Source organism: Pseudomonas sp. sp1636, assembly GCF_030376615.1.
Classification (GTDB): Bacteria; Pseudomonadota; Gammaproteobacteria; order Pseudomonadales; family Pseudomonadaceae; genus Aquipseudomonas.
The window spans coordinates 1-111,191 of the sequence record NZ_JARRAB010000003.1 but is presented as its reverse complement, the minus strand read 5'-3'; the positions used below and the strand labels follow the sequence as shown (position 1 = coordinate 111,191).

General features: G+C 62.4%; 119 protein-coding genes, 4 tRNA genes and 2 riboswitches (1 of these 125 running past the window's edge). Of the genes, 31 read left to right on the top strand and 92 right to left on the bottom strand.

Annotated elements, in window-relative coordinates:
- The 7 genes in view from mltB to P8H27_RS04000 are tightly spaced (at most 38 nt apart) and all read right to left on the bottom strand, a layout consistent with a single transcriptional unit that may run on beyond the window.
- Nucleotides 1-396, bottom strand: partial view of a lytic murein transglycosylase B gene (gene mltB / locus P8H27_RS04030; RefSeq protein ID WP_289635363.1) — the 5' portion only. 615 nt of this gene lie to the left of the window's left edge; the window shows 396 of its 1,011 coding nt (coding positions 1-396); its start codon is at nt 394-396; its stop codon lies beyond the left edge, outside the window.
- A gap of 18 nt (nt 397-414) precedes the next feature.
- Nucleotides 415-1,518, bottom strand: coding sequence for a rod shape-determining protein RodA (rodA, locus tag P8H27_RS04025; RefSeq protein WP_289635596.1), 1,104 nt, complete (start codon nt 1,516-1,518; stop codon nt 415-417).
- Nucleotides 1,519-1,556: 38 nt separating this feature from the next.
- A complete protein-coding gene (gene mrdA / locus P8H27_RS04020; RefSeq protein WP_289635362.1) occupies nt 1,557-3,446 on the bottom strand; it encodes a penicillin-binding protein 2 in 1,890 nt (629 codons plus the stop codon).
- A 13-nt stretch (nt 3,447-3,459) separates the two neighbouring features.
- Entirely contained in the window at nt 3,460-3,927 is a 468-nt protein-coding gene (gene rlmH / locus P8H27_RS04015; protein WP_289635361.1) for a 23S rRNA (pseudouridine(1915)-N(3))-methyltransferase RlmH, read from the bottom strand.
- A gap of 12 nt (nt 3,928-3,939) precedes the next feature.
- Complete coding sequence (rsfS, locus tag P8H27_RS04010) at nt 3,940-4,299, bottom strand: ribosome silencing factor (RefSeq protein WP_289635595.1); 360 nt, start codon at nt 4,297-4,299, stop codon at nt 3,940-3,942.
- A 37-nt stretch (nt 4,300-4,336) separates the two neighbouring features.
- Complete coding sequence (gene nadD / locus P8H27_RS04005) at nt 4,337-4,981, bottom strand: nicotinate-nucleotide adenylyltransferase (RefSeq protein WP_289635360.1); 645 nt, start codon at nt 4,979-4,981, stop codon at nt 4,337-4,339.
- Nucleotides 4,974-6,242, bottom strand: coding sequence for a glutamate-5-semialdehyde dehydrogenase (locus P8H27_RS04000; protein WP_289635359.1), 1,269 nt, complete (start codon nt 6,240-6,242; stop codon nt 4,974-4,976). Before P8H27_RS04000 ends, nadD begins: the two co-directional genes overlap by 8 nt.
- A 193-nt stretch (nt 6,243-6,435) precedes the next feature.
- Here P8H27_RS04000 and P8H27_RS03995 point away from each other — a divergent pair, with 193 nt between their 5' ends.
- Together P8H27_RS03995 and P8H27_RS03990 are read left to right on the top strand one after the other, a co-directional pair.
- Nucleotides 6,436-7,152: a DNA-3-methyladenine glycosylase gene (locus tag P8H27_RS03995; RefSeq protein WP_289635358.1), complete on the top strand. Its 717-nt coding sequence runs from the start codon at nt 6,436-6,438 to the stop codon at nt 7,150-7,152.
- The gene (locus P8H27_RS03990; RefSeq protein WP_289635357.1) at nt 7,149-8,465 is read left to right on the top strand and encodes a bifunctional DedA family/phosphatase PAP2 family protein; all 1,317 of its coding nucleotides are present in this window, start codon (nt 7,149-7,151) and stop codon (nt 8,463-8,465) included. Before P8H27_RS03995 ends, P8H27_RS03990 begins: the two co-directional genes overlap by 4 nt.
- Here the strand turns inward: P8H27_RS03990 and P8H27_RS03985 are convergent.
- The 3 genes from P8H27_RS03985 to P8H27_RS03975 are packed head-to-tail and all read right to left on the bottom strand — an operon-like array spanning nt 8,459 to nt 10,141.
- A complete protein-coding gene (locus P8H27_RS03985; RefSeq protein WP_289635356.1) occupies nt 8,459-9,055 on the bottom strand; it encodes an LON peptidase substrate-binding domain-containing protein in 597 nt (198 codons plus the stop codon). The genes P8H27_RS03990 and P8H27_RS03985 overlap by 7 nt on opposite strands.
- A 10-nt stretch (nt 9,056-9,065) precedes the next feature.
- Nucleotides 9,066-9,782, bottom strand: a complete 717-nt coding sequence (locus tag P8H27_RS03980; RefSeq protein WP_289635355.1) for an LrgB family protein — start codon at nt 9,780-9,782, stop codon at nt 9,066-9,068.
- Nucleotides 9,779-10,141, bottom strand: a complete 363-nt coding sequence (locus tag P8H27_RS03975; protein WP_289635354.1) for a CidA/LrgA family protein — start codon at nt 10,139-10,141, stop codon at nt 9,779-9,781. The genes P8H27_RS03980 and P8H27_RS03975 overlap by 4 nt, the downstream gene beginning before the upstream one ends.
- 232 nt (nt 10,142-10,373) lie before the next feature.
- On the opposite strand from P8H27_RS03975, the gene P8H27_RS03970 reads away from it, so the two are divergent.
- From P8H27_RS03970 to P8H27_RS03945, 6 genes are all read left to right on the top strand, one after another.
- The gene (locus P8H27_RS03970; RefSeq protein ID WP_289635353.1) at nt 10,374-10,829 is read left to right on the top strand and encodes a MaoC family dehydratase; all 456 of its coding nucleotides are present in this window, start codon (nt 10,374-10,376) and stop codon (nt 10,827-10,829) included.
- A 131-nt stretch (nt 10,830-10,960) separates the two neighbouring features.
- Nucleotides 10,961-12,724 (top strand): C13 family peptidase, encoded by a 1,764-nt coding sequence (locus P8H27_RS03965; protein WP_289635352.1) that lies wholly within the window; start codon nt 10,961-10,963, stop codon nt 12,722-12,724.
- A gap of 50 nt (nt 12,725-12,774) precedes the next feature.
- Nucleotides 12,775-13,416, top strand: a complete 642-nt coding sequence (locus P8H27_RS03960; protein WP_289635351.1) for an oxidoreductase — start codon at nt 12,775-12,777, stop codon at nt 13,414-13,416.
- A gap of 30 nt (nt 13,417-13,446) precedes the next feature.
- Nucleotides 13,447-13,803: a DUF5629 family protein gene (locus tag P8H27_RS03955; protein ID WP_289635350.1), complete on the top strand. Its 357-nt coding sequence runs from the start codon at nt 13,447-13,449 to the stop codon at nt 13,801-13,803.
- Between the two features lie 17 nt (nt 13,804-13,820).
- The gene (locus tag P8H27_RS03950; RefSeq protein ID WP_289635349.1) at nt 13,821-14,438 is read left to right on the top strand and encodes a class I SAM-dependent methyltransferase; all 618 of its coding nucleotides are present in this window, start codon (nt 13,821-13,823) and stop codon (nt 14,436-14,438) included.
- Nucleotides 14,439-14,663: 225 nt separating this feature from the next.
- Complete coding sequence (locus tag P8H27_RS03945; RefSeq protein WP_289635348.1) at nt 14,664-17,264, top strand: EAL domain-containing protein; 2,601 nt, start codon at nt 14,664-14,666, stop codon at nt 17,262-17,264.
- Nucleotides 17,265-17,397: 133 nt separating this feature from the next.
- On the opposite strand, the gene P8H27_RS03940 is transcribed toward P8H27_RS03945, so the two are convergent.
- The 3 genes from P8H27_RS03940 to P8H27_RS03930 all read right to left on the bottom strand — a co-directional run bounded on the left by P8H27_RS03940 (nt 17,398) and on the right by P8H27_RS03930 (nt 23,111).
- Complete coding sequence (locus P8H27_RS03940; protein WP_289635347.1) at nt 17,398-20,049, bottom strand: EAL domain-containing protein; 2,652 nt, start codon at nt 20,047-20,049, stop codon at nt 17,398-17,400.
- Between the two features lie 87 nt (nt 20,050-20,136).
- Entirely contained in the window at nt 20,137-20,817 is a 681-nt protein-coding gene (locus P8H27_RS03935; RefSeq protein ID WP_289635346.1) for a response regulator transcription factor, read from the bottom strand.
- Nucleotides 20,814-23,111, bottom strand: a complete 2,298-nt coding sequence (locus tag P8H27_RS03930) for a PAS domain S-box protein (RefSeq protein ID WP_289635345.1) — start codon at nt 23,109-23,111, stop codon at nt 20,814-20,816. The genes P8H27_RS03935 and P8H27_RS03930 overlap by 4 nt, the downstream gene beginning before the upstream one ends.
- Nucleotides 23,112-23,368: 257 nt before the next feature.
- On the opposite strand from P8H27_RS03930, the gene P8H27_RS03925 reads away from it, so the two are divergent.
- The 5 genes from P8H27_RS03925 to P8H27_RS03905 all read left to right on the top strand — a co-directional run bounded on the left by P8H27_RS03925 (nt 23,369) and on the right by P8H27_RS03905 (nt 29,764).
- Nucleotides 23,369-24,991 (top strand): acyl-CoA synthetase, encoded by a 1,623-nt coding sequence (locus tag P8H27_RS03925; RefSeq protein ID WP_289635344.1) that lies wholly within the window; start codon nt 23,369-23,371, stop codon nt 24,989-24,991.
- 119 nt (nt 24,992-25,110) lie between these two features.
- Nucleotides 25,111-26,484: a solute carrier family 23 protein gene (locus P8H27_RS03920; protein ID WP_289635343.1), complete on the top strand. Its 1,374-nt coding sequence runs from the start codon at nt 25,111-25,113 to the stop codon at nt 26,482-26,484.
- 69 nt (nt 26,485-26,553) lie between these two features.
- A complete protein-coding gene (locus P8H27_RS03915) occupies nt 26,554-28,326 on the top strand; it encodes an acyl-CoA dehydrogenase C-terminal domain-containing protein (RefSeq protein WP_289635342.1) in 1,773 nt (590 codons plus the stop codon).
- A gap of 119 nt (nt 28,327-28,445) precedes the next feature.
- Nucleotides 28,446-29,312 (top strand): MBL fold metallo-hydrolase, encoded by an 867-nt coding sequence (locus P8H27_RS03910; protein ID WP_289635341.1) that lies wholly within the window; start codon nt 28,446-28,448, stop codon nt 29,310-29,312.
- A gap of 80 nt (nt 29,313-29,392) precedes the next feature.
- Nucleotides 29,393-29,764 carry a thiol-disulfide oxidoreductase DCC family protein gene (locus tag P8H27_RS03905; protein WP_289635340.1) on the top strand — a complete coding sequence of 124 codons (372 nt, stop codon included), beginning with the start codon at nt 29,393-29,395 and terminating at the stop codon, nt 29,762-29,764.
- Between the two features lie 347 nt (nt 29,765-30,111).
- Here the strand turns inward: P8H27_RS03905 and P8H27_RS03900 are convergent, their stop codons facing one another.
- The 3 genes from P8H27_RS03900 to mpl form a co-directional block, all read right to left on the bottom strand.
- The gene (locus tag P8H27_RS03900; RefSeq protein WP_289635339.1) at nt 30,112-30,408 is read right to left on the bottom strand and encodes a YceK/YidQ family lipoprotein; all 297 of its coding nucleotides are present in this window, start codon (nt 30,406-30,408) and stop codon (nt 30,112-30,114) included.
- The gene (ubiX, locus tag P8H27_RS03895; RefSeq protein ID WP_289635338.1) at nt 30,401-31,030 is read right to left on the bottom strand and encodes a flavin prenyltransferase UbiX; all 630 of its coding nucleotides are present in this window, start codon (nt 31,028-31,030) and stop codon (nt 30,401-30,403) included. Before ubiX ends, P8H27_RS03900 begins: the two co-directional genes overlap by 8 nt.
- A gap of 97 nt (nt 31,031-31,127) precedes the next feature.
- A complete protein-coding gene (gene mpl / locus P8H27_RS03890) occupies nt 31,128-32,477 on the bottom strand; it encodes a UDP-N-acetylmuramate:L-alanyl-gamma-D-glutamyl-meso-diaminopimelate ligase (protein WP_289635337.1) in 1,350 nt (449 codons plus the stop codon).
- A gap of 248 nt (nt 32,478-32,725) precedes the next feature.
- On the opposite strand from mpl, the gene P8H27_RS03885 reads away from it, so the two are divergent.
- From P8H27_RS03885 to P8H27_RS03870, 4 genes are all read left to right on the top strand, one after another.
- The gene (locus P8H27_RS03885; RefSeq protein ID WP_289635336.1) at nt 32,726-33,181 is read left to right on the top strand and encodes a GNAT family N-acetyltransferase; all 456 of its coding nucleotides are present in this window, start codon (nt 32,726-32,728) and stop codon (nt 33,179-33,181) included.
- A 163-nt stretch (nt 33,182-33,344) separates the two neighbouring features.
- The gene (locus tag P8H27_RS03880; protein ID WP_289635335.1) at nt 33,345-34,184 is read left to right on the top strand and encodes a zinc-dependent peptidase; all 840 of its coding nucleotides are present in this window, start codon (nt 33,345-33,347) and stop codon (nt 34,182-34,184) included.
- Between the two features lie 75 nt (nt 34,185-34,259).
- Nucleotides 34,260-34,787: an inorganic diphosphatase gene (gene ppa / locus P8H27_RS03875; protein WP_289635334.1), complete on the top strand. Its 528-nt coding sequence runs from the start codon at nt 34,260-34,262 to the stop codon at nt 34,785-34,787.
- A gap of 357 nt (nt 34,788-35,144) precedes the next feature.
- Nucleotides 35,145-37,133, top strand: a complete 1,989-nt coding sequence (locus tag P8H27_RS03870; RefSeq protein ID WP_289635333.1) for a bifunctional diguanylate cyclase/phosphodiesterase — start codon at nt 35,145-35,147, stop codon at nt 37,131-37,133.
- 37 nt (nt 37,134-37,170) lie between these two features.
- Here the strand turns inward: P8H27_RS03870 and P8H27_RS03865 are convergent, their stop codons facing one another.
- Nucleotides 37,171-38,148: a TIGR01212 family radical SAM protein gene (locus P8H27_RS03865; RefSeq protein WP_289635332.1), complete on the bottom strand. Its 978-nt coding sequence runs from the start codon at nt 38,146-38,148 to the stop codon at nt 37,171-37,173.
- Between the two features lie 314 nt (nt 38,149-38,462).
- On the opposite strand from P8H27_RS03865, the gene P8H27_RS03860 reads away from it, so the two are divergent.
- The 5 genes from P8H27_RS03860 to P8H27_RS03840 all read left to right on the top strand — a co-directional run bounded on the left by P8H27_RS03860 (nt 38,463) and on the right by P8H27_RS03840 (nt 44,870).
- Nucleotides 38,463-39,239, top strand: coding sequence for a sulfite exporter TauE/SafE family protein (locus tag P8H27_RS03860; RefSeq protein ID WP_289635331.1), 777 nt, complete (start codon nt 38,463-38,465; stop codon nt 39,237-39,239).
- A gap of 83 nt (nt 39,240-39,322) precedes the next feature.
- Nucleotides 39,323-39,565: an exodeoxyribonuclease VII small subunit gene (locus tag P8H27_RS03855; RefSeq protein WP_289635330.1), complete on the top strand. Its 243-nt coding sequence runs from the start codon at nt 39,323-39,325 to the stop codon at nt 39,563-39,565.
- Nucleotides 39,562-40,449 (top strand): (2E,6E)-farnesyl diphosphate synthase, encoded by an 888-nt coding sequence (gene ispA / locus P8H27_RS03850; RefSeq protein ID WP_289635329.1) that lies wholly within the window; start codon nt 39,562-39,564, stop codon nt 40,447-40,449. Before P8H27_RS03855 ends, ispA begins: the two co-directional genes overlap by 4 nt.
- A gap of 221 nt (nt 40,450-40,670) precedes the next feature.
- Nucleotides 40,671-42,575 carry a 1-deoxy-D-xylulose-5-phosphate synthase gene (gene dxs / locus P8H27_RS03845; RefSeq protein WP_289635328.1) on the top strand — a complete coding sequence of 635 codons (1,905 nt, stop codon included), beginning with the start codon at nt 40,671-40,673 and terminating at the stop codon, nt 42,573-42,575.
- 69 nt (nt 42,576-42,644) lie between these two features.
- A riboswitch (cobalamin riboswitch) is annotated at nt 42,645-42,878 on the top strand.
- Between the two features lie 99 nt (nt 42,879-42,977).
- Nucleotides 42,978-44,870, top strand: a complete 1,893-nt coding sequence (locus P8H27_RS03840; protein WP_289635327.1) for a TonB-dependent receptor domain-containing protein — start codon at nt 42,978-42,980, stop codon at nt 44,868-44,870.
- Nucleotides 44,871-44,984: 114 nt separating this feature from the next.
- Here P8H27_RS03840 and P8H27_RS03835 read toward each other — a convergent pair whose 3' ends face one another.
- The 12 genes from P8H27_RS03835 to nrdR all read right to left on the bottom strand — a co-directional run bounded on the left by P8H27_RS03835 (nt 44,985) and on the right by nrdR (nt 54,056).
- Entirely contained in the window at nt 44,985-45,404 is a 420-nt protein-coding gene (locus tag P8H27_RS03835; protein WP_289635326.1) for an MFS transporter, read from the bottom strand.
- Nucleotides 45,401-46,021 (bottom strand): GTP cyclohydrolase II, encoded by a 621-nt coding sequence (gene ribA, locus P8H27_RS03830; RefSeq protein WP_289635325.1) that lies wholly within the window; start codon nt 46,019-46,021, stop codon nt 45,401-45,403. Before ribA ends, P8H27_RS03835 begins: the two co-directional genes overlap by 4 nt.
- Nucleotides 46,022-46,266: 245 nt before the next feature.
- Nucleotides 46,267-46,914: a TIGR02281 family clan AA aspartic protease gene (locus tag P8H27_RS03825; protein WP_289635323.1), complete on the bottom strand. Its 648-nt coding sequence runs from the start codon at nt 46,912-46,914 to the stop codon at nt 46,267-46,269.
- Nucleotides 46,915-46,931: 17 nt separating this feature from the next.
- Nucleotides 46,932-47,657, bottom strand: a complete 726-nt coding sequence (locus tag P8H27_RS03820; RefSeq protein ID WP_289635593.1) for an ABC transporter substrate-binding protein — start codon at nt 47,655-47,657, stop codon at nt 46,932-46,934.
- 17 nt (nt 47,658-47,674) lie between these two features.
- The gene (locus P8H27_RS03815; RefSeq protein WP_374761327.1) at nt 47,675-48,187 is read right to left on the bottom strand and encodes a phosphatidylglycerophosphatase A; all 513 of its coding nucleotides are present in this window, start codon (nt 48,185-48,187) and stop codon (nt 47,675-47,677) included.
- On the bottom strand, nt 48,180-49,148 hold the full coding sequence (gene thiL / locus P8H27_RS03810) for a thiamine-phosphate kinase (protein WP_289635321.1): 969 nt from the start codon (nt 49,146-49,148) through the stop codon (nt 48,180-48,182). The genes P8H27_RS03815 and thiL overlap by 8 nt, the downstream gene beginning before the upstream one ends.
- 104 nt (nt 49,149-49,252) lie before the next feature.
- Nucleotides 49,253-49,750, bottom strand: a complete 498-nt coding sequence (gene nusB, locus P8H27_RS03805) for a transcription antitermination factor NusB (protein ID WP_374761326.1) — start codon at nt 49,748-49,750, stop codon at nt 49,253-49,255.
- Nucleotides 49,747-50,223, bottom strand: coding sequence for a 6,7-dimethyl-8-ribityllumazine synthase (gene ribE / locus P8H27_RS03800; RefSeq protein ID WP_079204576.1), 477 nt, complete (start codon nt 50,221-50,223; stop codon nt 49,747-49,749). The genes nusB and ribE overlap by 4 nt, the downstream gene beginning before the upstream one ends.
- Nucleotides 50,224-50,274: 51 nt before the next feature.
- Nucleotides 50,275-51,369 carry a bifunctional 3,4-dihydroxy-2-butanone-4-phosphate synthase/GTP cyclohydrolase II gene (gene ribBA, locus P8H27_RS03795; protein ID WP_289635317.1) on the bottom strand — a complete coding sequence of 365 codons (1,095 nt, stop codon included), beginning with the start codon at nt 51,367-51,369 and terminating at the stop codon, nt 50,275-50,277.
- Between the two features lie 12 nt (nt 51,370-51,381).
- Nucleotides 51,382-52,044 carry a riboflavin synthase gene (locus tag P8H27_RS03790; protein WP_289635315.1) on the bottom strand — a complete coding sequence of 221 codons (663 nt, stop codon included), beginning with the start codon at nt 52,042-52,044 and terminating at the stop codon, nt 51,382-51,384.
- 125 nt (nt 52,045-52,169) lie between these two features.
- A riboswitch (FMN riboswitch) is annotated at nt 52,170-52,332 on the bottom strand.
- Between the two features lie 150 nt (nt 52,333-52,482).
- Entirely contained in the window at nt 52,483-53,592 is a 1,110-nt protein-coding gene (ribD, locus tag P8H27_RS03785) for a bifunctional diaminohydroxyphosphoribosylaminopyrimidine deaminase/5-amino-6-(5-phosphoribosylamino)uracil reductase RibD (protein WP_289635314.1), read from the bottom strand.
- Complete coding sequence (gene nrdR / locus P8H27_RS03780) at nt 53,589-54,056, bottom strand: transcriptional regulator NrdR (protein WP_289635312.1); 468 nt, start codon at nt 54,054-54,056, stop codon at nt 53,589-53,591. Before nrdR ends, ribD begins: the two co-directional genes overlap by 4 nt.
- Nucleotides 54,057-54,199: 143 nt before the next feature.
- Between nrdR and P8H27_RS03775 the strand changes: the two genes are divergently transcribed.
- From P8H27_RS03775 to trxA, 3 genes are all read left to right on the top strand, one after another.
- A complete protein-coding gene (locus tag P8H27_RS03775; protein ID WP_289635590.1) occupies nt 54,200-54,649 on the top strand; it encodes a YbaY family lipoprotein in 450 nt (149 codons plus the stop codon).
- The gene (locus P8H27_RS03770; protein ID WP_289635310.1) at nt 54,646-55,356 is read left to right on the top strand and encodes a methyltransferase; all 711 of its coding nucleotides are present in this window, start codon (nt 54,646-54,648) and stop codon (nt 55,354-55,356) included. The genes P8H27_RS03775 and P8H27_RS03770 overlap by 4 nt, the downstream gene beginning before the upstream one ends.
- 61 nt (nt 55,357-55,417) lie before the next feature.
- A complete protein-coding gene (gene trxA / locus P8H27_RS03765; RefSeq protein WP_289635308.1) occupies nt 55,418-56,290 on the top strand; it encodes a thioredoxin in 873 nt (290 codons plus the stop codon).
- A 29-nt stretch (nt 56,291-56,319) separates the two neighbouring features.
- Here trxA and P8H27_RS03760 read toward each other — a convergent pair whose 3' ends face one another.
- The gene (locus P8H27_RS03760) at nt 56,320-56,670 is read right to left on the bottom strand and encodes a hypothetical protein (RefSeq protein WP_289635306.1); all 351 of its coding nucleotides are present in this window, start codon (nt 56,668-56,670) and stop codon (nt 56,320-56,322) included.
- A 125-nt stretch (nt 56,671-56,795) separates the two neighbouring features.
- On the opposite strand from P8H27_RS03760, the gene P8H27_RS03755 reads away from it, so the two are divergent.
- The 4 genes from P8H27_RS03755 to P8H27_RS03740 are packed head-to-tail and all read left to right on the top strand — an operon-like array spanning nt 56,796 to nt 59,951.
- Nucleotides 56,796-57,389, top strand: a complete 594-nt coding sequence (locus P8H27_RS03755; protein ID WP_289635304.1) for a DUF2796 domain-containing protein — start codon at nt 56,796-56,798, stop codon at nt 57,387-57,389.
- Nucleotides 57,390-57,436: 47 nt separating this feature from the next.
- Nucleotides 57,437-58,147, top strand: a complete 711-nt coding sequence (locus P8H27_RS03750) for an ABC transporter ATP-binding protein (RefSeq protein ID WP_289635303.1) — start codon at nt 57,437-57,439, stop codon at nt 58,145-58,147.
- A gap of 2 nt (nt 58,148-58,149) precedes the next feature.
- The gene (locus P8H27_RS03745; RefSeq protein WP_289635302.1) at nt 58,150-59,415 is read left to right on the top strand and encodes an FtsX-like permease family protein; all 1,266 of its coding nucleotides are present in this window, start codon (nt 58,150-58,152) and stop codon (nt 59,413-59,415) included.
- A gap of 11 nt (nt 59,416-59,426) precedes the next feature.
- Nucleotides 59,427-59,951: a DUF3299 domain-containing protein gene (locus P8H27_RS03740; RefSeq protein WP_289635301.1), complete on the top strand. Its 525-nt coding sequence runs from the start codon at nt 59,427-59,429 to the stop codon at nt 59,949-59,951.
- Between the two features lie 95 nt (nt 59,952-60,046).
- Here the strand turns inward: P8H27_RS03740 and P8H27_RS03735 are convergent, their stop codons facing one another.
- The 7 genes from P8H27_RS03735 to P8H27_RS03705 all read right to left on the bottom strand — a co-directional run bounded on the left by P8H27_RS03735 (nt 60,047) and on the right by P8H27_RS03705 (nt 65,213).
- Nucleotides 60,047-61,144: a lipopolysaccharide assembly protein LapB gene (locus P8H27_RS03735; protein WP_289635300.1), complete on the bottom strand. Its 1,098-nt coding sequence runs from the start codon at nt 61,142-61,144 to the stop codon at nt 60,047-60,049.
- A 1-nt stretch (nt 61,145) separates the two neighbouring features.
- On the bottom strand, nt 61,146-61,829 hold the full coding sequence (locus P8H27_RS03730; protein WP_289635299.1) for a TonB family protein: 684 nt from the start codon (nt 61,827-61,829) through the stop codon (nt 61,146-61,148).
- Nucleotides 61,829-62,239, bottom strand: coding sequence for a biopolymer transporter ExbD (locus tag P8H27_RS03725; RefSeq protein ID WP_289635297.1), 411 nt, complete (start codon nt 62,237-62,239; stop codon nt 61,829-61,831). The genes P8H27_RS03730 and P8H27_RS03725 overlap by 1 nt, the downstream gene beginning before the upstream one ends.
- A gap of 11 nt (nt 62,240-62,250) precedes the next feature.
- A complete protein-coding gene (locus tag P8H27_RS03720; protein ID WP_289635589.1) occupies nt 62,251-62,736 on the bottom strand; it encodes a MotA/TolQ/ExbB proton channel family protein in 486 nt (161 codons plus the stop codon).
- A 55-nt stretch (nt 62,737-62,791) separates the two neighbouring features.
- Nucleotides 62,792-64,141 carry a MotA/TolQ/ExbB proton channel family protein gene (locus P8H27_RS03715; protein WP_289635295.1) on the bottom strand — a complete coding sequence of 450 codons (1,350 nt, stop codon included), beginning with the start codon at nt 64,139-64,141 and terminating at the stop codon, nt 62,792-62,794.
- Entirely contained in the window at nt 64,138-64,911 is a 774-nt protein-coding gene (locus P8H27_RS03710) for a DUF3450 domain-containing protein (RefSeq protein WP_289635293.1), read from the bottom strand. Before P8H27_RS03710 ends, P8H27_RS03715 begins: the two co-directional genes overlap by 4 nt.
- A 140-nt stretch (nt 64,912-65,051) precedes the next feature.
- Nucleotides 65,052-65,213, bottom strand: coding sequence for a hypothetical protein (locus P8H27_RS03705; RefSeq protein ID WP_289635291.1), 162 nt, complete (start codon nt 65,211-65,213; stop codon nt 65,052-65,054).
- An 82-nt stretch (nt 65,214-65,295) separates the two neighbouring features.
- Between P8H27_RS03705 and P8H27_RS03700 the strand changes: the two genes are divergently transcribed.
- Complete coding sequence (locus tag P8H27_RS03700) at nt 65,296-65,982, top strand: OmpW family protein (RefSeq protein ID WP_289635289.1); 687 nt, start codon at nt 65,296-65,298, stop codon at nt 65,980-65,982.
- A 57-nt stretch (nt 65,983-66,039) separates the two neighbouring features.
- On the opposite strand, the gene P8H27_RS03695 is transcribed toward P8H27_RS03700, so the two are convergent.
- Genes P8H27_RS03695 through P8H27_RS03680 form a run of 4 tightly spaced genes read right to left on the bottom strand, consistent with a single transcriptional unit; the run spans nt 66,040 to nt 69,769 of the window.
- Complete coding sequence (locus P8H27_RS03695; protein ID WP_289635287.1) at nt 66,040-66,972, bottom strand: NAD-dependent epimerase/dehydratase family protein; 933 nt, start codon at nt 66,970-66,972, stop codon at nt 66,040-66,042.
- A complete protein-coding gene (locus P8H27_RS03690) occupies nt 66,965-67,849 on the bottom strand; it encodes a sugar nucleotide-binding protein (RefSeq protein ID WP_289635285.1) in 885 nt (294 codons plus the stop codon). The genes P8H27_RS03695 and P8H27_RS03690 overlap by 8 nt, the downstream gene beginning before the upstream one ends.
- A gap of 22 nt (nt 67,850-67,871) precedes the next feature.
- Nucleotides 67,872-68,363, bottom strand: a complete 492-nt coding sequence (locus tag P8H27_RS03685) for a single-stranded DNA-binding protein (protein WP_289635284.1) — start codon at nt 68,361-68,363, stop codon at nt 67,872-67,874.
- Between the two features lie 17 nt (nt 68,364-68,380).
- Entirely contained in the window at nt 68,381-69,769 is a 1,389-nt protein-coding gene (locus tag P8H27_RS03680) for an MFS transporter (protein WP_289635283.1), read from the bottom strand.
- A 134-nt stretch (nt 69,770-69,903) separates the two neighbouring features.
- Here P8H27_RS03680 and uvrA point away from each other — a divergent pair, with 134 nt between their 5' ends.
- The gene (gene uvrA / locus P8H27_RS03675) at nt 69,904-72,738 is read left to right on the top strand and encodes an excinuclease ABC subunit UvrA (RefSeq protein ID WP_289635281.1); all 2,835 of its coding nucleotides are present in this window, start codon (nt 69,904-69,906) and stop codon (nt 72,736-72,738) included.
- Nucleotides 72,739-72,804: 66 nt separating this feature from the next.
- Here the strand turns inward: uvrA and bfr are convergent, their stop codons facing one another.
- The 51 genes from bfr to birA all read right to left on the bottom strand — a co-directional run bounded on the left by bfr (nt 72,805) and on the right by birA (nt 111,113).
- Complete coding sequence (bfr, locus tag P8H27_RS03670) at nt 72,805-73,269, bottom strand: bacterioferritin (protein ID WP_289635280.1); 465 nt, start codon at nt 73,267-73,269, stop codon at nt 72,805-72,807.
- 116 nt (nt 73,270-73,385) lie between these two features.
- A complete protein-coding gene (locus P8H27_RS03665) occupies nt 73,386-74,831 on the bottom strand; it encodes a catalase (RefSeq protein WP_289635279.1) in 1,446 nt (481 codons plus the stop codon).
- A 310-nt stretch (nt 74,832-75,141) separates the two neighbouring features.
- Entirely contained in the window at nt 75,142-76,521 is a 1,380-nt protein-coding gene (locus P8H27_RS03660; RefSeq protein ID WP_289635277.1) for a Na+/H+ antiporter NhaC family protein, read from the bottom strand.
- Nucleotides 76,522-76,686: 165 nt separating this feature from the next.
- Nucleotides 76,687-77,073: a 50S ribosomal protein L17 gene (gene rplQ / locus P8H27_RS03655; protein ID WP_289635275.1), complete on the bottom strand. Its 387-nt coding sequence runs from the start codon at nt 77,071-77,073 to the stop codon at nt 76,687-76,689.
- A 42-nt stretch (nt 77,074-77,115) separates the two neighbouring features.
- Complete coding sequence (locus tag P8H27_RS03650; protein WP_079204540.1) at nt 77,116-78,117, bottom strand: DNA-directed RNA polymerase subunit alpha; 1,002 nt, start codon at nt 78,115-78,117, stop codon at nt 77,116-77,118.
- Between the two features lie 22 nt (nt 78,118-78,139).
- Complete coding sequence (gene rpsD / locus P8H27_RS03645; protein WP_090505816.1) at nt 78,140-78,760, bottom strand: 30S ribosomal protein S4; 621 nt, start codon at nt 78,758-78,760, stop codon at nt 78,140-78,142.
- Between the two features lie 17 nt (nt 78,761-78,777).
- Nucleotides 78,778-79,167, bottom strand: a complete 390-nt coding sequence (gene rpsK / locus P8H27_RS03640; protein WP_013789773.1) for a 30S ribosomal protein S11 — start codon at nt 79,165-79,167, stop codon at nt 78,778-78,780.
- Nucleotides 79,168-79,197: 30 nt separating this feature from the next.
- Nucleotides 79,198-79,554, bottom strand: a complete 357-nt coding sequence (gene rpsM, locus P8H27_RS03635) for a 30S ribosomal protein S13 (RefSeq protein ID WP_289635270.1) — start codon at nt 79,552-79,554, stop codon at nt 79,198-79,200.
- A gap of 133 nt (nt 79,555-79,687) precedes the next feature.
- Nucleotides 79,688-79,804, bottom strand: a complete 117-nt coding sequence (gene rpmJ, locus P8H27_RS03630; protein WP_002555468.1) for a 50S ribosomal protein L36 — start codon at nt 79,802-79,804, stop codon at nt 79,688-79,690.
- Nucleotides 79,805-79,832: 28 nt separating this feature from the next.
- Nucleotides 79,833-81,161 (bottom strand): preprotein translocase subunit SecY, encoded by a 1,329-nt coding sequence (gene secY / locus P8H27_RS03625; protein ID WP_289635268.1) that lies wholly within the window; start codon nt 81,159-81,161, stop codon nt 79,833-79,835.
- Complete coding sequence (gene rplO / locus P8H27_RS03620) at nt 81,162-81,596, bottom strand: 50S ribosomal protein L15 (protein ID WP_079204535.1); 435 nt, start codon at nt 81,594-81,596, stop codon at nt 81,162-81,164.
- Nucleotides 81,597-81,599: 3 nt separating this feature from the next.
- Complete coding sequence (gene rpmD / locus P8H27_RS03615; RefSeq protein ID WP_079204534.1) at nt 81,600-81,779, bottom strand: 50S ribosomal protein L30; 180 nt, start codon at nt 81,777-81,779, stop codon at nt 81,600-81,602.
- Between the two features lie 2 nt (nt 81,780-81,781).
- Entirely contained in the window at nt 81,782-82,282 is a 501-nt protein-coding gene (gene rpsE, locus P8H27_RS03610) for a 30S ribosomal protein S5 (RefSeq protein ID WP_289635264.1), read from the bottom strand.
- Nucleotides 82,283-82,285: 3 nt separating this feature from the next.
- The gene (gene rplR, locus P8H27_RS03605) at nt 82,286-82,636 is read right to left on the bottom strand and encodes a 50S ribosomal protein L18 (protein WP_289635262.1); all 351 of its coding nucleotides are present in this window, start codon (nt 82,634-82,636) and stop codon (nt 82,286-82,288) included.
- Between the two features lie 10 nt (nt 82,637-82,646).
- On the bottom strand, nt 82,647-83,180 hold the full coding sequence (gene rplF, locus P8H27_RS03600; RefSeq protein WP_289635261.1) for a 50S ribosomal protein L6: 534 nt from the start codon (nt 83,178-83,180) through the stop codon (nt 82,647-82,649).
- Between the two features lie 13 nt (nt 83,181-83,193).
- Nucleotides 83,194-83,586 carry a 30S ribosomal protein S8 gene (rpsH, locus tag P8H27_RS03595; RefSeq protein ID WP_069519903.1) on the bottom strand — a complete coding sequence of 131 codons (393 nt, stop codon included), beginning with the start codon at nt 83,584-83,586 and terminating at the stop codon, nt 83,194-83,196.
- A gap of 181 nt (nt 83,587-83,767) precedes the next feature.
- Nucleotides 83,768-84,073 (bottom strand): 30S ribosomal protein S14, encoded by a 306-nt coding sequence (rpsN, locus tag P8H27_RS03590; protein WP_289635258.1) that lies wholly within the window; start codon nt 84,071-84,073, stop codon nt 83,768-83,770.
- A 13-nt stretch (nt 84,074-84,086) separates the two neighbouring features.
- Nucleotides 84,087-84,626, bottom strand: a complete 540-nt coding sequence (gene rplE / locus P8H27_RS03585; protein ID WP_090505805.1) for a 50S ribosomal protein L5 — start codon at nt 84,624-84,626, stop codon at nt 84,087-84,089.
- Nucleotides 84,627-84,646: 20 nt separating this feature from the next.
- Nucleotides 84,647-84,961 (bottom strand): 50S ribosomal protein L24, encoded by a 315-nt coding sequence (gene rplX / locus P8H27_RS03580; protein WP_008374158.1) that lies wholly within the window; start codon nt 84,959-84,961, stop codon nt 84,647-84,649.
- Nucleotides 84,962-84,972: 11 nt separating this feature from the next.
- Entirely contained in the window at nt 84,973-85,341 is a 369-nt protein-coding gene (gene rplN / locus P8H27_RS03575) for a 50S ribosomal protein L14 (protein ID WP_003289207.1), read from the bottom strand.
- Nucleotides 85,342-85,363: 22 nt separating this feature from the next.
- Entirely contained in the window at nt 85,364-85,630 is a 267-nt protein-coding gene (gene rpsQ / locus P8H27_RS03570; protein ID WP_025167719.1) for a 30S ribosomal protein S17, read from the bottom strand.
- Nucleotides 85,631-85,632: 2 nt separating this feature from the next.
- Nucleotides 85,633-85,824, bottom strand: coding sequence for a 50S ribosomal protein L29 (gene rpmC, locus P8H27_RS03565; protein WP_002555481.1), 192 nt, complete (start codon nt 85,822-85,824; stop codon nt 85,633-85,635).
- Nucleotides 85,824-86,237, bottom strand: a complete 414-nt coding sequence (rplP, locus tag P8H27_RS03560; RefSeq protein WP_042552939.1) for a 50S ribosomal protein L16 — start codon at nt 86,235-86,237, stop codon at nt 85,824-85,826. Before rplP ends, rpmC begins: the two co-directional genes overlap by 1 nt.
- Before the next feature lie 12 nt (nt 86,238-86,249).
- Entirely contained in the window at nt 86,250-86,936 is a 687-nt protein-coding gene (gene rpsC / locus P8H27_RS03555) for a 30S ribosomal protein S3 (RefSeq protein WP_119952552.1), read from the bottom strand.
- A gap of 13 nt (nt 86,937-86,949) precedes the next feature.
- Nucleotides 86,950-87,282: a 50S ribosomal protein L22 gene (gene rplV / locus P8H27_RS03550; protein ID WP_079204524.1), complete on the bottom strand. Its 333-nt coding sequence runs from the start codon at nt 87,280-87,282 to the stop codon at nt 86,950-86,952.
- A gap of 11 nt (nt 87,283-87,293) precedes the next feature.
- Nucleotides 87,294-87,569, bottom strand: a complete 276-nt coding sequence (gene rpsS, locus P8H27_RS03545) for a 30S ribosomal protein S19 (protein ID WP_010486981.1) — start codon at nt 87,567-87,569, stop codon at nt 87,294-87,296.
- A gap of 16 nt (nt 87,570-87,585) precedes the next feature.
- Nucleotides 87,586-88,410: a 50S ribosomal protein L2 gene (rplB, locus tag P8H27_RS03540; protein ID WP_289635246.1), complete on the bottom strand. Its 825-nt coding sequence runs from the start codon at nt 88,408-88,410 to the stop codon at nt 87,586-87,588.
- A gap of 14 nt (nt 88,411-88,424) precedes the next feature.
- Nucleotides 88,425-88,724 carry a 50S ribosomal protein L23 gene (gene rplW / locus P8H27_RS03535; RefSeq protein ID WP_289635245.1) on the bottom strand — a complete coding sequence of 100 codons (300 nt, stop codon included), beginning with the start codon at nt 88,722-88,724 and terminating at the stop codon, nt 88,425-88,427.
- Complete coding sequence (gene rplD / locus P8H27_RS03530; RefSeq protein WP_090505798.1) at nt 88,721-89,323, bottom strand: 50S ribosomal protein L4; 603 nt, start codon at nt 89,321-89,323, stop codon at nt 88,721-88,723. Before rplD ends, rplW begins: the two co-directional genes overlap by 4 nt.
- 12 nt (nt 89,324-89,335) lie before the next feature.
- Nucleotides 89,336-89,971 (bottom strand): 50S ribosomal protein L3, encoded by a 636-nt coding sequence (rplC, locus tag P8H27_RS03525; RefSeq protein ID WP_289635243.1) that lies wholly within the window; start codon nt 89,969-89,971, stop codon nt 89,336-89,338.
- 82 nt (nt 89,972-90,053) lie between these two features.
- Nucleotides 90,054-90,365 carry a 30S ribosomal protein S10 gene (gene rpsJ, locus P8H27_RS03520; protein WP_010486970.1) on the bottom strand — a complete coding sequence of 104 codons (312 nt, stop codon included), beginning with the start codon at nt 90,363-90,365 and terminating at the stop codon, nt 90,054-90,056.
- Between the two features lie 141 nt (nt 90,366-90,506).
- Nucleotides 90,507-91,700: an elongation factor Tu gene (gene tuf, locus P8H27_RS03515; RefSeq protein WP_289635241.1), complete on the bottom strand. Its 1,194-nt coding sequence runs from the start codon at nt 91,698-91,700 to the stop codon at nt 90,507-90,509.
- A gap of 30 nt (nt 91,701-91,730) precedes the next feature.
- On the bottom strand, nt 91,731-93,836 hold the full coding sequence (fusA, locus tag P8H27_RS03510) for an elongation factor G (protein WP_289635240.1): 2,106 nt from the start codon (nt 93,834-93,836) through the stop codon (nt 91,731-91,733).
- 30 nt (nt 93,837-93,866) lie between these two features.
- Nucleotides 93,867-94,337 carry a 30S ribosomal protein S7 gene (rpsG, locus tag P8H27_RS03505; RefSeq protein ID WP_172149911.1) on the bottom strand — a complete coding sequence of 157 codons (471 nt, stop codon included), beginning with the start codon at nt 94,335-94,337 and terminating at the stop codon, nt 93,867-93,869.
- A 117-nt stretch (nt 94,338-94,454) separates the two neighbouring features.
- On the bottom strand, nt 94,455-94,826 hold the full coding sequence (gene rpsL / locus P8H27_RS03500) for a 30S ribosomal protein S12 (protein ID WP_003186084.1): 372 nt from the start codon (nt 94,824-94,826) through the stop codon (nt 94,455-94,457).
- A 157-nt stretch (nt 94,827-94,983) separates the two neighbouring features.
- Nucleotides 94,984-99,183 (bottom strand): DNA-directed RNA polymerase subunit beta', encoded by a 4,200-nt coding sequence (gene rpoC, locus P8H27_RS03495; protein WP_289635228.1) that lies wholly within the window; start codon nt 99,181-99,183, stop codon nt 94,984-94,986.
- A gap of 64 nt (nt 99,184-99,247) precedes the next feature.
- On the bottom strand, nt 99,248-103,321 hold the full coding sequence (gene rpoB, locus P8H27_RS03490) for a DNA-directed RNA polymerase subunit beta (RefSeq protein ID WP_289635227.1): 4,074 nt from the start codon (nt 103,319-103,321) through the stop codon (nt 99,248-99,250).
- A gap of 220 nt (nt 103,322-103,541) precedes the next feature.
- Nucleotides 103,542-103,907, bottom strand: coding sequence for a 50S ribosomal protein L7/L12 (rplL, locus tag P8H27_RS03485; RefSeq protein ID WP_090505828.1), 366 nt, complete (start codon nt 103,905-103,907; stop codon nt 103,542-103,544).
- Nucleotides 103,908-103,988: 81 nt separating this feature from the next.
- The gene (rplJ, locus tag P8H27_RS03480; protein ID WP_289635226.1) at nt 103,989-104,489 is read right to left on the bottom strand and encodes a 50S ribosomal protein L10; all 501 of its coding nucleotides are present in this window, start codon (nt 104,487-104,489) and stop codon (nt 103,989-103,991) included.
- A 213-nt stretch (nt 104,490-104,702) separates the two neighbouring features.
- Nucleotides 104,703-105,398: a 50S ribosomal protein L1 gene (gene rplA / locus P8H27_RS03475; RefSeq protein ID WP_289635225.1), complete on the bottom strand. Its 696-nt coding sequence runs from the start codon at nt 105,396-105,398 to the stop codon at nt 104,703-104,705.
- Nucleotides 105,398-105,829, bottom strand: a complete 432-nt coding sequence (gene rplK, locus P8H27_RS03470; protein WP_090505833.1) for a 50S ribosomal protein L11 — start codon at nt 105,827-105,829, stop codon at nt 105,398-105,400. The genes rplA and rplK overlap by 1 nt, the downstream gene beginning before the upstream one ends.
- Before the next feature lie 116 nt (nt 105,830-105,945).
- A complete protein-coding gene (gene nusG / locus P8H27_RS03465; RefSeq protein ID WP_090505835.1) occupies nt 105,946-106,479 on the bottom strand; it encodes a transcription termination/antitermination protein NusG in 534 nt (177 codons plus the stop codon).
- Nucleotides 106,480-106,488: 9 nt separating this feature from the next.
- Nucleotides 106,489-106,857, bottom strand: coding sequence for a preprotein translocase subunit SecE (gene secE, locus P8H27_RS03460; protein WP_289635224.1), 369 nt, complete (start codon nt 106,855-106,857; stop codon nt 106,489-106,491).
- 43 nt (nt 106,858-106,900) lie between these two features.
- Nucleotides 106,901-106,976: transfer RNA gene (locus tag P8H27_RS03455), tRNA-Trp, on the bottom strand.
- A 54-nt stretch (nt 106,977-107,030) separates the two neighbouring features.
- Nucleotides 107,031-108,224: an elongation factor Tu gene (tuf, locus tag P8H27_RS03450; protein WP_289635223.1), complete on the bottom strand. Its 1,194-nt coding sequence runs from the start codon at nt 108,222-108,224 to the stop codon at nt 107,031-107,033.
- Between the two features lie 84 nt (nt 108,225-108,308).
- Nucleotides 108,309-108,384, bottom strand: a tRNA-Thr gene (locus P8H27_RS03445).
- A 26-nt stretch (nt 108,385-108,410) separates the two neighbouring features.
- Nucleotides 108,411-108,484, bottom strand: a tRNA-Gly gene (locus P8H27_RS03440).
- Nucleotides 108,485-108,508: 24 nt separating this feature from the next.
- Nucleotides 108,509-108,593 (bottom strand) — tRNA-Tyr (locus P8H27_RS03435).
- Nucleotides 108,594-108,734: 141 nt separating this feature from the next.
- On the bottom strand, nt 108,735-109,406 hold the full coding sequence (locus tag P8H27_RS03430) for an SPOR domain-containing protein (protein WP_289635222.1): 672 nt from the start codon (nt 109,404-109,406) through the stop codon (nt 108,735-108,737).
- 8 nt (nt 109,407-109,414) lie between these two features.
- Nucleotides 109,415-110,161 carry a pantothenate kinase gene (locus tag P8H27_RS03425; RefSeq protein WP_289635220.1) on the bottom strand — a complete coding sequence of 249 codons (747 nt, stop codon included), beginning with the start codon at nt 110,159-110,161 and terminating at the stop codon, nt 109,415-109,417.
- Entirely contained in the window at nt 110,151-111,113 is a 963-nt protein-coding gene (gene birA, locus P8H27_RS03420) for a bifunctional biotin--[acetyl-CoA-carboxylase] ligase/biotin operon repressor BirA (RefSeq protein ID WP_289635587.1), read from the bottom strand. Before birA ends, P8H27_RS03425 begins: the two co-directional genes overlap by 11 nt.
- Between the last annotated feature and the right edge of the window lie 78 nt (nt 111,114-111,191).

Below are 111,191 nucleotides of genomic sequence, written 5' to 3'. Positions count from 1 at the left end.
GGTTTCCACGCCGATGATCGCCACTATCACTTGCGCCGGCACGCCGTATTCGGCCTCGGCGCGCGCCAGGGTCGCTTCGTGCTGACGCCAGAAGTCCACGCCGCGGGCGATCCGCGAGTCGGTGATGAAGATCGGCCGGTAGTCTTTCCAGGGCTTGACCTTCTCCGCCGGACGCGAGATGGCGTCGAGAATCGTCTGTTTGCGCTGCACTTCGGCAAACAGGCGATCCAGTTGCTCCGCGGCAAAGCCGTAATCGCGGCTCATCTCGGCGACGAACTCGCGAACCTGCGGCGAATCCCGATAATCAGCGGCGAGCGCCGGCTGAACCACACTCAAGGCGGCGGCCAGACCGAGCCAAAGTGTTTGCCGTGCAGCCCAGCCACGCAATATGTGCATTGAATTCATAACCCCAATTTAAGCCTGTGCAATCCACTTACGGTGCGTGTGGATCGACATCAAAATGCCAAACCCTGCCAGCAGGGTAATCAGCGAAGTACCACCATAGCTGATGAACGGCAGCGGCACCCCCACCACCGGCAGCAAGCCGCTGACCATACCGATATTGACGAACACATAAACGAAAAACGTCATGGTCAGCGCGCCGGCCAGAAGCTTACCGAACAGCGTCTGCGCTTGCACGGTAATCACCAGGCCGCGCGCGATCAACAACAGGTAAACCAGCAGTAACAAGCAGACGCCGACCAGGCCGAACTCCTCGGCGAGCACGGCGATGATAAAGTCCGTGTGGCTTTCCGGCAAAAAGTCCAGGTGGGACTGGGTGCCGAGCAGCCAGCCCTTGCCGAAGACCCCGCCAGAGCCGATCGCCGCCTTCGACTGGATGATGTTCCAGCCGCTGCCCAGCGGATCGCTCTCCGGGTTGAGAAAGGTCAGTACGCGCTGCTTCTGGTACTCGCGCAGAACGAAGAACCACATGGCCACGGCGATCGGCACCACCGCCGCCAATGCGCCGGTGATCCAGCGCCATTGCAAGCCGGCGATGAACAACACGAAGGCGCCCGAGGCGATCACCAACAACGAGGTGCCCAGATCCGGCTGCAGCAGGATCAGCACGAACGGCAGCAGAATCAACGACAGGCTGATCGCAACGTGCTTCAAGCTCGGCGGCAAGCTGCGCTTGGCCAGGTACCAGGCGATGGTCGCCGGCATGATGATCTTCATGAACTCCGAGGGCTGGAAGCGGATCACCCCGGGAATATTGATCCAGCGCGTAGCGCCCATGGCGTTGTGGCCCATCACATCCACCGCCACCAGCAAGCCGACGCCGGCCACATACGCCAAAGGCACCCAGCGCGCCATGAAGCGCGGCTCGAACTGGGCGATGATGAACATGCCGACCAGGCCGATGCCAAAGGAACTGGCCTGCTTGACCAACAGCTCGACGTTCTTGCCGCTGGCCGAATACAGAATGAACAGGCTGCCGACCGCCAGAATCAGCAGCAACAGCAGCAAAATGCCGTCGATATGCAGGCGCTGCAGCAGGCTGGCACGGCGGCGCAGCACGTCCTCGCTGGACAGCACGCGATCGAAATTAGCGTTCATCGCTGACTGACCCCTGCGCCCACGGGCATGGCGTACTCGGCCTTGAGCTGGCCGTTGTCGTCCAGCAGCCAGGCATCCATCACCTGCTTGACCACCGGGGCGGCCACACCCGAGCCGGACTCGCCATTTTCCACCATCACCGCCACGGCGATCTGCGGATTGCCTGCCGGGGCGAACGCGACGAACAGGGCGTGGTCACGATGGCGCTCCTGCACCTTGTTGCGGTCGTACTTCTCACCCTGCTTGATCGCCACCACCTGCGCCGTGCCGCTCTTGCCGGCGATGCGGTAGAGCGAACTGTCGCCGACCTTGCGCGCGGTACCACGCGGGCCGTGCATCACCTGCTCCATGCCGAAACGCGCCGAGTCCCAGCTTTTCGGGTCACGCAACTGGATATCCGGCAGCGGCGCAGGGTCGACCGGCGGCAATCCTTCGACGGTCTTGGCCAGATGCGGACGAATCCACTTGCCACGGGTGGCCATCAGCGCGGTGGCCTGGGCCAATTGCAGCGGCGTGGTCTGCATGTAGCCCTGGCCGATGCCGAGAATCAGGGTCTCCCCCGGGTACCAGGGCTGACGGTAGCGCGCCCGCTTCCAGTCCCGCGACGGCATCAGCCCGGCGGTTTCCTCGAACATGTCCAGGGCCACCCGCTGACCGAGGCCGAAGCGGCTCATGTAGTCGTACATGCGGTCGATGCCCATCTTGTGCGCCAAATCGTAAAAGTAGGTGTCGTTGGAGCGCATGATCGCCATTTCCAGGCTCACCCAACCGTCACCGCTGCGATTCCAGTTGCGGTATTTGTGGCTGTTATTCGGCAATTGATAGAACCCCGGATCGAACACCCGCGAAGTGGGGGTGATCACCCCGGCATCCAGGGCGGCCACCGCCATCATCGGCTTGATCGTCGAGCCGGGCGGGTAGAGGCCGCGCAAGACGCGGTTGAACAACGGCTGATCGATCGAGTCGCGCAGTTCGGCATAGGCCTTGAAGCTGATGCCGGTGACGAACGGATTGGGGTCGAAGCTCGGCTGGCTGACCATCGCCAGCACCTCGCCGGTGTCGGGCTGGATCGCCACGATGGCGCCGCGGCGCCCGCCCAGCGCGGCCTCGGCGGCTTCCTGCAGGCGCACATCGATGGTCAGCATGACATCCTTGCCCGGCAGCGGATCGATGCGCTTGAGCACTCGCAGCACGCGGCCACGGGCGTTGGTTTCGACCTCTTCGTAGCCGACCTCGCCGTGCAACTGTTCCTCGTAGAAGCGCTCGACACCGGTTTTGCCGATATGGTGGGTACCGCTGTACGCCACCGGATCGAGCTCCTTGAGTTCTTTCTCGTTGATCCGTCCGACATAGCCCACCGAATGGGCGAAGTGTTCGCCCTGGGGATAATGGCGCACCAGTTGCGCCGCCACCTCGACCCCCGGCAGGCGGAACTGGTTGACCGCGATCGAGGCAATCTGCTCTTCGCTCAACTCGAACAACACCGGCACCGGCTCGAACGGCCGACGGCCCTGGCGCACCCGTTTCTCGAACAGCGTCCGCTCGTCCTCGCTCAGCCCCAGCACCTCGACGATCACATCCAGCACCTGCTCCCAGTCGCCCGCGCGTTCGCGGGTCAGGGTCAGGCTGAAACTCGGCCGATTGTCGGCCACTATCACCCCGTTGCGGTCGAAGATCAGCCCGCGCGTCGGCGGAATCGGCTGCACGTGCACCCGGTTGTTTTCCGAGAGGGTCGAGTGGTACTCGTACTGCACCACCTGCAGGTAATACATGCGCGCGACCAAGGTCGCGGTCAGCAGCAGAAACACCAAGGCACCGACCAGCGCACGCCGGCGAATCAGGCGCGCGTCTTTTTCGTGGTCCTTGAGGCGAATCGGCTGCGGCATCTATGACTGCTGGTTATTTGTGATAAGGATGGCCGGACAACAGGGTCCAGGCTCGATAGATCTGCTCGCCGATCAGGATGCGTACCAGCGGGTGCGGCAAGGTCAGCGGCGACAGCGACCAGCGCTGTTCGCTGCGGGCCTGCACTTGCGGCGCCAAACCTTCGGGACCGCCGACCATCAGGTTGACGGTGCGCGCATCCAGGCGCCACTTATCCAGTTCGACAGCCAACTGCTCGGTGCGCCACGGCCGCCCTTCGACCTCCAGGGTGACGATGCGCTCCCCGGGCAGCACCTTGGCCAGCATGGCTTCGCCTTCCTGGCGAATCATCCGCGCCACATCGGCATTCTTGCCACGGGTGGTCAGCGGAATCTCGACCAGCTCCAGGGCCAGCTCCGCCGGCATGCGTTTGGCGTATTCCTGCCAGCCGTCTTCCACCCAGCGCGGCATGCGCGAGCCGACGGCGATCAGCTTGATCCGCACCCCAGGCAGCCCTTACTCGTGATCCGTGCCGTGCTGCGCGCGGCTCTGCTCGGCCCCCTGCCACAGGCGCTCGAGGTCGTAGAACTGCCGCGCGGTGGGCAGCATCACATGCACGACGATATCGCCCAGGTCGAGCAATGCCCACTCGCCAGAGTCCAGGCCTTCGCTGCCGAGCGGGCGCACGCCCTGCTCCTTGACCTTTTCCAGCACGTTGTCGACCAGCGATTTGACGTGACGACTGGAGGTGCCGCTGGCGATCACCATGTAGTCGGTGATGCTGGTCTTGTCGCGCACATCGATGGTGGTGATGTCTTGCGCCTTGATGTCTTCCAGGGCGGCGATGGCCAATTTGACCAGGTCTTCGCTGAGCATTTTTTGCTTCTTCATAAGTAACTCGTTTGCCTTGTGTTCAATTCGACGCCCGGTAAAGTCCGTGCGCGTGGATATAGGTGAGTACCGCATCGGGCACCAGAAAACGTGCCGACTTGCCGCTCGCCAGCAGCGTGCGGATCTGCGTGGCCGATACCGCCAAGGGCGTCTGCCAGATAAAGGAAATCTGCCCGGCCGGCCCCTCCAGGGTCAGCGGGTCGCTGAGGCTGCGGGCCGCCAGCAGGTTGCGCAAGGTTTCCGGCGCTTCGCTGTCGGCATCCGGGCGCTGCAACACCAGGATATGGCAGTGCTCCAGCAACTCGTTCCAGCGGTGCCAGCTGGGTAGCCCGCAGAAGGCATCCCAACCGATGATCAGGAATAACTGGTCGTCGACCGCCAACTCGGCGCGCAACGACTCCAGGGTGTCGATACTGTACGACGGCTTGTCGCGCCTGAGTTCGCGGTTGTCGACGCACAGCGGTGGCAAGCCGGCCACCGCCAGTTCGACCATGGCCAGACGATCGCGCGCCGACACCTGCGGCACCTCGCGGTGCGGCGGTCGTGCACTGGGGATCATGCGCAACTCGTCGAGGGCCATGAACTCCGCCACTTCCAACGCACTGCGCAGGTGGCCGATATGCACCGGGTCGAAGGTGCCGCCGAATAGGCCGATGCGTTTAGGCATTCTGCCCGCGCAGTTGACCGTCGCCGATCACCACATACTTCTCGCAGGTCAACCCTTCCAATCCCACCGGGCCGCGGGCGTGCAGCTTGTCGGTGGAAATGCCGATCTCGGCGCCCAGGCCGTACTCGAAGCCGTCGGCGAAACAGGTCGGCGCATTGAGCATCACCGAGCTGGAGTCGACCTCGGCGAGGAAGCGCCGGGCGCGGCCTTGATGCTCGGTGACGATGGCGTCGGTGTGGTGCGAGCCGTAGCGATTGATATGCTCGATGGCCTGATCCAGGCCGTCGACCACGCGGATCGACAGGATCGGCGCCAGGTATTCGGTGCTCCAGTCCTCCTCGGTCGCAGGCGTTGCCTGGATCAGCGCGCAGGTGCGTTCGCAGCCGCGCAGCTCGACGCCCTTCTCGGCGAACATCGTCGCCATGGAAGGCAGGAATGCCGCCGCCACCGCCTGATCGACCAACAGGGTTTCCATGGCGCCGCAGATGCCGTAGCGGTAGGTCTTGGCGTTGAAGGCGATGGCCTGGGCCTTGGCCAACTCGGCCAGGGCGTCGACATACACATGGCAGATGCCATCCAGGTGCTTGATCACCGGTACCCGGGCGTCGCGACTGACCCGCTCGATCAGGCTCTTGCCGCCGCGCGGCACTATCACATCGACGAATTCGGGCATCGCGATCAACGCCCCGACGGCGGCGCGGTCGGTGGTTTCCACCACCTGCACGGCGGCGGCCGGCAGCTCGGCGGCGGCCAGGCCGCGCTGGATGCAGGCGGCAATCGCCCGGTTGGAGTGAATCGCTTCCGAGCCGCCGCGCAGGATGGTGGCGTTGCCGGACTTCAGGCACAGGCTGGCGGCGTCGATGGTCACGTTGGGCCGCGACTCGTAGATGATGCCGATCACGCCGAGCGGCACGCGCATCTTGCCGACCTGAATACCCGACGGACGGTAACTCATATCGCGGATCGCGCCGACCGGGTCGGCCAGGCTGGCGACCTGGCGCAGCCCTTCGATCATGCCGTCGATCCGTGCCGGGGTCAGCGCCAGACGATCCAGCAGCGCCGCTTCCAGGCCATTGGCGCGGCCGGCGGCCAGATCCAGCTGGTTGGCGGCGCTCAGCTCGGCACGCGCGGCATCCAGGGCCTCGGCGGCGGCGTACAGGGCACGATTCTTCTGCGCGGTGCTGGCGCGGGCGACCACGCAGGCGGCAGCGCGGGCCGCACGGCCCAGGCGGGTCATATAGTCGAGCACGGACTCGGTCATGGTCTCGGTAGCCTGGCAATAACTAAAGCGGCTGATTATAGCGGCGCCACCGCCCCACGCACAGCGGCGCCTGGCGGATAGTGGACAAGCAGTGGCGCGGGCCTGCCCGCGCAGACCGCCTCAGGCACCGCCACGGCTCTTGTTGTTATCATCGCGTCCAGCCTAATACCCCGCTATCGACCAGTGACCTCAGATGCCTCACGCCCCCACCCGCAGCTCGCCCTGGCCAGATGCCCGCGCCCTGAGCGACAGTTTCTTCGACCGCGATGCGCGCCAGCTCGCCCGCGACCTGCTCGGCAAAGTCATTCGCCACCGCTGCGGCGAACTCTGGCTAAGCGCACGAATCATCGAGACCGAGGCCTATTACCTGGCGGAGAAAGGCAGCCACGCCTCGCTCGGCTACACCGAAAAGCGCAAGGCCTTGTTCCTCGGCGGCGGGCACATCTACATGTATTACGCCCGTGGCGGCGACTCGCTGAACTTCAGCGCCCAGGGCCCCGGCAATGCGGTATTGATCAAATCGGCCTACCCCTGGCTCGACTCGCACTCGCCCGACGCCAGCCTGGCGCGGATGCAGAGCAACAACCCGGACAGCCAGGGCCGTCCGCGCCCCGCGGGAAAACTCTGCGCCGGACAAACCTTGCTATGCAAAGCGCTTGGCCTGAAAGTGCCGGACTGGGATGCGCGGCGCTTCGACCCGCAACACCTGTTCGTCGAGGATGTCGGCGAGCGTCCGAGTCGGGTCGTGCAGACTTCGCGCCTGGGCATCCCGAGCGGGCGCGACGAGCATCTGCCTTATCGTTTCGTCGACGCCGCCTTTGCCGGCCATTGCACACGCAACCCACTGCGCCGCGGCCAGGTCGAAGGCCGCGACTTCTACCTACTCGCCGCCAAGGATGAGCATCGATGAGTCCATGGCTCGACAGCTTGAGCCTCTGGCTCACGAACAATCCCGAGTGGCTGGGCCTGACCATCGTCCTGATCGCCTGCGCCGAATGCCTGGCGATTGTCGGGATCCTGGTGCCGGGCACTCTTTTGCTGTTCGCCGTCGCCGTACTGGCCGGCAACGGCGCCCTGACGCTCGGCACCACCCTGGTTCTGGCCTATTGCGGCGGACTGCTCGGCGATCTGCTGTCCTATGCCACGGGGCGCTATTTCCATCAGGACATCCGCCGTCTGCCGGGGCTGCGTCACCACCCCGAATGGTTGACGGGTGCCGAGCTCTACTTCCAGCGTTACGGCGTCGCCAGCCTGCTGGTGGGGCGCTATATCGGCCCGTTGCGGCCGATGCTGCCGATGATCGCCGGCATGCTGAATATGCCGTTCGGGCGTTTTCTGCTGGTCAGCCTGGTCGCTTCGGCCGGCTGGGCGCTCGCCTACCTGCTGCCTGGCTGGGCCACCGGCGCCGCCTTGCGCCTGCCGCTGCCGGAGGGGTTCTGGCCACAAACCGCGGTACTCGCCGCCGGCCTGGCCGCCTTGCTGCTGCTCAGCGTGCACAGTTGCCTGCACGAACAACGCCGCGCCAGCTGGATCGCTGCAGGCTTGAGCCTGTTGCTGTTGCTCGGCCTGCTGATTGGCTGGCCGCGCCTCGGCCTGCTCGACCAGGGCCTGCTCGCCCTGGTTCAGGAGCAGCGCAATGCCAGCCTCGACGCATCGATGGTGCTGATCACCCGCCTCGGCGATCTGCGCAGCCAGCTGGCCGCGGCGTTGCTGCTCTGCCTGTTGCTGCTGCTGGCTCGGCAGTGGCGGGCGTTGTGCTTTGCCGGCGGCACCCTGCTCGCGACCGCACTGGCCAACAGCGCGCTGAAAGCCCTGCTCGCCCGGCATCGCCCGGATGTCTTGCTTGAGCCGTTGAACAGTTTCAGCCTGCCCAGCGGCCACAGCTCGGCGGCATTCGCCTTCTTCCTGGCGCTCGGGGTGCTGGCCGGACGCGAGCAACCGGCGCGCCTGCGCCTGGCCTGGCTGTTGCTGGCCAGCTTGCCGGCGCTGAGCATCGCCCTGTCGCGGGTGTACCTGGGCGTGCACTGGCCAAGCGACGTCATCGCCGGCGCCCTGCTGGCTGGTGGCCTGTGCGCGCTCAGTCTGGGCCTGACGCAATGGCGCATGCCGCTGGCAGCGCTATCGGCCAGGGTGTGGTGGTTGGTGCTGCCGGCATGCCTGGCGCTGCTCGGCGCCATTGCCGCCTGGCATCTGTCGGAAGGCCTGCTGCTCTATCGCTACTGAGCCGCGCCGCTCTCGCCCTGCAGTTGCTCGAGCCAGAGTTGCAGCTGGCTCAGGCGCGCCTGCGGCGTATCGAGTTCGAGCAGCTGGAGTTTCTGCTCGAGCGCCAAGGGCAACAGGTAGGCCAGTTGATTGGCCAGGGCCGTTTGACCGCTGACCGCTTGATTCATGCCCAGGGCGGCGACCAGCGGGTGTTCGGCCAGCGCCTCGAGCAACGCCGCCAGATCCGCATGCTCGAAACCCAGGGGCTGCTCCGCCGCCTCCTCCAGCCAATCGACCTCGGCGACGGTCAGTTGATCCGGCAACACCTGGGCGCGGCGCACCTTGAAACGGCGGCCGCCTTCGACCCGAATCCCCAACAACCCGTTGGGCCGCTGCTGAAAATCGCAGACCCGCGCCTCACAACCGATCGCCGAAAAGTGCCCGGCGGCCTCGCCGACTTCCTGCCCCTCGACGATGCACACCACGCCGAAACCCTCGCCCTGCTTCATGCAGCGACTGATCATGTCCAGATAGCGCGCCTCGAATATTTGCAAATCGAGCAGGCAGCCTGGAAACAACACGGTATCGAGCGGAAACAGGGATAGTTTCATGGGGTCGTTCTCATGTCAGGAAGATAATCGCCAGCGGCAATAGCACCGCCGTGAGCATGCCCATCAGACTCATCGCCAGCGCGGCGAAAGCGCCGCACTCCTCGCTTTCCTGCATGGCCCGGGCGGTACCGACCGCATGCGCGGTCATGCCCAGGGCCATGCCGACTGCGGCGGGATGATGCACGCCGAACAGGCGCAACAGCGACGGCCCGAGCATCGCCCCGGCCACCCCGGTGAGCATCACGAACACCGCGGCCAATGCGGCAGTACCGCCGATCTGGCTGGCCACCAGCATGGCGATCGGCGAGGTCACCGACTTCGGCGCCATGCTCATCAACATGAGCGAGTCGGCGCCGAACCACCAGGCCAATGCCACGCCCAGCACCGTCGCCAGCGCCCCGGCAATCAGCAGGGTCAGCACGGTCGGCCAGAACAACTGGCGGATCCGTCGCAGATTGAGGAACAACGGCACCGCCAAGGCCACCGTGGCCGGGCCGAGGAACAGGGTCAGGGCTTCGGCGCTGACCCTGTACTCGGCGAAACTCAGGCCGCACAACAGCAGCACGCCAATAACGACCGTCATCGACACCAGCACCGGCTGCAGGAACATCCAGCGGGTCTTCTCGTAAGCCGCGATGGCCAGTTGGTAAACGCCCAGGGTGATCCCGGCGCCAAACAAGGGGTGATGGGCGACCGCCTGCCAGGCGCCGAACCAGTCGAGGTTCATGCCTCCTCCCGGCGACGCTGCTGACGTTCGATCAGTTTCTGCATCATCCAGCCGGCGAACACCACCGACAGCACCAGCGACAAGGTCAACGCCCCGACCACCGCCCAGAAGTCCGCGGCAATCGCATCGGCATAGACCATCACTCCCACCGCGGGCGGCACCAGCAACAGCGGCAGGTACTTGAGCAGGTTGCTCGAGGCGACGTGCAAGGGCTCGCTGACCTCGCCATGCACCAGCAGGAACAGCAACAGCAGCAACATGCCGATGATCGGCCCCGGCAACATCGGCAACAACAAGACGTTGATTCCAGTGCCGAGCAATTGGCACAGCACCAGCCAGGACAGGCCGCGTAACAGCATGAGTGAATCTCCGAATCGGTTGACGAACAGCGGCGAGCGCATAAGCAGAGCGTCTGGCCCTCGGGCCATGGCCCAGCGCGGCCATTATAGGCCGGCAAAGCGCCCGCCCTGTATAACCCGCGATTCAGCAAGGCAGCGCGCACTTGACCCGACACCGATCCGCGTGATGATCTATGGCCTGAGCGGTTCGACTCGAAAAACAATAAATCACCCGTCTCCTCAAGGAGGAACTATGCCGTCAGTACCCGTAACAGAACTCAACAACTATGTGGGCAAGGAACTAGGACGCTCCGACTGGCTGACCATCGACCAGCAACGCATCAATCAATTCGCCGAATGCACCGGCGACCGTCAATTCATTCACGTCGACCCGGAAAAGGCCAAGCTGACCCCCTTCGGCGGCACCATCGCCCACGGTTTCCTGTCGTTGTCGCTGATTCCCATGCTGATGGAAGGCATCATGATCATGCCCCAGGGCCTGAAAATGGCCATCAACTATGGCCTGGACAGCGTGCGCTTCATCCAGCCGGTCAAAGTCGACTCCAGGGTACGCCTGGTGGTGACCCTGACCGACGCCAACGAGAAGAACCCAGGTCAGTGGCTGCTCAAGGTTCGCGCGGTATTGGAAATCGAAGGCCAGGAAAAACCGGCCTATGTGGCCGAACCCCTGACCCTCTGCTTCGTCTGATCTGCACAGCCATAAGCGGCGTTCCCTCAGCCGAGCGAACGCCGCTTATCCATCGGCGCTGTGCGGCGCGGCAGCGCAGAGTCAATGCTTTACGGCATACTTCCGGCAACACCTAGATCTGGATGTTTGCCATGCGCCGCCTCGCCAACCTGGCTTCCCTGAGCCTCGCCCTGCTGCTTGCCGCCTGCGGCGACGGCGAACCCCTGTTACCCGCCAACGCGACCCTGCCCGACGGCAGCCGCTATCGCGGCGAGGTGATCGACGGTTTGTTGCAAGGCCCCGGCCGCCTGGATTACCGCAACGGCAGTTGGTTCGTCGGCACCTTCAAGGATGGCCAGTTGCACGGCCCCGGCGAATGGCACGGCGCGAATGGCGAGCACTACCTCGGCGAATTCGAGCAAGGCGCCTTTCATGGCCAGGGCACACTCCACTATCGTGACGGCAGCAGCTACCAGGGCGGTTTCGCCGCGGGTCGGCTGGAAGGCGAAGGCACCCTCAAACAGGACGGCCTGGTCTATCGCGGCGCCTTCAAAGACGATCTGTTCCATGGCCTGGGCAACCTCGAACGCGCAGACGGCAGCAGCTTCCACGGCCAGTTCAGCAAAGGCCTGGCGGATGGCCAGGGCGTACGCCGCGACGAGTACGGCAACCAGTTCAGCGGCCAGTTCGCCAAAGGTCAGCTGAACAGTCCCGGCAGTTTCAAGAGCAGTGACGGCGACCTCTACAGCGGCGCCTTCCGTGACAACCAGTTCCACGGCAAAGGCCGCTACCAGAGTGCCGCTGGCGACGTCTGGAGCGGCCAGTTCGTGGCGGGAGCACTCAGCGGCACCGGCCAGTTCCAGGGCGCCGACGGCGAGCGCTACCGCGGCGAATTTCGCGACTGGCGCTACCACGGTCAAGGCCGCCTGCACCTGGCCGACGGCAGCCGTTACGAGGGCCACTTCGAGCATGGCGAATACGCCGGTAGCGGCAGCCTGACCCACGGCGATGGCCGCCAACAAGACGGCACCTGGTTGCGCGGCCAACGCCTGCGCGACGAACAGGGTCGCCCGCTGCCCGACCCGCTGGAACTCGGCCTGCTGGCGCAGGGTCGCCTGCTCGACCAGGCCATCGCCGACCTGCCCGCCTCCACCCCCGCCATCGAACTGTACGCCCTGACCCTGGCTGGCGATGGCAAGCAGAGCGTATTCATGCGCGAAGCCGACTACGTCGCCAACCTGCTCGGCGAACGCTTCGCCGCCCATGGCCGCATCAGCCTGACCAATCACCGCGATCAGATCGGCGAACGCCCACTGGCCACCCGCGAAAACCTCCGGCGCGCGGTGCAGGCACTGGCCGAACGCAGCGGACCGGAGGATCTGATCTTCATCTACCTGACCAGTCACGGCTCGCGCCAGCATGAGCTGAGTCTCGACCAGCCGCGCCTGCAGCTGAGCGACCTGCCGGCCAGCGAGCTGGCCACCCTGCTGCTGCCACTGCGCGAGCGGCACAAGGTGGTGGTGATCTCAGCCTGTTTTTCCGGCGGCTTCATTCCCCCGCTGCAAGACGACAAAACCCTGGTGATGACCGCCGCGCGAGCCGATCGGGTGTCCTTCGGCTGCACGGAGGAAAACGACTTCACCTACTTTGGCCGAGCGCTGTTCGCCGAAGCCCTCAACCAGACCGATGACCTGCAACGCGCCTTCGAGCTGGCCAAGGAGAACGTCACCGAGCGCGAACAAGCCGATGGCTTCGAGGCCTCAGAGCCGCAAATCTGGCCAGCCAAAGCGGTGTTGCAACATTGGCGCACGCTGCGCGCCCGGCAGGCTAGCCGGGCCTTGCTTGCCGCGCCCGGCAAGCAGACTGCCGCCGGCCCGGCAGCCGGCGAAGCAAGTATCGAGCGCAACACGCAGTAGTTTTTCAACGGCCTGTTAAGCTGATAGATATCAGCGGAGACCCCACGACCATGTATTTGACGCCTCAGCACATCCTCCTCGCGGGTGCCACCGGCCTGACCGGCGAACACCTGCTGGATCGTCTGCTCAACGAACCCACGGTCGCGCGCGTGCTGGCGCCGAGCCGCCGGCCCTTGGCCGAACACTCGCACCTGGACAACCCGGTCGGCGAACTGCTCGATCTTTTGCCGCAACTGCAAGGCCCCATCGATACCGCCTTCTGCTGCCTGGGCAGCACCATCAAGCAGGCCGGCTCGCAGGAAGCCTTTCGCCGCGTCGACCACGACCTGGTGCTGGCCTTCGCCCAGCGCGCCCGCGAGCTCGGCGCGCGTCATCTGCTGGTGGTCAGCGCCCTCGGTGCCGACGCCAAGTCCTCGGTGTTCTACAACCGGGTCAAAGGCGAGATGGAGCAGGCGCTGCAAGCCCAGGACTGGCCGCAGCTGACCCTGGTGCGCCCCGCCCTGCTGCTCGGCCCGCGCACCGAGTTCCGCCTCGGTGAGCGCCTGGCCGCGCCGCTGGCGCGCTGGCTGCCGGGCAAATACCACGGCATCGAAGCCACCGTCCTGGCCCGCGCCCTCTGGCGCCTGGCCCTGGAAGAGGACGACGGCGTGCGCGTCATCGAGTCCGACCGGTTGCGCCGCCTCGGTCGCTGATCCCCTTCCCACTGCCTATCGAGCCAACCCATGAGTACAGCCCACAGCAGCCTGATCGAAGCCCTCGAAGCCGCCGACATGCTCGAAATCGACAATCTCTACGCCTGGCAATTCAACCTGGATAAAGAGCTACTGGCCCAGGTCAGCGCCGGCTCGGCCGACGCCGACAGCCAAGACCGGCCGCTGCTGAGCATCGACTGCATAGACGGCAGCGCTCGCCGCCGCTGGCAGTTCTCCCTGGCCGCGGTGAGCGCGGCGCGCTTCGATGCCGAGAGCGACAGCTGGCGCCTGGCCGATGCCAGCACAGAGCACCGGATCAAGTGCTTCGCGGCGATCAGCGGCGACAACCTCGACCGCGACGAAGGCTCCCAAGGCAGCGACGGCTGAGCCCGGCGGAGCGTGCCATGCAGCTGTATGAGCGTTATATCCTGCCGCACCTGATCGACTTCGCCTGCGGCCTGGGCGAGGTGATGCAGGCCCGCGCGCAGATCATTCCCCAGGCCCAGGGCCGGGTGCTGGAGATCGGCATCGGCAGCGGCCTGAACCTGGCGTTCTACGATGCCGCGCAAGTCAGCGCCATCGTCGGCGTCGACCCCTCGGCCGAGATGCAGAAACTGGCCCGCCAGCGCGCCGCGCGAATCGCCATCCCAGTCGAGATGATCGCCCTGGAGCTGGGCCAGATCCAGGCCAGCGTGGCCAGTTTCGACAGCATCGTCTGCACCTTCACCCTGTGCACCATCCCGGATGCCCTGGCCGCACTGCAAGAGATGCGCCGGGTGCTCAAGCCCGGCGGCCGCCTGCTGTTCTGCGAGCACGGCCTGGCCCCGGATGCCTCGGTCGTGCGCTGGCAGCACCGGCTGACCCCCTACTGGAAGCCCCTGGCCGGCGGTTGCCACCTCAACCGCGACATCCCGGCGCTGCTCGCAGCCGGCGGCTTCAGCATCGGCCAACTGCAGACCGGCTACCTGAAAGGCCCCAGGCCCATGACCTACGTCTACCGCGGCTGGGCTCAGAGCTTGTGAGAATATCGAGCGCCGCCGCGGGATAGTCCCCAGGCGTTCGCGCTAAGGCGCATTGCTTTGCACCTAACGCCAGGCCGCCGCGGGCGTTTGGAGGCGGTTGCCGTCGGCGAGGGATTTTTCACAAGCGCACAGTGAAGACAACCGCTAACGCACGCACCAGAGGTGCCTCGGCCAGCATATCCAGCTATGGTTGCAGCTAGACACCGGACTGCAGGCAATACGCGCATGAAGCCATCCTCGAAGCCCCCACTGCTGCGCCACGGCGCCCGCCTGCTCGGCTCACTGCTGCTGGGCCTTGCCCTCGCTCCGGCCGCCTGGGCCGAAGTGCGAGAGGTGCGCGTGGGGGTCTATGCCAACGAGCCGAAGATCATGCAGGGCGCCGACGGCCGGCTTTCCGGCATCCTCGGCGAACTGCTCGGCGAAATCGCCCGCCAGGAAAACTGGCGCCTGCAGCCGGTGCCTTGCGACTGGCAGCGCTGCCTGGAGCTGACCCAGAGTGGCGCGATCGACCTGATGCCGGATGTGGCCTTCAGCGAGGCGCGCGCCGCCTTGCTCGACTTCCATCGACTGCCCGCGCTGTTCGGTTGGTCGCAGCTCTACAGCCGCGAGGAGATCACGCTCGCCTCGGTGCTCGACCTGCAGGGCCGGCGCATCGCGGTGCTGGACGGCTCGATCCAGCAGGACTACCTGAAGACCCTGCTCGACAGCTTCGGCCTGCAGGCCGAGCTGATTGCGGTGCACAGCCTGCAGCAAGGCTTCGAGCGGGTCGCCCTGGGCCAGGCCGACGTGGCGGTGGCCAACCAGCAGTTCGGCGACTATCACGCGCCCGACTTCGAGTTGCGCAGCAACCCGATCATGTTCCAGCCCGCGCGGCTGTTCTACGCCACCGGCAAGGGCGGCAACGGCGACCTGCTGGCCGCCATCGACCGCCACCTGCAGGCTTGGCAGGCCGCGTCGTCCTCGGTCTATTACCAGATACTCCAGCGCTGGGGCGGCGAACGTCCCAGGCTGCTGATTCCGACCTCGCTCTGGTGGGGCCTGGCCAGCCTGTCCACCCTGCTGCTGCTGGCCCTCGGCGGCGCCCTGCTGCTGCGCCGCCAGGTGGCCGAGAAGACCCGTCACCTATACGCCAGCGAGGCACGCCTGAACACCATCCTCGACAGCATCGAACCCCACGTGTACATCAAGGATCGTGAGTTTCGCTACCAGTACCTCAATCGCACGACCTGCGAGCTGCTGGGGCAACCCGCGGAGCAGGCCGTAGGGCAAACCGCCGAGACCTTCTTCGACAGCGCCACTGCCGCCCAACTGCGCGAAGTCGATACACGGGTGCTGGAACACGGCGAACGCGTCGAGTACGAGGAAATCCTGCATAACCGCAAGGATGGCAGCGCGCGCACCTACCTCTCGGTCAAGCTGCCCTTACGTGATGCCGAGGGCGACATCTATGCCCTGTGCGGCATCTCCACCGACATCAGCGAGCACAAGCAGAACCTCGAACAGATCCATCGCCTGGCGTTCTACGACCCGCTCACCGGCCTGGCCAACCGCCGCCTGCTGCTCGACCGCCTGCAGCATGCCCTGGCCCAGACGGCACGCAACCAGCTCGAAGGCGCCCTGCTGTTTATCGACCTGGACAATTTCAAGGATCTCAACGATAGCCTCGGCCATGACAGTGGCGACCAGCTGCTGCGGCAGGTGGCCGAGCGCCTGCGCGACCAGGTGCGTGCGGAGGACACCCTGGCCCGCCTCGGCGGCGACGAGTTCGTGCTGGTATTGGAGGGGCTGAGCCTGCAGCCCGAACAAGCCCTCCAACTGATCGACACTGTAGCGAGCAAGCTGCTCCAGGCCCTGGCCGCCCCCTTCGACTTGCCCGGGTACAGCCATGTCAGCACCGCCAGCATCGGCGTCGCGCTGTTTTCCGAATGCCACGGCAAAGCCGATGCACTGCTCAAGCACGCCGACCTGGCCATGTACAAGGCCAAGGCCGCCGGACGCAACACCCTGAGATTCTTCAACCACGAGATGCAGACCGAAGTCAGCGCCCGCGCAAAGCTGGAAAGCGACCTGCGCCAGGGTCTGAGAGAGCGCCAGTTCGTCCTGCACTACCAAGCCCAGGTCGATCAACAGGGGCAACTGCTCGGCGCCGAAGCCCTGGTGCGCTGGCAGCACCCCAGCCGCGGCCTGGTAGCGCCGGCAGAGTTCATCCCCCTGGCGGAAAGCACCGGTTTGATCCTGCCCCTGGGGCGCTGGATCCTGCACCGCGCCTGCCGCCAATTGGCGAGCTGGGCGACACGGCCCGAGCTGGCCAAACTCAGCCTGGCGGTCAACATCAGCGCCCGGCAGCTGCACCACCGGGACTTCGTCGCGGACGTGCTGGCCACCCTCGAAGAAACCGGGGCCAACCCCGCATGCCTGGAGCTGGAGCTGACCGAGAGCCTGTTGGTCGAGGACGTGGAGGCGATGATCGACAAGATGGGCCAGCTCAAGGCCCATGGGGTGCGCTTCTCGCTGGACGACTTCGGCACCGGCTATTCCTCCCTCAGCTACCTCAAGCGCCTACCGCTGAACCAGTTGAAAATCGATCGTTCCTTCGTCCGCGACCTGCTCAGCGACCGCAACGATGCGGCCATCGTGCGCACCATCGTCGCCCTCGGCAGCAGCCTGGATCTGCACGTGATCGCCGAAGGCGTGGAAACCCGGGCCCAGCTCGACGCCCTGCTGCACCTGGGCTGCCAGCGATTTCAGGGCTATCTGTTCGCCAAGCCGGGACCGGCCCAGATACTGGAGCAGTGGCCCATGGCTGCCAGCGCAAGCGGCGCTTGAGCCGTTGCCGCTGGCAGCGCTGGCAACGCTGGCAACGCTGGCAACCATCGGCGGGCGCCGCGGCTCCGCGGGCTTAGCCAACCTGTTGAGCGCTTTCAGAAGCCTGTCCGAGCAGGCCTGCCGCCCCCGCCGTTCAGGCTTCGCGTACCGCAGCCGCGAGCCTGAGCTGGAACAATTCGGAGGCCGTAAAATCCGCCACGGCCATCGGCCGGCCAAACAAGTAGCCCTGATAATGCACACAGCCATGGGCTCGCAGGCCGTCACGTTGCGCCTGGGTTTCCACGCCTTCGGCGATCACCTCCAGCTCCAGGCTCTCTGCCAGGGCCACAATCGCGCGCACAATGGCCAGGCTGCTGGAATTGCTTGGCAACTCGCCAATGAACGACTGATCGATCTTCAGCTGATCCAGCGGCAACTGCTGCAGATAGGCCATGGACGAATAGCCCGTGCCGAAATCATCGATGGCGAAACGAATACCCATGTTCCTCAGCGTCTGCATGCGCGTACTGGCTTCCTGCATGTCCGCCAGCAGCAATGACTCGGTCAGCTCCAGCTTGAGGCGCTGAGGGTTGGCGCCAGTCACTTGCAGGAGCTGCTGCAACGCTTCGATAAAGCCCGCCTGATAGAGCAGGCGCGCACTGAGGTTTACCGACAGGCTCAAGCCGGCGCTGTGCGGCTGTTGCGCCCAGTGCGCGAGCAACGCGCAGGCGGCGCCGAGTACCTGCATATCCAGGGCCTCGATCAACCCACTGCGCTCGGCGATGCCGATAAACGCGTCCGGCCCGAGCAAGCCGCGCTGCGGGTGCTGCCAGCGCACCAGCACCTCGGCCCCGGTCAAGTGCCCCAACTGATCCACCTGGGGTTGCAGGAACAAGGGGAACTCGCCGTCCTGCAGCCCCCGGCGTAGATCCTCCTCCAGCTGCAGGCGGGCGCTGACCGCCTCCTGCATCTGCGGGTCGTAAAAACTCAGGGCGTTCTTGCCCGCGGCCTTGGCCGTATACATCGACAAGTCGGCCTGCTGCATCAACTCGTCCACCGAGTGTTGCTCGTCGCAGAACAGCACCACGCCCAGGCTGGCACTGCTGAACAGGCTATGGCCGCCAGCCAGATAGGGCCGGCGCAGGGTTTCCAGCACCTTGGCGCCCAGGTGCTCGACCTGGGAGGCAGCCTCCTCGGCACAGCTCTTCAGCCCCTCGAGCATGACGACGAACTCGTCGCCGCCCAGGCGGGCCACGGTGTCGCGCTCACGCAGGCTATGGCGCAAGCGCTCGGCCACCTGGCACAGCAGCTCGTCACCGACCTGATGGCCATACAAGTCGTTTACATTCTTGAAGTTGTCGAGGTCGAGGAATACCAGCGCGGCATACTGGCCACTGCGCCGGCTCAACGCCCGCGCCTGCTGCAGGCGGTCGCGCAGCAGGCGCCGATTGGGCAACCCGGTGAGGGCATCGTAGAACGCCAGGTGCTTGATCTTTTCCTCGGCACACTTGCGCTCGCTGATATCGGCCAACGAGGCCACGTAGTTGCTGACCCGCCCCCGCTCATCGCGCACCGCACTGATGACCAGCCACTCGGGGAAGACTTCGCCATTCTTGCGCCGATTCCAGATCTCCCCCGCCCAAACGCCTGTCTCGGCAAGAGCCTGCCACATGGCCTGATAGAACTCCGGCCCCTGGCGTCCGGAGCTGAGCATCTGGGTGGTGCGGCCGATGACGTCAGCGGCGCTGTAGCCGCTGATCTGACAGAAGGCCTGGTTGACCTTGAGGATCCGCGTGCTGGCATCGGTGATCAGCATGCCCTGCTGGGACTCGAAGGCAATCGCCGCAATCCGCCGATCCAGCTCGAAATTGATCCTATCGGTAATATCGCGGGCGATCACCACCACGGCCCGCTTACCCTGCAACGGGGTATCCAGGCGCCTGGCGCGGCCCTCGAACACCCGGTGTCCGGCCGGTGTCTGCATCCCGTATTCAAGGGTTTGCGGGCTGTCGCTGGCCAGGGTACGGGCAATAAAGGCCATAAACTTCTCCGCCTGCCCCACGGCCAGCACATCGGTCAGGCGCTTTTCCAGCAAGCCCGCACCGCCGCCATAGTCCAGCCAGGGTTCGGGAGCCATGACTTCCAGGTAGCGCCCCTCCTCGTCGAGCAGCAGGGTCAGATCCGGGCTGGCCTCATTGATTGCCCGCAGGCGTGCCTCGCTCTCGCGCAGGGCCTGGCGATCCCTGGCCTGCCGGTAGATGTCCTGCAACAGCAGCCCCAACAGCAGGGTGGCCGGCGTCAGCACCAGAAAAATCGGCACGGCCACCTGCCGCAACGCCTGGCTGAAATCCTTGGCGGGCAGCAGGCTCAGGCTCAGCACCAGCAACAGATGCACCAGCGCACCGAACACCAGCAGTTGCCAAACCCCGATGCGCAGCCAATTACGCCGGCAGGCCGCGCGATAAGCCAGGCCCAGCAGCACCGGCATGAGGATATTGAACAACCCCGGAATGACCCCCACCCCGCCCAACCAGAGCCGATAGGCGCCGGCCATAAGCCCGGCAATGGTGGCCACCAGAGGGCCGCCGAACAGGCCGGCCATGCTCAGCACCACCGTGCGCGCATCGAAGATCAGCCCTTCATGCAACTGCAGCGGAGCCAGCATGCCGACCACGCAGATCGCCCCGAACAGGCCGCCGGCAAGTAGCTGGCGCAGCAGTTGCCGCTGAACATGCCGCATATTCAGGGCGTGCAGCCAGCACAGCGCGATCAGCAGAGCCGCGCTTTCGATAAACTTCAGGATCATGGAACAACTCGATGGGTTTACCAACACTGGCCCGCCGCCGGGCAAGGGCCAGAAAATACGCATGATAGCAATTTACCGGCAGTCAGCTCAGACCACAGGTCTGTCCGTTGCGGTCTGATCCACAACAGCCTGCTCGCGCAGCTGCAGGGCATCCACCAGGCCGGCGGCGATGGCCATGCCGACCAGGTCGGCGAGGGTGTCGGCCTGCATGCGCTTCATCACCCGCGAACGGTAGAGGTCGACGGTCTTGACGCTGATTGCCAGCTGCTCGGCCACTTCGCGATTGGTGTAACCGCGCACCAGCGGCAGCAGCACATCGCGCTCGCGCGGGGTCAGGCTGGCGAGGCGCGCCTGCACCGCCTGCAGGCGCCGATCCGCCGGCGGGGTCGCCGGCACCCGGCTCAGCGCCTGCTGCACGCTGTCGAGCAGCAACTGCTCGTTGTAGGGTTTCTCGATAAAGTCCACCGCGCCGGCGCGGAAGGCGCGCACCACAATGGGCACATCGGCATGGCCGCTGACGAAGATGATCGGCATCTCGATGCCGCGCTCGCGCAGGGTTTCCTGCACATTCAGCCCACCCATGCCGGGCATGCGCACGTCCAGCAGCACGCAACCGCGGGTTTCGCCAGCGCACACCTCGAGAAACGCCCGACCGCTGGTAAAGGGCAAGGCCTTGAGCCCCACCGATTCCAACAGCCAGACCGTGGAGTCGAGCATGCCCTGGTCATCATCGACCACATACACCTGTTGTTGCGCTTGCCCGCTCATCCCCTGCTCCTCTGATTGTTCTCGCTCGCGGCCTCGTCAGCCCGGCCCAGCGGCAGCCGACATTCCAGGCAGAGTCCGGCGGCCTTGCCCGGATGCGCCTCCAGGGCGCCGCCGAAACCTTCGATAATGCTGCGGCTCATCGACAGCCCCAGGCCCAGGCCCTCCGCCTTGCTGGTGTAGAACGGGGTGAAGATGTGCTGCAACTGCGCCGCGGCCACGCCCGGCCCCTGATCGCTGACCCAGACGCACAACTGGCCGCCCCGCTCGCCGGCGCTCAGTTCGATACGCGAAGGCTGGTTCGGATGGGCTTCGCGGTTGGCGTCGATGGCGTTGCGCAGCAGGTTGAGCAGCACCTGTTCGAGCAGCACCCGGTCGGCATACACCGGCGGCAGATTATCCGCCAGTTGCTCGACGATATTCACCTGCCAGTTGCTCGCCTCCCACTGACACAGACGCACCGCCTCGCGGGCCACCTGGGCGATGTCCAGCGCCTGGGTGCGGCGCTGGCCCTTGCGCAGGAAGGCGCGCAGCCGTTTGATCACCTCGGCGGCGTGGTTGGCGTGTTCGGTGATGCGTTCCAGGCCCTGGGCCACTTTATCCGCCGCCTGCGGATTGCTCGCGAGGGTCTTGAGGTAGCGCTGGCTGGCGCTGGCGTAGTTGACCACCGCCGCCAGCGGCTGGTTGATCTCGTGGGCGATACCCGAAGCCAGCTCGCCCAGGGTGACCAGCCGCGCGGTGTGCGCCAGCTCGTCTTGGTGGCGGCGCTGCTGGGCTTCGCGCAGTTCGCGTTCGGTCATGTCGCGGGCCACCAGCGAGTAGTAACGCTCGCCGCCACTGCCACGATGAGCCAGCAGCACCAGAGACACCGGCAGCGGGGCGCACGGCCCCAGCGGCAGCAGGCGTGCCTCGGCGCTCCATACGCCACGGCTATCGGCGGTGGCCCAGCCGCGGGCCTGCAGGCGTTGCACATCGTCTTCGGCGAGCAACGCCTGCAACTCTGGCAGCGGCTGATCCGGGACGATATTCAGGGCATGCCGGGCCGACGGATTGAGGTAGGTCAGGCATCCGCCCGGCTCGATGAACAGCACCAGGTCGGTGTTGGCCTCGACCACCTCGGCCAGGCGCCGCTTGTTCTCCTCGGCCTGCACCCGCGCGGTGATGTCGCGCGACACGCTGACCACTTCCACCACCGCCCCGGTGTAGGTTTCGCGGATCGCCCGGCTGGCGGTCTCGAACCACAGGTAACGGCCGTCGCGGTGGGCAATCCGGAAGGTCATGGTGTGGTAACCCTCCTGCTCCAGCGCTTCGCGGGTGCGCTGCACCAGCTGCGCCTGATCCTGGCGGTGCAACAGCGCCTGCACCAGGGTGCCGCGCAACTCTTCGGGCCAATAGCCGAGCAGCGTCCAACTGGCCGGCGAGGCATCGAGGAAACGCCCGTCCGGGGTGTGCCGGGAAATCAGGTCGGTGGTGTTTTCGGTGATCAGGCGGTACAGCCGGCTGGCTTTGGCCGCCTCGCGTTCGGCGCGAACCTGGGCGGTGGCCAGCCGACAGCGGGCCAGTACCCGCTGTTCGAGAGGGTCGGGGATGAACAGCCAGATCAGAATCTGCCCCTCGACCTGAGCCTCGACCTCCTCGATGGCACGGCCCTGCTGCAAGCAGGCGCGCACCAGTTGCGCGGCGTTGACCGGCAAAAACGCCGCCAGCGCCGACAACGGCCGCTCGCCCAGCAACCTGAGCATGGCCGCATTCAATTGCAGCGCCTGCGCCTGCGCATCCAGTAGCAGGCTCGGCTGCGGATCGGCGCCGAGCAAGGGACTGCCGCGCGCCTGCACCGCCAGGCTGGCCAGCAGGGCCAGCAGCAGTTCGTGGATGAAGTCGAGCCAAGCGAGACTGACCCCCTCCTGCAGTTCGATCAGCAGTAACCCGGGGCGGCCCTGATCCAGCTGCAAGGCCAGCACCTGACCGTGGCTGATGGCGGCGCGGCGCACGCGCCCGGCCAGCCAACAGGGCAGCCCGCGCAACTCGGCCAGACTCAGGCGCGGCTGCTGCGCCAACGCCTGGTACAACGACTGATCGCTGGCCTGCAAAGGGTCGCCAAAACCGGGCGGCAGATGCGCAGCGCTGCCTGCATGGCTGTAGATGCCCGTGCCGGGCTGCCAGCCCAGAAAGAACACCTGGCGCACTTCGGGGCAGGCCTGCAGGGTGCGGCACAAGGCATCGGCGCGCACCGCCAAAGGCAACGCCTCGCGCTGCAAACACAGCCAACTGTGCAACTGCACGCGGATCTCACTCATCGATTGGGTTTCCTCGCAGCGGAAATTCCGCGGGCGTGTTTTCACCAGCGGCGAGCATCAGGGCAACGCGCACGAAATGCAAAGCGACCAAGGCATATATCCAGATACGCACACCTAGTATATATACTATAAAACTATGGTTTAACTTCCATATTTTACTAGGTAAATATATAAATACCCTCCAGCTGCAACATAAAGCGTCCGTTCGCCCAGCGAGCAGGCGTTACAAGAGCAAACAATCTGCCATGGGTACCCGCATGTCGATCTACGAACAAGGCCTTGCGCCCGCCGCCGTCAACCACATCGCCCTCTCCCCGCTGAGCTTTCTCGAGCGCACGGCGAGCGTTTACCCGCATTACCCGGCGGTGATCCATGGCTCGATTCGTCGCGATTGGGCCGAGACCTATGCGCGCTGCCGGCGCCTGGCCTCGGCCCTGGCCGGCCGTGGCATCGGCCAGGGCGACACGGTGGCGCTGATGCTGCCGAATATTCCGGCGATGCTCGAAGCGCACTTCGGCGTGCCGATGATCGGCGCGGTGCTCAACCCGCTCAACGTGCGCCTGGACGCCGAGGCCATCGCCTTCATGCTGCAGCACGGCGAAGCCAAGGTGCTGATCGCCGACCGCGAGTTCCATAACGTGATTCACGCCGCCGTCGGCATGCTCGATCACCCGCCGCTGGTGATCGATGTCGACGACCCGGAATACGGCGAAGGCCAGGCGGTCAGCGACCTCGACTACGAAGCCCTGCTGGCCGAAGGCGATCCCGAATTCGCCTGGCAATGGCCGACGGACGAATGGCAGGCGATCAGCCTCAACTACACCTCCGGCACCACCGGCAACCCCAAGGGCGTGGTCTACCACCACCGTGGCGCCTACCTCAACTCGCTGGGCAACCAGATGACCTGGGCCATGGGTAACCACCCGGTGTACCTGTGGACCCTGCCGATGTTCCACTGCAACGGCTGGTGCTACCCCTGGACCGTCACCGCCCTGGCCGGCGTGCACGTGTTCCTGCGCCGCGTCGACCCGCAGAAGATCCTCCACCTGATCCGCGCGCATCGGGTCAGCCACCTGTGCGGCGCACCCATCGTGCTCAACGCCCTGGTCAACATGCCCGAGTCGGCCAAGGCGGCCATCGAACACCCGGTCAATGCCATGGTCGCCGGCGCGGCGCCGCCGGCCAAGGTGATTGGCGCGGTGGAAGAGATGGGCATCAAGGTCACCCACGTCTATGGCCTCACCGAGGTCTACGGCCCGGTCACCGTGTGCGCCTGGCACGCCGCGTGGGATGAGCTGCCGCTGGCACAGCGGGCGCAGATCAAGTCCCGTCAGGGCGTGCGCTACCCGACCCTGGAAGGGCTGATGGTCGGCGATCCGAAAACCCTGCAGTCGACCCCGCGCGATGGCGAGACCATCGGCGAGATCTTTATGCGCGGCAATACGGTGATGAAGGGCTACCTGAAAAACCCCAGCGCCACGGCCGAGGCCTTCGAGGGCGGCTGGTTCCACACCGGCGACCTGGCCGTGTGCCACCCCGATGGCTATGTGGAAATCAAGGATCGGCTGAAAGACATCATCATCTCCGGCGGCGAGAACATCTCCACCATCGAGGTGGAGGGCGTGCTCTACCGCCACCCGGCGGTGCTGGAAGCGGCCGTGGTGGCGCGCCCGGATGAGAAATGGGGGGAAACCCCCTGCGCCTTCATCACCCTCAAGGTCGACCAGCAGGCCACGAGCGAGGCCGCCATCGTCGGCTTCTGCCGCGAACACCTGGCCGGCTTCAAGGTGCCGAAAACCGTGGTCTTCACCCAGTTGCCGAAGACCAGCACCGGCAAGATCCAGAAATTCGTCCTGCGCGACATGGCCAAGGCACTCTGAGCGAGCGACCCGCGCGCCCGTCGAGGGCGGGCGGCCATCGCCCCCTATCCACAACAACAAAAAGCCCAACAACAAAAAGCGGCCCGCGCCGGAATGCGCGCGGCCGACGGAGGCAACCCATGCAACTCTACCAACGCAAAGATGGCGAACAGCAACCCTGCTGGTCTTTCGGGCCTTTCCGAGTGCGCCTGCCGTTTATCCACTACCGCTGGGAAACCGCGGAAATGCTCCAGGCGCTGATCATGTTCGTGGTCAGCCTGGCGATGATTCCGCTGCTGGAAAAATACCTCGGCCTGCCCTACGACGTGGCTCTGGCCTATGTCGTGGTGTGCGGCATCGGCTTTATGTTGCCGGCACTGCTCGGGGTGCCCATGGTGCCCGGCTGGATCACCCCGGGCATCCCGGTGGTGCTGCTGTTCCTGGGCAAGTTCGAGCCCGGCCCGCAGGCGATCCAGGCGCTGTTCGCCCTGCAATTTCTGGTGTTCGCGATCTTCCTGGCGCTCGGCGTCACCCGCCTGGGCAGCGCCCTGGTCAGGATCATTCCCAACTCGATGAAAGGCGGGATCATCATCGGTGCCGGCATCGCCGCGCTGATGGGCGAAATCTCCAGCGGCGGACGCCTGGCCAACACGCCGATCTCCCTGGTGCTGGGCAGCCTGATCTGCCTGTACCTGATGTTCTCGGTGTCGTTCAAGGGGCTTACCGAGCGCGTGCCGCTGGCGCGCAAGATCGTCAACTACGGCATGGTGCCGGGTATGTTGATCGCCATCTTCATCGGCATCGCCGTGGGCGAATACCAGATGCCCGACGTGCGCTTCGGCATCACCGCGCCGGCCTTCGCCGATATGTGGAACTACCTGCCGTTCAACGTCGGCTTTCCCGGCCTGGACGTGTTCCTGCTGGCCGTGCCGACGGCGGTCATCGCCTACATCATCGCCTTCGGCGACATCATCGTCGGCCAGTCGCTGATGCAGCGCGCCGACGAACTGCGCACCGACGAAGTGATCGAAAACAGCATCGACCGCGTGCACCTGGTGACCGCCCTGCGCAACGCCCTGCATGCCTTCTTCGCCCCCTATCCGGGCCTGGCTGGGCCGCTGTGGACCGCCGTGGCGGCGACCATGGCCGAGCGCTACAAGTACGGGCGCAAGGCCATGGACTCGATCTACAGCGGCGCCGGCACCTTCTGGATCACCGGTTTCATCGCCCTGTTCGCCCTGCCGCTGGTGAGCTTCTTCCAGCCGGTATTGCCAATCGCCCTCTCGCTGACCCTGATCCTCACCGGCTATATCTGCCTGATGGTCGGCTTCGAGCAACTGGGCAACAACACCGAACGCGGCGTCGCCGGCACCATGGGTGTGGTGCTGGCCGTCTACGGCGCGGGTTGGGGGCTGGCCGCCGGTGCCGCGCTGTATATCCTGGTCGAGCGCACCCACCTGCTGAAATTCACCTCGGTCAAGGACAAGACCGACGGCATCGCGCCAGCCGACTGATCCGCTATAACCCTTTACATCACTGCCACGCCGCAGGTTCGCCTGCGGCACTCCGTATTGAGGTGTCCCATGCCCGAGTACAACGCGCCCCTGCGCGACCTGCGTTTCGTCCTCCACGAAGTCTTCGACGCCCCCGCCCTGTGGGCACGCCTGCCGGCCTTGGCCGAGACCGTGGACAGAGACACCGCCGACGCCATTCTCGAAGAGGCGGCCAAGGTCACCGGCAGCCTGATCGCCCCGCTCAACCGCAGCGGCGACGAGGAAGGCGCGCAGTGGCTCGCCGGCGAGGTGCGCACCCCGGCCGGCTTCCAGCAGGCCTACGCCACCTATATCCAAGGCGGCTGGGTCGGCCTGTCCGGCAACCCCGAGTACGGCGGCATGGGCATGCCCAAGATGCTCGCGGTGCAGTTCGAGGAAATGCTCTACGCCGCAGGCGCAAGCTTCGCCCTCTATTCGGCCTTGAGCTCCGGCGCCTGCCTGGCGATCGATGCGCATGCCAGCGAAGCACTGAAAAGCACCTATTTACCCGCGATGTATGAGGGCTGCTGGGCCGGCTCCATGTGCCTGACCGAAGCCCACGCCGGCACCGACCTGGGCCTGATCCGCACCAGGGCCGAACCCCGGGCCGATGGCAGCTACCGCATCAGCGGCAGCAAGATCTTCATCACCGGCGGCGAGCAGGATCTGACCGAGAACATCATCCATCTGGTGCTGGCCAAGCTGCCGGGGGCGCCGGCCGGGCCCAAGGGAATCTCGCTGTTTCTGGTGCCGAAAGTCATGGTCAACCACGACGGCAGCCTGGGCGCGCGCAACGCGGTGAGCTGCGGCTCGATCGAACACAAGATGGGCATCAAGGCCTCGGCTACCTGCGTGATCAACTTCGACGGCGCCAGCGGTTACCTGATCGGCGAGGCCAACCAGGGCCTGGCGGCGATGTTCACCATGATGAACTACGAGCGTCTGTCCATCGGCATCCAGGGCATCGGCTGCGCCGAAGCCTCCTACCAGGCCGCCGCCAGCTACGCCCGCGAGCGCCTGCAGAGCCGTGCCGCCACCGGCAAGGTCGCGCCGGACAAGGCCGCCGACCCGATCATCGTGCACGCCGACGTGCGCCGCATGCTGCTGAGCATGAAGGCCATGACCGAGGGCGGCCGCGCCTTCGCCTGCTACGTCGGCCAGCAGCTCGACCTGGCCAAGTTCGGCAGCGACGCCGAGGAGAAAAGCGCCGCCGAAGCCCTGGTCGCCCTGCTCACCCCGCTGGCCAAGGCCTTCTTCACCGACAGCGGCCTGGACAGCTGCGTGCATGGCCAGCAGGTGTTCGGCGGCCATGGCTACATCCGCGAATGGGGCCAGGAACAGCTGGTGCGCGACGTGCGCATCGCGCAGATCTACGAAGGCACCAACGGCATCCAGGCCCTCGACCTGCTCGGGCGCAAGGTGGTGGCGGGCGGCGGCGCGGCGTTGCGCCAGTTCGCCGCCGAAGTGCGCCACTTCGCCTACCGGCACGCAACGCCCTATGCCAGCGAGCTGGTCACCGCCCTGGAGCGCCTGGAGGGCGTCAGCGGCTGGCTGCTGGAGCAGGCCAAGACCGATGCCAACGCGGTCGGCGCCGCCGCCGTGGAGTACCTGCACCTGTTCGGCTACGTCGCCTATGCCTACATGTGGGCGCGCATGGCCGCGGTGGCCGAGGCCAAACGCGCCGAGGACGAGGCCTTCTACGGCGGCAAGCTGGCCACTGCGGCCTTCTTCTTCGCCCGCCTGCTGCCGCGCACCCTGAGCCTGGAGGCGAGCATCCGCGCCGGCAGCGCGGCGCTGTATGGGTTGAGCGCCGAACAGTTCTGACAGGCCGCAGAAACAGTTGAGCGTTGGCGCGGTGGGCTGGCAAGCAGACATCGCGCTTTTTTATTCAAGCCGTAGGGTGCACCCTGCGCACCGATAGCAGACACCCGGACGAGAAGACTATGCGCACCCTGACCACCCTCACCGGCAACAGCCAGAAACTCGACGGCGGCGCCATGTTCGGCAACGCCCCCAAAGCCCTGTGGCAACGCTGGATGGCGCCCGACGAACTCAACCGCATCGACCTCGGCTGCCGCGCCCTGCTGGTGCAGGAAGCGGAACGCAATATCCTGGTCGAGACCGGCATCGGCGCCTTCTTCAGCCCGCAGCTGAGAACCCGCTTCGGCGTGCAGGAAGAGCGCCATGTGCTGCTCGACAGCCTGGCCGAACAGGGGCTGGGCGATGCCGACATCGACATCGTCATCCTCACCCACCTGCACTTCGACCACGCCGGCGGCCTGCTCGCCGCCTGGGCCAAGGATCGACCGGCCCGCCTGTTGTTTCCCAACGCGCGCTTCGTCACCGGTCGGCGCCAATGGCAGCGCGCCTGCAACCCGCACGCCCGCGACCGCGCCTCCTATATCCCGGAACTGCTCGAACTGCTGGAGCACAGCGGCCGCCTGGAACTGCTCGATGAGCAGCCGCACTGCGCCCTGCTCGGCCCGGACTGGCGCCTGCACTGGAGCGACGGCCACACCCCTGGGCTGCTGCTGCCGGAAGTGGCCATGCCCGGCGGCCCGGTGCTCTTCCCCAGCGACCTGATCCCCGGCGCGCCCTGGGTGCACCTGCCGATCACCATGGGCTACGACCGCTTTGCCGAAGGCCTGATCGAGGAGAAGGAAGCGCTGCTCGCCGACCTGCTGGCCCGCGCCGGCCGCCTGGTCTTCACCCATGACCCGGCGATTGCCATGGGCCAGATCGTGCGCGATGGCAAAGGCCGCTATGGCCTGGAACAGCAGGTCGCCGAGGTTCGTGCACTGGCCGACTGAGCGGGCGCCGGACGCACGGGGGCATGCCGAATGGGCCGAGATGTGCCAGGCTCTGCACAGTGCAGCCACGCAGAGCCGCCATGGCCAAGCTCAAAGTCTTCTACAACAGCGCCTGCCCAGTGTGCAAAGCCGGCATCGACGGCCAGCGCCGGCGCATGCAGGCCGACGGCAGTTGCCCGGTCGAGTGGATCGACGTGCATCAGCGACCCGGCGCCAGCGCAGAACTGGACACCCCGCTGGAGCAGGTGCGCGAACGCCTCTACCTCAAGGATGAATCCGGACGCATCGCGATCGGCGTGGACGCCTTTGCCGAACTGTTCCAGCGCACCCCTGGCCAGCAGTGGTTGAGCAGACTGCTACAGATTCCCGGCCTGCACCTGCTGGCACGCTGGAGCTACAACCTGTTCGCCCGCGCGCTGTACCGCTGGAACCGCTGGCTGAAGCACTGGTAAACAGCGCCCGCCCAGCCCATACAGCCCAGCGTGCAGACGGCCTTGATCCTTATCCAAAGGCTCTGTAGCCGTTAGGTGTTGTATCACCAGGCGCGAACTGCCTGCGATCCGTAGGAGGCCCGACCTCGGGGCGAGCTTTGGCTATACCGCGAAACGATGGGCAGGCAGCCCTGCGGGCTGCATTCGCCGCGGGGTCGCGTGACCCACATGGATGTGGGAAATGCCGCTAGCCTGTCAGGAACAGGCGCGGCCATCCTACAAGAGAGCGCGCATGCAACACATAATTGGGACATAGCCTATCCAAACAGCACGCGGCAGAACACCCCTTGCCGCCGTCACTCGGCTAGCTACAAGCCGCCGCTGACGCCCAGGTTCAGGCCCAGTTCGCTGGCCAGCGAGAACGGCAGCAACAGGCTGTCCAGCAACGCGCTGGCGGGCAGGTCGAGGCCGGGGTAGCGCGGCGCCTCGGCGCCGAAACGCTGCTGCGCGCAGCAGCCATGGTTCAGCGCATACAGATCCAGGCGGGTGCCGGCGTAGATCAGCGGCGCGCCCGGCTTGGCCGCATCCAGGGTGCGCAGCGTGGCGCAGCCGCTGCTCGACAGTAGGAGCAGCAAGCACGCGGCCCGCACGATTCTGTTACTCATCCGAGCCCCGATGCTGCTCGCCCCAGCGCGGCAGCATGTTCTGGGGCACGCCCAGGCAGTTGAGGATGCGCGCGACGACGAAATCGATCAGGTCGTCGATGCTCTGCGGCTGGTGATAGAAGCCCGGCGCCGCCGGCAGGATCACCGCGCCCAGGTTCGACAGTTTGAGCATGTTCTCCAGGTGGATGCTGGAGAACGGCGCCTCGCGCGGCACCAGGATCAACTGGCGGCGCTCCTTGAGCAGCACATCGGCGGCGCGCTCGATCAGATTGTTGCAAGCGCCGGTGGCAATCGCCGAGAGGGTGCCGGTCGAGCACGGCACCACCACCATGGCGCTCGGCGCAGCGGAGCCGGAGGCCGCCGGGGCCATCCAGTCGTCCTTGCCGTAGACGCGAATCTGCCCCGGCGCGGCGCCGGTGTACTCGCTCAGGAACGCCTGCATGGCCTGGGGTTTGGCCGGCAGGGTGACGTCGGTTTCGGTGGCCAGCACCAGCTGCGCGGCCCTGGAGATCAGGAAGTGCACCTCGCGCTCTTCCTGCACCAGGCAGTCGAGCAGGCGCAGGCCATACTGGGCGCCCGAGGCGCCGGTCATGGCCAAGGTAATACGTTCGGGACCGCTCATCGAAACTCCTCGGACTCGGTGGATAACGCTGCGCGGTTATCCATACAGGGATTGCGTAGGGTGGAAAACGCCGAAGGCTTTTCCACCCTGGGCCGCATCAAGCCAACGCCCCGGCCAGCTTGCCATGCAGGCCGCCGAAGCCGCCGTTGCTCATGATCACCACCTGGGTACCGGGCGCGGCTTCGGCCTTGACCCCGGCGATGATCGCCTCCAGCGAGTCGCAGACCCGGCTCGGCACGGTGGACGAAGCCACGGTCGCGGCCAGATCCCAGCCGAGGCTGGCCGGCGCGTACCAGTACACCGAATCGGCCTGGGCCACCGACTCCGGCAAGCCGGCGCGGTGGGCACCGAGCTTCATCGAATTGGAGCGCGGCTCGACGATGGCGATCAGCTTGGCGGCGCCGATGCGTTTGCGCAGGCCATCGAGGGTGGTGGCAATCGCCGTCGGGTGGTGGGCGAAGTCGTCGAAGATGGTCACGCCGTTGACCTCGGCGACCTTCTCCATGCGCCGCTTGGCGTTGATAAAGCTGCACAGCGCGGCGATGCCTAGTTCCGGCACCACGCCGACATGCCGCGCCGCCGCCAGCACCGCCAGGGCGTTGGCGACGTTATGCTGACCGCTCAGTTGCCAATCGACCACGCCTGCCGTTTTGCCGGCGAAGCTCACCGCGAAGCGCGAACCGTCGTCACTGAGCAGCCGCGCCTGCCATTGGCCGCCCTCCCCCGTGGTCTGCACCGGGGTCCAGCAGCCCATCTCGATTACCCGTTTAAGCGCCGGCTCGCTGGTCGGGTGAATGATCAGGCCGTCACCGGGAATAGTCCGCACCAGGTGATGGAATTGCCGCTCGATGGCCGCCAGATCAGGGAAGATATCCGCGTGGTCGAACTCCAGATTATTCAGGATCGCGGTGCGCGGGCGGTAGTGGACGAACTTGCTGCGCTTGTCGAAGAAGGCGCTGTCGTACTCGTCGGCCTCGACCACGAAGAACGGCGTGCCGCCCAGGCGCGCGGAGATGCCGAAATTCTGCGGCACGCCGCCGATCAGGAAGCCCGGGCTCATGCCGGCGTGCTCCAGCACCCAGGCCAGCATGCTGCTGCTGCTGGTCTTGCCATGGGTGCCGGCCACCGCCAGCACCCAACGGCCCTGCAGCACATGGTCGGCCAACCACTGCGGGCCGCTGACGTAAGGCAGCCCCTGATTGAGCACGTATTCCACCGCCGGATTGCCGCGCGACAGGGCGTTGCCGATCACCACCAGATCCGGCGCCGGGTCGAGTTGCGCGGCGTCATAGCCCTGGGTCAACTCGATGCCCTGGGCTTCCAGCTGGGTGCTCATCGGCGGGTAGACATTGGCGTCGGAACCGGTGACGCGATGGCCCAACTCCTTGGCCAGCACGGCCAGCGAACCCATAAAGGTGCCGCAGATGCCGAGAATATGGATATGCATGGATAACCCCTGAAACAGGCGCTCAGGCCCGGTAAAAACTCGCCGCAGGTTAGCACAGCGGCCAGCGCTTGATCTCGGCGCGCTGCGCCACTCAGACCGGGCGCCGCCAATAAAAGTGCAAGGCACCGAAAAATCAATCAAACGCTTGCTTGGATTGCGCTTTCCAAAAGCATTAGGCAGCATCAGCTCGTCCGCTGGCATAGCTCAGGCAGTGCCAACCCAGCCAATCATCAACGCCGAGGCTCGCCATGCGTATCGTCCCAGCCACTCTGGAGCACCTGGATCTGCTGACCCCGCTGTTCGTCAAATACCGTGAGTTCTACGGCGAACTGCCGTTCCCCGACTCCTCGCGCAAGTTTCTGGAAACCCGTCTGCGCCGCAAGGAGTCGGTGATCTACCTGGCCCTGGCCGACGACGAGGACAAGCTGCTCGGTTTCTGTCAGCTCTACCCCAGCTACTCCTCGCTGGCGCTCAAGCGCGTGTGGATCCTCAACGACATCTACGTCGCCGAAGACGCGCGCCGGCAACTGGTTGCCGACCGCCTGCTGCAAACCGCCAAGAAAATGGCCAAGGAAACCAACGCCGTGCGCATGCGCGTCGCCACCAGCCGCGATAACCAGGTGGCGCAGAAGGTCTACGAGTCGATCGGTTTCGTCGAAGACGAGCAGTTCAAGAGCTACGTGCTGCCCATCAACGACGACTGATCAGGCGGCGCACCCGGCCCCGGCGGCCATCGATAGCGCGGCACGCGGCGCCCCTGGGCAGCACTGCCAAGTACCACGACAGCCTTTGTGCCGCTTCGCGCGGCTTGCCGCATACACAGGCGCCGCTTATGGTGGGCAGCCGTGCAACCCGAGCCCATCAGCCATGTGGTCGTTCCGCGCCTGGCGCCGCCGGCGCATCCTTGCCCGCCATCCGCTAAACCTCTCGACCTGGGCCACGGTGCGTCAGCGCCTGCCGCTGCTCGATGGCCTTAGCGACAGCGAAGAGCAGCGCCTGCGCCAACGCTCCGTGCTGTTCCTGCACGACAAACACCTGAGTGCCCTACCCGGCGTCGAGCTGGACGCCATCGACCGCCTGACCCTGGCGGCGCAGGCCGAACTGCCGCTGCTGCACCTGGCCGACCTCGACTGGTACCAGGGCTTTCATGAAATCGTCCTCTACCCCGACGACTTCGTCAGCCCGCAACGCCACCGCGATGCCAGCGGCGTGGTGCACGAGTGGGAGGGTGAGCACAGCGGCGAAGCCTGGCAACAGGGCCCGGTGATCCTCGCCTGGCCTGGCGTACAGGCCGGCGGCGGCTGGGACGGCTACAACCTGGTGATTCACGAACTGGCGCACAAGCTGGACATGCTCAATGGCGTCGCCAACGGCCTGCCGCCGCTGCACGGCAACATGCGCATCGACGACTGGGCCAGCGCCATGCAAAGCGCCTACGACGCCATGAATGCCCAGCTCGACGCCGACCCGCACAGCACAACCGCCATCGATGCCTACGCCGCGGAAAACCCGGCAGAATTCTTCGCGGTCACCAGCGAGTACTTCTTCAGCGCCCCGGATCTGCTCGCCGACGCCTTTCCCGCCGTCTATGCGCAGCTGGCACTGTTCTACCGGCAAGATCCGCTGGCGCGTCTGCAGCGCTTGCAGGCGGCGCACCCGGACTATCGCACTACACCCAATGACAGCCAGCACGCGACCAATGGCTAGGCACCCCGGCATAGCCAGCGCCGGGGAATATGCCTATAATCGCGCCACTTTTTTAGCCCATCCCGGGAGCCACTCATGAGCTACAGCAAGATTCCAGCAGGTCTAGACCTGCCGAACGACATCTACGTCGCCATCGAAATCCCGGCCAACCACGCGCCGATCAAATACGAAATCGACAAGGACAGCGATTGCCTGTTCGTCGACCGTTTCATGGCCACCCCGATGTTCTACCCGGCCAACTACGGCTACATCCCCAACACCCTGGCCGACGACGGCGACGCCCTCGACGTGCTGGTCGTGACCCCGTACCCGGTCGCGCCAGGCTCGGTGATCCGCGCCCGTCCGGTCGGCGTGCTGCACATGACCGACGAAGCCGGCGGCGACGCCAAGCTGCTTGCCGTGCCCCACGACAAGCTGAGCCAGCTGTATGTCGACGTCAAGGAATACACCGACCTGCCAGCCCTGCTGCTCGAGCAGATCAAGCACTTCTTCGAGAACTACAAGGATCTCGAGAAAGGCAAGTGGGTCAAGGTCGAAGGCTGGGGCAACGCCGACGCGGCCCGCGCCGAAATCACCAAGGCAGTGGCGGCTTACCAAAAATAAGCTGGCACCACCCCCTGAAAACCGGCCACAAGCCGGTTTTTTTTGCTCTGCAAATGCCGATCCGCCAAGGCGCGCGCTGCAAGCGGCTGCTACTCTTGCTCAACAAAATACCCGACTTCTTCCCTCGGCTATATGCAAAATCCAGTCGATGGTTTCGGTGCCGCATCGGCGCATAGCAACCACCCCGCCGAGCAGGTCAGCCAGCCGGAGGAAAATACCTGACCGCAACCATGTCAGGACGTAATCGGGATGTATGATGCGCCTCAGGCCCAGCAGCGCCCGCTTGCCACACCCCGACCAGCCGTTATGACCCTTGCTGTTGCCTCATATGATTTCACCGCCAACGAGGCATCCCGGATGTTAGAAGACAACAGCGAAAATCTGGTATTCGAAATATTCCCCTGGAACCGGAATTTCGAAACGGGCATCGACTTGATCGACCAGCAACATAAAACGCTGGTGGAGATTCTTAACCGGCTGGCCCGGCACTTTGCCTGCAACCCCCCGGAGCTGGGCTGCAATCGGGTACTCGATGAGCTGCTGGACTATGCGGCGTTTCACTTCGAGGAGGAAGAGCAGATATGGCGCCATGCCCTCTCCGACAGCCGACAGACACAAGATCACCACGACACTCATCAATTGTTTTTTGCCCAGATCCGGGAATTCCAGGGCCGCCAAGCTCCGCGAGAGGAGGTCTTGACGGCGCTGTTCAAATACCTCACCCGCTGGCTGGCGTTTCATATTCTGGATTCGGATCGCAAGATGGCCCTGACGGTGCAAGCCGTTGAGGGCGGAGACACTCTGGAACAGGCCAAAGTCTGGGCTGACAAGCAGCTCAACAGTTCCGCCTCCATTCTGGTTGCTGGCTTGCTGGACATCTACGGCAAGCTCTCGGCCCTGGCCATCCAGCTTATGCGTGAACAAAACGCACGCTTGAGAGTTGAAGAAGAACTGACCCGCGTGCAGCAGCAGCACATCCGCCAGGCCTTGGAAGAGCAGGCCAGCGATTACCAGCAACAACTGGAGTTCCTGGCCTACTACGATCCCTTGACTGGCCTGATGAACCGCAACGGCATCATTCGCGAAATCAAGACAACCCTGCAACGCGACTGTTCGGTCGAGGGTGAGGGCGCGCTGATCTCGCTGGATCTGGATAACTTCTACGAGGTGAATGCGCGCTTTGGCGAAGAGGCCGCGGATCGTTATCTTGGTCTGCTCGGTCGCCGCTGGCTCGATGCGCTGTACCCGGGCGGAGCACTGGCGCGGGTCAGTGGCGATGAATTCGTGGTGCTGCTCAAGGACGGCGAACAGGTGCACGCACAGCTGGAGGCGCTACGCCTGACCGCTGGGCAGGCCTGCGACCTGGGCGGCCAAGCGGTAACGAGCAGTTTCACCGCAGGAGTCGTGCTGTTTCTGCACGACAGCGCCAACGATGCCGACACCCTGTTGCGCCAGGCAGACCAGACCCTGTTCCACGCCAAGCAGGAGGCCAGGGGCAGTTGGTTATTTCTCGAGGCGGGTGAGCAACGCCAATACCGATTCAGGCAGAAGCGGCTGGAAGAGCTGCAACAGGCGTTGCACAACGACCAGTTCCGACTTTACTACCAACCCAAGGTCGACCTGTGCAGCGGCGAGCTGATTGGCCTGGAAGCCCTGATTCGCTGGCAGCACCCGGAACAGGGCTTGCTCCAGCCGGGTGACTTCCTGCCCTCGATCGAGCATCACCTGATCATTGTCGATATCGGTGAGTGGGTGATCGAGGCGGCGCTGCAGGAGATGCGCCGCTGGGATGGGCAGGGACTGCGGCTAAACGTGAGTGTCAATATTGCCGCACTGCAGCTGCTCCACCCCGCATTCGTCAGGCGCTTACAGGCCATTCTTGCGCGCTTCCCCGATATCGCCCCGCAACGACTGGACATTGAAATCCTGGAAACAGCCACCCTCGGCGACCTGGACAAGGCCACCGAGGTTATTTTGCAATGCGAGGCGCTGGGCGTCAGTTTCTCCCTGGACGATTTTGGCACCGGCTATTCGTCCCTTTCCTACTTGAAGCAACTGCCCGTACAAACCTTGAAAATTGACCAAGGCTTTGTCCTGGATTCACTGCAGGATAATGGCAACATTTCCATTCTGCGCGCCATTATCGGCCTGTCCAGGGCATTCAATCGCAACCTGGTGGCCGAAGGCGTGGAAACGGTACGCCACGGCGAAGTGCTGATCGGTCTTGGCTGCACGGTGGCGCAGGGTTACGCCATCGCCAAGCCAATGCCGGCAGCAGCGCTCATCGAATGGAAACGCACCTGGAAACCCCATCCACGCTGGCTGGCAGCAAGCTTGCAAGCTTGAGTGCGCCTGGCTCGCAGGCGCCCCACCCCGGCCGCCCTTAGCCGCTGGCCAGCAAGATGCGCTCGGGCATGCTATCGGCGGCATAAAGATCGCCCTGGACGACCCCGGCGTGGCGCATTTTCATTTCGATAAAGTCGATGGGCTGCATCTTCTGCCCGGTCCATTTGGGCGCAATCAATTCATCCCAACGGCTGGCGACCGCGGCCAGGCGCTGCACGGCGACAGTGGGCGACAGGTGGCGCAAGAACAGGATGACCTTGTCGGCATAGGCATCGAGTTCGTCGGGCACAAACTCACCGCGCCGATACATCTCCGCCAGCGGCGTGTTGGTCAGCACATGCAGGTTGTGCAGCTTCACATTGGAAATCGGCAAGTTATTAATAATCCGCGCCGTCTCGATTAGTCGCTGTGGCGTCTCGCCAGGCATGCCGAAAATCAAATGCACGCCAATATCCACATGGCTGTGCCGGGCCAGCGCACAAACCGCCTCGATGTTCTTTTCTGCGCTGTGGCCGCGCTTGAGAAACTCCAACTGGTCGTTGAAGAAACTCTGGGCGCCAAGCTCCACCATGACATAGCTGCGCTGGCTCATTTCCTCCAGCAGCGGGAATATCCGTCGCGGCAGGCAATCGGGACGGGTTCCCACCACCAGGCCATCGACATAGTCTTCCGCCAGCGCCGTTTCGAAACGCTGGCGGAGAATTTCTACTTTATCCAGGGTGTTGGTATAGGACTGGAAATACACCAGAAAACGCTGACTCTTGAGCCGGCGGCTGACCAGGCTCTTGTTGAAGCGGATCTGCTCCAGCAAGCCACGATCCTTTTCCAGGGGATAAGCGGCCGAGCCCCATTCGTCGCAAAAGATGCAGGGGTCTATTGCATTAGCCGAGCTGCGATTGGGACAGGTTTCGGCAACGCTCACCGAGATCTTGGCCACCCGTTCCCCGAAGCGCCGGCGAAAATACTGGCTGATGGGGTAATAACGCCGCCCCTGCCACGGGGTCTCTGTACTCATCGGAATAACGCCTCCTCAACGACTTGATTGACGGCGCAACCGCCAAGACTCACCCGGTTATCCCTGCACAGCAGACTCGAAGTTCCGCGCCGGGCGGACGTGCCGCGCCGAAGCTTCTCGCCAGGCGCTGCAGCATGGCGATTGCCTCGCGTTTGTCGATGACCTCGGTCACGAACGGCGCCATGCGCTCAGCCGCCGATCCGCCGCCGTGCCGAATAGCGCGGCGCGCACCATTGCCTGATCGGCCAGACGGCTACCCGCTTGGCCGCCGTCGGCGACCTGCGTAAGCTGTGTTCTTTTGTGCGAAGCACGCCATGAGTCCACCCGACATCCTGCTGCTGATCCTCGCCGGCTGCGCCGCCGGCGGCATGAATGCCCTGGCCGGCGGCGGTACCTTTTTCTCCTTTCCGGCCCTGCTCGCGGCCGGCCTGCCACCGGTCACCGCCAACGCCACCAATGCCGTGGCCCTATGGCCGGCCAGCCTGGCCGGTGCCTGGGCGGCACGCGCCTCGTTGCGCCCACTGGGCCGCTATCTGCTGCCGTTGCTGTGGGCCGGCTTATGCGGCGGCCTGCTCGGCGGCCTGCTGCTGCTGACCGGCGGCGACGACGTGTTCGCCAATCTGATCCCCTGGCTGCTGCTGGCCGCCACCGTGCTGTTTGCCGCCAGCCCCTGGCTCAGCCGCTGGCTGGCCGCACGCCGCGCCGAGGCCGCGCAACCGCCGCACAACAAGCTGTCGCTCGCCGCGCATATCGGCGTATCGGTCTACGGCGGCTATTTCGGCGCCGGCATGGGCATCCTGCAACTGGCGGCGTTTGCCATCGAGGGCCACCCCCTGGCCCGCGCCAATGCCCTGAAAAACCTGATTTCGGCGGTGATCTACAGCGTCGCCAGCCTCACCTTTATCGTCGCCGGGCGGGTCAGCTGGTACGAGCTGGCGATCCTGCTGGCCGGCGCGACCCTCGGCGGCTATGCCGGCGGCGCCCTGGGCCAACGCTTGCCGCCAGCGCTGCTGCGCGCCTTGGTCATTCTGGTGGGGGCCAGCATGACCCTCTACTATTTTTGGGCGACCTATTTCGCGGGCCAAAGGTGATCCGCGGCGCGCATCAATTTGCCCGCGCGGCATGGCTCTGCTAGTGTCGCGCCGGTTGTGAACCCCGCCAGAGAATACCCGCCATGGCCCGTAAAAAAGCCTCGCTCGACTTCGAGCAGTCCCTCACCGACTTGCAAAACCTGGTCGAACGCCTGGAGAACGGCGAGCTGTCGCTGGAAGACTCGCTGAGCGCCTTCGAGCAGGGTATCCGCCTGACTCGCGACTGCCAGGCCGCCCTGGCTCAGGCCGAGCAGAAGGTGCAAATTCTGATGGAGCGCGACGGCGAGCTGGAGGAAGCCCCCTTCGACGCGGATCGACAGGCATGATCGCGACCTACCAGACGCAGTGCCAAGGCCGCGTCGATACGGCGCTGGAAAGCCTGTTCGAAGCCCCGCACAGCGAACTGCAGCGGCTCTACCAGGCCATGCGTTACAGCGTGTTCAACGGCGGCAAGCGCGTGCGCCCGTTGCTGGTCTACGCCGCCTGCGAAGCCCTTGGCGGCGAGCCGGCGCACGCCGATGCTGCGGCCTGCGCGGTCGAGCTGATCCACGCCTACTCGCTGGTACACGATGATTTGCCGGCGATGGACGACGACGACCTGCGGCGCGGCCAACCCACCACCCACAAGGCCTTCGACGAAGCCTGCGCCATTCTCGCCGGTGACGGCCTGCAAAGCCTGGCCTTCGAGGTGCTCGCCGATGCCCGGCGCAACCCACAGAGCGCCGAACTGCGCCTGCAAATGATCGTCAGCCTGACCCAGGCCGCGGGCCCCGCGGGCATGGTCGGCGGCCAGGCCATCGACCTCGGCTCGGTCGGCCACAAACTCGATCAGGCGGCGCTGGAAACCATGCACCGACACAAGACCGGCGCCCTGATCGAAGCCAGCGTGCGCCTCGGCGCCCTGGCCAGCGCCCGGGCCGACGCGCGCACCCTGAAAGCCCTGCACCACTACGCGCGCGCCATCGGCCTGGCGTTCCAGGTGCAGGACGACATCCTCGACGTGGAAAGCGACACCGCCACCCTGGGCAAGACCCAAGGCAAGGATCAGGCCCACGACAAACCGACCTACCCGGCCCTGCTCGGCCTGGAAGCGGCCAAGGCCTACGCCCTGGAGCTGCGCGACCAGGCCCTGCATGCCCTGCGCCCCTTCGACCAGGCCGCCGAACCGCTGCGCGAGCTGGCCCGCTATATAGTCGAACGGCAACACTGACCCGAAGGCTCGAAACCCGCGCCTGGCATCTGCGCGGACTGATTGCGCCGCCAAAACCGGCACCGTCTAATGGCAAGAAGCGTTGCATCGATAGCGGCTAGAGCGCCAGCGCAAGCCAGCAGCCAGCAGCGGCAACAACCCGGCACCTGGCTTGTCGCTTATGGCTTGCGCCTGCTTTCAGGTAAACTGCCGCATCTTTTGCCCCTATAACGATCAGCCCGATGCCGACGACCTTCCAAGAGATTCCCCGCCAACGTCCGTTGACGCCTTTGCTCGACCGCGCCAACACGCCGGATCAGCTGCGCCGCCTGGGCGAGGCCGAGCTGGAGACCCTGGCCGACGAACTGCGCCAGTACCTGCTCTACACGGTCGGCCAGACCGGCGGACATTTCGGCGCGGGCCTCGGCGTGATCGAGCTGACCGTGGCCCTGCATTACGTCTTCGACACCCCGGACGACCGCCTGGTATGGGATGTCGGCCACCAGGCCTATCCGCACAAGATCCTCACCGGCCGCCGCGAGCGCATGCATAGCCTGCGGCAGAAGGACGGGATCGCCGCCTTTCCGCGCCGCTCCGAAAGCGAGTACGACACCTTCGGCGTCGGCCACTCCAGCACCAGCATCGGCGCCGCCCTGGGCATGGCCATCGCCGCGCGCCTGCAAGGCAGCCAGCGCAAGAGCGTGGCGGTGATCGGCGACGGCGCGCTGACCGCCGGCATGGCGTTCGAGGCGCTGAATCACGCCTCCGACGTCAATGCCAACATGCTGGTGATCCTCAACGACAACGACATGTCGATCTCGCAGAATGTCGGCGGCCTGTCCAACTACCTGGCCAAGATTCTCTCCAGCCGCACCTACGCGAGCATGCGCGAGGGCAGCAAGAAGGTACTCTCGCGCCTGCCCGGCGCCTGGGAGATCGCGCGCAAGACCGAGGAGCACGCCAAAGGCATGCTGGTTCCCGGCACCCTGTTCGAGGAACTGGGCTGGAACTATATCGGCCCGATCGACGGCCACGACCTGCCGACCCTGCTGGCGACGCTGCGCAATATGCGCGACCTCGACGGCCCGCAATTCCTCCATGTGATCACCAAGAAGGGCAAAGGCTTCGCCCCCGCCGAAGCCGACCCTATCGGCTACCACGCGATCACCAAGCTGGAGCCGATCGACGCCAAGGTCGCCCCGAAGAAGAGCGCTGGCCCCAAGTACTCCAGCGTATTCGGCCAGTGGCTGTGCGACATGGCCGCCCAGGATCGGCGCCTGGTCGGCATTACCCCGGCGATGAAGGAAGGCTCGGATCTGGTGGCCTTCAGCGAACGCTACCCCGAGCGCTACTTCGACGTGGCCATCGCCGAGCAGCACGCGGTGACCCTGGCCGCCGGCATGGCCTGCGACGGCGTCAAGCCGGTGGTGGCGATCTACTCGACCTTCCTCCAGCGCGCCTATGACCAGTTGATCCACGACGTCGCGGTGCAGCACCTCGACGTGCTGTTCGCCATCGACCGTGCCGGCCTGGTCGGCGAGGACGGCCCGACCCACGCCGGCAGCTTCGACCTCGCCTACCTGCGCTGCATCCCCGACATGCTGGTGATGACGCCCAGCGACGAGAACGAACTGCGCCACATGCTCACCACCGGTTACCTGTTCGACGGCCCGGCGGCGGTGCGCTACCCGCGCGGCAGCGGCCCGAACGCGCCAATCGAAACCAGCCTGACGCCGCTGCCGATCGGCAAGGGCGTGCTTCGCCGCGCCGGCAAACACACCGCCCTGCTGGTATTCGGCGTGCAGCTGGCCGAAGCGCTGAAAGTCGGCGAAACCCTGGACGCCACGGTGGTCGACATGCGCTTCGTCAAACCCCTGGACGAAGCCCTGGTGCGCCAGCTGGCCGCCAGCCACGAGCTGCTGGTCAGCATCGAAGAAAACAGCCTGATGGGCGGTGCCGGCAGCGCGGTCAGCGAGTTCCTCGCCCGCGAGAACATCCTCAAGCCGATGCTGCACCTGGGCCTGCCGGACTACTACGTCGAGCACGCCAAGCCGGCGCAGATGCTCGCCGAATGCGGCCTGGACGCCGCGGGTATCGAGGCGGCGGTGCGCCAGCGTCTGTCGCTGCTGGAGACGATCCAGGCGTAGGAGCGACCGGCTCCCGGGCCTGCGTACTGGACTGCTTGTGCTTTTATCCCGCCATACCTTATGGTGCGCGGCGTTTTACCTGTTCGAGGTCGCGGCCATACCAGCCGCGTGAAAAGGGAAGCAGGTGCGTGGCCGTCGACTCGACAGCCGCAACGCCTGCGCTGCCCCCGCAACGGTAACCGACAGCGTCCGACCAGCACGGCCAGGGCGCAGGCTTTCTCGACACGCCACTGGGTTCGCCCGGGAAGGAGAGAAAAGCATCAGTCGGCAGCCCGGAGACCTGCCTCGACGCAATCTGACTGGTGTTGCGGAGGGCATCACCGTCAAGCGCTGGCCGCCTGCCGCTTGCCCGTGCTTGTCCCTGCCCTCCTCAAAAGTTTTCTGCCTTTTGAGGATTTATCGATGAAACTATCCCCCCTTGCCCTCGCCGTGGCACTGCTGCCCGTGGCGGCCCATGCCGAACAGTCGAGCAGCTATCAGGACGCCCTGGAACTCCCTGCCCTGGTGATCACCTCCGGTCGCCAGGTCGAAACGCGCCAGCAGGCCACCGCCGCCACTTCGGTATTCACCCGCAAGGATATCGAGAGGCTGCAAGTGCGCAGCGTGGCCGAGCTGCTCGAACGCGTCCCGGGTGTCAGCGTCAGCCGTACCGGCGGCACCGGCAGCCAAACCGGCCTGTTCGTACGCGGCACCTCGTCCGCGCAAACCCTGGTACTGGTAGACGGCCAACGTATTGCCGCCTCTTCCAGTGGCACCAGCAGCCTGGAATTTCTCAGCCCGGAACAGATCGAACGAGTCGAAGTGGTGCGTGGCGCGCGCTCGGCACTCTATGGCTCGGATGCCATCGGTGGCGTGGTGCAGATATTCACCCGCCAAGGCAGCGGTGACGGTCTCAAGCCTTATGTTCGCCTCGGCGCAGGCAGCAACCAGACCTTCGAGCGCAGCCTCGGCCTGTCCGGCGGCGACGCGCAAACCCGCTTCAACCTGGGCGCCGCGCTCGATGAGACCCAGGGCATCGATGCGACACGCGACAGCTTCGGCGCCAACGGCGACGACGATGCCTACCGTAATCGTTCGCTCAGCCTGAACCTGTCGCACCGCGTCAATGACGACCTGAAGATCGGCTTCAGCGCCCTCGATCAGCGCGGCCAAGCCGAGTTCGAGGATCTCTTCAGCACCTCATTGCCCACCACCGATTTTCAGCTCAGCAGCCTGTCGGGCTTTATCGACGCCAACCTCAGCGAGGCTTGGAATAGCCGCCTGGAAGCGGGCCATAGCGAAGACAAACGCGACACCGGCAACGATCAAGCACAAGCCAGCGCCGATGCTTTCTACAGTTTCAACACCTACCGCGACTCGGCCAGCTGGCTGAACACCCTGGCCCTGAGCGACCGTCAACAGGTACTGCTGGGCGCCGACTGGTATGAGGATCGTCTGCGCGGCAGCACTGACTTCGTCGAAGACTCGCGCTGGAACCAGGCGGGTTTTATCCAACACCGCTACAACGGGGATGACTTCTCAACCGAACTGGGTCTGCGCCATGACAAGAACCAGCAGTTCGGTAGCGAAAACACCTGGAACGCCGCCTTGACGGTGCCGTTCAACGACGACAACGATTTGATCTTGTCGTACAGCGAAGGCTTCCGCGCGCCGACCTTCAACGACCTGTACTACCCCGACTTCTGTTTTGGCGGCTTTTGCTTCCCGAGCGCCAACCCCGATCTCAAGCCAGAAACCTCGAAAAGCTACGAAGCCCAGTGGCGTAGCCGCTTTAGCGAACACGCTGCCCTGGAGCTGTCGCTGTACCGCATCGACCTGAACGACGCCATTGTCCTCGACCAGAACTTCATTCCGCAGAACGTCCAGACCGCCCGAATCAACGGCTTCGAAGCGGCCCTCAAACAGGAGCTGTTCGGCTGGCAGGGCAACCTGGCGCTCGCCCTGATCGACCCGCGGGATCGCGACACTGGCCACACCTTGGCTCGGCGCGCCAAACGCACGCTGAGTCTGGATCTGGATCGACAGTTCGGTGAGTTTGCTGTCGGCACCAGTTGGCGCGCAGTCAGCGGTCGCTATGACGATGCCGATAACGATACGGAACTGGGTGGCTATGGTTTGCTCAGCCTGCGCGGCAAGTGGCAAGCCAGCCAGGAAGTGGCCTTCGACTTGAAGTTGAACAACCTCTTCGACAAGGACTATGCCGAGGCAACCTACAGCACAAGCAACGGACGCTTTGGCTATAACACCGAAGGCCGCACCGCACTGTTTGCCGTGACCTGGACGCCGTCGCTGTAACCACCTGTGCAGCAAGCCCCACAAGCGACAAGACCCCGCCTAGGCGGGGTCTTGTCCATGCAGAGGTTTACTGCGCCTCGACCAGCAGGGCGCACCGGCAGGCGCCGAGACGGATCATCGGCCGAGCTGGCGGGGAATACGGTAGAGGTAGCACAGCACCGCACTGGACAGCGCCAGGAGCATCAGCGGGATCGCCTCCAGCCCGGCGAACACCGCGATGGCGGCAATCCAGGCCGGCAGGCCGGCGCCGAGCAGGGCCAGTCGACGGCGAGCGGCCAAGGCCAGCCAGGCGGTCGACTCGGTGGGGGTGTCGAGGGCCTTTTCGGTGGCGATCAAGGCGTGCTTGTAAGCATGAAACAGCGGCAGGCTGACGAACATCGAGGCCAACCCGGCGAGGAACAAGGGCATGGCCAGCGCCGTCAGTTGCCGATCGGCACCAAACAGCAGGTTGAGCATCGACAGCGGCGCCAGGGTCAGCGCCAGTTGCCACCACCAGGCCAGCGCCAGACGACGGCGCAGGTTGCCGCGGGTCACAGGCTTTCCTCGACCTCGCCTTGATGCAAGCTGCCGAGCATGTGCCCGAGCTTGCCGGCCTTGGTCGCCAGGTACTTCTTGTTGTGCGGGTTATGGTCGATCTGCAGCGGCACGCGGGTCGCCACGTTGATGCCCATATCGCCCAGCGCCTTGACCTTGCGCGGGTTGTTGGTCATCAGCTTGAGGGCTTTGATGTGCAGGTGTTCGAGCATCGGCAGGCAGATCGCGTATTCGCGCTGATCGGCACCAAAGCCCAGGAGTTCGTTGGCCTCCACCGTATCGGCACCGCCATCTTGCAGTTCGTAGGCGCGGATCTTGTTCAGCAGACCGATGCCGCGACCTTCCTGACGCAGATAGAGCAATACGCCACGCCCCTCGGCGGCAATCGCGCGCAACGCGGCTTCGAGCTGGAAGCCGCAGTCGCAGCGCAGGCTGAACAGGGCATCGCCGGTCAGGCACTCGGAATGCAGACGCCCCAGCACCGGCTCGCCATCGGCCACATCGCCAAAGGTCAGCGCGACATGCTCCTTGCCCGTGGCCGTTTCGAGAAAGCCATGCATGGTAAACACCCCGAACGGGGTAGGCAGCTGGGAGGCGGCGACGAACACGACAGACACCGGATGCTCCTAAAAAATGAGGGCTGGAAATTGACGAGGGCGCATTGTAACAGCAGCCCCGGCCGGCGGGTCAGCCTGAATTAGCGATGATAAGGATCGGCAAGTTGCCGCCCGCAAGCCAAGCGCATGCAACCAGACGGGTACGGGAAGCTTACCGCGGAGCTCAGCGCCGGTGAAAATAGCGAGCGCCGTCGCGAGGCTGTCTGCAGGCGTGCGCGGCAAGGCGAGCGTTGCTGCACCGCCGTTCAGTACTTCGACTCCAGCACCAACAGATCCTGCTCGACACGCCAGCCGACCCGACTGAGGAAGCTCATGCCCAGCAGCGCTTCGGTGGGCGAGCCACCCTCCAGCACCACCGCCTCGACGCCCAGCACTTCCAGGCTACCGATCTTGACGCTGTTGAGATTGATGCGCCAGCCACGCACCGTGCCGCTGGCAGTGCTGACCTGCAGCGGCCGGCCGACCACGCGATAATCGATGCCCAGACGTCGAGCGTGACCATCGTTGAGGGCGACCGAGGTGGCCCCGGTGTCGACCAGAAACTGCACCGAATGGCCGTCCACCGAACCGGCGACCCAATAATGCCCGCCAATGCCCTTGGCAATGCTCAGCTGGCGCTTGCTCGGCTCGGCAAACCCCGCGTTGTATTCCCGGCTGAGGCTATAGGCGCGTTCCACGCCATCCACTCGCAGTACGGCGCCGCGACTGTCGGCGCTGACCACCACCACCCCACCGGGGCCGGTCTGGCCGACCTTCACCAGCTTGCGCTGGCCGTCGACATTGAGCACCGCGGCCCCCGGGAACAGGCCGACCACTAACACCTGGGACGCCGCCCAGCTCAGCCCGCAGGCCAGCAGCAGCGCAGCGGCAGTCAACAATCTCAATCCACCCATCAGGCTCTCACAATCGGTTAATCGAAGGGATAGGGCTGTTGCCAGCGCTCGAACAGCGGGCGCAAGCGCTGCAATTGAACCAGCTCCGTCATGCGCCGATCGTACACCTGGGCCAACGCCCGGCCACGCGGGTTATCGGCAAACCCCAGATACAGCGGCAGACGGGTCAGAGCGGTAATCCGGTAGCGCGCCGGGTCGCTGGCGGCAGCGAGCAGCTCGTCGACCTCATCGCGCGCATCGATATAAAAATCCGTGCGGCCAAGATTCAGCATATTGAGGATATCGCTTTGTCGTTGGACTTCCCGGAAGCGCGTCAAATTCGGCAGATAGCGCTGATATTCATAGCCACGCACCCACACCAGGCGGAACTCGCCGAGCGTCGCCAAGGTTGGCACCGGCTGTTCGACCGAGCCCAGCGCACTGATTGGGTCGCTGTCGTAATGCCAGCGCGGGTACAGCACCCCCTCGTCCACCTCATTGTGGTAGGAGCCGACCCAGGCATCGGCCTCGCCGCGCTGCACCAGGCCAATCGAGCGGGTATAGGGTACGCTCTGGATCACCAGTTTGATGCCTTCCGGCTCGAACACCTGGCGCAGGATATCCCACGCCAGGCCCGTGCCGTCGGCCTGGGTATGATCCTTCCAGACGTCGCTGGCCAGGCGGATATCCTGCGGCAGCACCGCCTCGGCATAAGCCACGGAGCAACTCAACACGGCCAGCAGGGCCGCCAGCCCCCAGCCCATGATCGATCTCGGCACGCTTAGAACCCCACCCCCGCGGCCAGGCCATTGGCCCAGCCCCACACAACCGCCTGCATGGCCAGCCAGGCGAATACCCCGGCCAGCACATCGTCGAGCATGATGCCGACGCCGCCATGCACGTGGCGGTCGATCCAGCTGATCGGCCAGGGTTTGAGGATGTCGAACAGGCGGAACATCAGAAAGCCCACCAGCAGCCAGCCCCAACCCTCCGGCACCAGCCACAGGGTGATCCACATGCCGACCATTTCGTCCCAGACGATGCCTGCATGGTCATGCACACGCAGGTCTTCGGCCACCTTGCCGCACAGCCAGAAGCCGAACAGCATGGTGACCCCGAGCATCAGCCAGTAGCCCCAGTCCGGCAGCATCTGCCACAGCGGGATAAACGGCAGCGCCACCAGCGAACCCCAGGTGCCAGGCGCCTTGGGCAAGGCGCCCGAGCCAAAACCAAAGGCGATGAAATGCCACGGATTGCGCCATACCGATGGCGGCACGCTTAGCGGTTCAGTCACCGTCACTCCCAAAATGTTGATAGCCCCGCGCCTGCGGCGTGATGCGTTGACCAGATTGATCCAGCAGCGCTACGCCGGCTCCGGCTTCGACGCGACCAATCACATGAACCGGCCAGCCCTGCGCCTGCAAGCCGGCGAGATGCTCGGCCGGCAGGGTAAAGGCCAGCAGGTAATCGTCGCCTCCGCTCAGCGCGCAGTCGCGCGCGCCGCTGGCACCGAGCAAGGCCAGCAGCGCAGGCGACAGCGGCAGGCGCGCCTGCTCGATCAGCAACGCCACGCCCGAGGCTGCGGCGATATGCCCGCAGTCGGCCAGCAGGCCATCGGAAATATCCAGCGCCGCCGTGGCCTTGCCGCGCAGCGCCTGGCCCAGGGCCAGTTGCGGTCGCGGCGACCAGTAGCGCGCCAGCAAGGGTTCGGCAATCGGCGCCGGCGCCTGCCGCTGACCGAGCACCAGCGGCAAGGCGCCGGCGCCATCGCCCAGCTCGCCGCCGACGCAGAGCAAATCGCCGACCCGGGCACCCGCGCGGGTCAAAGCCAACCCCTGCGGCACCCGGCCGAACACGGTCAGGGTCAGGCTCAGCGGCCCGCGCGAGGTATCGCCGCCGATCAGGCGCACGGCGCAGTCCTGTGCCATCCGATCGAGGCCGTGGGCGAAGGCTTGCAGCCAGGCCGGTTCGGCGCGGGGCAGGGTCAAGGCCAGGGTGAAGCCGATGGGGGTCGCGCCCATGGCGGCCAGATCGCTGACCGACACGCCCAGGGCACGCTGAGCCAACAGAAAAGCATCGGCTGAATCGGGAAAATGCACCCCGCCCACCAGGGTGTCGGTGGAGACCGCCAGCTGTTCGCCAGGTGGCAGTTCCAGCAGGGCGCAGTCGTCGCCAATGCCCAGCGCCACGCCTGCGCCAACCTGCGCACAGGACGCCGCGGCGAAGTATTGACGAATCAGTTCGAACTCACCCAAAGACGGCAACTCCTGACAGGTGCAATGCCCGCTGCAGCGAATCGCCAGCGGCGGCCAGGCTGATGCCCGGCACCCGCAACCCGCAGCAGCGCGTCAAGAGGACATCAGCGCCGGTTGGCGCGGACTTCGTCGGCTCGCAGGCGCGGCGCCAGCTTGTCCAGCACGCCATTGACGAACTTGTGCCCGTCGGTGGCGCCGAACACCTTGGCCAGCTCGATGCCTTCGTTGATCACCACGCGATAGGGCACATCGAGGCGGTTCTTCAGCTCGTAGGTGGACAGCCGCAGAATCGACAGCTCGACCGGATCGATCTCCGCGATCGGGCGATCCAACAGGATCTCGAAGGCGCCGTCGATCTCGCTCTTCTGCCGCGGCACGCCGTGCAGGATCTCGTGGAAGTAGGCACCGTCGACCGTGCTGAAATCGTTATCGACGCGGAACTGCGCTTCGATCTCGTTCAGTTGCTGGCCAGCCATGTGCCAGGAATACAGCGCCTGCATGGCCAGGGTGCGCGCCTGACGGCGGGCCAGGGTCTTGCCGCTCGGCGCTTTCGGGCCTTTGCCCGACTGCGGCTTGGGCTGGTTACCGTCGTTCTGGCTCACTTGGCCTCCAACTGCGCCAGCAGGCTGACCATTTCCAGGGCGGACAGTGCAGCTTCCGCACCCTTGTTGCCGGCCTTGGTGCCGGAACGCTCGATGGCTTGCTCGATGGAGTCGACGGTGAGTACGCCGAAGGCCACCGGTACGCCGAACTCCATGGACACCTGGGCCAGACCCTTGGTGCATTCGCCCGCCACGTACTCGAAATGCGGGGTGCCGCCACGGATCACCGCACCCAGGGCGATGATCGCGTCGAACTCGCTGCGCTGCGCGATTTTTTGCGCCACCAGCGGAATTTCGAAGGCGCCCGGGGCGCGGATGATGGTGATGTCGCTTTCGCTCACACCGTGGCGAACCAGGGTGTCAACGGCGCCGCTTACCAGGCTTTCGACAACGAAGCTGTTGAAGCGGCCGACCACCAGGGCGAAGCGGCCCTTGGGGGCAATGAAAGTACCTTCGATGGTCTTCAGGGTCATAGCGGGTCTCGTCTATTTAAAGAGCCAGGCCGCAGTTAGCGGCCACTGGGATTATTCAGAGGGCAGGTATTCTACAACTTCCAGATCGAAACCGGATATTGCATTGAACTTCATCGGTGAGCTCATCAGGCGCATCTTGCGCACCCCGAGGTCACGCAGGATCTGCGAACCGGCACCGACAGTACTGTAGGTGGCCGGGTTGGCCACTTTCGTCTCGCCGCCCAACTGGCGCTCCAGGTGCGCCAGCAAGTCCGGCCCGGTCAGCGGGTTGCCCAACAGCAGCACCACACCGCTGCCATCCTGGGCGACTCGCGCCATCGCCTCACGCAGACTCCAGCGGCCGGGCTGCTTGACCATGAACAGGTCGCGCAGCGGATCCATGTTGTGCACCCGCACCAGCGTCGGCTCCTCGGCACAGATGGCGCCCAGGGTCAACGCCATGTGCACATCGTTCTCCACCGAATCGCGGTAGGTCACCAGGTTGAACTGGCCCAGCTCGCTGTCGAGGAGTTGCTCGCTGACGCGCTCGACGGTGCGTTCGTGAATCAGCCGGTAGTGGATCAGATCGGCGATGGTGCCGATCTTGATCCCGTGTTCCTTGGCGAATTCTTCCAGCTCGGGACGCCGGGCCATGGTGCCGTCATCGTTCATGATTTCGCAGATCACCCCGCTCGGCTCGAAGCCACCCATGCGCGCCAGGTCGCAGGCCGCCTCGGTGTGCCCGGCACGGGCCAGCACGCCACCGGGCTGGGCCATCAGCGGGAAGATATGGCCGGGGCTGACGATGTCGTCGGCGACGGCATTTTTGGCCGCGGCGGCCTGCACGGTGCACGCGCGGTCGGCCGCGGAAATGCCGGTGGTGACGCCAACGGCGGCCTCGATCGAGACGGTGAACTTGGTGCCGAAACCGGAACCGTTGCGCGGCGACATCAGCGGCAGCTTGAGGGTTTCGCAGCGCTCGCGGGTCATCGGCATGCAGATCAGGCCACGGGCGAAGCGCGCCATGAAGTTGATGTGCTCGGCGCTGACGCACTCGGAGGCGATGATCAGGTCGCCCTCGTTCTCGCGATCCTCGTCGTCCATGAGGATGACCATCTTGCCGGCGCGGATGTCTTCAACCAGTTCTTCGATGCTGTTAAGAGCCATGGTGGCAATTCCTTAATTCTTCAGGTAGCCGTGTTCGGCCAGAAAACTTTCCGTCAGGCCCGAGGCGTTTGGCTCGGCGGCTTTGTCGCCGAGCAGCAGCCGCTCCAGATAACGCGCCAGCAGGTCGACTTCGAGGTTGACCTGCCGGCCGGGGCGATAGTCGACCATGATGGTCTGCGCCAGGGTGTGCGGCACTATGGTCAGCTCGAATTCGGCGCCGTTCACCGAGTTGACGGTCAGGCTGGTGCCGTCGACGGTGATCGAACCTTTGTGGGCGATGTATTTGGCCAGCTCGCGCGGCGCGCGAATGGTGAACTGCACGGCGCGGGCGTTGTCGGCGCGGGCGATGACTTCGCCGATACCGTCGACATGCCCGCTGACCAGGTGACCGCCGAGGCGACTGCTTGGCGTCAGGGCCTTTTCCAGATTGACCGGACTGCCGGGCTTCAAGTCGATAAAGGCGGTACGCGCCAGGGTCTCGCGGCTGACATCGGCCCAGAAACCGTCGCCGGGCAGCTCCACCGCAGTCAGGCAAACGCCGTTGACCGCGATGCTGTCGCCCAGTTTGACGTCGCCCAGGTCGAGTTTGCCGGTGGCCACGTAGACACGCACATCGCCGCCCTTGGGGGTCAGCGCCCGGATACTGCCAATGGATTCGATTATGCCGGTGAACATGGGTCCTCCGGTGTTTGCGTGAAGATGATGTTGAACAGCATGGATGAACTCCTGTTTTGATCAAAACAGGGCAATGCCGATCGATAGGGATTTCACGGATACGCACACGGCGCCCGAAGAGGGAATCCCGCTCTCTCTTTATCCGGACTATACCGTCGGCCCCGGAATCGCACCGGGTCTGCTGTCCTTGCGGGCAACCCGGGAAAAGGCTGCCAGCAAGCGCTCGCGGGCTAGACGCACTGCGTCATTACCGCCGGTGGGGAATCACACCCCGCCCTGAGAACGTTGCGGCCACCGCAATGGCCGAGACGCGTTTTACCACAATTGCCAACCGCCTGCATGGCCGCACGACAACCTGTGCGCCATCCTGGCCGATCTGCCGCAGACGGATGTCCGCGTGCCGCACTGGGCGGCGCTGTGTCTGGGTGGGCTGAAGCCCTACTGCGGCACCGCAGTAATCCGCCAGTCATCGCCGACCGCGCGTATCTCGACAATCTTCAGCGCCTGCGCCTCGGCCATGCGCGCCAACGGCCACTCAAGCAGCGGCCGTGCACTGGAGCCGAGAAACTTCGGCGCGACGAACAGCTGGTACTCGTCGACCAGGCCCTGCTGGGCGAAGGCGCCGGCCAGACGCGGACCGGCCTCGACCAGGACTTCATTGGCCCCGCGCCCGGCCAGCTCGGCCAGCAACTTGTGCAGATCGACATAGCCGCTACTGCCCGGCACAGCCAGCAGCTCGTGACCGGCGTCCAGGTAGCGCTCACGCGCCGCAGCCGCCGCGCAGGTCGCCACCAGCGTCGCGCCGGCCTGAAAAAAAGGCGCCTGCAGCGGCACCCGCAGACGGCCGTCGACCAGCACCCGCAACGGCGGCCGGCTCGCCGCCAGGGCCGTCAGTTCGGCATCCAGGCCCAGCTCGGCGGGGCGCACGGTCAGACGGGCATCGTCCGCCAACACCGTGTCGGCGCCGCTCAGCACCACGCTGGCGCGGGCACGCAGGCGCTGCACCGCGGCGCGGGCGGCCGGCCCGGTGATCCACTGGCTCTCGCCGCTGGCCATGGCCGTGCGACCGTCCAGGCTCATCGCCAACTTAACCCGCACGAAAGGCAAGCCCTGCTCCATGCGTTTGATGAAACCGGCGTTGAGGGTGCGCGCCTCGGCTTGCAGCACTCCGCTGTGCACGTCAATACCGGCCTGTTTCAAGCGCGCCAGGCCATTGCCGGCGACCTGCGGATTGGGATCCTGCATGGCCACCACCACCCGCGCCACGCCGGCGGCGATCAGCGCATCGGCGCACGGCGGGGTGCGCCCGTGATGGCTGCAGGGTTCCAGGGTCACATAGGCGGTGGCGCCACGCGCCTGCTCGCCGGCCTGGCGCAACGCATGCACCTCGGCGTGCGGCTCGCCGGCGCGCACATGCCAGCCTTCGCCGACAACCTGCCCGTCGCGCACGATGACGCAGCCGACCCGCGGGTTCGGGTGGGTGGAGTACAGGCCTTTGCGGGCCAGCTCCAGGGCGCGGGCCATGCTGGCATGCTCGGAGGTCATCATGGCGCTTTCGCGGGTTCGCGGGACAGCCGGTCGATTTCCTCGCGGAATTCGTTGAGATCCTGGAAGCGCCGGTACACCGAGGCGAAACGGATGTAAGCGACCTCATCGAGCTTTTGCAGCTCGCCCATCACCAGCTCGCCGAGCACCCGCGACTTGATCTCGCGCTCGCCGGTGGCGCGCAGCTGGTGCTTGATATGGGCAATCGCCGCCTCCAGACGCTCGATGCTCACCGGGCGTTTCTCCAGGGCGCGCTGCATGCCGGCCCGCAGCTTGTCTTCGTCGAACGGCTGGCGGCTGCCGTCCTGCTTGATCAGCCGCGGCATCACCAGCTCGGCGGTTTCAAAGGTGGTGAAGCGCTCTTGGCAGGCCAGGCATTCGCGCCGACGGCGCACTTGCCCGCCCTCGGCGACCAGGCGCGAATCGATGACCTTGGTGTCGTTGGCACCGCAGAAGGGACAGTGCATAGCAGGGCAGCCGCCTTGAACAGGAAAGCGCCATGGTAGCGCATCCCGCGGGCAAGACAAGCCGAGGACTTTGCGGTATACAGGCGCGCGTTCGACTACCTTTCAGGCACACCGTTTCTTTCAGGCATACCACTTAGATGAACATTGCCATGCGACTGCTCGCCGCGCTTGCCCTGGCCGGACTGCTCGCGGCCTGCGCGGGCAAACCCGCCTTGGCGCCGCAACCGCCGTCCACGCCTGCGTCTGCCGCAAGCATCGAGGCGGCGCCCGTGCCCCTGCCGGCCCACCTGCGCGAACTCAGCGGCAGCCTGCTCGGCGTGCCCAGCGATGGCGAAGTCGAACTGGCCCTGCTGCTGATCAATGCGCGCGGCTTGCCGCAAGGCCTGCTGGGCAATATTCAACTGACCGGCAGCGGCGCGCCCCTGCCCTTTCGCCTGCCCTTCAACCCCCAGGCCTTCATCTCCGGCACCCGGGTCGAGCTGCGCGGCCGGGTCAATCGAGCCGGCCGGCTGATCCTGCGCCTGCCGCCGCTGCCGATTCGCCACAGCGGCAACCAGCACCTCGGGGAATTGCGGCTGGTGCCGGCGCCATGAGCACCATTGCCACCCTGCAAGCGGCGCTGAGCGAGTTGCTCGGCGACGCCAGGCTGATGGCCGAGCCATTGCCCGGCACCGCGCTGAAACTCTGGCTGATCGATGCGGCCAATATGACGCGGGCCTTCAACCCGGAGGAAACCCGGCGCATTCTCGAAGACCCGCCCTATTGGTGCTTCTGCTGGGCCAGCGGCCTGGCGCTGGCGCGCTGGCTGGCCGAGCGCCCGCAGTGGGTGCGCGGCAAGCGCGTGCTGGATTTCGGTGCCGGCTCCGGCGTCGCGGCGATTGCCGCGGCCAAGGCCGGCGCCCTCGAAGTGGTGGCCTGCGACCTCGACCCACTGGCCCTGGCCGCCTGCCAGGCCAATGCCGCACTGAATGGCGTGGAGCTGAGTTACTCCGCGGACTTCTTCGCCGAGACCGACCGCTTCGACCTGATCCTGATCGCCGACGTGCTCTACGACCGCGCCAACCTGCCGCTGCTCGACCAGTTCCTCAGCCGCGGCCAGCAGGCACTGGTCGCCGACTCGCGGGTGCGCAACTTCCAACATCCGCTGTATCGGCGCCTTGGCCTGATGGCCGCCTGCACCTGGCCGGATCTGGCCGAACCCGCCGAGTTCCGTCAGGTCAGCCTGTATCACGCCCAGCGGCCTGAGCCGCCAGCGCATCGGCCCATGAGCGCCCCGCCGGCAGCAGGCTTGTTACTCTGACTTGCAGCTTCTGGCGTGAAGCTTGAAGCTATGGTTTTTCCACTGACCGAAAGCCCATTCCATGAGCGACTCTCCTTATATTTTTGATATCGCCGGCAGCGCCAGTTTCGAACAGTCGGTGATCGAGAACTCCTTCCAAAAACCCGTGCTGGTGGACTTCTGGGCCGAGTGGTGCGCACCCTGCAAGGCGCTGATGCCGCTGTTGGCGCAGATCACCGAAGGCTACCGGGGCGAGCTGCTGCTGGCCAAGGTCAACTGCGACATCGAACAGGAGATAGTCGCGCGCTTCGGCATCCGCAGCCTGCCCACCGTGGTGCTGTTCAAGAATGGCCAGCCGGTCGACGGCTTCTCCGGCGCGCAACCGGAATCGGCGATCCGTGAAATGCTCAAACCTCACGTTGCCGAACCGGCTCCGGCGGCCGCCGACCCACTGGAAAGCGCCCAGGCGCTGTTTGCCGAAGGCCGTATTGGCGATGCCGAAGCGCTACTCAAAGAACTGCTCGGCGAGAACAGCGAGAATGCCCTGGGGCTGATCCTCTATGCCCGCTGCCTGGCCGAACGTGGCGAATTGGCCGAAGCCGAGAGCGTACTCAATGCAGTACAAGGCGATGAGCACAAGCAGGCCCTGGCCGGGGCTCGCGCGCAACTGACCTTCCTGCGTCAGGCCGCCGACCTGCCGGAAGTCGCCAGCCTGAAAACCCGCTTGGCGCAAAATGCCGAAGACGAGGAAGCGGCCTACCAACTGGCGATCCAGCAACTGGCACGCCAGCACTACGAACCGGCGCTGGACGCCCTGCTCAAGCTGTTCACGCGCAACCGCAATTACGCCGACGGTCTACCGCACAAGACCCTGCTGCAAGTCTTCGACCTGCTCGGCAACCAGCACCCGCTGGTCACGACTTACCGGCGCAAGCTGTACCAGGCGATCTACTGAGCGCACAGTAGGCTGGGCTTCGGCCCAGCCTACTGTGCACCTATCCAGCGATAGAGCGGCGCATCCGCGGCCGTTTCCATGCGCACCTGCGGACAATGGCGCAGGCGCACCAGCAGGCGCTTGCCCGCCGCCTCGCTACCCGCCAACCCGGCCAACTGAGCGAGCAGTTGCGGCCCTTCGATCTGTCCGGCCTGGCGCAGCAACTCTAGCGCGGTCTGCCACAACGCATCGTTTGCCGGCACGCTCGCGGCAGGCGCTGCAGCCGCAACCGGCGGATCCGCCAAGGTGACGTGCTGCGCCAACTGCGCCCAATCCTGCGCATCCAGCTCTACAGTCAGATCCACCGGCCAAGCGCCGATCTGTCCACGAATTCGCACCATCAACCTGCCCTCATCTAATCGGCCACCATGCTCCCACGCGCACAGCGAAGCGCCAAGCGCGACTAGCCACGCCCATGATAAAGTTGTTATAACGTAACAATAAATTATCGTGACTGGAGAACGCCATGCGTCGCCTGCTACTCGCCCTGCCGCTTGCCCTGCTACCCATCGCCGCTGCCGAGGCCGCCGAACACGCGCATGAGCACGCCGAGCATCAACACGAACACGCCGAACATGGCAGCCTGGACGCCCATGAGCACGGCGCAGCGCAGCTCAACGTGGTGCTCGACGGCAAGGCATTGGAACTGCAACTGGAAAGCCCCGCCATGAACCTGCTGGGCTTTGAACATGCGCCCAAGAGCGACGCCGACAAAGCCAAGGTCGCAGCCGTCCATCAGCAGCTGGAACAACCGCACACCCTGTTCGGCTTGAGCACAGGCGATTGCACTGTCACCACGCAAGAACTGGAAAGCCCACTGTTCGCCGGACATATCGACGCGCATGAACATGAGCACGAAACCTCACATAAAGGCGAACACAGTGACATCGACGCCCACTACAGCCTCACCTGCAGCAAGCCTGACGCGCTGCAGCAGCTTGATTTGCACGCGCTGTTCGAGCGCTTCCCCGCCACCGAGAAAATTCAGGTACAACTGATCGGCCCCAGCGGCCAGCAGGGCGTCGAGCTGACCGCCGCCGACCCCACGCTGAATTTTTAATCACCCCATTCGCCGCAGAACGGCCGGGGCAACCCGGCCGCTACCTTATGAGTCCAGCCCTGATCCACCTGTCCAACCTCGGTTTCGCCTGGCCCGGCCAGGCGCAGTTGCTGGACATCCCCAGTTTCACCCTGGCGCGCGGCGAAAGCCTGTTTCTCAAGGGTCCCAGCGGCAGCGGCAAGACCACCCTGCTCGGCCTGCTCGGCGGCGTGCAAACGCCCAGCCGCGGCAGCATCCGCCTGCTCGACCAGGAGCTGAGTGCGCTCTCGGCCGGCACCCGCGATCGCTTCCGGGTCGACCACACCGGCTATATCTTCCAGCAGTTCAACCTGCTGCCGTTTCTCTCGGTGCGCGAGAACGTCGAACTGCCCTGCCATTTCTCCAGGCTGCGCGCCAGGCGCGCCATCCAGCGCCACGGCAGCATCGACCAGGCCGCCGCCACCTTGCTCGCCCACCTCGGTTTGCAAGAGCCGAGATTGCTCGAACGCCGCGCCGACGAACTGTCCATCGGCCAGCAGCAACGGGTCGCCGCGGCCCGCGCGCTGATCGGCCAGCCGGAGCTGGTGATCGCCGACGAGCCGACTTCGGCGCTGGACTGTGACGCCCGCGAGGCCTTCCTCCAACTGCTGTTCGCCGAATGCCGCGAAGCCGGCGCCAGCCTGCTGTTCGTCAGCCACGACCAGAGCCTGGCGCACCTGTTCGACCGCAGCCTGGCGCTGGCCGAACTGAATCGCGCCGCCACCGCCACGGAGGTCTGAAGGTGTACCTATTACGTCTGGCCCAGGCCAGTTTGACCAACCGCCGCTTCACCGCGTGGCTCACCGTCTTCGCCATCGCCTTGTCGGTGTGTCTGTTGTTGGCCGTCGAGCGGGTGCGCAGCGAAGCCCGCGCCAGCTTCGCCAATACCATCAGCGGCACCGACCTGATCGTCGGCGCGCGCTCCGGCTCGGTCAACCTGCTGCTGTACTCGGTATTCCGCATCGGCAATGCCACCAACAACATTCGCTGGGACAGCTTCGAGCACTTCGCCGCACACCGCCAGGTCAAATGGGCGATCCCCATCTCCCTCGGCGACTCGCACCGCGGCTACCGGGTGATGGGCACCAGCACGGCCTATTTCGAGCACTACCGCTATGGCCGCGGCCAGCCCTTGAGCCTGAGCCAGGGCCGCGCCTTCGCCGACGACCCGTTCGAGGTGGTGCTCGGCGCCGAGGTGGCCGAGGCGCTGGACTACCGCCTCGGCGACCAGTTGGTACTGGCCCACGGCGTGGCGACCATCAGCCTGCTCAAGCACGACGACAAACCCTTTCGCGTGGTCGGCATCCTGGCGCGCAGCGGCACCCCGGTGGACCGCACCCTGCACATCTCCCTGGCCGGCATGCAGGCGCTGCACATCGACTGGCAGAACGGCATGCCCGCGCGCGGCGCCGGCCAGGTCTCGGCCGAACAGGCACGCGCCCTGCCACTGCAACCCGAAGCAATCACCGCTGTGCTACTGGGCCTGAACAGCAAGATCGCCACCTTCAGCCTGCAACGCGAGATCAACCAGTTTCGCGGCGAACCGCTGCTGGCGATCCTCCCCGGCGTCGCCCTACAGGAGCTGTGGGGCCTGATGGGCACGGCGGAAAAAGCCTTGTTCGTGGTCTCGCTGTTCGTCGTCCTGACCGGGCTGATCGGCATGCTCACCGCCATTCTCACCAGCCTCAACGAACGCCGGCGGGAGATGGCGATCCTGCGCTCGGTCGGCGCCCGCCCTTGGCATATCGCCAGCCTGCTGATCCTCGAAGCCTTCGCCCTGGCCCTGGCCGGGGTGCTGCTGGGCCTGTTGCTGCTGTATCTCGGCATCGCCGGGGCGCAGGGCCAGGTGCAGGCCCACTACGGCCTGTATCTGCCGCTGAATGCACCCTCGCCCTATGAGTGGTCGCTGCTCGGCGCTATTCTCGCTGCCGCCCTGTTGATGGGCTGCATCCCGGCCTGGCGCGCCTATCGGCAATCGCTGAGCGACGGCCTGTCGATTCGTTTATGAGGCAAGCGCACATGTCCCGCCCGCTACTCGCCAGCCTGCTGCTCGCCCTCGCCGCCTCGGTGAGCGCCGGCGAGGTGCGTGAACTGACCTGGTTCGAACTGATTCCCGCCGATGCGCCCGCGCCAGTGATGCAAAGCGCACCGCTGCATGACCTGGCGCAACTGGCCGACGCGCTGGCGGCCGAAGCAGCGCCCGCAGCCACGCAACAATCACCCCGCGCGCCGGTGGTCGAGGCCCTGGACGGCCAGGCGGTCAAGTTGCCCGGTTATATAGTGCCGCTGGATGTCAGCGACGAAGGCCGCGTCAGCGAGTTCCTGCTGGTGCCCTACTTCGGCGCCTGCATCCATGTGCCGCCACCGCCGTCGAACCAGATCGTGCATGTCACCAGCGAGCTGGGCGTGCGGTTGGATGCGCTCTATCAGCCGTTCTGGATCGAAGGCGCGCTGCGGGTCGAACAGAGCAGCAGCGAACTGGCCGAGGCCGGCTACCGGATGCAGGCGGACAAGATCTACGCCTACGAATTGCCGGACAGCTGAGCGTTTCGGTTCGTAGGGTGCGCCGCGTAAGCCAACACCGCGCAACAGCATTCCGGCATCGCCGGCCGTCAACCTGCACGACTCCCGGCGCCAACCTAGCCGGCGCTGGCCAACCGCCTCTCCCGCTCGAAACTCAGCTCGCTTTCCGCCCACTGGCGCCAGGCGCGCACCTGACGGCGTTCGGCACCGGCGCGTTCGGCCTTGGCCAGGGCATCCAGCCCGGCCTGCCAACGCGCCTGTTCCAGCTCCAGCTGGGCCAGGTTCAGCCAATGCTTGGCACTGCCCGAACGCCCCGCCAGTTCGCGGTAGATGCGCGCCGCCGCGGCGCGCTCGCGGGCCTGCCACCAGAGCAGAGCCAGGCGCTCTTCACGAGCGCCAGTGCGTGGCAGCAGACCCTGCTCGAGCAGGCCGGTAAGCAGCTTGGCGCCTTGCCAGGGCTGCTCGGCCGCGCCGGCCAACAACACCAGGTTGTCCAATTCGACTTCGCTGAAGCGCAGGCCTTTGCTGTGCGCGGTACGCAGGGTCGCCAGCGCCTTGTCGTGAGCACCGCTCAACTGCTGCAAGGCGGCCAGCTGGCGCCAGTGCTGGACAGCATTGGGCTGACGGCCGAGCAACTGGTGCTGCCAGCGCTCGGCGGCGGAATAACGCTTGAGGTCGGCATTCACCGCGACGAGGAACTGCAACCAGCTGTCGGCGGCCCGCGGGTTGGCCCGCACATAACGCTCGGCCAACGGCAGCGCCTTGGCCGGCTGTTGCAAGCCCTGGTAGGCCTGCACCAGCAGCTGCAGCTGCTCTTCGCCCGCCTTGGCCTGCTGCGGCGCCAGCAGGGCGACGACCTGGGCGTAACGGCGTTCGAGCAGATTGAGCTTGGCCAGATTCAGTTGCTCGCCGGCCTGCGTTTCGGCATCCAGCTTGCCGCTGCGCAACGCCTTGTCGAGCAACTCGATGGCCGTGACATTCTGCCCTTCGGCCCAGGCCAGGTAACCGCGACTGCGCCACAGCAAGGCCTGTTCCAGGCTATCCGGCTTGGCCTTGACTGCAGCCAGCGCCCGCTTGGCCGCCGGATAGTCACCTTGCTGCTGGGCTGCTTGCGCCGCATTCAGGGCACGGAATACGCCCGGTTCGACGCTTTGCCCGGCGGCCTGCACGGCAGCAGCGGTGCAGAGCATCACTAACAGCAATAGACGATGCATCTCAACGGCCTCCCTCAAGACGGAAGTACAGGGTCTTCACCGCTTCACGGGCTACCGCCAGGCCGCTCTCGGTGCGCGGGGCGAAGCGCCAACGCGCGGCGGCGCGGCGCGCTTCGCGCTCGAACACGTTCTGCGGGCTGGCTTCGATCACCCGGATATTCTCCACCGCACCGGCGCGAGTGATGGTGAACGCCAGCTTGATGTGGCCTTCGATACCGCGCTGCAAGGCGTAGCGCGGATAGTCCGGACTGACATCGTTGAGCGGCATCACTTCGCTTTCCGGGCCGCCGGGCTGGCCAGCGGACTCGCTTGGCGCGGCGGCGCTGGGGGCCGTGGCGCCCGGGCTCAGGCCGCTCAAACTCGGGGTCGGCGCGCTATTGACGGCGATGCCGCTGCTCAGGCTCGGCAGCTGCAAGTCCAGCGCCGGCAGGTTGGCACTCGGGGTGGCGGCTACCGGGGTGGGCGGCGTCGGCGCTTGCGGGCTTTGCGGTTGCGGCGGCTGCGGCGCCTGCTGGCGGGTGCGCGTCGCGGTGTCGCTCGCGTTGCCATCGAGGCGCACGAAGTTGGCCACCGTCAGCGGCTCGTCGGAGGGCTGGCTGCGCGGCGGCGCGACCATGTACAGCATCAGCGCGAACAACGCCAAGACCATCAGGCAGGCGCCGAGAAAGGCCAGCGGCACGCGCATCAAAGCGCTCCCGCAGTGGCAGCCAGGGCGACGTCCTGTACCCCGGCCAAGCGCGCCTGATCCATCACCTGCACCACCAGGCCGGTGCGCGCATCCTGATCGGCCTGCACCACCACGGCGCCGTCCGGCTGGTCGACGCGCATGCGTTCGACATGGGCACGCACGCTGCGCACATCGACGACTTTCTTGTCCATCCACACCTGGCCGTCGGCGGTGACGGCAATCAGGATATTGCCCTTGTCCTGCGCGCTGGCGGTTTGCGCCTGCGGGCGTTGCACGTCGACACCGGACTCCTTGATGAAGGAGCTGGTGACGATAAAGAAAATCAGCATGATGAAGACCACATCGAGCATCGGCGTCAGGTCGATGCCGGTGTCTTCGTCTTGCTGATGGTGACGGCGCATTCTCATGTTTTGCAGCCTCAGTCGTGGCGCAGCTGGTTGGCCAGCCGCTCGAGAGCCCGGCGTGCATCGCGTTCGAGGCGCGCCAGGCTGAACAATCCGCTAATCGCCAGCACCATGCCGGCCATGGTCGGCAGGGTCGCCTGCCAAACACCTGCGGCCATGCCGCGCGGGTTGCCGGTGCCGTTGATGGCCAGCACGTCGAACACCGCAACCATGCCGCTGACGGTGCCGAGCAAACCGAGCAACGGGTACATCGCCACCAGGGTCTTGCTCAGGCGCAGCGGCCCGAGCAACTGTTGCCGCGCCTGTGCCAGCCAAGCGACGCGCACCGCGCGCTGCCAGTTGCCCGCGTCGTTTTGCAGCAGTTGCTGCCAGGCCTGGCGCCGCTCGCGCCCCCACTGCGGGAAGACCCGACGCACGTACCAGAAACGCTCGAACACCAGGGTCCAGAACAGCACGCAGAGCCCGGCCAGCGCCCACATCACCACGCCGCCGGCAATCATGAAGTCGAGCAGCGCGTGACTGCTGTCGAGCAGCCGCAGCCATAAGCCGAGCCAATCAGTCACGACGCGGCGTCCCGGACAGGTGCAGGGCGATCAGGCCGGCACTTTGCTGTTCGAGCAACTGGATCAGCCCCTTGCTGCGGCTGGCCAGCAGGCTGTGCAGGAACAGCAGCGGAATCGCCACCACCAGCCCCAGCACCGTGGTCACCAACGCCTGGGAAATCCCCTCGGCCATCAGCCGCGAATCGCCGCCACCGCCCTGGGTAATGGCCTGGAAGGTGACGATCATGCCGGTCACAGTGCCGAGCAGGCCGAGCAGCGGCGCCACCGCGCAGAGCAGTTTGAGCAGGCTCTGGCCTTTTTCCAACGGCGGGGTTTCCTGCAGGATCGCCTCGTCGAGCTTCAGCTCCAGGGTGTCCAGGTCGGCCAGCTGCGGTTGCGGCCCCAGCACGCCGATCACCCGCCCCAGTGGGTTGTCGTCTCGCGGCGCGCTGAGGTCGTGCATCTGCGTGCTGACGCCACGGCTCATACGCGCCAGGAAGAGCATGCGCCAGAGCGCCAGGAGCAGACCGAACGCGCCCAACGCGACTATCACCCAACCGACCAGCCCCCCCTGTTGCAGGCGATCCCACAGGCTCGGTTGGCGCTGCAGTTGTGCTAACAGCGTGCCGCGACTGGGGTCGATGGGCAGGCTGGCGAGCGCTGCGCCAGCCTGCAGGTAATTCTCGACCTGACCCATCCCGGACGGCTGCCGCGGTGGCGCCAGCAGCTCGCCGGCGTCGGCGTCATAACGCAAATAGGCATCCTCGCTATACGCCGAGAACGTCCCGACCCGCAGCACTGCCTGCTGATTCCGCGTGCCATCGGCGGCCACCACCGGCAATTGCAACTGTTCGACCCGCCCGCTGGCCGCGAGGTCTTCCAGCAGCAGCATCCAATAACCATCGAGATCCGCGGCGGACGGCAGGGTACGCCTCTCGGCCAGCGCCTTGAGCCGCGGCAAACGCTCGGGATACTGCGCATTGAGCAGGCTGTCCTGCCATTGCCCGGCGACATCGCCGGCGCTCTGGCGCACCACGCCGAACAACTCGCCCAGATGGCCGACGCGCTGGGCGAGAAGTTTTTCCTGTTCGGCCAGTTCGGCCTCCTGGCGATCGAACTCGGCTTTCAAGCGCTCGGCGCGGGCTTTCTGCGTGTGCAAGGCCGCGTTGGCACTGGCCAGCAACTGCGCCCGCTCGCCACGCTCGGCGACAAACGCCTGCTCGCGATGCTGCATCGCCGTGACTTCGGCGGCGCGCTCGCTGCGAATGCGTTGCAGCAGCTGGTCAGGGCTGAGCGGTGCGGCGGCACTGGCAATTGCCGGCAGCAACGCCAGGGTCATGATGGCGAATACACGACGGCTCATTGGGCGGCCTCCTGGGCCAGGGTTTTCAGCGGGAGATCGAGCAGGGCCGGGGCCTGCTCCTGACGGGCGATGGCGATGGCCTGGCGCAACGGCCGTCGGGCGCTGCCATCGAGCGTTTCCCAACTGCGGCTTTGCGGGTTCCACCAGCCACTTTCATGGCCGTCGAGGGTCTGGAAGTACAGCATCACCCGGCCGAGACGGAGAAACTCGACGCTGCGCGACGCGGCGCCCTCGACCGGCAGTTCGCCACGCCAGGCCTCCAGGGTGCGACCGTAATCGCTCTCGACCTGATAGGCCTCGAGAATGCGCCGGTACTTTTCCGCCAGGCTGACATCGGCCCGCGGCAGCAGATCCTGCAACTGGGCCAGGCGGTCGCTACGCTCATCCGGCAGGAACGGCAGGTCGGCGGCGATGAACTCGCCGAGCACCTCGACCATCCGGCGCATCTGCGGGGTCACCGCTTCCTGGGTGCGCTCGATGCCGTCCAGCTGCTCTTGATAACCGGCCAGCTCCTTGCGCTGGGCGGCAACCAGCTCTTGCAGCTGCAGGTTATAGCCTTGCAACGCCTCGGCCTGCTGCAAGGCCGCGCGATATTCGCCGAGCATCTCGCGACTGGCATCGTCGAGCTGCTCGATACGCGCCTGAGACGCCTTGGCGTCTGCGGCCAGGCGCTGGCTCTCATCCAACGCGGCGTCCAGGGATGTCGCCATAAGCGGAGTACTGGCCAAGACCAGCGTAACCGCCAGCCAGCGCGTCGACACGAGGGGCATTAGGAATTCCTTAATAAGGCCAATATCTAAAGAGAAGCATTATCAACTGCGAACAAAGCATTCGGCAACTCCAGACGGATAAATACCCGGCGACAGCGTGGCAAGTGCCGATCCCTTGCGAGGCTGGAAGCAAGTTTCCATTACGCAGCGCCATTGTCAAAACCTGCACCGACCGACACACCGCGACCAAATACCGCAGCCTGCACGCCCAACATCCCGCCATCGCGCACCAGCCGGGCGCTGGACAGGACGAAGCCGAGCTGCGCCGGGGCAATACCCACATGATTAGAAAGCCAATTCATTGAGCTGGGTCAAAACTCGATTTACTTAGCCCCCTAACATTGCCGCCAGCCCAACTAACTGATGACTCGACCGGAGCTCACCATGCGCAAGTCCCTGTTCGCTCTTTCCATCCTGGCCACCGCATTGGCCGCCCCCCTTGCCCAGGCTCACCAGCCGGGCGATATCATCGTGCGCGCCGGCGCGATCACCGTCGATCCGCACGAAAGCAGCAGCGACATCTGGGTAGGCGCCCTGAATACCGACGTGGCCGGCACCAAGGCCACGCTGAACAGCGACACCCAACTGGGCCTGACCGGCACCTATATGTTCACCAACCACGTCGGCCTCGAACTGCTGGCGGCCACGCCGTTCAGCCATGATGTCGGGGTTAAAGGCATGCCCGGTGGCTTTGCCGGCTTGAATGGCAAGCTGGGCGAACTCAAGCACCTGCCGCCAACCCTGAGCGTCGTCTACTACCCGCTCGACAGCGCCTCCGCCTTCCAGCCCTATGCGGGCCTGGGCATCAACTACACCTGGTTCTTCGACGACAAGCTGAGCAGCGAAGCCGAAGGCAAAGGCTTCAGCGGCCTGGACATGAAAGATTCCTGGGGGCTGGCGGCCCAACTGGGCATGGACTACCAGTTGAGCGACACCATCATGCTCAACGCCAGCCTGCGTTACATCGACATCGACACCACCGGCACCACCACCTACGGCGGCGAGAAGGTCAAGGTCGATGTGGATGTCGATCCGCTGGTCTACATGGTCGGCCTCGGCTACAAGTTCTAAGGCAAACCGCCGCCCACAAAAAAACCGGCTCAGCGCCGGTTTTTTTGTCGATACAGATCAGCCTTGGCCCAACAGCCTGCGCAAACCCTCACGCATCGAGGTCGCAGGCGGCAGTTGGTAACCATCCTGCAAGCGCTGGTTATTCGCCCGCGAATGACGAATATCGCCGGGCCGCGCCGCCTGATACTCCACCGCCGGCAAGCCGCCACACAGACTGCCGATTTCGGCCAGCAGCTGGTTGAGGCTGACGGCCCGATTCCAGCCGACATTCACCGCGCCCGCGACAACCCGCGGCATCTCCAGTGCCTGGGTCAGCAGCGCCAGCAGATCGCCGATATAGAAGAAATCGCGGGTCTGCTCGCCATCGCCGAACACCCGGATCGGCAACCCCTGCTGCGCTCGCTGGGTGAAGATGCTGATCACCCCGGAATACGGCGAGGACGGATCCTGGCGCGGGCCGAAAATATTGAAGAAGCGAAAAATCGCCGGCTCCAGGCCGTGCTGACGGCGATAGAAGTCCAGGTACTGTTCGCTGGCCAGCTTGTCGGCGGCGTAAGGGGTCAGCGGCGCCTTGGCGGTTTCTTCATCGATCGCCTGGCCTTCGCCGTTGTTGCCGTAGACCGCCGCACTGGAGGCGTAGACCACCCGCTTGAGCCCATGCCGGCGCATGGCCTCGCAGACGTTGAGAGTGCCGACGAAGTTGCTCTGGTGCGTGCTCACCGGATCGTCCACCGAGGCTTGCACCGAAGCCACCGCGGCCAAATGCACCACGGCCGCACAGCCAGCCACGGCCCGATCGACCAGAACCGCATCGGCCACATCGCCTTCGAGCAAACACAGCCGCGGGTTGTCCAGCGGCAGGTTGGCGCGCTTGCCCATCGATAAATTGTCCAGTATGCGCACCGCATGGCCTTGCGCCAGCAGCACGTCAACCAAGTGCGAACCGATGAAGCCGGCGCCGCCGGTAATCAAGATAGGTGCATCAGACATGACGATAGTAGCGATCCAGTAGGCTCGGCAACCCTGAGCGCCAGGCGCGCGGCTTGATGCCGAAGGTATGCAGGATTTTCTTGCAGGCCAACACCGCGTGTTGCGGCTCCTCGGTAGCATCCGGGCGCGCGGCATGGGCCTGCGCCGTGATGTCTTCGATCAGGTTGCTGCGAAAGTTACGCGCCTCGCTCAACACCGCCTGGCCCAAGGCCTGCGCGGTGGTGGCCTCGTGGCCGCCATAGTGGAACGTACCCCATAACGGCGTCTGGCAATCGAGCTGCTTGAGCACGGCGAGAATCACCCGCGCGGCATCGTCCACCGGGGTGGGATTACCGCGCCTATCATCGGCGAGCACGATGCTTTCATCCCGCTCGGCACGCACCAGGAAACGTCCGAGCTGGCCGTTCGTACTCTCGTCCAGCAGCCAGCCGAAACGCAGCAACACATGTCGCGGGCACACCGCGCGCACGCTCTGCTCGAGACGCCACAAGGTCTGGCCGCGAACGCCCAAGGGCACGGGCTCTTCCTTTTCGCTGTAGGCGGTGACCCGCGAACCATCGAACACCCGGTAACTGGACGGCTGCAGCAGGCGAATCTCATGATGCCGACAAAGTTCGGCAAGCCGCTCGACTGCCCGTTCCTGGATAGTCAGACGCGCCTCGCTCACCTCTTCGGCCTGAAACCAGTCGAAGTAATAGGCCAGATTGACCAGCGCATCGGGGCGGGTCTCATCCAGCAGATGGGTCAGGCTGGCGGCGTCCCAGCCGGTTTCCGGCGGGCGTGGTGCGAGGAAGCCGATGTCTTCCTCGGCACCAAGACGGATCAGCGCTTGCCCCAGGGCATTGCCGCCGCCCAACAGCATTAGGCGCATACGCATAATAGAACGCGGACTCGGTTGGTCAGAACGGGATGTCGTCGTCGAAGCTGTCGAAATCCTGCGCCGGCTTGGCCGGTTGCTGCGGAGCCGGACGCGGCGCCTGCTGCTGTTCGCGCGGCTGCGGCGCCGGGCGCTGCTGACGCGGCGCGGAATCACCACCGGCGTTATCCGGGCGGCCGCCGAGCAGTTGCATGGTGCCCTGCATGTCGACGATGACCTCGGTGGTGTAGCGCTTCACGCCATCCTTTTCCCACTCGCGAGTCTGCAGCTTGCCTTCGATATACACCTGCGAACCCTTGCGCAGGTATTCGCCGGCGATTTCGGCGACCTTGCCGAACAGCGACACGCGGTGCCACTCGGTTTTCTCGACCTTCTGGCCGGTCTGCTTGTCGGTCCACTGCTCGCTGGTGGCGAGGCTCAGGTTGGTGACTGCGTTGCCGCTGGGCAGATAACGCGTTTCCGGATCCTGTCCGCAGGTACCGACCAGAATGACTTTGTTAACCCCACGGGCCATAACGTTCTCCTAGGCTTTCAGCATGCCGCCGGCGCCGGCTCGATCAGGCGCTCCAGGGACATGCGATCCAATTGTTGGGTATCCACTTTGATATAAATGGCGGCTTCATCAGGCACCACCACGGCATCCGCCACTCCGGGCACAGCCTGTAAACGCTCGGCCAGCCCCGCTTCTTGCAAGGCCGCGGCCGAGAGCGGCAGGCGCAGGCTGGTGACATAAGGCGGTTCGCGCATAGTAACAGCAAAGCCCAGCCAGAGCAGAGCCATGGCGGCGCAACCGAGGAACACCCCCGACAGGCTGTAATGCTGATACAGCCAACCGCCGAGAATGCCGCCCAGCGCCGCGCCGAGGAACTGGCTGGTGGAGTACACCCCCATCGCCGTGCCCTTGCCGCCTGCCGGCGCGACCTTGCTGATCAGCGACGGCAGCGAGGCTTCCAGCAGATTGAACGCGGTAAAAAACACCACGGTGCCCAGCACCAGCGCACGCAGGCTGCTGCCGAACTGCCAGAAGTACAGCTCACAGACCAGCAGTACCGCCACGGCGCCGAGCAATACCTGCTTCATTCGGCGTTGCTTCTCGGCATAGATGATAAACGGCAGCATGCCGAAGAAGCCGATCAGCAGCGCGGTCAGGTACACCCACCAGTGCTCTTCCTTGGGCAAGCCGCCCTGCTCCACCAACGCCAACGGCAAGGCGATGAAACTGGCCATCAGAATCGCGTGCAGGGCCAGGATGCCGAAGTCCAGGCGCAACAGGTCGGCATGTTTCAAGGTCGGCAACAACGCCTGGCGGGCGACGCCGGACTCACGGTGCTGCAGCGGCCCGGCAGCGCGCGGCACCACCCCGGCGACGATGACGATGCCGAGCAAGGCCATGGCGGCGGTGACCAGAAACAATCCAGACAAGCCGAAGGCACGGGTCAGCAGCGGCCCGACCACCATGGCCACGGCGAAGGACAGACCGATACTCATGCCGATCAAGGCCATGGCCTTGGTGCGGTGTTGTTCTCGGGTCAGGTCGGAGAGCAGCGCCATCACCGCGGCGGAAATCGCCCCGGCGCCCTGTAGCACGCGGCCGGCGATAACGCCCCAGATCGAGTCGGCATTAGCGGCCAACAGACTGCCGGCGGCGAAAATCAGCAAGCCGACATAGATCACCGGACGCCGGCCGATGCGGTCGGAGAGCATGCCGAAGGGGATTTGCAAGAATGCCTGGGTCAGGCCATAGGCGCCGATGGCCAGGCCGATCAAGGCCGGGGTGCTGTCCTGCAGCGCCATGCCGTAGGTCGCCAGCACCGGCAAGACCATGAACATGCCGAGCATACGAAAGGCAAACACCAGCGCCAGCCCGCCTGCCGCCCGGGTTTCACCACCGCTCATGCGCTCGCGGTAAGGATCGTGCATGGAAAATGCCCCATCAAAATAGGCGCCGATTCTAACAGTCCCGCACGATGCGGCACAGCCGTCACGCTTTGCCGCGCCGCGCCGCAGGGCCGTATACTCGCTGGTTTTCCGCCCGCCATGCGAGGCCGCTGTTTGTGGACAAGATTCTGATCCGGGGTGCCCGCACCCATAACCTGAAAAACATCGACCTGTGCCTGCCGCGCGACAAGCTGATCGTGATCACCGGCCTGTCCGGTTCCGGCAAGTCCTCGCTGGCCTTCGACACCCTCTACGCCGAGGGCCAGCGGCGTTACGTGGAGTCGCTGTCGGCCTATGCCCGGCAGTTCCTGTCGATGATGGAAAAGCCCGACGTCGACACCATCGAAGGCCTGTCGCCGGCGATTTCCATCGAGCAGAAGTCCACCTCGCACAACCCGCGCTCCACCGTCGGCACCATCACCGAGATCTACGACTACCTGCGCCTGCTGTATGCCCGCGCCGGCATTCCGCGCTGCCCGGATCACGACCTGCCGCTGGAGGCGCAGACCGTCAGCCAGATGGTCGACCAGGTGCTGGCCCTGCCGGAGGGCAGCAAGCTGATGCTGCTGGCTCCGGTGATTCGCGAGCGCAAGGGCGAACACCTGGCGGTGTTCGACGAACTGCGCGCCCAGGGCTTCGTCCGGGTGCGGGTCAACGGCAAGATTTACGAGCTGGACGAGTTGCCCAAGCTGGATAAACAGAAGAAGCACAGCATCGACGCCGTGGTCGACCGTTTCAAGGCCCGCGGCGACCTGCAGCAGCGCTTGGCCGAATCCTTCGAAACCGCGCTCAAGTTGGCCGACGGCTTGGCCCTGATTGCGCCGATGGAAGGCGAAACCGGTGCAGAGATCATCTTCTCCGCGCGCTTCGCCTGCCCGCTGTGCGGCCACTCGATCAGCGAACTGGAGCCCAAGCTGTTCTCCTTCAACAACCCGGCCGGCGCCTGCCCGACCTGCGATGGACTGGGCGTCAAGCAATTCTTCGACACCAAGCGCCTGATCAACGGCGAGATGACCCTGGCCGAAGGCGCGATCCGCGGCTGGGATCGACGCAACGTCTACTACTTCCAGATGCTCGGCTCGCTGGCCGCGCACTACGGTTTCAGCCTGGAAATCCCCTTCGACGAGCTGGCTGCCGAACATCAGAAATGCATCCTGTTCGGCAGCGGCACGCAGAGCGTCGACTTCAAATACCTGAATGATCGGGGCGATATCGTCAAACGTGCGCACCCCTTCGAAGGCATAGTGCCGAACCTGGAAAGGCGCTACCGCGAGACCGAATCGGCCAGCGTGCGCGAAGAGCTGGCCAAGTTCCTCAGCACCCAGGCCTGCCAGGACTGCCGCGGCACCCGCCTGCGCCGTGAGGCGCGGCATGTCTGGGTCGGCGAAAAAACCCTGCCGGCGGTCAGCGGCCTGCCCATCGGCGATGCCACCGAGTACTTCGCCAGCCTGGCGTTGCCCGGCCGGCGCGGCGAGATCGCCGAGAAGATCCTCAAGGAGATCCGCGAACGCCTGCAGTTTCTGGTCAACGTCGGCCTCGATTACCTGACCCTGGATCGCAGCGCCGACACCCTGTCCGGCGGCGAAGCCCAGCGCATCCGCCTGGCCAGCCAGATCGGCGCCGGCCTGGTCGGGGTGATGTATATCCTCGACGAACCGAGCATCGGCCTGCACCAGCGCGACAACGAGCGCCTGCTCGGCACCCTGCGCCACCTGCGCGATATCGGCAACACGGTGATCGTGGTCGAGCACGACGAAGACGCCATTCGCATGGCCGACTACGTGGTCGATATCGGCCCAGGTGCCGGCGTGCATGGCGGCCAGATCGTCGCCCAGGGCACCGCGGCCGAAGTCATGGCCCACCCCGACTCACTGACCGGCAAGTACCTGTCCGGGCGGGTGAAGATCGCGGTGCCGGCCCAGCGCACGCCACGGAACAACAAGCTCGCGCTGAAAATCAAGGGCGCGCGCGGCAACAACCTGCGCAACGTCGACCTGAATATCCCGATTGGCCTGCTGACCTGCGTCACCGGCGTGTCCGGCTCGGGCAAGTCGACCCTGATCAACAACACCCTCTATCCCCTCAGCGCCACCGCGCTGAACGGCGCGACGACGCTGGAAGCCGCCGCCCACGACAGCATCGACGGCCTGCAGCACCTGGACAAGGTGGTGGACATCGACCAGAGCCCGATCGGCCGCACCCCGCGCTCCAACCCGGCGACCTACACCGGCCTGTTCACCCCGATCCGCGAGCTGTTCGCCGGCGTACCGGAATCGCGCTCGCGCGGTTACGGCCCGGGGCGCTTCTCCTTCAACGTCAAGGGCGGGCGTTGCGAGGCCTGTCAGGGTGACGGCTTGATCAAGGTGGAGATGCACTTCCTGCCGGACATCTATGTGCCTTGCGATGTGTGCAAGAGCAAACGCTACAACCGCGAAACCCTGGAAGTGAAGTACAAGGGCAAGAACATTACCGAAGTGCTGGACATGACCATCGAGGAAGCGCGGCAGTTCTTCGATGCCGTGCCGGCCCTGGCGCGCAAGCTGCAAACCCTGATGGATGTGGGCCTGTCCTATATCAAGCTGGGGCAGAGCGCGACCACCCTGTCCGGCGGCGAGGCGCAGCGGGTCAAGCTGAGCCGTGAGCTGTCCAAGCGCGACACCGGCAAGACCCTGTATATCCTCGATGAACCGACCACCGGCCTGCACTTCGCCGACATCCAGCAGTTGCTCGACGTGCTGCACCGCCTGCGCGACCACGGCAACACCGTGGTGGTGATCGAGCACAACCTGGATGTGATCAAGACCGCCGACTGGCTGGTCGACCTCGGCCCGGAGGGCGGCTCCAAGGGCGGACAGATCATCGCCACCGGCACCCCGGAGGAAGTCGCCGCAATGCCGCAATCGCACACCGGGCACTTCCTCAAACCGCTGCTGGAACGGGATCGGGCGTAGAACACAGCGACAAGCGCTAAGCCTCGAGCGAATCATGCGCCCCGGCTTATCGCTTGTCGCTGAAACCTACATCTGCGCTTGCAGGTAATTCTCCAGGCCCAGTTTGTCGATCAAGCCGAGCTGAATCTCCAACCAATAGGCGTGGTCTTCCTCGGTGTCCTTGAGCTGCGCCTGGAGGATGTCACGGCTTGGGTAATCCTGATGGCGCTCGCACAATTCGATGCCCTTGCTCAATGCCGCACGCACCTGATATTCCACGGCCAGGTCGAGCTTGAACATCTCCGGCACGCTCTGGCCGAAGGTGAAGCTGTCCGGCGTCATATCGGGCAAGCCTTCGAGAAACAGGATGCGCCTGAGCAACGCATCGGCATGCTGGGTCTCTTCTTCCATTTCATGGTTGATCCGCTCGTACAGCTTGCTGAAGCCCCAGTCCTCATACAGCCGCGAATGGATAAAGTACTGATCGCGTGCCGCCAGCTCGCCTTTGAGCAGCATTTTCAAATAGTCGATAACTTCAGCGTGGCCTTTCATCAGGCAAGTCCTTAAGCAAAGCGCATAAACAGGCGTACATGCTCGTCGCTCACGACGCCGGGGTCAAGCGCAAGGCCAAGCGCCTCCAATCCAGCAGACGCTTGGTTTAACGCTGGTTACTGCGCCGCTTTCAGGGCGGCGCGCACACCGTTGCCGTAGTCCGGGTGCACCCTGTCGAAGTGCGCCAACTGCCGGTCGATGATGAACTGCGGCACGCCGCCCATGGCAGCGGCAATATTGCCGAACAGCCGCTGCTTCTGCGCCGCGTCGAACAACTCGAACAGCGCTCGCGGCTGGACGTAATCGTCATTAGCCAAACGGTGGTCGTGACGGTCGGCGTCGCCATCCAGCGACAACGGCGGCTCGGCATACTGCGGGGCCTGGGCCGGGCCGTTGAAACTGTTCGGTTCATAGAAGGCATCCGGATTCGGGTTGCCCTCGAAAAAGCGCAGCGAGCCATCCTTGTGGTAATGATTCACCGGGCACTTCGGCGCATTCACCGGCAAGGCCTCGTAGTGCGTGCCCAGACGGTAACGGTGCGCATCGGCGTAGCTGAAGATGCGCGCCTGCAACATCTTGTCCGGCGAGAAACCAATGCCCGGGATGATGTTGGATGGCGAGAATGCGGCCTGCTCGATCTCGGCGAAGTAGTTGTCCGGGTTGCGATTGAGCTCGACAGTGCCCACCTCGATCAACGGGAACTCGCCATGCGGCCAGACCTTGGTCAAGTCGAATGGATTGTAGCTGGTGTGCCTGGCCTGCTCCTCGGTCATCACCTGGATACACATGCGCCATTTCGGAAAGTCGCCTTTCTCGATGCTGCCAAACAAGTCTTCCTGGGTTGACTCGCGGGTGCGGCCAACCACTTCGGCCGCCTCTGCGTTGCTCCAGTGCTTGTGGCCCTGCTGCGTCTTGAAGTGGAACTTGACCCACACCCGCTGATTGTCGGCGTTGAGCATGCTGTAGGTATGCGAACCATAGCCGTTGATATGACGCACCCCGGTGGGCAGACCGCGATCCGACATCAGGATGGTCACCTGGTGCAGCGACTCAGGCGACAGCGACCAAAAATCCCACATCGCCGTTGGCGAGCGCAGATTGCTGCGCGGATGGCGTTTCTGCGTGTGGATAAAGTCGGGGAATTTCAGCGGGTCGCGGACGAAGAACACCGGAGTGTTGTTGCCCACCAGATCCCAGTTGCCTTCCTCGCTGTAAAACTTCAAGGAGAAGCCGCGCACATCACGCTCGGCATCCGCCGCGCCCATCTCGCCAGCCACCGTGGAGAAACGTGCAACCAGCTCGGTTTTCTTGCCCAGCGGGCTGAACAGCTTGGCCTTGGTGTACCTGGAAATATCGTTGGTGATGGTCAGGGTGCCAAATGCCCCCCAGCCCTTGGCATGCACCACGCGCTCAGGAATGCGCTCGCGGTTCTGGTGCGCGAGCTTCTCGATCAGTTGGTAGTCTTGCAACAGCAGCGGGCCGCGAGGGCCAGCGCTTAGAGAGTTTTGGTTATCGGCAATCGGATTGCCGGCCGTGGTCGTTAGGGTAGGTTTCTGGCTCATAGGTGCTCTCCATATCAGGCTCAAGCGGCCCGCCGCCGCAGGCATGGAGCAAGATTAGACGGCACCAGATGATAGAACCAATATATTGCATCAAATAGCACGATAGTTTTTGCATTCAACATAAAGCCAAAAGCCGGACTCCTTGTCCGGCTCCTTCTCAAGGCTATGCTCCCGTCAACGGTTGCAAGCACGCCTAGCAGGCCGTAGAAACGCCTTCAGCCGCGAAGCTCGCGGATAAATCCGCTCCGACACAAGCACCACTCCTCATGCAACACGCAACGGGGACATAGCCTTTATCGATACCGCCTGTTTATGCGATCAGCATAAAACCGACAAACGCCAGACCCGCGGCGATCAAGGTATAGGGCAACTGAGTCAAGGCATGGCTGATCAGGTCGCAACCGGATCCCTGCGCGGCCAGCACGGTGGAATCGCTGTAGAAACAGGCCTGACTGCCGAAGGCCGAAGCCGAGAGCAGAGCGCCTAGGGTCAAGGGAATATCGGCCTGCAGCGCATAAGCCAAGGGCATGACGATAGGAATGGTCACGGCGAAGATGCCCCAGGATGAACCCGTGGCAAAGGCCAGCACGGCCATGGCCAGAAATACCATGGCCGGTAACATCTGCGCGCTCATATAGGGCTTGAGCGACTCCACGACATACTGCGGCAGCATCAGCCGATCGCACACTTCCTTGAAGATAAAGGCGGCGACGACGATACCGATAGCCGGCAACATGGTTTTGAAACCATCGACCATCTGATCGAGCATTTCGGACAAGGGCATCAAGCGCTGCACCAGATAGAAGGGCACAGTGATCAGCAGGGTGGCCAGCATGCCCATCCACACATCGATATCGAAGTAGACAGTGAAGCCGATCAACATCAGCAGCGGTACCAGGAAGTTATGCAGCTTGCCACCTTCCTTGTCGGCAGCATCGAACTCCTCCTCCAGCGACCGCATGGAGTAATTATGCTCGGGGCTGAACTCACCGACATACATGGCGCCGGCCGAACCATGTCGCGCCAGCATCTCTGCTTTGCGCATCGGGCCAATGGCCGGCACCAGCCCCGCGGCAACCAAGAGCACCAGAATGACCGCAAACCAGGCATAGAGCATGTAGGGAATGGCCTGGATATACACGCTAATCCCCTGGCCAGCGGCGGCGATGCCGTTATTTTCCAACAACCCGCCGAAGAATACCGCCCAGGTGGAGAGCGGTACCAGCACGCAAATAGGCGCTGCAGTGGAGTCCACCACATAGGCCAGCATCTCGCGGGAGACCTTGAAGCGATCGGTCACGCGCTTCATGGTTTCGCCCACCGTTAGCGCATTGAGATAGTCATCGACGAAAATCACTACGCCCAGGGCAAAGGTCATCAGCAACGAGGAACGCCGCCCCTTTGCCAGTTTCAACGCGGAACGCCCAAATGCCAGCGCGCCACCGGTGCGCACCAACAAGGCAATCAAGGCACCGAAACTGCCGCACACCAGAATCAACCAGCCGATAGTTTCGTCCTGCATGACCTTCAGGGAGATTTCGGAGAAATTATGCAGCGACTGCCCAGGCGACAGCAGCAACAGACCGCTAGCAGCGCCCAAAATCAGGGCCAGAATAGGTCGACGCAGGAAAATAGCCAGGGTCAATACGACAGCTGGAGGGATCAGACTCAAAGCGCTAGGTTCGGACATGATGGGCAATTGTTCTTATAGGGGCCGCAATCGGCGGGTTCGGGGACAACCGAACCTTACCCGAGCGGACGGACGCACACAATATCAAACAACCCGTTCGTAATATTATTCACCCTGAAAACAAAAAAACCGGGCCAAGGCCCGGTTTTTTCTACAACCTACAACTTACTCGGCAGCTTCTACTGCGCCGCCGACCGGACGGTCAACCAGCTCAACATAAGCCATCGGCGCGTTGTCGCCCGTGCGGAAACCGCACTTGAGGATACGCAGATAACCGCCCTGACGGGTGGCATAACGCTTGCCCAGGTCGTTGAACAGCTTGCCGACGATGACTTTCGAACGGGTACGGTCGAAGGCCAGACGACGGTTGGCAACGCTGTCTACCTTAGCCAGAGTGATCAGCGGCTCAGCAACGCGACGCAGCTCTTTGGCTTTCGGCAGAGTAGTTTTGATCAGCTCATGCTCGAACAGCGACACCGCCATGTTCTGGAACATGGCCTTACGGTGTGCGCTGGTGCGGCTGAGGTGACGGCCACTTTTACGATGACGCATGGTTCAATTCCTTACCAAACTGACGCTTGGTGATGATGACGATCAGGCAGTCGCCTTATCGTCTTTCTTCAGACTTGCCGGCGGCCAATTGTCGAGGCGCATACCGAGGGACAGACCGCGAGAAGCCAGAACATCCTTGATTTCAGTCAGGGATTTCTTGCCCAGGTTCGGCGTTTTCAACAATTCTACTTCGGTGCGCTGAATCAGGTCGCCGATGTAGTAAATGTTCTCTGCCTTGAGGCAGTTGGCCGAACGTACAGTCAGTTCCAGATCGTCGACCGGACGCAACAGGATCGGATCGATCTCGTCTTCCTGCTCGATAACCACAGGCTCACTGTCACCCTTGAGGTCGACGAACGCAGCCAACTGCTGTTGCAGAATGGTTGCGGCACGGCGGATAGCCTCTTCAGGATCCAGAGTACCGTTGGTCTCCAGGTCAATAACCAACTTGTCCAGGTTAGTACGCTGCTCAACACGAGCGTTCTCTACCACGTACGACACACGGCGTACCGGACTGAACGAAGCATCCAGCTGCAAGCGACCAATGCTGCGGCTCTCATCTTCATCGCTCTGACGAGCGTCAGCCGGCTCATAGCCGCGACCACGAGCTACGGTGAGCCTCATGTTCAGCGCGCCAGTGGAAGCCATGTTGGCGATTACGTGGTCGCCATTGACGATTTCGACATCATGATCCAGCTGAATATCGGCAGCGGTAACTACACCCGAGCCCTTCTTCGCCAGAGTCAGCGTCACTTCGTCGCGACCGTGCAACTTGATAGCCAGGCCTTTCAGGTTCAGCAGGATTTCAATGACATCTTCCTGAATACCTTCGATGGCGCTGTACTCATGGAGTACACCGTCAATCTCGGCCTCGACTACTGCACAGCCAGGCATAGAGGACAACAGGATGCGGCGCAGCGCGTTGCCCAAGGTGTGGCCAAAGCCACGCTCGAGAGGCTCGAGCGTGATCTTGGCACGGGTCGGACTGACCACCTGCACATCGATATGGCGGGGGGTCAGGAACTCATTTACCGAAATCTGCATGGATGCACCTATTTTCTAGCCCTTACTTGGAGTAGAGCTCGACAATCAGGCTTTCGTTGATGTCAGCGGACAGATCACTGCGAACCGGTACGGCCTTGAACACGCCGGACTTCTTCTCAATGTCTACTTCTACCCATTCAACGCGGCCACGCTGGGCACACAGTTCAAGAGCCTGAACGATGCGCAGCTGATTCTTCGACTTCTCGCGAACTGCAACGACGTCGCCAGCTTTAACCTGGTAGGACGGCACGTTTACAGTCTTACCGTTTACGCTGATCGCTTTGTGCGAAACCAGCTGACGGGATTCGGCACGAGTAGCGCCGTAGCCCATACGATAAACCACGTTATCCAGACGGCATTCGAGCAGTTGCAGCAGGTTCTCACCAGTAGCGCCTTTCTTGCCGGCTGCTTCTTTGTAATAACCGCTGAATTGACGCTCGAGCACACCGTAGATACGACGAACTTTTTGCTTCTCACGCAGCTGGGTGCCGTAGTCGGACTGACGGCCACGGCGCTGACCGTGGATACCGGGGGCTGCTTCGATGTTGCACTTCGATTCCAGGGCGCGGACGCCGCTTTTCAGGAACAGATCAGTGCCTTCACGACGAGACAGTTTGCATTTGGGACCAATGTAACGAGCCATTTCTCACTGTCTCCTGATTACACGCGACGCTTCTTCGAAGGACGGCATCCGTTGTGCGGGATGGGTGTCACATCGGTGATGCTGGCGATCTTGTAACCGCAGCCGTTCAAAGCACGGACAGCGGACTCACGACCCGGACCGGGACCCTTGACGTTGACGTCGAGGTTCTTCAGGCCGTATTCCAGCGCAGCTTGACCAGCACGCTCAGCAGCCACCTGGGCAGCGAACGGGGTGCTTTTACGCGAGCCGCGGAAACCCGAACCACCCGAGGTAGCCCAGGACAGGGCGTTACCCTGACGGTCAGTAATGGTCACGATTGTGTTGTTGAAAGAAGCGTGGATGTGGGCGATGCCATCAACCACTGTCTTTTTGACTTTCTTACGAGTACGAGCAGCAGGTTTTGCCATGACTAGATTCCTGTCGATGCGCGAATGCGATTACTTGCGGATCGGCTTACGCGGGCCCTTACGGGTACGCGCGTTGGTCTTGGTACGCTGACCGCGAACCGGCAGACCACGACGATGACGCAGGCCGCGATAGCAACCCAGGTCCATCAAGCGCTTGATTTTCATGTTCACTTCACGACGCAGGTCGCCTTCGGTATTCACCTTGGCTACTTCGCCACGCAGCTGCTCGATCAACTCGTCAGAGAGATCTTTGATCTTTACTGCCGGATTAACACCAGCAGCCGCACAGATTTTCTGTGCAGTAGTGCGACCGACACCAAAAATGTAGGTCAGCGAGATAACAGCGTGCTTGTTATCCGGAATGTTTACGCCTGCAATACGGGCCATTCAGTGGAACTCCAATTGACAGCTACCTACGCCCCGGAAGCCAAGAAATAAGGCGCGAGATATTAGCGCTGTAGAAACAAATAATCAACCCGGCAGCGCACTAGCTGCCGGGCTTGTAGCATTTCAATCACACTCAGCCTTGGCGCTGCTTGTGACGCGGTTCCGCGCTGCAAATAACTCGAACGACACCTTCACGACGAATAATCTTGCAGTTACGGCACAGCTTTTTCACCGATGCACGAACTTTCATCACCAACTCCTCGAACCTTATGGGCACTTCAGCGCATCATGCCGCTGCCGTAGCCCTTCAGGTTGGCTTTCTTCATCAGGGATTCGTACTGGTGCGAAACGAGGTGCGATTGTACTTGCGACATAAAGTCCATCACAACCACTACCACGATCAGCAACGAGGTCCCGCCAAGATAGAACGGTACGTTGGCCGCCACCACCAGGAACTGGGGCAGCAGGCATACGGCCGTCATGTACAGAGCACCGAACATGGTTAACCGAGTCAACACGCCATCGATATAGCGCGCCGACTGCTCACCCGGACGGATACCCGGAATAAAGGCACCGGACTTCTTCAGGTTTTCCGCTACATCTTTCGGGTTGAACATCAGCGCCGTATAGAAGAAGCAGAAGAAAACGATCCCTGCACTAAACAGCAAAATGTTCAACGGCTGACCAGGAGCGATAGCCTGTGAAATATCCTGCAGCCAGCCCAAACCTTCGGACTGGCCAAACCAGGCACCCAGCGAGGCCGGGAACAACAGAAGGCTGCTGGCGAAAATAGCCGGGATAACCCCAGCCATATTCACCTTCAACGGCAAGTGGCTGGTCTGCGCGGCAAAGACCTTGCGGCCCTGCTGACGCTTGGCGTAGTGCACCGCAATCCGGCGCTGGCCACGCTCAATGAACACCACGAAACCGATGATCGCTACTGCCAACAAACCGATGGCGATCAAGGCGAAGATATTGATATCGCCCTGACGAGCAGACTCGAAAGACTGCCCGATCGCCGACGGCAGACCGGCTACGATGCCTGCAAAAATCAGCATCGAAATACCGTTGCCAACACCACGCTCGGTGATTTGCTCGCCCAACCACATCATGAACATCGCACCCGCCACAAAGGTGGTGACTGCAACGAAGTGGAAGCCGAAATCGCCCGAAAACGCTACGCCCTGACTCGCCAAACCCACGGACATGCCGATAGCCTGAACGAACGCCAGAAGCAAGGTGCCGTAGCGGGTGTATTGGCTGATCTTGCGACGACCAGCCTCACCTTCCTTCTTCAACTGCTCCAGTTGCGGGCTGACAGCGGTCATGAGCTGCATGATGATCGATGCCGAAATGTACGGCATGATCCCCAGTGCAAAGATACTCATGCGCTCCAGCGCGCCCCCGGAAAACATGTTGAACAAGCTAAGAATGGTCCCCTCATTCTGTCGAAACAGGTCCGCCAACCGGTCCGGGTTTATGCCTGGAACTGGAATGTGTGCGCCAATGCGATAGACGATAATCGCCATAAGCAGAAAGCGCAGACGAGCCCAGAGCTCGGATAACCCGCCATTGCTGAGCGCTGAGAGAGCACCTTGCTTAGCCATTTATTCCTCGAACTTACCGCCAGCTGCTTCGATAGCCGCACGCGCACCTTTGGTGGCAGCGATACCTTTAAGGGTAACCGCTTGAGTAACCGCACCGGACAGCATGACTTTCACACGCCGTACATGTTGGTTAATCAGGTTGGCATCCTTCAGCGCTTGCAGAGTAATAACGCCGCCTTCGACCTTGTTCAGCTCGGAGGTACGCACTTCTGCGCGATCCATAGCCTTCAGGGACACGAAACCGAACTTGGGCAAACGACGGTGCAGAGGCTGCTGGCCGCCTTCAAAACCCGGAGCAATGGTGCCACCGGAGCGGGAGGATTGACCCTTGTGGCCACGGCCACCGGTCTTACCCAAACCACTACCGATACCACGGCCCGGACGGTGCTTCTCGCGACGGGAACCCGGCGCAGGACTCAAATCGTTCAGGTACATGTGTTAACCCTCGACTCGCAGCATGTAGTAAGCCTTGTTGATCATCCCGCGATTCTCGGGAGTATCCAGGACTTCTACGGTGTGACCGATGCGACGCAGACCCAATCCCTTCACACAGAGTTTGTGGTTGGGGATACGGCCGGTCATGCTCTTGATCAGCGTGACTTTTACGGTATTAGCCATGATTAGAGAATCTCCTCGACGCTCTTGCCACGCTTGGCCGCAACGGAATCAGGCGACTGCATAGCTTTCAAACCTTTGAAAGTGGCATGCACCACGTTCACTTGGTTAGTCGAGCCGTAGCACTTGGCCAGAACGTTCTGCACACCAGCCACTTCCAGCACGGCACGCATGGCGCCGCCAGCGATGATACCGGTACCTTCAGAAGCCGGCTGCATGTACACCTTGGAGGCGCCATGGGCAGACTTCATCGCGTATTGCAGCGTGGTGCCGTTCAGATCCACCTGGATCATGTTGCGACGCGCAGCTTCCATCGCTTTTTGGATAGCAGCCGGCACTTCACGGGATTTGCCACGGCCGAAACCGACGCGACCCTTACCATCACCCACTACGGTCAACGCAGTGAAAGTGAAGATACGGCCACCCTTTACGGTTTTGGCTACGCGGTTAACCTGTACCAGCTTCTCGATATAGCCTTCGTCGCGCTTTTGGTCGTTATTTGACATAACTTAGAACTCCAGCCCGCCTTCACGAGCAGCGTCAGCCAGCGCCTGGACGCGGCCGTGGTACTTGAAGCCAGAACGGTCGAATGCAACCTGAGTCACACCAGCGGCTTTCGCACGCTCGGCAACCAGCTGACCAACTTTCTTGGCCGCATCGATGTTGCCAGTGGCACCATCACGCAGTGCTTTGTCCAAGGTCGAGGCGCTGGCCAGGACCTTGCTGCCGTCGGCCGAAATGACCTGGGCATAGATGTGCTGCGAAGAGCGATACACGCAGAGACGCACGGCTTCGAGCTCGTGCATTTTCAGGCGTGCTTTGCGAGCGCGACGCAGTCGAGTAACTTTTTTGTCGGTCATTTGCTATGCCCTACTTCTTCTTGGCTTCTTTACGGCGGACGACTTCGTCTGCGTAACGAACACCTTTGCCCTTATAAGGTTCAGGACGACGGAAGTCACGAATCTCCGCAGCGACCTGACCAACCAGTTGCTTGTCGACACCCTTGATCAGGATCTCGGTCTGGTTCGGGGTTTCAGCAACCACACCTTCCGGCAACTCATAGTCGATCGGATGGGAGAAGCCGAGAGCGAGGTTCAGCACCTGACCTTTGGCTTGCGCCTTGTAACCAACACCGACCAGCTGCAGCTTGCGCTCGAAGCCAGCGCTAACGCCGATTACCATGTTGTTGACCAACGCACGGGTAGTGCCGGCCATGGCGCGAGTCTGCTGGTCGCCATTGCGAGCAGCGAAACGCAGCTCACCGGCTTCATGCAGGACTTCAACGGACGAGTGAACATTCAGTTCGAGAGCGCCCTTGGCACCCTTTACCGACAGCTGCTGACCGGTGAGACTGACCTCAACACCAGCGGGCAGCGTAACGGGGTTCTTAGCAACGCGAGACATGCTTATTCCCCCCTTAGAACACTGTGCAAAGCACTTCGCCGCCGACACCGGCAGCGCGCGCAGCGCGGTCCGTCATCACACCCTTGTTGGTGGAGACGATGGAAACCCCGAGACCGCCACGAACTTTCGGCAGATCATCGACGGATTTGTACTGGCGAAGGCCTGGACGGCTGACGCGCTTCACTTCTTCGATAACCGGACGGCCTTCGAAGTATTTCAGCTCGATGGACAGCTGCGGCTTGACTTCACCGCTGATCTGATAACCCGCAATATAACCTTCGTCTTTCAAAACTTTGGCTACAGCCACCTTCAACGTGGAAGACGGCATGCTTACGACGGACTTTTCAGCCATCTGGGCATTACGGATACGAGTTAGCATGTCCGCTAACGGGTCCTGCATACTCATGGGCTAGACGCTCCTGATACAAAAAGAATTAGCCTTGCGGCTACAGTCGCTGAGAATTCTGGAACAATGCAACCCAGGCTCAGGCGAGCCGAGCATTCTAGAGACTGATCAAAAATGAATCAAGCCCCAAAGGGGCCTGATTCACAGATAAGACAAAGCCGGCGCTAGGCCGGCTTCGTTTTTACCAGCTGGCTTTCACCAGACCCGGTACATCACCACGCATTGCCGCTTCACGCAGCTTGTTACGCGACAGACCGAACTTGCGATAGACGCCGTGCGGACGACCGGTAATCCGGCAGCGATTGCGCAGGCGCGAGGCACTGGCGTCACGCGGCTGCTGCTGCAACGCGACCTGAGCTTCCCAGCGCGCTTCCGGACTGGCGTTCAGATCGACGATGGTAGCTTTCAGCTCGGCACGCTTCTTGGCGTACTTGGCTACCGTTTGCTGACGCTTCAGCTCGCGGTTTTTCATGCTCATTTTAGCCATGGTCCAACTCCAATCAGTTGCGGAACGGGAATTTGAAGGCACGCAGCAAAGCACGACCCTCGTCATCCGTACGCGCAGTGGTCGTCAGGGTAATGTCCAGACCACGCAGGGCATCGATCTTGTCGTAGTCGATTTCCGGGAAGATGATCTGCTCTTTCACGCCCATGCTGTAGTTGCCACGACCATCGAAGGACTTGGCATTCAGGCCGCGGAAGTCACGCACGCGCGGCAGGGAGATAGACAGCAGACGATCGAGGAATTCGTACATGCGATCGCGGCGCAGGGTTACCTTGACGCCAATCGGCCAACCTTCACGCAGCTTGAAACCTGCAATCGATTTACGGGCATGAGTCACTACGACTTTCTGACCGGTGATCTTTTCCAGGTCGGCTACAGCGTGCTCGATGACTTTCTTGTCACCGATTGCCTCGCCCAAACCCATGTTCAGGGTGATCTTGGTGATGCGCGGAACTTCCATCACGTTCGCCAGCTTAAGTTCTTCCTTAAGCTTGGGCGCGATTTCTTTCCGGTAAATCTCTTTTAGTCGTGCCATGGTCTTCTACCTAGCAGTGTTCAAGCATCAACCGCTTTTTGGGTCGACTTGAAGACACGAATTTTTTTACCTTCTTCAACTTTGAAACCAACACGGTCAGCCTTGTTGGTTTCGCCATTGAAAATGGCCACGTTGGAAGCGTGCAGAGGCGCCTCTTTCTCGACGATACCGCCCTGAACGCCCGACATCGGGTTCGGCTTGGTATGGCGCTTCACCAGGTTGATCCCGCCAACGACCAGACGGTCGTCAGCGAGAACCTTGAGCACCTTGCCACGCTTACCTTTGTCTTTACCGGCGATCACGATGATCTCGTCGTCACGACGAATCTTTTGCATGTCGGATCTCCTTAGAGCACTTCAGGGGCGAGCGAGACGATCTTCATGAACTTCTCAGAGCGAAGTTCACGAGTCACTGGCCCAAAAATACGGGTGCCGATCGGCTCTTGCTTGTTGTTCAGCAGAACAGCAGCGTTGCCATCGAAGCGAATGATCGAGCCGTCAGGGCGACGAACGCCATGACGAGTGCGGACTACGACAGCAGTCATCACTTGGCCTTTCTTCACTTTACCGCGCGGAATCGCTTCCTTAACGGTCACCTTGATGATGTCGCCGATGCCAGCGTAGCGGCGATGCGAACCACCCAGCACCTTGATGCACATAACGCGACGAGCACCGCTGTTGTCAGCGACGTCGAGCATGGATTGAGTCTGAATCATATATTTCTCCGACCCTTAGTCCTTAGACTTCCACTGCGCGTTCGAGAACTTCAACCAGCGCCCAAGACTTGGTCTTGGCTACGGGACGGGTTTCACGAATGGAAACCTTGTCGCCGATATGGCACTGATTGCTTTCGTCGTGCGCGTGCAGCTTGGTCGAACGCTTGACATATTTACCGTAGATCGGGTGCTTAACGCGACGCTCGATCAATACGGTGATGGTCTTGTCCATCTTGTCGCTGACGACACGGCCGGTCAGCGTACGGACTGTTTTTTCGGCTTCAGCCATGATCACTTACCTGCCTGCTGATTGAGCACAGTCTTCACACGAGCGATGTCGCGCTTAACTTGCGAGAGCAGGTGAGACTGCCCCAACTGGCCAGTTGCTTTCTGCATACGCAGATTGAACTGGTCGCGCAGCAGGCCGAGCAGTTGCTCGTTCAGCTGCTGTGCTGATTTTTCACGAAGTTCATTCGCCTTCATCACATCACCGTCCGCTTAACAAAAGTGGTGGCGAGCGGCAGCTTTGCAGCAGCCAGGGCGAAAGCCTCACGCGCCAACTCTTCGGAAACGCCTTCGATTTCATACAGGACTTTGCCTGGCTGAATCTGGGCTACCCAATACTCAACGCTACCCTTCCCTTTACCCATCCGCACTTCGAGAGGCTTCTTGGTAACCGGCTTGTCCGGGAACACGCGAATCCAGATTTTCCCGCCACGCTTAACGTGACGAGTCAGAGCACGACGAGCGGACTCGATCTGGCGGGCGGTGAGACGACCGCGGGCAACAGACTTCAGCGCGAACTCGCCGAAGCTGACTTTGCTACCGCGCTGAGCCAAGCCACGGTTGTGGCCGGTCATCTGCTTGCGGAACTTCGTACGCTTTGGTTGCAACATTTGGCGTACCCCTTACTTGGCAGCTTTTTTACGAGGCGCAGGTGCTTGCGGCTTCAGTTCTTCTTGGCGACCACCGATCACTTCGCCTTTGAAGATCCAAACCTTGACACCGATCACACCATAAGTGGTGTGCGCTTCGTACGTGGCATAGTCGATATCGGCACGCAGGGTGTGCAACGGCACACGACCTTCGCGATACCATTCGGTACGGGCAATTTCAGCACCGCCGAGACGACCGCTCACTTGGATTTTGATGCCTTTGGCACCAATGCGCATGGCGTTCTGTACAGCGCGCTTCATGGCGCGACGGAACATCACACGACGCTCCAGCTGCTGAGCTACGCTCTGCGCAACCAGCATACCGTCGAGCTCCGGCTTGCGGATTTCTTCGATATTGATGTGCACGGGCACACCCATTTGCTTGGTCAGGTCCTGACGCAGCTTCTCAACATCTTCACCTTTCTTGCCGATCACGATACCGGGACGGGCGGTGTGGATGGTGATGCGTGCAGTCTGAGCCGGACGATGGATATCGATACGGCTTACGGACGCGCTTTTTAGTTTGTCTTGGAGGTACTCGCGCACCTTCAGATCAGCGAACAAATAGTCCGCATAAGTCCGACCGCTGGCGTACCAGACGGAGGTGTGCTCCTTGACGATTCCCAGGCGAATGCCAATGGGATGTACTTTCTGACCCATCTGATCGACTCCGTTACTTGTCCGCAACCTTGACAGTGATATGGCAAGACCGCTTGACGATGCGATCAGCGCGGCCTTTGGCACGCGGCATGATGCGCTTCAGCGAACGCCCTTCGTTGACGAAAACGGTGCTGACCTTCAAGTCATCAACATCTGCGCCTTCGTTGTGCTCGGCGTTGGCCACAGCCGACTCCAGCACTTTCTTGATGATATCAGCGGCTTTTTTACTGCTAAAAGCCAACAGATTGAGCGCTTCGCCCACCTTCTTCCCGCGGATCTGGTCGGCGACCAAGCGGGCTTTCTGGGCGGAGATTCGAGCGCCCGACAACTTAGCGGCTACTTCCATTTCCTAACCCCTTAACGCTTGGCTTTCTTGTCAGCCACGTGCCCACGATAGGTACGAGTGCCGGCAAATTCGCCCAGTTTGTGGCCGACCATGTCTTCGTTCACCAGAACCGGAACATGTTGACGACCGTTATGCACAGCAATGGTCAGACCGACCATTTGCGGCAGGATCATGGAACGACGCGACCAGGTTTTCACCGGCTTGCGATCGTTCTTTTCCACCGCCACTTCGATCTTCTTCAGTAGGTGAAGATCGATAAAAGGACCTTTTTTCAGAGAACGTGGCACTGTCGTATCCCTCTATTTACTTGCGACGACGGACGATCATGTTATCGGTGCGCTTGTTACCACGAGTCTTCGCGCCCTTAGTCGGGAAGCCCCATGGAGACACCGGATGACGACCACCAGAGGTACGACCTTCACCACCACCGTGTGGGTGGTCAACCGGGTTCATGGCAACACCACGAACGGTTGGGCGAACGCCACGCCAGCGCTTGGCACCGGCTTTACCCAGCGAACGCAGGCTGTGCTCGGAGTTCGAGACTTCGCCCAGGGTCGCACGGCACTCAGCCAGCACTTTACGCATTTCACCGGAACGCAGACGCAGGGTCACGTAGACGCCTTCACGCGCAATCAGCTGAGCCGAAGCACCAGCGGAACGAGCGATCTGAGCACCTTTGCCCGGCTTCAGTTCGACACCGTGAACAGTGCTACCAACTGGGATGTTGCGCAGCTGCAGACTGTTGCCCGGCTTGATCGGAGCCATGATGCCAGCTACCAGCTGATCGCCAGCACTCACGCCCTTAGGGGCGATGATGTAGCGACGCTCGCCGTCTGCATACATCAACAAAGCGATGTGTGCGGTACGGTTCGGATCGTATTCGATACGCTCGACAGTGGCGGGAATGCCATCTTTGTCGTTGCGACGGAAGTCGACCAGACGGTAATGCTGCTTGTGGCCACCACCGATATGACGGGTGGTGATCCGACCATTGTTGTTACGACCGCCTGACTTCGACTTCTTCTCGAGCAGCGGAGCGTAGGGAGCGCCTTTGTGCAGCTCCTTGTTGACCACCTTGACCACAAAACGGCGGCCAGCGGAAGTCGGTTTGCATTTAACGATTGCCATGATGCACCCCTTCCTTACTCAGCACTGCTGGCGAAATCGAGATCTTGGCCCGGCTGAAGGGAGATGATCGCCTTCTTCCAGTCGTTACGCTTGCCCAGACCGCGAGCGGTGCGCTTGGTCTTACCCAGAACATTCTGAGTAGTCACACGCTCAACCTTCACGCTGAACAGGCTTTCGACGGCCTTCTTGATTTCCAGCTTGGTTGCATCGGTTGCAACCTTGAAAACGAATTGGCTTTTTTTATCAGCCAGAAGTGTGGCCTTCTCGGAGACGTGCGGGCCAAGCAGCACTTTAAATACGCGTTCCTGGTTCATCCCAGCAGCTCCTCGAATTTCTTCACGGCAGAAACGGTGACCAACACCTTTTCGTACGCGATCAGACTGACCGGATCGGAACCCTGCACGTCACGCACATCGACATGCGGCAGGTTGCGAGCAGCCAGGTACAGATTCTCATCGATAGCATCGGACACGATCAGCACATCGGTCAGGCCCATGCCATTCAGCTTGTTCAGCAGGTCTTTGGTTTTCGGCGCTTCAACGCTGAAGTCCTCAACCACTACCAGACGATCGCTGCGCACCAGCTCAGCAAGAATCGAACGCAATGCAGCGCGATACATTTTCTTGTTCAGCTTTTGATCGTGATTCTGCGGACGGGCCGCAAAAGTCACACCACCGCCACGCCAGATCGGACCACGAGTGGTACCGGCACGAGCACGACCAGTGCCCTTCTGACGCCACGGGCGCTTACCGCCACCGGACACGTCGGAACGGGTCTTCTGCTGCTTGCTGCCCTGACGGCCGCCGGCCATGTAGGCCACGACTGCTTGGTGAACCAGGGTCTCGTTGTAATCGCCACCGAATGTCGCTTCGGACACTTCGATCGCTTGAGCGCCATTTACATTTAATTGCATGTCAGCTTCCCCTTAACCGCGAGCCTTGGCTGCCGGACGAACAACCAGGTTGCCGCCAGTAGCGCCAGGAACGGCACCCTTGACCAACAGCAGGTTGCGTTCGGCGTCGACGCGCACTACTTCCAGGGACTGCACAGTCACGCGCTCAGCACCCATGTGACCGGACATTTTCTTGCCCTTGAAGACGCGACCCGGAGTCTGGCACTGGCCAATGGAACCCGGAACACGGTGGGACACGGAGTTACCGTGAGTGTTGTCTTGGCCGCGGAAATTCCAACGCTTGATGGTACCGGCAAAGCCTTTACCCTTGGACTGACCGGTGACATCCACCAGTTGACCAGCTTGGAAAATTTCAGCGTTGATCAGATCGCCGGCCTGGTAGTCGCCTTCTGCAAGACGGAACTCCCAAACGCCACGACCTGCCGCGACATTCGCCTTGGCGAAATGGCCGGCTTGCGCCTTGCTGACACGGGAAGCACGACGCTCACCGACAGTGACTTGCACTGCACGATAGCCATCGGACTCTTCAGTTTTGAACTGAGTGACGCGATTCGGTTCGATCTCAATGACCGTAACCGGAATGGAGACACCTTCTTCGGTGAAAATACGGGTCATCCCGCACTTACGACCGACTACACCAATAGTCATGTTGTAACCTCATGAGTGTACGGGGCTTTCACCCGCTATGGCCGCCCATTTCAGAGCGTTACACGACTAAAACCCCAAGGTTTTAGCCGAGGCTGATCTGCACTTCCACGCCAGCCGCAAGATCGAGCTTCATCAGCGCATCAACGGTTTTATCCGTTGGCTGGACAATGTCCAGAACACGCTTATGAGTGCGGATTTCGAACTGATCACGCGCGTCTTTGTTGACGTGCGGTGAAGTCAGAACGGTAAACCGCTCTTTGCGGGTAGGCAGAGGAATCGGACCACGCACCTGAGCACCAGTACGTTTCGCGGTTTCCACGATTTCCTGGGTTGATTGATCGATCAGGCGATGGTCAAAAGCCTTCAACCGAATACGGATTTGTTGGTTTTGCATTTTGACCTCAGATTCCAAGCTGCTATTCCCAACGGGCGCAATACACCCGCTAAAAGGAGGCGCAATTCTATAGACGGCCCCAGCGAGTGTCAACTCAATAAAAAAGCCCCCGCAAGCGGGGGCTTTTTTTAGATCAATCGATTACTCGATGATCTTGGCAACCACGCCAGCACCAACGGTACGGCCACCTTCGCGAATCGCGAAACGCAGGCCGTCTTCCATGGCGATCGACTTGATCAGGGTAACAACCATTTTCACGTTGTCGCCCGGCATTACCATCTCAACGCCTTCCGGCAGCTCGCAGTTACCGGTTACGTCGGTAGTGCGGAAGTAGAACTGCGGACGGTAGCCTTTGAAGAACGGAGTGTGACGACCGCCTTCTTCCTTGCTCAGCACGTACACTTCTGCTTCGAACTTGGTGTGCGGCTTGACGCTACCGGGCTTGGCCAGAACCTGACCACGCTCAACGTCGTCACGCTTGGTGCCACGCAGCAAAATACCGCAGTTCTCGCCAGCACGACCTTCGTCGAGCAGCTTGCGGAACATCTCAACACCGGTACAGATGGTCTTGACGGTATCGCGCAGACCCACGATCTCGACTTCTTCCTGGATCTTGATGATGCCGCGCTCGATACGACCGGTTACCACGGTACCGCGACCGGAGATCGAGAACACGTCTTCAACCGGCATCAGGAACGGCTTGTCGATAACGCGCACCGGATCCGGAATGTAGGTATCCAGAGTCTCAACCAGCTTGCGCACGGCAGAGGTGCCCATCTCGTTGTCGTCCTGGCCGTTCAGAGCCATCAACGCGGAACCGATGACGATCGGAGTGTCGTCGCCCGGGAAGTCGTAAGCCGACAGCAGGTCACGCACTTCCATCTCGACCAGTTCCAGCAGCTCGGCGTCATCCACCATGTCGGCCTTGTTCAGGAACACGACGATGTACGGAACGCCTACCTGACGGGACAGCAGGATGTGCTCGCGAGTCTGCGGCATCGGGCCGTCAGCAGCGGAGCAAACCAGGATAGCGCCGTCCATCTGCGCCGCACCGGTGATCATGTTCTTCACATAGTCAGCGTGGCCCGGGCAATCTACGTGGGCGTAGTGACGGATGTTGGAATCGTATTCAACGTGGGAAGTATTGATCGTGATACCACGAGCCTTTTCTTCCGGAGCACTGTCGATCTGTGCGAAGTCGCGAATAGCGCCACCGAAAGCCTCGGCACACACCTTGGTCAACGCAGCAGTCAGGGTAGTTTTACCATGGTCGACGTGACCGATAGTGCCAACGTTGACGTGCGGTTTGTTACGTTCAAATTTTTCTTTAGCCACGACAATTAACTCCTTGCCTAAAGGGCTGAATCAGCCTTGTTTTTTGGTTACAGATTCGACGATGTGCGACGGAGCTGTATTGTATTTTTTGAATTCCATAGAGTAGCTTGCGCGACCCTGAGACATGGAACGGACGTCGGTCGCATAACCGAACATCTCACCCAGCGGAACTTCGGCGCGAATCACCTTGCCGGAGATCGTGTCTTCCATGCCCAAGATCATGCCGCGACGGCGGTTAAGGTCGCCCATCACGTCACCCATATAGTCTTCAGGCGTAACAACCTCTACCGCCATGATCGGCTCGAGCAACTCACCACCGCCCTTCTGGGCCAGTTGCTTGGTCGCCATGGAAGCAGCCACCTTGAACGCCATCTCGTTGGAGTCGACGTCATGGTAGGAACCATCGAACACGGTAGCCTTCAGGCCGATCAGCGGATAACCGGCGACGACGCCGTTCTTCATCTGCTCTTCGATGCCCTTCTGGATAGCCGGGATGTATTCCTTCGGAATCACACCGCCCACCACTTCGTTGACGAACTGCAGACCTTCCTGACCTTCATCGGCAGGCGCGAAGCGAACCCAGCAGTGACCGAACTGACCACGACCACCGGACTGACGGACGAACTTGCCCTCGACCTCACAGCTCTTCGTGATGCGCTCACGGTAGGAAACCTGAGGCTTACCGATGTTGGCTTCGACGTTGAACTCGCGGCGCATGCGGTCGACCAGGATGTCCAGGTGCAACTCGCCCATACCGGAGATGATCGTCTGGCCAGTCTCCTCATCGGTTTTGACGCGGAAAGACGGGTCTTCCTGAGCAAGCTTGCCCAGAGCGATACCCATTTTCTCCTGGTCATCCTTGGTCTTAGGTTCTACGGCAACCGAAATAACCGGCTCCGGGAAGTCCATGCGCACCAGAATGATTGGCTTGTCAGCGTTGCACAGAGTCTCGCCAGTGGTGACGTCCTTCATGCCGATCAAGGCCGCGATGTCACCAGCGCGCACTTCCTTGATTTCTTCACGGGCGTTGGCGTGCATTTGCACCATACGACCCACGCGCTCTTTCTTGCCTTTAACCGAGTTGATCACGCCGTCGCCGGAGTTCAACACACCCGAGTAAACGCGAACGAAGGTCAAGGTACCCACGAACGGGTCGGTAGCGATCTTGAACGCCAGCGCCGAGAACGGCTCGCTGTCGTCAGCATGACGCTCCAACTGGACAGCCTCGTCATCCGGGTGGGAGCCCTTGATGGCAGGAATGTCGGTAGGCGCAGGAAGGAAGTCGATAACGGCGTCGAGAACCAGGGGAACGCCCTTGTTCTTGAAGGAAGAACCGCAAACAGCCAGAACGATCTCACCAGCGATAGTACGCTGACGCAGAGCGCCCTTGATTTCCTCGATGGAGAGCTCTTCACCTTCGAGGTACTTGTTCATCAGCTCTTCGTTGGCTTCGGCCGCAGCCTCAACCATGTTGCCGCGCCACTTCTCGGCTTCTTCCAGCAATTCTGCCGGAATGTCCTTGCGCACGGGAACCATGCCCTTGTCAGCATCGTTCCAGTAAACCGCTTGCATGTTGATCAGATCGATCTGACCCTGGAAGTTGTCTTCGGAACCGATAGCCAACTGGATCGGCACCGGAGTGTGACCCAGGCGCTGCTTGATCTGACCGATCACGCGCAGGAAGTCGGCACCGGCACGATCCATCTTGTTGACGTAAACAAGACGCGGAACGCCGTACTTGTTGGCCTGACGCCATACGGTTTCCGACTGGGGTTCAACACCGGAAGTACCGCAGAACACCACGACAGCGCCGTCGAGTACGCGCAGGGAGCGCTCAACTTCAATGGTGAAGTCAACGTGGCCGGGGGTATCGATGACGTTGAAGCGGTGCTCATCCTTGTACTGCTTCTCGGAACCTTTCCAGAAGGCGGTAATGGCAGCAGAAGTAATGGTAATACCACGCTCCTGCTCCTGCACCATCCAGTCCGTGGTCGCGGCGCCGTCATGCACCTCGCCCATCTTGTGGCTCTTACCAGTGTAAAAAAGGACGCGCTCGGTGGTGGTGGTTTTGCCAGCATCCACGTGCGCGACGATACCGATGTTACGGTAGCGGTTAATCGGTGTAGTACGAGCCATAAAGCCCTCGCAAATTTAGAAGCGCAAAAATTAGAAGCGGTAGTGCGAGAAGGCCTTGTTGGCTTCAGCCATGCGGTGCACGTCTTCACGCTTCTTAACTGCTGCACCCTTGCCTTCAGCGGCATCCATCAGCTCGCCAGCCAAGCGCAGAGCCATGGACTTCTCGCCACGCTTGCGGGCGAAATCTACCAACCAACGCATGGCAAGAGCATTACGGCGGGACGGACGAACTTCGACCGGAACCTGGTAAGTAGCACCGCCTACACGGCGCGACTTCACTTCGACCAGCGGAGCGATGGCGTCGAGAGCTTTCTCGAAGATTTCCAGGGGATCGCTGTTCTTACGCTCTTTAACCTTATCCAGGGCGCCATAAACGATACGCTCGGCAACGGCTTTTTTGCCGCTTTCCATCACGTGGTTCATGAATTTGGCCAGGATTTGGCTACCGTATTTTGGATCGTCAAGCACTTCGCGCTTGGCTGCTACACGACGTCTTGGCATTTGATAAGCCCTCAAACGGTCTTCAGGTTAGCCCGGGACTGCCTCACAAAAATGGCGCCCGACCTTACTCTTATCGACTCAGAAAATAGAAAATTGCACTTTCAGCTCAAGCACCGATTACTTCGGACGCTTGGTACCGTACTTCGAACGACCCTGGTTACGACCCTTGACGCCGGAAGTATCCAAGGAGCCGCGAACGGTGTGGTAACGCACACCAGGCAAGTCTTTTACACGACCGCCACGGATCAGCACCACGCTGTGCTCTTGCAGGTTGTGGCCTTCACCGCCGATGTACGAGGAGACCTCGAAACCGTTGGTCAGACGCACACGGCAGACTTTACGCAGTGCCGAGTTAGGTTTTTTCGGCGTAGTGGTGTACACGCGAGTGCACACGCCACGACGTTGCGGGCAGTTCTGCAGCGCAGGCACGTCGGATTTCTCGACGATACGCTTACGCGGCTGACGTACCAGCTGGTTGATAGTTGCCATCTACTAGCTCCACTGTTGTCTTTCGACGCTATTTATTTTCAACAAAAGCAATTTGGCAGGGCACATGCCCTGCCAAATTTAGGGGTGCATGAGTCTAATGAGACTCGCGCGCCCCGTCAAGCTGCAGCCCCATTGCCCAAGCAACAGGACTGCACACTCAATTACCGCTGGAGTTCAGCGCTTCGGTCAGTGCGGCTTCCACCTCACTGGCGCTCACGCGCACCGGCTTGTCGGCGTCACGCTTGCGCTTGCGCTCGGCGTGATAGGCCAGACCGGTACCCGCCGGGATCAGACGCCCCACCACCACGTTCTCTTTCAGGCCGCGCAAGAAGTCGCGTTTGCCAGTAACCGCCGCTTCGGTGAGTACCCGAGTGGTTTCCTGGAACGATGCCGCCGAGATGAACGATTCGGTGGACAACGAGGCCTTGGTGATGCCCAGCAACACGCGGGTGTATTTGGCGACGAACTTGTCGTCTGCTGCCAGACGCTCGTTCTCACCCAGTACCGCGGTCAGCTCCATCTGATCGCCCTTGATAAAGGTGGAATCGCCCGACTCGGCCACTTCGACCTTGCGCAGCATCTGGCGCAGGATGGTCTCGATGTGTTTGTCGTTGATCTTCACACCCTGCAGGCGATACACGTCCTGAATCTCGTTGACGATGTACTTGGCCAGGGCGCTGACACCGAGCAGGCGCAGGATGTCGTGCGGATCGCTCGGACCGTCGGAGATGACTTCGCCCTTGTTGACCTGCTCACCCTCGAACACGTTGAGGTGACGCCACTTCGGAATCAGCTCCTCATATGGATCGCTGCCATCGGTCGGCGTGATCACCAGGCGACGCTTGCCTTTGGTTTCCTTACCGAAGGCGATGGTGCCGCTGATCTCCGCCAGAATCGAGGCTTCCTTCGGACGCCGCGCCTCGAACAGGTCGGCCACGCGCGGCAGACCACCGGTGATGTCGCGGGTCTTCGAGGTTTCCTGGGGGATACGGGCGATGACGTCACCCACACCGACCTGGACACCGTTGGCGACACCCACCAGGGCGTTAGCCGGCAGGAAGTACTGCGCCGGTACGTCGGTACCCGGCAGCAGCAGATCCTTGCCATCGACACCGACCATCTTCACGGCCGGACGGATGTCCTTGCCGGCAGCCGGACGATCCTTCGGATCGAGGACTTCGATGTTGGTCAGACCGGTCAATTCGTCGGTCTGACGCTTGATGGTGATGCCTTCTTCCATGCCCACGTAGGTCACGGTACCTTTCATTTCGGTAACGATCGGGTGGGTGTGCGGATCCCACTTGGCGACGATGGCGCCAGCGTCGACCTTGTCACCTTCCTTCACCGAAATCACGGCACCGTACGGCAGCTTGTAGCGCTCGCGCTCACGCCCGAACTCGTCGGCAATCGCCAACTCACCGGAACGCGACACCGCAACCAGGTTGCCGTCCAGACGCTCGACGTGCTTGAGGTTGTGCAGACGAACCATGCCGCCGTTCTTCACTTGCACGCTGTCCGCCGCGGAAGTCCGGCTAGCGGCACCACCGATGTGGAACGTACGCATGGTCAGCTGGGTACCCGGCTCACCGATCGACTGTGCGGCGATAACGCCAACCGCTTCACCGATGTTGATCTGGTGGCCACGAGCCAGGTCGCGACCGTAGCACTTGGCACAAATACCGTAGCGGGTTTCGCAAGTGATCGGCGAACGCACGATCACTTCGTCGATGCTGTTGAGCTCGATGAACTCGACCCACTGCTCGTCGACCAGGGTGCCAGCCGGCACCAGGAGCTCGTCGCTGCCCGGCTTGAACACGTCACGCGCGATTACACGGCCCAACACGCGCTCACCCAGCGGCTCGACCACGTCGCCGCCTTCAATGTGCGGCGTCATCAACAACCCGTGCTCGGTGCCGCAATCGATCGCGGTCACCACCAGATCCTGGGCCACGTCGACCAGACGACGAGTCAGGTAACCGGAGTTAGCCGTCTTCAACGCGGTATCCGCCAGACCCTTACGTGCACCGTGAGTCGAGATGAAGTACTGCAGAACGCTGAGACCTTCGCGGAAGTTCGCGGTGATCGGCGTTTCGATGATCGAGCCGTCCGGCTTGGCCATCAGACCGCGCATACCGGCGAGCTGACGGATCTGCGCCGCAGAACCCCGCGCACCGGAGTCGGCCATCATGTACATGGAGTTAAACGACTCCTGCTCGACTTCGCTGCCATGACGGTCGATGACCTTCTCTTTCGAGAGGTTGGCCATCATCGCCTTGGACACTTCGTCGTTGGCCTTGGACCAGAGGTCGATCACCTTGTTGTACTTCTCGCCCTGGGTGACCAGGCCGGAGGCGTACTGCGATTCGATCTCTTTAACTTCCTCGGTGGCGGCGTCGATGATGCGCGCCTTCTCGTCCGGGATGACGAAGTCGTTGACGCCGATCGACACACCGGAGATGGTCGAGTAGGCGAAACCGGTGTACATCAACTGGTCGGCGAAGATCACGGTGTCTTTCAAGCCAACGGTGCGGTAGCACTGGTTGATCAGCTTGGAGATCGCCTTCTTCTTCATCGACTGGTTGACCACGTCATAGGACAGGCCATCCGGGACGATCTGGAACAGCAGCGCGCGGCCGACAGTGGTGTCGACGATACGGGTGTTCTTGGTGATCGAGCCGTCACGATCTTTGATGACTTCGTTGATGCGCACCTTGACCTTGGCATGCAGCGAGGCTTCGCCGGCACGGAACACCCGATCGACTTCCTGCAGATCGGCGAACACGCGGCCTTCGCCCTTGGCGTTGATCGCCTCGCGGGTCATGTAATACAGACCCAAGACCACGTCCTGCGACGGCACGATGATCGGCTCGCCGTTGGCCGGCGAGAGGATGTTGTTGGTCGACATCATCAGCGCGCGCGCTTCCAGCTGGGCTTCCAGCGTCAGCGGCACGTGCACGGCCATTTGGTCGCCGTCGAAGTCGGCGTTGTACGCGGCGCAGACCAGCGGGTGCAGCTGGATCGCCTTGCCTTCGATCAGAACCGGCTCGAACGCCTGGATACCCAGACGGTGCAGGGTCGGCGCACGGTTGAGCAGTACCGGGTGTTCGCGGATCACCTCGGCGAGCACGTCCCAGACTTCCGGCAGCTCGCGCTCGACCATCTTCTTCGCGGCTTTGATGGTGGTCGCCAGACCACGCATTTCCAGCTTGCCGAAAATGAACGGTTTGAACAGCTCGAGGGCCATCTTCTTCGGCAGACCGCACTGGTGCAGACGCAGGGTCGGACCGACGGTAATGACCGAACGACCGGAGTAGTCCACGCGCTTACCGAGCAGGTTCTGCCGGAAGCGGCCTTGCTTACCCTTGATCATGTCGGCCAGGGACTTCAGCGGGCGCTTGTTCGAGCCGGTGATGGCGCGACCGCGACGGCCGTTGTCGAGCAGGGCATCGACCGCTTCCTGCAGCATGCGCTTTTCGTTGCGCACGATGATGTCCGGCGCGGACAGATCGAGCAGGCGCTTGAGGCGGTTGTTACGGTTGATCACGCGGCGATACAGATCGTTGAGATCCGAGGTCGCGAAGCGGCCACCGTCGAGCGGCACCAGCGGACGCAGATCCGGCGGCAGAACCGGCAGCACGGTCAACACCATCCACTCGGGCAGGTTGCCGGAGCCGAGGAAGGCCTCCATCAGCTTCAGGCGCTTGGACAGCTTCTTGATCTTGGTTTCCGAGTTGGTTTGCGGAATTTCTTCGCGCAGACGGCCAATCTCGTGCTCCAGGTCGATCGCGTGCAGCAGCTCGCGCACGGCCTCGGCACCCATGCGGGCGTCGAAGTCGTCACCGAACTCTTCGAGGGCTTCGAAGTACTGTTCGTCGTTGAGCAGCTGGTTTTTTTCCAGGGTGGTCATGCCCGGATCGATCACCACGTAGCTCTCGAAATAGAGTACGCGCTCGATATCCCGCAGGGTCATGTCCATCAGCAAACCGATACGGCTCGGCAGCGACTTGAGGAACCAGATGTGGGCAACCGGCGACGCTAGTTCGATGTGCGCCATGCGCTCACGACGAACTTTGGCCAGGGCCACTTCGACGCCACACTTCTCGCAGATCACACCGCGATGCTTGAGGCGTTTGTACTTGCCGCACAGGCACTCGTAATCTTTTACCGGGCCAAAGATCTTGGCGCAGAACAGACCGTCGCGCTCGGGCTTGAAGGTACGGTAGTTGATGGTTTCCGGCTTTTTAACTTCACCGAACGACCACGAACGGATCATCTCAGGCGAGGCCAATCCGATACGGATGGCGTCGAACTCTTCGACTTGACCCTGGTTTTTCAGCAAATTCAGTAGGTCTTTCAAGGCCTTTCCTCCTGGCGGAGCAGAGAGCGGGCCATGCAGCCCCGCTCCCGATTCGCGTCACGTGTTATTCGGTTTCCAGATCGATGTCGATACCGAGCGAACGGATCTCTTTGATCAGCACGTTGAAGGACTCGGGCATGCCCGGCTCCATCCGGTGATCGCCGTCCACGATGTTTTTGTACATCTTGGTACGGCCGTTCACGTCATCCGACTTAACGGTCAGCATTTCCTGCAGGGTGTAGGCGGCGCCATAGGCTTCCAGTGCCCAGACCTCCATCTCACCGAAGCGCTGACCACCGAACTGCGCCTTACCACCCAGCGGCTGCTGGGTAACCAGGCTGTAGGAGCCCGTGGAACGCGCGTGCATCTTGTCGTCCACCAGGTGGTTCAGTTTCAGCATGTACATGTAGCCAACGGTGGTCGGACGCTCGAACTGGTTGCCGGTTCGGCCGTCGATCAGGCGCATCTGGCCGCTTTCCGGCAGATCCGCCAGTTTCAGCATGGCCTTGATTTCGCTTTCCTTGGCGCCGTCGAACACCGGGGTGGCCATCGGCACACCGCCGCGCAGGTTCTTCGCCAGGTTGAGGATTTCCTGATCGCTCAGTTCATCCAGGCTCTCCTGACGGCCACCGATCTCGTTGTAGATCTGCTGCATGAACTTGCGCAGCTCGGCGACCTTGCGCTGCTCTTCGAGCATGCGGTTGATCTTCTCGCCCAACCCCTTGGCCGCGAGGCCCAGGTGGGTTTCGAGGATCTGCCCGACGTTCATCCGCGAGGGTACGCCCAGCGGGTTGAGAACGATGTCGACCGGCGTGCCGTTGACGTCGTGCGGCATGTCTTCGACCGGCATGATCACCGAGACCACACCCTTGTTACCGTGACGGCCGGCCATCTTGTCGCCCGGCTGGATGCGCCGGCGAATGGCCAGGTAGACCTTGACGATCTTCAACACGCCCGGCGCCAGGTCATCGCCCTGCTGCAGTTTGCGCTTCTTGTCTTCGAACTTGTCGTCGAGCAGCTGACGGCGGTCGGAGATATAGGCCTGGGCCTTCTCCAACTGCTCGTTCAGCGCGTCGTCGGCCATGCGCAGCTTGAACCACTGACCACGCTCGAGGCCGTCGAGGAACTCGTCGCTGATCTCCGCGCCCTTCTTCAGGCCCGCACCGCCTTCGGCCTTCTTGCCGACCAGGGCTGCACGCAGACGCTCGAAGGTGGCGCCTTCGACGATGCGGAATTCTTCGTTGAGATCCTTGCGGATTTCGTCGAGCTGGCTCTTCTCGATCGACAGGGCGCGCGCATCGCGCTCGACGCCATCGCGAGTGAACACCTGTACGTCGATGACGGTGCCTTTGGTGCCAGTCGGCACGCGCAGGGAGGTGTCCTTCACATCGGACGCCTTCTCACCGAAGATCGCACGCAGCAGCTTCTCTTCCGGAGTCAGCTGGGTTTCGCCTTTTGGCGTGACCTTGCCGACCAGGATGTCGCCAGGGCCGACTTCGGCGCCGACATAGACGATGCCTGCTTCGTCCAGCTTGTTCAGTGCAGACTCACCGACGTTCGGGATGTCGGAGGTGATTTCTTCCGAACCGAGCTTGGTGTCGCGGGCCACACAGGTCAGTTCCTGGATGTGGATGGTGGTGAAGCGATCTTCCTGCACCACGCGCTCGGACAGACAGATGGAGTCTTCGAAGTTGAAACCGTTCCACGGCATAAACGCGACGCGCATGTTCTGACCCAGCGCCAGTTCACCCATGTCGGTGGACGGGCCGTCGGCCAGGATGTCGCTGCGCTCGACCTTGTCGCCCTTGCTCACCAGCGGACGCTGGTTGATGCAGGTGTTCTGGTTGGAGCGGGTGTACTTGGTCAGGTTGTAGATGTCGACACCGGCTTCGCCAGTCTCGACTTCGTCGTCGTTGACCCGCACCACCACACGGCTGGCATCGACCGAGTCGATCACCCCGCCACGCCGCGCCACGACGCACACGCCGGAGTCGCGCGCCACGTTGCGCTCCATGCCGGTACCGACCAGCGGCTTGTCGGCACGCAGGGTGGGTACAGCCTGACGCTGCATGTTCGAACCCATCAACGCACGGTTGGCGTCGTCGTGCTCGAGGAACGGAATCAACGAAGCGGCGACCGAAACCACCTGCTTGGGCGAAACGTCCATCAGGGTGACGTCTTCCGGCGCCTTGACGGTGAACTCGTTGAGGTGACGCACGGCCACCAACTCATCGACCAGCTGACCTTTGTCGTTCATGGTCGCCGAAGCCTGGGCGATCACGTGATCGGCCTCTTCGATCGCCGACAGGAAGACGATCTCGTCAGTCACCAGGGTGTCGTTCACCACCCGGTACGGGCTCTCGAGGAAACCGTACTGGTTGGTGCGCGCATAGGCGGCCAGGGAGTTGATCAGACCGATGTTCGGCCCTTCAGGGGTCTCGATCGGGCACACGCGGCCGTAGTGGGTCGGGTGTACGTCACGCACTTCGAAGCCGGCGCGCTCACGGGTCAGACCGCCCGGACCGAGCGCCGAAACACGGCGCTTGTGGGTGATCTCGGAGAGCGGGTTGTTCTGGTCCATGAACTGCGACAGCTGGCTGGAACCGAAGAATTCTTTCACCGCTGCCGCAACCGGCTTGGCGTTGATCAAATCCTGCGGCATCAGGCCTTCGCTTTCGGCCATCGACAGGCGTTCCTTGACCGCGCGCTCGACGCGCACCAGGCCCACACGGAACTGGTTCTCGGCCATCTCGCCAACGCAACGCACGCGGCGGTTACCCAGGTGGTCGATGTCGTCGACGATGCCTTTGCCGTTGCGGATGTCGACCAGGGTCTTGAGAACCGCGACGATGTCTTCCTTGCACAGCACGCCCGAACCTTCGATTTCGGTGCGCCCGATACGCCGGTTGAACTTCATCCGACCTACTGCAGAAAGGTCGTAACGCTCGGGGCTGAAGAACAAGTTGTTGAACAGGGTTTCAGCAGCGTCCTTGGTTGGCGGCTCGCCGGGACGCATCATGCGATAAATCTCGACCAGCGCTTCCAACTGATTGGTGGTGCTGTCGATCTTCAGGGTATCGGAGATGAACGGACCACAATCGATGTCGTTGGTGTACAGCGTTTCGATGCGCACAACCTGGGCCTTGACCACTTTGGCCAGGATCTCAACGCTCAACTCGGTGTTGCACTCGGCGATGATTTCGCCCGTCGACGGATGGACGATGGCCTTGGCACTGGTGCGCCCGATCAGGTAGTCAATCGGCACTTCCAGCTCTTTGGTGCCGGCCTTGTCCAGCTGATTGATATGGCGCGCAGTAATCCGGCGGCCCTGCTCAACGATGACCTTGCCCTTCTCGTCCTTGATGTCGAGAACCGCGATTTCACCGCGCAGGCGCTGCGGTACCAGCTCCAGAGTGAGGGTCTCGCCCTTCACATGGAATACGTTGGTCGCATAGAAGGCATCCAGCACTTCTTCAGTGCTGTAACCCAGCGCACGCAGCAGCACCGACGCCGGCAACTTGCGGCGACGGTCGATACGCACGAATACGGCGTCCTTCGGATCGAACTCGAAGTCCAACCAGGAACCGCGGTAAGGAATGATCCGCGCCGAGTACAGCAGCTTGCCCGAGCTGTGAGTCTTGCCACGATCGTGATCGAAGAACACGCCTGGGGAGCGATGCAACTGGGAGACGATGACGCGCTCGGTACCGTTGATAACGAAGGTACCGTTCTCGGTCATCAGGGGGATTTCCCCCATGTAAACTTCTTGCTCTTTAATGTCCTTGATCGCTTTGTTCGACGATTCTTTGTCGAAAATGATCAGGCGCACTTTCACCCGCAGCGGCACGGCGAAGGTGACGCCGCGCAACACGCATTCTTTTACGTCAAATGCCGGATCGCCCAAGCGATAACCAACATACTCCAGAGCCGCATTGCCGGAGTAGCTGATGATCGGGAAAACGGACTTGAAGGCCGCATGCAGGCCGATGTCACGAAACTGGTCCTTGGTCGCTCCCGCCTGCAGGAATTCGCGATACGAATCCAGCTGGATGGCCAGGAGATAAGGCACATCCATGACATCCGGCAACTTGCTAAAGTCCTTGCGGATACGTTTTTTCTCAGTGTATGAGTAAGCCATCAGCGTTCCCCAGCTTGGTCACCTGCTTATTTGGCCTCTCCGATGGGAGCAGCCAGAAACTCTTGCAAACCCTTTGGTTTGCGCCACCGCTCAGGGTGGGTTGCCTCCATTGAGGGCCGGCCAATGAATAGCCGACCTACAACGGAAAAAGGCCGGTGGCAAAAGCCACCAGCCATCAGCCTTACGCGAATCGCTCAGGCTGTAGACGCAAGGTCGTCGCTTACTTGAGCTCGACTTTAGCGCCAGCTTCTTCCAGGACTTTGACTGCAGCTGCAGCTTCATCCTTCGAAACGCCTTCTTTAACCACGCCAGGAGCGCCGTCAACTACTGCCTTGGCTTCTTTCAGACCCAGACCGGTCAGTTCGCGGACAGCCTTGATCACGTTTACTTTCTTCTCGCCAGCTTCCAGCAGCACGACGTTGAACTCGGTCTGCTCTTCAGCTACAGCGGCAACGGCAGCGGCCGGGCCAGCAGCAGCAGCGGCAGTCACACCGAACTTCTCTTCCATTGCCTTGATCAGTTCAACAACCTGCATCACGGACATGTCGGAAACGGCGTTGATGATGTCTTCGTTGGTCAGAGCCATGACTCTAAATTCCTGTATTGGGGGACAGCCTTCGCGGCCATCAAATTAAACAAATAAGATTGAAAGACGACGCTGTCAGCCTTAGGCCGCCGCAGCTTCTTTCTGGTCGCGAACAGCCGCCAAAGTACGAACGAACTTGCTGGTAGCGCCTTGCATCACGCTCATCAGCTGGGAAATCGCTTCGTTGTAAGTCGGCAGAGTTGCCAGTACGTCGATCTGATTGGCTGCGAGGAACTGACCCTCGAACGCAGCTGCCTTGATCTCGAACTTGTCCTGACCCTTGGAGAAATCCTTGAAAATACGGGCAGCAGCGCCCGGATGTTCATTGGAAAACGCAATCAGGGTCGGGCCTTTGAACACGTCGTTGAGCACGTCGAACTGAGTGCCCTCAACGGCGCGGCGCAGCAGGGTGTTACGCACGACTTTCACGTACACACCAGATGCGCGGGCCTCTTTACGGAGTCCGGTCATTGCAGCTACGGTCACGCCACGGGCATCAGCCACGACAGCGGACAGGGCAGCTTTGGCAGCCTCGTTGACTTCAGCGACGATGGCCTTTTTGTCTTCGAGTTTAATTGCCACGGGTTTACTCCTGGATGTTACCGTTTCGTCCAACCGAGACTGGACGGCGTTTTGGTGTCTGATTCGGTAAGAATCGGGAGCACCATCTGCGTAGGCTGCCGGAAATCGCTCACCGGGTTTAAGGCTTGCGCCACCTACGGTCTTGGATAGCCCCCGCCAGGCAGGGACCCCAATTTTGCAGACTGACGCAATCGCTTGCGCCAGCCGGATTCGTTACGCGTCGAGCGAAGCCTGGTCGATAACCAGACCAGGACCCATGGTGGTACTCAGGGTCACGCGCTTGACGTAGATGCCTTTCGAAGTCGACGGCTTCAGACGCTTCAGATCGGAGATCAGCGCTTCGACGTTCTGCTTCAATTTCTCAGCGTCAAAGCCAACCTTACCTACGGAACCGTGAATGATGCCGTTCTTGTCGGTACGGAAGCGGATCTGACCGGCCTTGGCATTCTTCACCGCAGTAGCCACGTCCGGGGTTACTGTGCCGACTTTCGGGTTCGGCATCAGGCCGCGCGGACCGAGAATCTGGCCCAACTGACCGACAACGCGCATGGCATCGGGGGAAGCGATAACCACGTCATAGTTCAGATCGCCGCCCTTCATCTCGGCAGCCAACTCGTCCATGCCTACGCGATCGGCACCGGCGGCCAGAGCCGCTTCAGCAGCCGGGCCCTGGGTGAACACGGCAACCCGCACGCTTTTACCGGAGCCGTTCGGCAGCACGGTAGCGCCACGCACAACCTGGTCGGATTTGCGCGGATCTACACCGAGATTCACAGCGACATCAACAGATTCGGAGAACTTGACAGCCGAAAGCTCAGCCAACAGAGCAGCCGCTTCGGTGAAATTGTAGGCTTTGCCCGGCTCGATCTTCGCCGCGATTGCCTTTTGACGCTTGGTCAGCTTAGCCATTACACACCCTCCACGTTGAGGCCCATGCTGCGAGCAGAACCGGCGATAGTGCGCACGGCCGCATCCATATCAGCGGAAGTCAGATCAGCCTGTTTGGTCTTGGCGATCTCTTCCAACTGAGCACGAGTCACAGTGCCAACCTTGACGGTGTTCGGGCGAGCCGAACCACTGGTCAAGCCAGCCGCTTTCTTCAACAGAACCGAAGCAGGGGTGCTTTTGGTTTCAAAGGTAAAGCTGCGGTCGCTGTATACAGTGATGATCACTGGTGTCGGCAGACCGGGCTCCATACCCTGAGTCCTGGCGTTGAACGCCTTGCAGAACTCCATGATGTTCACGCCGTGCTGACCCAGTGCCGGGCCAACAGGTGGGCTTGGGTTGGCTTGCGCAGCCTTTACTTGCAGCTTGATATAAGCCGTAATTTTCTTAGCCATGAGCTACTCCAGTTACGGGTTCTAGCGCCTTGCGGCTCCCCGGTTATTACACGTTTATCCCAGTGACGACAAAACCCCGCAGCCCAGGGCTGCGGGGTAAGGGATGCTTATGTCAGTTATGCCTTTTCGACCTGACTGAACTCCAGCTCGACCGGTGTCGAACGACCAAAAATGGTCACCGCCACCTGGATACGGCTCTTTTCATAATTCACTTCTTCAACCACACCGCTAAAGTCAGCGAACGGACCGTCAACCACACGAACCATCTCACCCGGCTCGAACAGCGTCTTCGGCTTGGGCTTGTCACCACTATCAGCGACGCGACGCAAAATGGCTTCAGCTTCTTTATCGGTAATAGCTGCCGGCTTATCGGCAGTGCCGCCGATAAAGCCCATGACCCGAGGCGTATCCTTGACCAAATGCCAAGTACCCTCGTTCATGTCCATCTGCACCAGCACATAACCAGGAAAGAACTTGCGCTCGCTTTTGCGCTTCTGGCCATTGCGCATTTCCACTACTTCTTCAGTAGGAACCAGAATCTCACCGAAACCATCTTCCATACCGGCGAGCTTTACACGCTCGATCAACGAGCGCATCACATGCTTCTCGTAACCCGAGTAAGCATGCACAACGTACCAACGCTTAGCCACGGGACACCTTCAACCGACTACAAACGAAACAAGCCAACCTAGCAGGGCGTCTAGCCCCCACAACAGCAGTGCCATAACCAGAACAACAGCCACGACAATCAACGTGGTCTGCGTGGTTTCCTGACGGGTTGGCCAAACGACCTTACGAATTTCGATGCGCGCTTCTTTTGCCAGCTCGAGAAAAGCCTGACCCTTGGTCGTTTGCAGCGCAACAGCACCAGCAACGATCGCAAGTACAAGCAACGCCAGCACGCGATACAGGATTGGCTCAGCAGAGAAGTACTGATTACCAACCACACCCACCACCACCAAAGCGGATACCACCACCCACTTCAGCAGATCAAAGCGCGAATCTTTGGCTTCAGCCTTAACATTCATTTACGAGAACCCTGTGAGAAGACACGCCAAATTCGTTAGAAAATGGCAGGTCAGGAGGGAATCGAACCCCCAACCTGCGGTTTTGGAGACCGCCGCTCTGCCAATTGAGCTACTGACCTAAAACTGAAATCAGGCCGACCATTATGCCGGCCCAACGAAGACAGATCAACCGATTACTCGATGATCTTGGCAACCACACCCGCACCGACGGTACGACCGCCTTCACGAATCGCAAAACGCAGACCATCTTCCATAGCAATCGGCGCGATCAGCGTGACAACCATCTTGACATTGTCGCCCGGCATCACCATCTCAACGCCATCCGGCAACTCGCAGTTACCGGTTACATCGGTAGTGCGGAAGTAGAACTGCGGACGATAACCCTTGAAGAACGGAGTATGGCGACCACCCTCCTCCTTCGACAACACGTACACCTCACCCTCGAATTTGGTGTGCGGCTTGATGGTGCCGGGCTTAGCCAGAACCTGGCCACGCTCCACATCATCGCGCTTGGTGCCACGCAACAAAATACCGCAGTTCTCACCAGCACGCCCTTCATCGAGCAGCTTGCGGAACATCTCAACACCGGTACAAATGGTCTTGGCGGTATTACGAATACCGACAATCTCGACCTCTTCCTGAATCTTGATAATCCCGCGCTCGATACGACCAGTCACCACAGTGCCACGCCCGGAGATCGAGAAAACATCCTCAATCGGCATCAGGAACGGCTTATCGATCGCACGCACAGGCTCAGGAATGTAGCTATCCAGCGTTTCAACCAGCTTACGGACAGCAGTGACACCCATCTCGCCGTCATCCTGACCATTCAACGCCATCAACGCGGAACCGATCACGATCGGAGTGTCGTCGCCCGGGAAGTCGTAAGCCGACAGCAGGTCACGCACTTCCATCTCAACCAGCTCCAACAGCTCGGCATCATCCACCATGTCAGCCTTGTTCAGGAACACCACGATGTAAGGAACGCCTACCTGACGAGACAGCAAGATATGCTCACGAGTCTGCGGCATCGGGCCGTCAGCAGCCGAGCAAACCAGGATAGCGCCATCCATCTGCGCCGCACCGGTGATCATGTTCTTCACATAGTCGGCGTGACCCGGGCAATCTACGTGGGCGTAGTGACGGATGGCCGAGTCGTACTCAACGTGAGACGTGTTAATGGTGATACCACGCGCCTTTTCTTCCGGGGCGTTGTCGATCTGGGAGAAGTCACGCGCAGAGCCACCCCAAGTCTCAGCGCAAACCTTGGTCAGCGCTGCAGTCAGAGTGGTTTTACCATGGTCGACGTGGCCGATAGTGCCAACGTTGACGTGCGGCTTATTACGTTCAAACTTTTCTTTAGCCATCTCGACTGTCTCCAAACGAAAAATTGAGCAAGTCATATCGCCATTAAAACAAAGGCAGATACTTTCATATCTGCCTTTGTCGAATGGAGCTCATGAGCGGACTCGAACCGCTGACCTCACCCTTACCAAGGGTGTGCTCTACCAGCTGAGCTACATGAGCGTTACACATTACGCCAACCACAAGCCTGGAGCGGGTAGCGGGAATCGAACCCGCATCATCAGCTTGGAAGGCTGAGGTTCTACCACTGAACTATACCCGCGGAGCCTGCAGCTCACGCTAAATCTGGTGGAGGGAGAAGGATTCGAACCTTCGAAGTCGATGACGTCAGATTTACAGTCTGATCCCTTTGGCCGCTCGGGAATCCCTCCAAAAGGAGGCGGCATTCTCTTTAGAAGCCACCCTACTGTCAAGCATTTTCTCATTAAAAACCTGAGGTTAGCTGCACTGACAGCAACTTTGCAGATTGACCATTACAATCACCCTGCGAAGCGGGCGCCATTCTATTCAATCTAACGCGAGGTTGCAATGCTTTCGCAAGGCATTAATTGATGCTGCAACCCATTGAAGTCAAAAGCCAAGTTCTGCAACAACGCATCGCCGACCAAACGACGACTCTCAGGGGCAATACGCACCCAATAGCCTCGATGAGTACGCGACAACGCCCTGAGCTCAGACTCGTAACCAGCATCACGCAGACGCTGCATCACACTCTTCGCTGAGTCTTCGCGAGGAAAGATTCCCAGCGATATGCCGTTGGCCAAATCGCCCTGAGTAATGATGTAGCTGTCAATCTTCCGCGCCTGCAACTCCTTCAATTGTCGAAGCGAGGCCTGACGAGACGCGAGCGGCGGCAAATACACCCAATAATCGATTGCCGCAGCGGCCTCCACGGACTGCACTCGCGAGCGAATATCGAGACTGAGCAGACGCTGCTCAACCGCCACAGCGGCAGACTCCGATTCAAAGCCGCCAAGGAACAGGCAAACAGCGTCTGCCGCCTCGGATCCGGCGCGCTCACGCCGTGCCGGCTCAGCAGACTCGCTCAACAAATGAATATCGCGCTTGCTGTCCTGGGTAAGCGCCAGCGGAGCAACCTCTTTAGGACGTAAAGGCGCCTGCTGCTGATGCCACACGTAATAAAATAAGTTCAACACAACCAGCAACAAGAACATCCAACGCATGCTCGACCTCAACGCAACGGACAGGCGATAGCCAAGCCGATAAAGACCAGATCAGGCACGACCCGAGCATCAGGCATCATGTCGACCACTAAGGCAGCATCGCCACCAGTTAAGAAGACAACAAAATGCTCCCCCCAATATTCACGAGCCATATCCAGCTGAGTATGAACAAACCCCTGCAGCATCAACGAGCAGCCCCGCTCAACAGCTTCCGCCGTTGAGCGTCCCGGCGCCAAGCTCTGCATAGCCCGCTCGGCAAGCTGGTCGTCATAACGCGTCCGCCGAGTATGAGTTCGCAATTGATCTCGCATCAACGGCACGCCAGGACAAATAAACCCGCCAAGATGCTGCCCATCAGCATCAACAAAATCGGAGGTCACTGCAGTGCCTAGATCAAGCACCAAACAGGCTTGCCGGGCCTGCCGGTAGGCACCAACCAAAGCCAGCCACCGGTCAAGCCCAAGACGCTCATACTGCTCATAACCATTACGGACACCAGCCAACTCGCCAGCCGGATGCGCACAAACACACTCGATGGAAAAAGCTCGCTCTAGCGCATCAATAAGCCGCCCTGTCTCTTCATCCGTGCGCACACTCACTAGACGACAAGCACGCAAACTAACCAATTGCTTTCGCACGGCCTGAATCAGCTCTTCATCTGCACCAACAACACCACCACAACGCGCGCTCGCGCCACCACCTGAAACGAGTCGCCATTTGATAAAACTATTTCCACAATCGAGCTCAAGAATCATCACTCAACCTCAAACTGAGCTCTCCACCGCTGAAATTTTGCTCGACTCCGGCAACACGCAAACGAATGGCGCCTGACTGATCGACCCCTAACACCACACCTGTAATCGGGTTGGCACCCGTGGCTAGCGTCACGCTACGCCCTTGCCAAAGATGGTTGTCCTGCCACTCATTTCTCAAAGCGGAAAACCCATGCGCTTGATGCATACCCAGATACAGCGATAACTGGCGATTGAGCTCACATACAAACTCATTACGATCTACCGCCCCCCCTAACTCAGCACGCATAGAGGTCCAGGGCTGATCGATGCTTCCCTTGTCGACCAGCATGTTCACATTGACACCGATACCTATCACCACGTGGCACACATCGGCGGGATCGCCAGACAACTCCAGAAGGATTCCAGCGATCTTGCGACCATCGACCAACAAGTCATTAGGCCACTTCAGCCCAGCTCGAACCACCCCGGACGCCTGCAATGCACGCAGCAAGGCCAAGCCCACAACCAGACTCAAGCCCTCCAGCTGACGCCTCCCACCATCGATCTGAAGAGCCAGACTGTAATTGAGGTTTTCGCCGAATGGACTCACCCAACTGCGCCCACGTCGGCCACGTCCCGCAGTCTGGCGCTCCGCCAACATGATAAACGGCGGCACATGACCACTGGCCAGACGCCTTAACACTTCGGCATTAGTCGAATCCACCGTGGGCAAAATGCTCAACGGCCAGCCCCGAGCAGCCCCGTTGACTGCCAGTACATCTTCATCCAAAAGCAAAAGCTGGCTCTCCAAGCGATAGCCGCGCCCGCGAACCCGGTGAACAGGCAAAGCCCACTCAGCCTCCATAACCTGTAATTGCTTCCATATCGCAGAGCGACTGACACCCAAGGCAGCGCCAAGCGCTTCACCCGAATGAAAACGCCCATCTTGAAGAAGCCTTAGTAATGACAGCATGCCGATCTCACTGAGCCACAAGGCACGCATGATAACGGCGTGCCCACAGGTTGCCTACACAGCGGGCGCTGGTTTCTC

Bases quoted from the DNA above. Each gene is read 5' to 3' on its own strand.
- rpsM (WP_289635270.1), bottom strand. From the start codon at position 79,554: ATGGCCCGTATTGCAGGCGTAAACATTCCGGATAACAAGCACGCTGTT.
- secY (WP_289635268.1), bottom strand. From the start codon at position 81,161: ATGGCTAAGCAAGGTGCTCTCTCAGCGCTCAGCAATGGCGGGTTATCC.
- P8H27_RS03965 (WP_289635352.1), top strand. From the start codon at position 10,961: ATGCGCCGCCTCGCCAACCTGGCTTCCCTGAGCCTCGCCCTGCTGCTT.
- P8H27_RS03680 (WP_289635283.1), bottom strand. From the start codon at position 69,769: ATGCACGATCCTTACCGCGAGCGCATGAGCGGTGGTGAAACCCGGGCG.
- rpmD (WP_079204534.1), bottom strand. From the start codon at position 81,779: ATGGCTAATACCGTAAAAGTCACGCTGATCAAGAGCATGACCGGCCGT.
- rplD (WP_090505798.1), bottom strand. From the start codon at position 89,323: ATGCAATTAAATGTAAATGGCGCTCAAGCGATCGAAGTGTCCGAAGCG.
- P8H27_RS03650 (WP_079204540.1), bottom strand. From the start codon at position 78,117: ATGCAGATTTCGGTAAATGAGTTCCTGACCCCCCGCCATATCGATGTG.
- rplA (WP_289635225.1), bottom strand. From the start codon at position 105,398: ATGGCTAAGCTGACCAAGCGTCAAAAGGCAATCGCGGCGAAGATCGAG.
- rsfS (WP_289635595.1), bottom strand. From the start codon at position 4,299: ATGCTCAGCGAAGACCTGGTCAAATTGGCCATCGCCGCCCTGGAAGAC.
- P8H27_RS03700 (WP_289635289.1), top strand. From the start codon at position 65,296: ATGCGCAAGTCCCTGTTCGCTCTTTCCATCCTGGCCACCGCATTGGCC.
- mpl (WP_289635337.1), bottom strand. From the start codon at position 32,477: ATGCATATCCATATTCTCGGCATCTGCGGCACCTTTATGGGTTCGCTG.
- rplL (WP_090505828.1), bottom strand. From the start codon at position 103,907: ATGGCTCTGACCAACGAAGACATCATCAACGCCGTTTCCGACATGTCC.
- P8H27_RS03955 (WP_289635350.1), top strand. From the start codon at position 13,447: ATGAGTACAGCCCACAGCAGCCTGATCGAAGCCCTCGAAGCCGCCGAC.
- rplK (WP_090505833.1), bottom strand. From the start codon at position 105,829: ATGGCTAAGAAAATTACGGCTTATATCAAGCTGCAAGTAAAGGCTGCG.
- rplP (WP_042552939.1), bottom strand. From the start codon at position 86,237: ATGTTGCAACCAAAGCGTACGAAGTTCCGCAAGCAGATGACCGGCCAC.
- P8H27_RS03980 (WP_289635355.1), bottom strand. From the start codon at position 9,782: ATGAACCTCGACTGGTTCGGCGCCTGGCAGGCGGTCGCCCATCACCCC.
- P8H27_RS03710 (WP_289635293.1), bottom strand. From the start codon at position 64,911: ATGCCCCTCGTGTCGACGCGCTGGCTGGCGGTTACGCTGGTCTTGGCC.
- P8H27_RS03790 (WP_289635315.1), bottom strand. From the start codon at position 52,044: ATGTTCACCGGCATAATCGAATCCATTGGCAGTATCCGGGCGCTGACC.
- rplE (WP_090505805.1), bottom strand. From the start codon at position 84,626: ATGGCACGACTAAAAGAGATTTACCGGAAAGAAATCGCGCCCAAGCTT.
- ispA (WP_289635329.1), top strand. From the start codon at position 39,562: ATGATCGCGACCTACCAGACGCAGTGCCAAGGCCGCGTCGATACGGCG.
- P8H27_RS03725 (WP_289635297.1), bottom strand. From the start codon at position 62,239: ATGAGAATGCGCCGTCACCATCAGCAAGACGAAGACACCGGCATCGAC.
- rpsH (WP_069519903.1), bottom strand. From the start codon at position 83,586: ATGAGTATGCAGGACCCGTTAGCGGACATGCTAACTCGTATCCGTAAT.
- P8H27_RS03905 (WP_289635340.1), top strand. From the start codon at position 29,393: ATGGCCAAGCTCAAAGTCTTCTACAACAGCGCCTGCCCAGTGTGCAAA.
- P8H27_RS03660 (WP_289635277.1), bottom strand. From the start codon at position 76,521: ATGTCCGAACCTAGCGCTTTGAGTCTGATCCCTCCAGCTGTCGTATTG.
- P8H27_RS03910 (WP_289635341.1), top strand. From the start codon at position 28,446: ATGCGCACCCTGACCACCCTCACCGGCAACAGCCAGAAACTCGACGGC.
- rpsG (WP_172149911.1), bottom strand. From the start codon at position 94,337: ATGCCAAGACGTCGTGTAGCAGCCAAGCGCGAAGTGCTTGACGATCCA.
- rplF (WP_289635261.1), bottom strand. From the start codon at position 83,180: ATGTCTCGCGTTGCTAAGAACCCCGTTACGCTGCCCGCTGGTGTTGAG.
- P8H27_RS03760 (WP_289635306.1), bottom strand. From the start codon at position 56,670: ATGGTGCGAATTCGTGGACAGATCGGCGCTTGGCCGGTGGATCTGACT.
- P8H27_RS03860 (WP_289635331.1), top strand. From the start codon at position 38,463: ATGAGTCCACCCGACATCCTGCTGCTGATCCTCGCCGGCTGCGCCGCC.
- ubiX (WP_289635338.1), bottom strand. From the start codon at position 31,030: ATGAGCGGTCCCGAACGTATTACCTTGGCCATGACCGGCGCCTCGGGC.
- rplO (WP_079204535.1), bottom strand. From the start codon at position 81,596: ATGTACCTGAACGATTTGAGTCCTGCGCCGGGTTCCCGTCGCGAGAAG.
- trxA (WP_289635308.1), top strand. From the start codon at position 55,418: ATGAGCGACTCTCCTTATATTTTTGATATCGCCGGCAGCGCCAGTTTC.
- secE (WP_289635224.1), bottom strand. From the start codon at position 106,857: ATGAATGTTAAGGCTGAAGCCAAAGATTCGCGCTTTGATCTGCTGAAG.
- P8H27_RS03855 (WP_289635330.1), top strand. From the start codon at position 39,323: ATGGCCCGTAAAAAAGCCTCGCTCGACTTCGAGCAGTCCCTCACCGAC.
- P8H27_RS03940 (WP_289635347.1), bottom strand. From the start codon at position 20,049: ATGATCCTGAAGTTTATCGAAAGCGCGGCTCTGCTGATCGCGCTGTGC.
- P8H27_RS03915 (WP_289635342.1), top strand. From the start codon at position 26,554: ATGCCCGAGTACAACGCGCCCCTGCGCGACCTGCGTTTCGTCCTCCAC.
- P8H27_RS03735 (WP_289635300.1), bottom strand. From the start codon at position 61,144: ATGCATCGTCTATTGCTGTTAGTGATGCTCTGCACCGCTGCTGCCGTG.
- P8H27_RS03730 (WP_289635299.1), bottom strand. From the start codon at position 61,829: ATGCGCGTGCCGCTGGCCTTTCTCGGCGCCTGCCTGATGGTCTTGGCG.
- rplC (WP_289635243.1), bottom strand. From the start codon at position 89,971: ATGACTATTGGTGTAGTCGGTCGTAAGTGCGGGATGACCCGTATTTTC.
- P8H27_RS03705 (WP_289635291.1), bottom strand. From the start codon at position 65,213: ATGAATTGGCTTTCTAATCATGTGGGTATTGCCCCGGCGCAGCTCGGC.
- rpsD (WP_090505816.1), bottom strand. From the start codon at position 78,760: ATGGCTCGTTACATTGGTCCCAAATGCAAACTGTCTCGTCGTGAAGGC.
- P8H27_RS03425 (WP_289635220.1), bottom strand. From the start codon at position 110,161: ATGATTCTTGAGCTCGATTGTGGAAATAGTTTTATCAAATGGCGACTC.
- P8H27_RS03900 (WP_289635339.1), bottom strand. From the start codon at position 30,408: ATGAGTAACAGAATCGTGCGGGCCGCGTGCTTGCTGCTCCTACTGTCG.
- fusA (WP_289635240.1), bottom strand. From the start codon at position 93,836: ATGGCTCGTACTACACCGATTAACCGCTACCGTAACATCGGTATCGTC.
- P8H27_RS03430 (WP_289635222.1), bottom strand. From the start codon at position 109,406: ATGCGTTGGATGTTCTTGTTGCTGGTTGTGTTGAACTTATTTTATTAC.
- P8H27_RS03970 (WP_289635353.1), top strand. From the start codon at position 10,374: ATGCCGTCAGTACCCGTAACAGAACTCAACAACTATGTGGGCAAGGAA.
- P8H27_RS03715 (WP_289635295.1), bottom strand. From the start codon at position 64,141: ATGAGCCGTCGTGTATTCGCCATCATGACCCTGGCGTTGCTGCCGGCA.
- P8H27_RS03990 (WP_289635357.1), top strand. From the start codon at position 7,149: ATGAGTCCATGGCTCGACAGCTTGAGCCTCTGGCTCACGAACAATCCC.
- P8H27_RS03740 (WP_289635301.1), top strand. From the start codon at position 59,427: ATGTCCCGCCCGCTACTCGCCAGCCTGCTGCTCGCCCTCGCCGCCTCG.
- nrdR (WP_289635312.1), bottom strand. From the start codon at position 54,056: ATGCACTGTCCCTTCTGCGGTGCCAACGACACCAAGGTCATCGATTCG.
- rpoB (WP_289635227.1), bottom strand. From the start codon at position 103,321: ATGGCTTACTCATACACTGAGAAAAAACGTATCCGCAAGGACTTTAGC.
- rpsL (WP_003186084.1), bottom strand. From the start codon at position 94,826: ATGGCAACTATCAACCAGCTGGTACGTCAGCCGCGTAAGCGTATCGTC.
- rplW (WP_289635245.1), bottom strand. From the start codon at position 88,724: ATGAACCAGGAACGCGTATTTAAAGTGCTGCTTGGCCCGCACGTCTCC.
- rpsJ (WP_010486970.1), bottom strand. From the start codon at position 90,365: ATGCAAAACCAACAAATCCGTATTCGGTTGAAGGCTTTTGACCATCGC.
- ppa (WP_289635334.1), top strand. From the start codon at position 34,260: ATGAGCTACAGCAAGATTCCAGCAGGTCTAGACCTGCCGAACGACATC.
- dxs (WP_289635328.1), top strand. From the start codon at position 40,671: ATGCCGACGACCTTCCAAGAGATTCCCCGCCAACGTCCGTTGACGCCT.
- P8H27_RS03925 (WP_289635344.1), top strand. From the start codon at position 23,369: ATGTCGATCTACGAACAAGGCCTTGCGCCCGCCGCCGTCAACCACATC.
- P8H27_RS03880 (WP_289635335.1), top strand. From the start codon at position 33,345: ATGTGGTCGTTCCGCGCCTGGCGCCGCCGGCGCATCCTTGCCCGCCAT.
- rpsN (WP_289635258.1), bottom strand. From the start codon at position 84,073: ATGGCTAAAATGAGCATGAAAAACCGCGAGCTGAAGCGTCAGCAAACG.
- rpsC (WP_119952552.1), bottom strand. From the start codon at position 86,936: ATGGGTCAGAAAGTACATCCCATTGGCATTCGCCTGGGAATCGTCAAG.
- P8H27_RS03950 (WP_289635349.1), top strand. From the start codon at position 13,821: ATGCAGCTGTATGAGCGTTATATCCTGCCGCACCTGATCGACTTCGCC.
- tuf (WP_289635223.1), bottom strand. From the start codon at position 108,224: ATGGCTAAAGAAAAGTTTGAACGTAATAAGCCGCACGTCAACGTTGGC.
- rpmC (WP_002555481.1), bottom strand. From the start codon at position 85,824: ATGAAGGCGAATGAACTTCGTGAAAAATCAGCACAGCAGCTGAACGAG.
- P8H27_RS03665 (WP_289635279.1), bottom strand. From the start codon at position 74,831: ATGAGCCAGAAACCTACCCTAACGACCACGGCCGGCAATCCGATTGCC.
- ribBA (WP_289635317.1), bottom strand. From the start codon at position 51,369: ATGGCTCTTAACAGCATCGAAGAACTGGTTGAAGACATCCGCGCCGGC.
- rpsK (WP_013789773.1), bottom strand. From the start codon at position 79,167: ATGGCAAAACCTGCTGCTCGTACTCGTAAGAAAGTCAAAAAGACAGTG.
- rplQ (WP_289635275.1), bottom strand. From the start codon at position 77,073: ATGCGTCATCGTAAAAGTGGCCGTCACCTCAGCCGCACCAGCGCACAC.
- P8H27_RS03930 (WP_289635345.1), bottom strand. From the start codon at position 23,111: ATGAGTGAGATCCGCGTGCAGTTGCACAGTTGGCTGTGTTTGCAGCGC.
- P8H27_RS03690 (WP_289635285.1), bottom strand. From the start codon at position 67,849: ATGCGTATGCGCCTAATGCTGTTGGGCGGCGGCAATGCCCTGGGGCAA.
- rpmJ (WP_002555468.1), bottom strand. From the start codon at position 79,804: ATGAAAGTTCGTGCATCGGTGAAAAAGCTGTGCCGTAACTGCAAGATT.
- P8H27_RS03920 (WP_289635343.1), top strand. From the start codon at position 25,111: ATGCAACTCTACCAACGCAAAGATGGCGAACAGCAACCCTGCTGGTCT.
- P8H27_RS03945 (WP_289635348.1), top strand. From the start codon at position 14,664: ATGAAGCCATCCTCGAAGCCCCCACTGCTGCGCCACGGCGCCCGCCTG.
- P8H27_RS03885 (WP_289635336.1), top strand. From the start codon at position 32,726: ATGCGTATCGTCCCAGCCACTCTGGAGCACCTGGATCTGCTGACCCCG.
- ribE (WP_079204576.1), bottom strand. From the start codon at position 50,223: ATGACCCTGAAGACCATCGAAGGTACTTTCATTGCCCCCAAGGGCCGC.
- P8H27_RS03720 (WP_289635589.1), bottom strand. From the start codon at position 62,736: ATGATTGCCGGCGGCGTGGTGATGTGGGCGCTGGCCGGGCTCTGCGTG.
- P8H27_RS03770 (WP_289635310.1), top strand. From the start codon at position 54,646: ATGAGCACCATTGCCACCCTGCAAGCGGCGCTGAGCGAGTTGCTCGGC.
- P8H27_RS03995 (WP_289635358.1), top strand. From the start codon at position 6,436: ATGCCTCACGCCCCCACCCGCAGCTCGCCCTGGCCAGATGCCCGCGCC.
- P8H27_RS03935 (WP_289635346.1), bottom strand. From the start codon at position 20,817: ATGAGCGGGCAAGCGCAACAACAGGTGTATGTGGTCGATGATGACCAG.
- rplV (WP_079204524.1), bottom strand. From the start codon at position 87,282: ATGGAAGTAGCCGCTAAGTTGTCGGGCGCTCGAATCTCCGCCCAGAAA.
- nadD (WP_289635360.1), bottom strand. From the start codon at position 4,981: ATGCCTAAACGCATCGGCCTATTCGGCGGCACCTTCGACCCGGTGCAT.
- P8H27_RS03870 (WP_289635333.1), top strand. From the start codon at position 35,145: ATGTTAGAAGACAACAGCGAAAATCTGGTATTCGAAATATTCCCCTGG.
- ribD (WP_289635314.1), bottom strand. From the start codon at position 53,592: ATGATGACCTCCGAGCATGCCAGCATGGCCCGCGCCCTGGAGCTGGCC.
- rpsE (WP_289635264.1), bottom strand. From the start codon at position 82,282: ATGTCAAATAACGACCAAAAGCGCGACGAAGGCTATATCGAGAAGCTG.
- rplN (WP_003289207.1), bottom strand. From the start codon at position 85,341: ATGATTCAGACTCAATCCATGCTCGACGTCGCTGACAACAGCGGTGCT.
- rplX (WP_008374158.1), bottom strand. From the start codon at position 84,961: ATGCAAAAGATTCGTCGTGACGACGAGATCATCGTGATCGCCGGTAAA.
- P8H27_RS03960 (WP_289635351.1), top strand. From the start codon at position 12,775: ATGTATTTGACGCCTCAGCACATCCTCCTCGCGGGTGCCACCGGCCTG.
- mrdA (WP_289635362.1), bottom strand. From the start codon at position 3,446: ATGCCGCAGCCGATTCGCCTCAAGGACCACGAAAAAGACGCGCGCCTG.
- P8H27_RS03985 (WP_289635356.1), bottom strand. From the start codon at position 9,055: ATGAAACTATCCCTGTTTCCGCTCGATACCGTGTTGTTTCCAGGCTGC.
- P8H27_RS03750 (WP_289635303.1), top strand. From the start codon at position 57,437: ATGAGTCCAGCCCTGATCCACCTGTCCAACCTCGGTTTCGCCTGGCCC.
- rplR (WP_289635262.1), bottom strand. From the start codon at position 82,636: ATGACCGACAAAAAAGTTACTCGACTGCGTCGCGCTCGCAAAGCACGC.
- rplB (WP_289635246.1), bottom strand. From the start codon at position 88,410: ATGGCAATCGTTAAATGCAAACCGACTTCCGCTGGCCGCCGTTTTGTG.
- birA (WP_289635587.1), bottom strand. From the start codon at position 111,113: ATGCTGTCATTACTAAGGCTTCTTCAAGATGGGCGTTTTCATTCGGGT.
- P8H27_RS03840 (WP_289635327.1), top strand. From the start codon at position 42,978: ATGAAACTATCCCCCCTTGCCCTCGCCGTGGCACTGCTGCCCGTGGCG.
- P8H27_RS03695 (WP_289635287.1), bottom strand. From the start codon at position 66,972: ATGTCTGATGCACCTATCTTGATTACCGGCGGCGCCGGCTTCATCGGT.
- bfr (WP_289635280.1), bottom strand. From the start codon at position 73,269: ATGAAAGGCCACGCTGAAGTTATCGACTATTTGAAAATGCTGCTCAAA.
- P8H27_RS03820 (WP_289635593.1), bottom strand. From the start codon at position 47,657: ATGGGCTGGGGGCTGGCGGCCCTGCTGGCCGTGTTGAGTTGCTCCGTG.
- P8H27_RS03975 (WP_289635354.1), bottom strand. From the start codon at position 10,141: ATGCTGTTACGCGGCCTGTCCTGGCTGGTGCTGTGCCAATTGCTCGGC.
- P8H27_RS03685 (WP_289635284.1), bottom strand. From the start codon at position 68,363: ATGGCCCGTGGGGTTAACAAAGTCATTCTGGTCGGTACCTGCGGACAG.
- P8H27_RS03825 (WP_289635323.1), bottom strand. From the start codon at position 46,914: ATGGGTGGATTGAGATTGTTGACTGCCGCTGCGCTGCTGCTGGCCTGC.
- P8H27_RS04000 (WP_289635359.1), bottom strand. From the start codon at position 6,242: ATGACCGAGTCCGTGCTCGACTATATGACCCGCCTGGGCCGTGCGGCC.
- P8H27_RS03755 (WP_289635304.1), top strand. From the start codon at position 56,796: ATGCGTCGCCTGCTACTCGCCCTGCCGCTTGCCCTGCTACCCATCGCC.
- rpsQ (WP_025167719.1), bottom strand. From the start codon at position 85,630: ATGGCTGAAGCCGAAAAAACAGTCCGTACGCTGACCGGCCGTGTCGTC.
- P8H27_RS03865 (WP_289635332.1), bottom strand. From the start codon at position 38,148: ATGAGTACAGAGACCCCGTGGCAGGGGCGGCGTTATTACCCCATCAGC.